The 115,343-nt window shown below is 51.6% G+C and carries 84 protein-coding genes (2 of these 84 cut by a window edge); 23 read left to right on the plus strand and 61 right to left on the minus strand.

Going from position 1 to position 115,343, the window contains the following annotated elements:
- On the plus strand, positions 1 to 121 hold the 3' portion of the coding sequence (locus H8B09_RS30475; RefSeq protein WP_224753581.1) for a hypothetical protein. 53 nt of this gene lie to the left of the window's left edge; only the last 121 of its 174 coding nucleotides appear in the window; its start codon lies off the left edge, out of view; its stop codon occupies positions 119 to 121.
- Between the two features lie 186 nt (positions 122 to 307).
- Here H8B09_RS30475 and H8B09_RS13530 read toward each other — a convergent pair whose 3' ends face one another.
- The 3 genes from H8B09_RS13530 to H8B09_RS13540 form a co-directional block, all read right to left on the minus strand.
- On the minus strand, positions 308 to 865 hold the full coding sequence (locus H8B09_RS13530) for a DnaA N-terminal domain-containing protein (protein WP_191204057.1): 558 nt from the start codon (positions 863 to 865) through the stop codon (positions 308 to 310).
- A 103-nt stretch (positions 866 to 968) separates the two neighbouring features.
- A complete protein-coding gene (murA, locus tag H8B09_RS13535; protein ID WP_191204058.1) occupies positions 969 to 2,264 on the minus strand; it encodes a UDP-N-acetylglucosamine 1-carboxyvinyltransferase in 1,296 nt (431 codons plus the stop codon).
- A gap of 4 nt (positions 2,265 to 2,268) precedes the next feature.
- A complete protein-coding gene (locus H8B09_RS13540) occupies positions 2,269 to 3,066 on the minus strand; it encodes a DeoR/GlpR family DNA-binding transcription regulator (RefSeq protein WP_191204059.1) in 798 nt (265 codons plus the stop codon).
- 241 nt (positions 3,067 to 3,307) lie between these two features.
- Here H8B09_RS13540 and H8B09_RS31425 point away from each other — a divergent pair, with 241 nt between their 5' ends.
- Both H8B09_RS31425 and H8B09_RS13550 read left to right on the plus strand, forming a co-directional pair.
- Complete coding sequence (locus H8B09_RS31425) at positions 3,308 to 3,751, plus strand: YhfM domain-containing protein (protein ID WP_502572612.1); 444 nt, start codon at positions 3,308 to 3,310, stop codon at positions 3,749 to 3,751.
- Positions 3,752 to 3,838: 87 nt separating this feature from the next.
- Positions 3,839 to 4,174: a thioredoxin family protein gene (locus H8B09_RS13550; protein WP_191204061.1), complete on the plus strand. Its 336-nt coding sequence runs from the start codon at positions 3,839 to 3,841 to the stop codon at positions 4,172 to 4,174.
- Positions 4,175 to 4,301: 127 nt separating this feature from the next.
- On the opposite strand, the gene H8B09_RS13555 is transcribed toward H8B09_RS13550, so the two are convergent.
- Positions 4,302 to 5,381 carry a Gfo/Idh/MocA family protein gene (locus tag H8B09_RS13555; RefSeq protein ID WP_191204062.1) on the minus strand — a complete coding sequence of 360 codons (1,080 nt, stop codon included), beginning with the start codon at positions 5,379 to 5,381 and terminating at the stop codon, positions 4,302 to 4,304.
- Between the two features lie 132 nt (positions 5,382 to 5,513).
- On the opposite strand from H8B09_RS13555, the gene H8B09_RS13560 reads away from it, so the two are divergent.
- A complete protein-coding gene (locus tag H8B09_RS13560; protein WP_191204063.1) occupies positions 5,514 to 6,383 on the plus strand; it encodes an AraC family transcriptional regulator in 870 nt (289 codons plus the stop codon).
- Positions 6,384 to 6,490: 107 nt separating this feature from the next.
- Here the strand turns inward: H8B09_RS13560 and H8B09_RS13565 are convergent, their stop codons facing one another.
- The 6 genes from H8B09_RS13565 to H8B09_RS13590 all read right to left on the minus strand — a co-directional run bounded on the left by H8B09_RS13565 (position 6,491) and on the right by H8B09_RS13590 (position 18,735).
- On the minus strand, positions 6,491 to 9,157 hold the full coding sequence (locus H8B09_RS13565) for a response regulator (protein ID WP_191204064.1): 2,667 nt from the start codon (positions 9,155 to 9,157) through the stop codon (positions 6,491 to 6,493).
- Positions 9,158 to 9,292: 135 nt separating this feature from the next.
- On the minus strand, positions 9,293 to 11,188 hold the full coding sequence (locus H8B09_RS31025; protein WP_191204065.1) for a methyl-accepting chemotaxis protein: 1,896 nt from the start codon (positions 11,186 to 11,188) through the stop codon (positions 9,293 to 9,295).
- The gene (locus H8B09_RS13575) at positions 11,185 to 12,777 is read right to left on the minus strand and encodes a methyl-accepting chemotaxis protein (RefSeq protein ID WP_191204066.1); all 1,593 of its coding nucleotides are present in this window, start codon (positions 12,775 to 12,777) and stop codon (positions 11,185 to 11,187) included. Before H8B09_RS13575 ends, H8B09_RS31025 begins: the two co-directional genes overlap by 4 nt.
- A 38-nt stretch (positions 12,778 to 12,815) precedes the next feature.
- A complete protein-coding gene (locus H8B09_RS13580) occupies positions 12,816 to 14,951 on the minus strand; it encodes an EAL domain-containing protein (protein ID WP_191204067.1) in 2,136 nt (711 codons plus the stop codon).
- Between the two features lie 15 nt (positions 14,952 to 14,966).
- Positions 14,967 to 15,386, minus strand: a complete 420-nt coding sequence (locus H8B09_RS13585) for a hypothetical protein (RefSeq protein WP_191204068.1) — start codon at positions 15,384 to 15,386, stop codon at positions 14,967 to 14,969.
- Positions 15,387 to 15,609: 223 nt separating this feature from the next.
- Entirely contained in the window at positions 15,610 to 18,735 is a 3,126-nt protein-coding gene (locus H8B09_RS13590; protein WP_224753582.1) for a response regulator, read from the minus strand.
- Between the two features lie 345 nt (positions 18,736 to 19,080).
- Here H8B09_RS13590 and H8B09_RS13595 point away from each other — a divergent pair, with 345 nt between their 5' ends.
- Positions 19,081 to 19,779 (plus strand): response regulator transcription factor, encoded by a 699-nt coding sequence (locus H8B09_RS13595; RefSeq protein ID WP_191204070.1) that lies wholly within the window; start codon positions 19,081 to 19,083, stop codon positions 19,777 to 19,779.
- Positions 19,780 to 19,851: 72 nt separating this feature from the next.
- On the opposite strand, the gene H8B09_RS13600 is transcribed toward H8B09_RS13595, so the two are convergent.
- From H8B09_RS13600 to H8B09_RS13650, 11 genes are all read right to left on the minus strand, one after another.
- A complete protein-coding gene (locus H8B09_RS13600) occupies positions 19,852 to 22,434 on the minus strand; it encodes a chemotaxis protein CheW (protein WP_191204071.1) in 2,583 nt (860 codons plus the stop codon).
- Positions 22,421 to 22,849, minus strand: coding sequence for a chemotaxis protein CheW (locus H8B09_RS13605; protein ID WP_191204072.1), 429 nt, complete (start codon positions 22,847 to 22,849; stop codon positions 22,421 to 22,423). The genes H8B09_RS13600 and H8B09_RS13605 overlap by 14 nt, the downstream gene beginning before the upstream one ends.
- Positions 22,850 to 22,873: 24 nt before the next feature.
- Positions 22,874 to 23,185, minus strand: a complete 312-nt coding sequence (locus H8B09_RS13610; protein ID WP_191204073.1) for a response regulator transcription factor — start codon at positions 23,183 to 23,185, stop codon at positions 22,874 to 22,876.
- Between the two features lie 142 nt (positions 23,186 to 23,327).
- Positions 23,328 to 24,050, minus strand: a complete 723-nt coding sequence (locus H8B09_RS13615; RefSeq protein WP_191204074.1) for a response regulator transcription factor — start codon at positions 24,048 to 24,050, stop codon at positions 23,328 to 23,330.
- 110 nt (positions 24,051 to 24,160) lie between these two features.
- Positions 24,161 to 25,984 (minus strand): two-component system histidine kinase PnpS, encoded by a 1,824-nt coding sequence (pnpS, locus tag H8B09_RS13620; protein WP_191204531.1) that lies wholly within the window; start codon positions 25,982 to 25,984, stop codon positions 24,161 to 24,163.
- Positions 25,985 to 26,069: 85 nt separating this feature from the next.
- Positions 26,070 to 27,023 (minus strand): bile acid:sodium symporter family protein, encoded by a 954-nt coding sequence (locus H8B09_RS13625; protein WP_224753583.1) that lies wholly within the window; start codon positions 27,021 to 27,023, stop codon positions 26,070 to 26,072.
- Positions 27,024 to 27,132: 109 nt separating this feature from the next.
- Positions 27,133 to 28,149, minus strand: a complete 1,017-nt coding sequence (locus H8B09_RS13630) for an ABC transporter ATP-binding protein (RefSeq protein WP_318152615.1) — start codon at positions 28,147 to 28,149, stop codon at positions 27,133 to 27,135.
- A complete protein-coding gene (locus H8B09_RS13635) occupies positions 28,146 to 29,171 on the minus strand; it encodes an ABC transporter ATP-binding protein (RefSeq protein ID WP_191204075.1) in 1,026 nt (341 codons plus the stop codon). The genes H8B09_RS13630 and H8B09_RS13635 overlap by 4 nt, the downstream gene beginning before the upstream one ends.
- Entirely contained in the window at positions 29,141 to 30,172 is a 1,032-nt protein-coding gene (locus tag H8B09_RS13640) for an ABC transporter permease (RefSeq protein WP_191204076.1), read from the minus strand. Before H8B09_RS13640 ends, H8B09_RS13635 begins: the two co-directional genes overlap by 31 nt.
- The gene (locus H8B09_RS13645) at positions 30,169 to 31,140 is read right to left on the minus strand and encodes an ABC transporter permease (protein WP_191204077.1); all 972 of its coding nucleotides are present in this window, start codon (positions 31,138 to 31,140) and stop codon (positions 30,169 to 30,171) included. Before H8B09_RS13645 ends, H8B09_RS13640 begins: the two co-directional genes overlap by 4 nt.
- Positions 31,141 to 31,183: 43 nt before the next feature.
- Entirely contained in the window at positions 31,184 to 32,935 is a 1,752-nt protein-coding gene (locus tag H8B09_RS13650) for a peptide-binding protein (protein ID WP_191204534.1), read from the minus strand.
- A gap of 273 nt (positions 32,936 to 33,208) precedes the next feature.
- Here H8B09_RS13650 and H8B09_RS13655 point away from each other — a divergent pair, with 273 nt between their 5' ends.
- Positions 33,209 to 33,733 (plus strand): DinB family protein, encoded by a 525-nt coding sequence (locus H8B09_RS13655; protein WP_191204078.1) that lies wholly within the window; start codon positions 33,209 to 33,211, stop codon positions 33,731 to 33,733.
- Between the two features lie 288 nt (positions 33,734 to 34,021).
- Positions 34,022 to 35,113, plus strand: coding sequence for a 3-phosphoserine/phosphohydroxythreonine transaminase (gene serC / locus H8B09_RS13660; RefSeq protein ID WP_191204079.1), 1,092 nt, complete (start codon positions 34,022 to 34,024; stop codon positions 35,111 to 35,113).
- A gap of 1,035 nt (positions 35,114 to 36,148) precedes the next feature.
- Here serC and H8B09_RS13665 read toward each other — a convergent pair.
- Entirely contained in the window at positions 36,149 to 37,702 is a 1,554-nt protein-coding gene (locus H8B09_RS13665; protein ID WP_191204080.1) for a FumA C-terminus/TtdB family hydratase beta subunit, read from the minus strand.
- 121 nt (positions 37,703 to 37,823) lie between these two features.
- Here H8B09_RS13665 and yfbR point away from each other — a divergent pair, with 121 nt between their 5' ends.
- Entirely contained in the window at positions 37,824 to 38,438 is a 615-nt protein-coding gene (yfbR, locus tag H8B09_RS13670) for a 5'-deoxynucleotidase (RefSeq protein WP_191204081.1), read from the plus strand.
- 6 nt (positions 38,439 to 38,444) lie between these two features.
- On the opposite strand, the gene H8B09_RS13675 is transcribed toward yfbR, so the two are convergent.
- The 11 genes from H8B09_RS13675 to H8B09_RS13725 all read right to left on the minus strand — a co-directional run bounded on the left by H8B09_RS13675 (position 38,445) and on the right by H8B09_RS13725 (position 52,871).
- Entirely contained in the window at positions 38,445 to 38,675 is a 231-nt protein-coding gene (locus tag H8B09_RS13675) for a hypothetical protein (protein WP_191204082.1), read from the minus strand.
- Entirely contained in the window at positions 38,672 to 39,874 is a 1,203-nt protein-coding gene (locus H8B09_RS13680; RefSeq protein WP_191204083.1) for a Ger(x)C family spore germination protein, read from the minus strand. The genes H8B09_RS13675 and H8B09_RS13680 overlap by 4 nt, the downstream gene beginning before the upstream one ends.
- Positions 39,871 to 40,983, minus strand: coding sequence for a GerAB/ArcD/ProY family transporter (locus H8B09_RS13685; RefSeq protein ID WP_224753584.1), 1,113 nt, complete (start codon positions 40,981 to 40,983; stop codon positions 39,871 to 39,873). Before H8B09_RS13685 ends, H8B09_RS13680 begins: the two co-directional genes overlap by 4 nt.
- A 35-nt stretch (positions 40,984 to 41,018) precedes the next feature.
- Positions 41,019 to 42,569, minus strand: coding sequence for a spore germination protein (locus tag H8B09_RS13690; protein ID WP_191204085.1), 1,551 nt, complete (start codon positions 42,567 to 42,569; stop codon positions 41,019 to 41,021).
- Between the two features lie 184 nt (positions 42,570 to 42,753).
- Positions 42,754 to 42,957, minus strand: coding sequence for a hypothetical protein (locus H8B09_RS13695; protein ID WP_191204086.1), 204 nt, complete (start codon positions 42,955 to 42,957; stop codon positions 42,754 to 42,756).
- Positions 42,958 to 43,032: 75 nt separating this feature from the next.
- A complete protein-coding gene (locus H8B09_RS13700; RefSeq protein WP_191204087.1) occupies positions 43,033 to 45,936 on the minus strand; it encodes a DEAD/DEAH box helicase in 2,904 nt (967 codons plus the stop codon).
- Positions 45,933 to 47,513, minus strand: a complete 1,581-nt coding sequence (locus tag H8B09_RS13705; RefSeq protein WP_191204088.1) for an SWIM zinc finger family protein — start codon at positions 47,511 to 47,513, stop codon at positions 45,933 to 45,935. The genes H8B09_RS13700 and H8B09_RS13705 overlap by 4 nt, the downstream gene beginning before the upstream one ends.
- 145 nt (positions 47,514 to 47,658) lie before the next feature.
- Positions 47,659 to 49,419, minus strand: coding sequence for a sensor histidine kinase (locus tag H8B09_RS13710; protein WP_191204089.1), 1,761 nt, complete (start codon positions 49,417 to 49,419; stop codon positions 47,659 to 47,661).
- A gap of 28 nt (positions 49,420 to 49,447) precedes the next feature.
- A complete protein-coding gene (locus H8B09_RS13715) occupies positions 49,448 to 50,131 on the minus strand; it encodes a tetratricopeptide repeat protein (RefSeq protein WP_191204090.1) in 684 nt (227 codons plus the stop codon).
- Positions 50,132 to 50,254: 123 nt separating this feature from the next.
- On the minus strand, positions 50,255 to 51,271 hold the full coding sequence (locus H8B09_RS13720) for a zinc-binding alcohol dehydrogenase family protein (protein WP_191204091.1): 1,017 nt from the start codon (positions 51,269 to 51,271) through the stop codon (positions 50,255 to 50,257).
- A gap of 106 nt (positions 51,272 to 51,377) precedes the next feature.
- Entirely contained in the window at positions 51,378 to 52,871 is a 1,494-nt protein-coding gene (locus H8B09_RS13725) for a tagaturonate reductase (RefSeq protein WP_318152616.1), read from the minus strand.
- Positions 52,872 to 53,001: 130 nt separating this feature from the next.
- Between H8B09_RS13725 and H8B09_RS13730 the strand changes: the two genes are divergently transcribed.
- The gene (locus H8B09_RS13730) at positions 53,002 to 53,868 is read left to right on the plus strand and encodes an AraC family transcriptional regulator (protein ID WP_191204093.1); all 867 of its coding nucleotides are present in this window, start codon (positions 53,002 to 53,004) and stop codon (positions 53,866 to 53,868) included.
- A gap of 275 nt (positions 53,869 to 54,143) precedes the next feature.
- Entirely contained in the window at positions 54,144 to 55,079 is a 936-nt protein-coding gene (locus H8B09_RS13735) for an ArsR/SmtB family transcription factor (protein WP_191204094.1), read from the plus strand.
- Positions 55,080 to 55,301: 222 nt separating this feature from the next.
- Here H8B09_RS13735 and H8B09_RS13740 read toward each other — a convergent pair whose 3' ends face one another.
- The 4 genes from H8B09_RS13740 to H8B09_RS13755 form a co-directional block, all read right to left on the minus strand.
- Positions 55,302 to 56,684, minus strand: coding sequence for an arabinan endo-1,5-alpha-L-arabinosidase (locus tag H8B09_RS13740; RefSeq protein ID WP_191204095.1), 1,383 nt, complete (start codon positions 56,682 to 56,684; stop codon positions 55,302 to 55,304).
- A gap of 105 nt (positions 56,685 to 56,789) precedes the next feature.
- On the minus strand, positions 56,790 to 57,635 hold the full coding sequence (locus H8B09_RS13745) for a carbohydrate ABC transporter permease (protein WP_191204096.1): 846 nt from the start codon (positions 57,633 to 57,635) through the stop codon (positions 56,790 to 56,792).
- A 17-nt stretch (positions 57,636 to 57,652) separates the two neighbouring features.
- A complete protein-coding gene (locus H8B09_RS13750) occupies positions 57,653 to 58,543 on the minus strand; it encodes a carbohydrate ABC transporter permease (protein WP_191204097.1) in 891 nt (296 codons plus the stop codon).
- Between the two features lie 112 nt (positions 58,544 to 58,655).
- Positions 58,656 to 60,032: an ABC transporter substrate-binding protein gene (locus tag H8B09_RS13755; RefSeq protein WP_191204098.1), complete on the minus strand. Its 1,377-nt coding sequence runs from the start codon at positions 60,030 to 60,032 to the stop codon at positions 58,656 to 58,658.
- A gap of 429 nt (positions 60,033 to 60,461) precedes the next feature.
- Between H8B09_RS13755 and glsA the strand changes: the two genes are divergently transcribed.
- On the plus strand, positions 60,462 to 61,373 hold the full coding sequence (gene glsA / locus H8B09_RS13760; RefSeq protein WP_191204535.1) for a glutaminase A: 912 nt from the start codon (positions 60,462 to 60,464) through the stop codon (positions 61,371 to 61,373).
- 177 nt (positions 61,374 to 61,550) lie between these two features.
- On the opposite strand, the gene H8B09_RS13765 is transcribed toward glsA, so the two are convergent.
- The 8 genes from H8B09_RS13765 to H8B09_RS31260 all read right to left on the minus strand — a co-directional run bounded on the left by H8B09_RS13765 (position 61,551) and on the right by H8B09_RS31260 (position 84,996).
- Positions 61,551 to 62,378, minus strand: a complete 828-nt coding sequence (locus tag H8B09_RS13765) for an amidohydrolase family protein (RefSeq protein WP_191204099.1) — start codon at positions 62,376 to 62,378, stop codon at positions 61,551 to 61,553.
- Between the two features lie 167 nt (positions 62,379 to 62,545).
- Positions 62,546 to 64,171: a response regulator transcription factor gene (locus tag H8B09_RS13770; RefSeq protein WP_224753585.1), complete on the minus strand. Its 1,626-nt coding sequence runs from the start codon at positions 64,169 to 64,171 to the stop codon at positions 62,546 to 62,548.
- Positions 64,172 to 64,372: 201 nt separating this feature from the next.
- Positions 64,373 to 66,844, minus strand: a complete 2,472-nt coding sequence (locus tag H8B09_RS13775) for a cellulase family glycosylhydrolase (RefSeq protein WP_224753586.1) — start codon at positions 66,842 to 66,844, stop codon at positions 64,373 to 64,375.
- A 136-nt stretch (positions 66,845 to 66,980) separates the two neighbouring features.
- Positions 66,981 to 69,935 carry a glycoside hydrolase family 44 protein gene (locus H8B09_RS13780; protein ID WP_224753587.1) on the minus strand — a complete coding sequence of 985 codons (2,955 nt, stop codon included), beginning with the start codon at positions 69,933 to 69,935 and terminating at the stop codon, positions 66,981 to 66,983.
- A gap of 93 nt (positions 69,936 to 70,028) precedes the next feature.
- Positions 70,029 to 75,131, minus strand: coding sequence for a glycoside hydrolase family 6 protein (locus H8B09_RS13785; protein ID WP_441343348.1), 5,103 nt, complete (start codon positions 75,129 to 75,131; stop codon positions 70,029 to 70,031).
- A gap of 175 nt (positions 75,132 to 75,306) precedes the next feature.
- On the minus strand, positions 75,307 to 79,410 hold the full coding sequence (locus H8B09_RS13795) for a glycoside hydrolase family 48 protein (RefSeq protein ID WP_224753588.1): 4,104 nt from the start codon (positions 79,408 to 79,410) through the stop codon (positions 75,307 to 75,309).
- 121 nt (positions 79,411 to 79,531) lie between these two features.
- Positions 79,532 to 82,822: a glycoside hydrolase family 9 protein gene (locus tag H8B09_RS13800; protein ID WP_191204102.1), complete on the minus strand. Its 3,291-nt coding sequence runs from the start codon at positions 82,820 to 82,822 to the stop codon at positions 79,532 to 79,534.
- Positions 82,823 to 83,118: 296 nt separating this feature from the next.
- Positions 83,119 to 84,996: a right-handed parallel beta-helix repeat-containing protein gene (locus H8B09_RS31260; RefSeq protein ID WP_397376067.1), complete on the minus strand. Its 1,878-nt coding sequence runs from the start codon at positions 84,994 to 84,996 to the stop codon at positions 83,119 to 83,121.
- A 418-nt stretch (positions 84,997 to 85,414) separates the two neighbouring features.
- Between H8B09_RS31260 and H8B09_RS13810 the strand changes: the two genes are divergently transcribed.
- A complete protein-coding gene (locus H8B09_RS13810) occupies positions 85,415 to 85,639 on the plus strand; it encodes a helix-turn-helix domain-containing protein (RefSeq protein ID WP_006040330.1) in 225 nt (74 codons plus the stop codon).
- A 184-nt stretch (positions 85,640 to 85,823) separates the two neighbouring features.
- Here H8B09_RS13810 and H8B09_RS31375 read toward each other — a convergent pair whose 3' ends face one another.
- Together H8B09_RS31375 and H8B09_RS13820 are read right to left on the minus strand one after the other, a co-directional pair.
- Entirely contained in the window at positions 85,824 to 90,524 is a 4,701-nt protein-coding gene (locus H8B09_RS31375; protein ID WP_191204104.1) for a LamG-like jellyroll fold domain-containing protein, read from the minus strand.
- 327 nt (positions 90,525 to 90,851) lie between these two features.
- Positions 90,852 to 91,115 carry an aldehyde dehydrogenase family protein gene (locus H8B09_RS13820; protein ID WP_224753589.1) on the minus strand — a complete coding sequence of 88 codons (264 nt, stop codon included), beginning with the start codon at positions 91,113 to 91,115 and terminating at the stop codon, positions 90,852 to 90,854.
- A gap of 259 nt (positions 91,116 to 91,374) precedes the next feature.
- Here H8B09_RS13820 and H8B09_RS13825 point away from each other — a divergent pair, with 259 nt between their 5' ends.
- Complete coding sequence (locus H8B09_RS13825) at positions 91,375 to 92,478, plus strand: S1C family serine protease (RefSeq protein WP_191204105.1); 1,104 nt, start codon at positions 91,375 to 91,377, stop codon at positions 92,476 to 92,478.
- Between the two features lie 154 nt (positions 92,479 to 92,632).
- On the opposite strand, the gene H8B09_RS13830 is transcribed toward H8B09_RS13825, so the two are convergent.
- Positions 92,633 to 93,556 carry a YhcN/YlaJ family sporulation lipoprotein gene (locus H8B09_RS13830; protein ID WP_191204106.1) on the minus strand — a complete coding sequence of 308 codons (924 nt, stop codon included), beginning with the start codon at positions 93,554 to 93,556 and terminating at the stop codon, positions 92,633 to 92,635.
- A gap of 952 nt (positions 93,557 to 94,508) precedes the next feature.
- Between H8B09_RS13830 and H8B09_RS13835 the strand changes: the two genes are divergently transcribed.
- From H8B09_RS13835 to H8B09_RS13855, 5 genes are all read left to right on the plus strand, one after another.
- Positions 94,509 to 94,994: a MarR family winged helix-turn-helix transcriptional regulator gene (locus H8B09_RS13835; RefSeq protein ID WP_397376073.1), complete on the plus strand. Its 486-nt coding sequence runs from the start codon at positions 94,509 to 94,511 to the stop codon at positions 94,992 to 94,994.
- 36 nt (positions 94,995 to 95,030) lie between these two features.
- Complete coding sequence (locus H8B09_RS13840) at positions 95,031 to 96,488, plus strand: aryl-sulfate sulfotransferase (protein ID WP_191204108.1); 1,458 nt, start codon at positions 95,031 to 95,033, stop codon at positions 96,486 to 96,488.
- Positions 96,489 to 96,568: 80 nt separating this feature from the next.
- A complete protein-coding gene (locus tag H8B09_RS13845) occupies positions 96,569 to 97,624 on the plus strand; it encodes an ABC transporter substrate-binding protein (RefSeq protein WP_191204109.1) in 1,056 nt (351 codons plus the stop codon).
- 43 nt (positions 97,625 to 97,667) lie between these two features.
- The gene (locus H8B09_RS13850; RefSeq protein WP_191204110.1) at positions 97,668 to 98,495 is read left to right on the plus strand and encodes an ABC transporter ATP-binding protein; all 828 of its coding nucleotides are present in this window, start codon (positions 97,668 to 97,670) and stop codon (positions 98,493 to 98,495) included.
- Entirely contained in the window at positions 98,492 to 99,277 is a 786-nt protein-coding gene (locus tag H8B09_RS13855; RefSeq protein WP_191204111.1) for an ABC transporter permease, read from the plus strand. Before H8B09_RS13850 ends, H8B09_RS13855 begins: the two co-directional genes overlap by 4 nt.
- Positions 99,278 to 99,327: 50 nt before the next feature.
- Here the strand turns inward: H8B09_RS13855 and bioB are convergent, their stop codons facing one another.
- The 5 genes from bioB to H8B09_RS13880 form a co-directional block, all read right to left on the minus strand.
- On the minus strand, positions 99,328 to 100,308 hold the full coding sequence (gene bioB / locus H8B09_RS13860; RefSeq protein WP_397376074.1) for a biotin synthase BioB: 981 nt from the start codon (positions 100,306 to 100,308) through the stop codon (positions 99,328 to 99,330).
- 191 nt (positions 100,309 to 100,499) lie between these two features.
- Complete coding sequence (locus tag H8B09_RS13865) at positions 100,500 to 101,555, minus strand: acyltransferase family protein (protein ID WP_224753590.1); 1,056 nt, start codon at positions 101,553 to 101,555, stop codon at positions 100,500 to 100,502.
- 99 nt (positions 101,556 to 101,654) lie between these two features.
- Positions 101,655 to 101,951: a hypothetical protein gene (locus H8B09_RS13870; RefSeq protein ID WP_191204113.1), complete on the minus strand. Its 297-nt coding sequence runs from the start codon at positions 101,949 to 101,951 to the stop codon at positions 101,655 to 101,657.
- An 82-nt stretch (positions 101,952 to 102,033) separates the two neighbouring features.
- Positions 102,034 to 102,828, minus strand: a complete 795-nt coding sequence (locus tag H8B09_RS13875) for a class I SAM-dependent methyltransferase (RefSeq protein ID WP_191204114.1) — start codon at positions 102,826 to 102,828, stop codon at positions 102,034 to 102,036.
- Positions 102,829 to 102,972: 144 nt separating this feature from the next.
- A complete protein-coding gene (locus H8B09_RS13880; RefSeq protein ID WP_191204115.1) occupies positions 102,973 to 103,239 on the minus strand; it encodes a CD3324 family protein in 267 nt (88 codons plus the stop codon).
- Between the two features lie 416 nt (positions 103,240 to 103,655).
- Here H8B09_RS13880 and H8B09_RS13885 point away from each other — a divergent pair, with 416 nt between their 5' ends.
- Positions 103,656 to 104,102: a MarR family winged helix-turn-helix transcriptional regulator gene (locus H8B09_RS13885; RefSeq protein ID WP_191204116.1), complete on the plus strand. Its 447-nt coding sequence runs from the start codon at positions 103,656 to 103,658 to the stop codon at positions 104,100 to 104,102.
- Between the two features lie 14 nt (positions 104,103 to 104,116).
- Positions 104,117 to 105,457, plus strand: coding sequence for an MFS transporter (locus H8B09_RS13890; RefSeq protein ID WP_191204117.1), 1,341 nt, complete (start codon positions 104,117 to 104,119; stop codon positions 105,455 to 105,457).
- A 122-nt stretch (positions 105,458 to 105,579) separates the two neighbouring features.
- Here the strand turns inward: H8B09_RS13890 and H8B09_RS13895 are convergent, their stop codons facing one another.
- The 4 genes from H8B09_RS13895 to H8B09_RS13910 all read right to left on the minus strand — a co-directional run bounded on the left by H8B09_RS13895 (position 105,580) and on the right by H8B09_RS13910 (position 110,048).
- Positions 105,580 to 105,864: a DUF6171 family protein gene (locus tag H8B09_RS13895; RefSeq protein WP_191204118.1), complete on the minus strand. Its 285-nt coding sequence runs from the start codon at positions 105,862 to 105,864 to the stop codon at positions 105,580 to 105,582.
- Between the two features lie 15 nt (positions 105,865 to 105,879).
- On the minus strand, positions 105,880 to 107,367 hold the full coding sequence (locus tag H8B09_RS13900) for an alpha-N-arabinofuranosidase (protein WP_191204119.1): 1,488 nt from the start codon (positions 107,365 to 107,367) through the stop codon (positions 105,880 to 105,882).
- Between the two features lie 138 nt (positions 107,368 to 107,505).
- Positions 107,506 to 109,026 carry a glycoside hydrolase family 43 protein gene (locus tag H8B09_RS13905; RefSeq protein ID WP_191204540.1) on the minus strand — a complete coding sequence of 507 codons (1,521 nt, stop codon included), beginning with the start codon at positions 109,024 to 109,026 and terminating at the stop codon, positions 107,506 to 107,508.
- Between the two features lie 26 nt (positions 109,027 to 109,052).
- Positions 109,053 to 110,048 (minus strand): endo-1,4-beta-xylanase, encoded by a 996-nt coding sequence (locus tag H8B09_RS13910; protein WP_191204120.1) that lies wholly within the window; start codon positions 110,046 to 110,048, stop codon positions 109,053 to 109,055.
- A 258-nt stretch (positions 110,049 to 110,306) separates the two neighbouring features.
- On the opposite strand from H8B09_RS13910, the gene H8B09_RS31380 reads away from it, so the two are divergent.
- On the plus strand, positions 110,307 to 110,462 hold the full coding sequence (locus H8B09_RS31380) for a DUF350 domain-containing protein (protein WP_441343349.1): 156 nt from the start codon (positions 110,307 to 110,309) through the stop codon (positions 110,460 to 110,462).
- A gap of 181 nt (positions 110,463 to 110,643) precedes the next feature.
- Here H8B09_RS31380 and H8B09_RS13920 read toward each other — a convergent pair whose 3' ends face one another.
- The gene (locus H8B09_RS13920) at positions 110,644 to 111,207 is read right to left on the minus strand and encodes a GNAT family N-acetyltransferase (protein WP_191204122.1); all 564 of its coding nucleotides are present in this window, start codon (positions 111,205 to 111,207) and stop codon (positions 110,644 to 110,646) included.
- 203 nt (positions 111,208 to 111,410) lie between these two features.
- Here H8B09_RS13920 and H8B09_RS13925 point away from each other — a divergent pair, with 203 nt between their 5' ends.
- Positions 111,411 to 112,109: a class I SAM-dependent methyltransferase gene (locus tag H8B09_RS13925; RefSeq protein WP_191204123.1), complete on the plus strand. Its 699-nt coding sequence runs from the start codon at positions 111,411 to 111,413 to the stop codon at positions 112,107 to 112,109.
- A gap of 24 nt (positions 112,110 to 112,133) precedes the next feature.
- Complete coding sequence (locus H8B09_RS13930; protein WP_191204124.1) at positions 112,134 to 112,619, plus strand: DinB family protein; 486 nt, start codon at positions 112,134 to 112,136, stop codon at positions 112,617 to 112,619.
- A gap of 108 nt (positions 112,620 to 112,727) precedes the next feature.
- Here H8B09_RS13930 and H8B09_RS13935 read toward each other — a convergent pair whose 3' ends face one another.
- The 3 genes in view from H8B09_RS13935 to H8B09_RS13945 are tightly spaced (at most 51 nt apart) and all read right to left on the minus strand, a layout consistent with a single transcriptional unit that may run on beyond the window.
- Complete coding sequence (locus H8B09_RS13935; RefSeq protein WP_224753591.1) at positions 112,728 to 113,165, minus strand: GNAT family N-acetyltransferase; 438 nt, start codon at positions 113,163 to 113,165, stop codon at positions 112,728 to 112,730.
- 51 nt (positions 113,166 to 113,216) lie between these two features.
- A complete protein-coding gene (locus H8B09_RS13940) occupies positions 113,217 to 115,043 on the minus strand; it encodes an ABC transporter ATP-binding protein (RefSeq protein ID WP_191204126.1) in 1,827 nt (608 codons plus the stop codon).
- Positions 115,033 to 115,343, minus strand: partial view of an ABC transporter ATP-binding protein gene (locus tag H8B09_RS13945; RefSeq protein ID WP_191204127.1) — the 3' portion only. Its footprint extends 1,546 nt past the window's final position; only the last 311 of its 1,857 coding nucleotides appear in the window; the start codon falls outside the window, past its right edge; the stop codon is at positions 115,033 to 115,035. The genes H8B09_RS13940 and H8B09_RS13945 overlap by 11 nt, the downstream gene beginning before the upstream one ends.

Genomic DNA, 115,343 nt, shown 5'->3' on the forward strand with positions numbered 1-115,343 from the left:
CGGGCAATCGGTTCCAATTATCGTCAACTTCCTTATCCCATTCAAGACAACGCCACAGTTGTACACGAATACATCTGTCGCTTCATCCGATCAAACGCCGCCGACCGAAGCAAGCACATAGGTCGAAATGCTACCGACGCCTGCAATCGGTATTCGCAAGGATCCCGGTAGATCAAACCGTTCCAAGCGATGCAGAGGCATCCGTCCTCGTCCTGCCGAAGGAAAAGGAATAAACGCGAATAGGACCATACCGAAGTAAGCAGTAACTTCGGTATGGCCCTTCTTACGGAACAACGCTTTTACACGGTTATTTGGGATTTGTTTCGCCCAGACTTATCCGATCTGTCTGAAACCTAGCCTTATGCTTGTCGGGTCCGTATTTCGAGGCATGTATAAATTTCAGCTTAAGGTCTGGCCGTACGGCTGATTCGTCGAGTGCCTGCAGAATGAAATGCATATAGCGAGTAAATAGCCACTGGGCTTGAAACGGTGTTGCACATTGAACGACCAGTTCGCCGTTCTCGTCAATGAAAGCAAGTGTCGGCTCGAAGTGAGTCCGATAGCTAGGCTCCGTTATTCGCTCTCGCATCCAATCTTGTACCTTCCGCCAGATCTCCACGCCGTCTTCTTGCACAGCCGGGATAGGCTCCGTTTCTTCACGTTTACGCAGCAGTTCGTCGATCGTCGAGCCGAATAGTCCAGCAAGTCCAACAAGCGCATCAATATCGGGTAAACATTCGCCCCGTTCCCACTTAGAGACTGCCTGATGACTAACGCGAAGCGTGTCTCCTAATCCTGTCTGAGATAATCCCAGCCTCTTGCGGCCAGCTAGAATGTTGCTGCCTACAACGATCGGATCAACCATAGCCTTTCACCTCTATCGATTCACTATATAGTTTTATCATAGCAAAGCGAATAGAAACTGCCCAGCACGTGCTAGTTGAATGCTTAGGTTTGTAGATGCAACCTTAGGTTGCTTGCGATGCGAGCCAGAGCTGCTCCTCGTCATCCGACTGGCATACTGCGATATTCGCGCCAAGCGAACGGAAATCTTCGATCATATTCTCATAACCGCGTTCGATATGATGTACGCCCAGAATCGTTGTGCGGCCCTCCGCAATCATACCGGCCATCATGAGACCGATGCCTGCCCGAATATCGGATGCATGGACAAGCGCACCTGTCAGCGGTTTGCCTCCGTTAAGGCGTGCAACGCCTGAACGCACCTCGATGTCCGCCCCCATACGACGCAGCTGTGCAGCATGCTGGAACCGATGCGGATAGATGCGATCCGAGATGAGGCTTCGACCCGGTGCCTTGAGCAGCAGCGAGGTCAGCGGTTGCTGTAGATCGGTCGCGAAACCAGGGTACATCGCCGTACGTACCCGTGTAGCCCGATATACACCAGTTGCTTCTGCTGAAATCGTACTGCTAGTCGTCTCAATATGGAGTCCGATCTCCGTCAATTTAGCCAGGCAAGAGCCCAGGTGCTCTGGAATCACATCCGTTACGGTAACGGAGCCGCCAGTCACACCAGCCGCCATCAGAAAAGCTCCTGCGATGAGCCGATCCGGAATGACGTTATACGTGCAGCCGTTCAAATGCGACACGCCATCAATAACAATCATGTCTGTGCCAGCGCCACGAATGCGGGCTCCCATCTGAATAAGCAGGTTCGCGGTATCGACAACCTCAGGATCTCTTGCAGCATTGCGCAGTATCGTTCTGCCCTTAGCGCGTGCTGCCGCCATCATCACGTTCATCGTAGCGCCTGAGGTGATCATATCAAAATAAATATCCGCGCCTTCCAGCGAAGCCGCTTCCACTACGTAATGATCCGCATGGAACGTGAAGCGCGCCCCCATCGCCGTTAGCGCCTTCACGTGCTGATCCATCGGACGGCTTACGAAGTCGTCGCCGCCCGGATAACCGACACTAACTCGGCCATGCTTGGCAAGCAATGCGCCGATAAAATAATAAGCCGTACGGAATGCCGCTGCTTTGGCTGGTTCGATAACAGCATTACGAACCTCTCGTGAATCGATCAACAGCTGTCCAGCCGATTCACGTTGAATGGAGAGCCCCATTCCTTCCGCAATTTGTTCAATAATCTGTATGTCAGCAATGGATGGAACATCGCAGAGCCGAACAGGCTCGTCCGCCAAGCATGCTGCCGCAATAAGCGACAGCGTGCTGTTCTTAGAGCCGGGAATTCGAACGGCTCCTCTCAGCGCCGGTGAAGGCTGTACGATGATTCTTTTCATAAAATTAAGTTCCCTCCATTGGTATAGGTTCATTGTCGTCTGGTGCCATGATGACTTGCACGCCTGCATGCTCCGCTTGTTGGATGAACGCTTGCGAAGCCTGCGTGTCCGTGATAAGCACGTCCAGCTCAGCAAGTGGAATGGAGCTCGCGAACAGATCGCGACCTAATTTCTCGCTTGGTGCTAATCCGATTCTCATTCTAGCGTTCTCGATAACCGCACGTACAAAGCTGCCTCCGTCCGGCGTCGCCATGCTAATCCCTTTGCTTGTAATGCCCCCGCCTGTAACAAAGCAAATATCAAACGAAAACTTGCGTACTTGTTCGATTGCGAGCGGATCAATAAAGCTTCCTGACGTTGTTCTTAATTTGCCGCCAATCAGATAGGCGTCAACATTATCCCAGCCTTTGATCGTATCTGCGATCTTCATTGCGTTCGTCACGATCGTAATCGGATAATGACGAGGAAGATGCTGCAGCATCCCGTAATGAATGCCTGCCCCGCCGATAAATACGGCGTCGCCAGGCTGTATATATGAAGCCGCAAGCTTCGAAATGGCATCTTGTGTTTCGTTCGGAGGACCATACCGCTTCTCCTCCGGTTTCGGAAATATGCGTACCTGATTAAGGGGTACTGCACCTCCGTACGATTTCTTAAGCAAACCCTGCTCTTCCATAATAGACAAATCACGGCGAATTGAATCGACCGATAACTGGAATTGCTGTGCTAGTTCCTTCACAACAATGCGCTGGTCTTTATGTAACTGATCCAAGATGAGCTGCCGGCGCTCTTCGGCTAACATGCTTATGCCCCTTTATGACAATTTATGCTAACTATCGTCTATTTTATTCATTTTCATTCCATCATGTCAATCTCAGACCTTCATGTTTCTTCATTATTCGCGTTAATATCGACAAAAATAAGAACAAACCGAAATGTAACTCATGTTACGTTGGTAACATCGATCTATTTGGTTAAATATGGAACATTTTCTATCGAGAAAACGTCTGATATTAGAATCAAAGAAAGGGGTGATTAGATAGATGGAGAAACTGAGAAAGTCCTTCTGCATAGCCTTTATCATCGTCTTAACGATATTATGTTGTGGATGTTCTTCTGATGACCGATCTGGACAAGGGGAAATCCACACAGAGGTATCCAATCCTAGTTCTGAACAAATCCATCAGATAGTCATTAGCGCTAGAGATCAAGACAGCATCACGAAGACAAAAGAAGTGACAGATACAGAGTCCATTCAGAAAGTGTATGCAATCATACAAGACGCGAAGTGGATCAAAGCCAAAGCACTAATGGAAGGATTCGAAGACTACAGGTTTGAGCTTCAATTCGAAGGAGGCTCCACAACATACCTTGTATGGATTACCCCAAATCATAAGCAGCTCGAAATCGTCATTCCCAATGAGAAATACGTGAAGTTGAGCGAGGAAGATTCAACGACCATTCACGAGTTGCTGTTCGGAAGCTAACGAGCAAAGGACGTTGACAGCCAACAAATAGGTTTGATTATGGTACCCATACGGGTATAATCAAGGTAACGGAAAGGAGAAGGAGCCATGAGAGAATTCGAGTTATTAACGAGCGTCGAATCGGCACAAGAATTTATAAGACGCCATCGACTGTCATTCCTTTATATCACCATAACGGGTTGCAGCGTTTGTCATGCTTTGCAGCCTCAGGTTCAGAAGTTAATGACGAAATATCCGCAAATTCAATTGGGGACGATCGACGCGCAAGAGGTTCCTGCCGTATCCGGCAGTTTCTCCGTTTTTACCGCGCCTGTTTTATTGCTGTATGTAGAGGGGAAAGAATATATTCGCGAAGCGCGAATCGTGCATTTGGATCTGTTAGACGAAAAAATCGGTAAAATCTACGACTTAGTTGAAGGATAACCCTTCAGAGACGAAGGATAGTAGAAACAATCCCTTTCCGAAACTGTACCGATCAGAGATTTCCCCTACCTTGCAGACAACAAAAAAACTCGGCGTTTACACGCCGAGCTCTAGATTCTTTATTCGATTAGTCGAAGTAAACCGCTTTGCCTGTACGGGACGACTCGTAGATCGCTTCGAGAATCTCGGAAACGACAAGCGCCTGTTCCGGCTTCACGATAAGCTCTTTGTCGTACAGCACGTGCTCGATCCAAGAACGAGCTTCAAGCTCGGATGGGTCGTCGGATGCGCCATCGTAGAACGCAACGCCGCCGCTGTTCAGCTCGATTTCTTTCGTATACAGACGGCTGTTGCTTTCGCCGTTGATGCGAAGGCCGCCTTTCATGTCCGCGCCAGCTTCCGTACCGCAGAGCGTTACTTTCGCTTCGTCAATATCGAGGGAGTTGAGCGCCCAGCTGGACTCGAGTACGAGCGATGCGCCGTTCTCCATCGTAATCATCGCGAATGCGGAGTCTTCTACCGTGAACTCCTTCGGATCCCATGGACCCCATGCGTTCGCTGCGTTCTCACGCTGCGACAGCTTGTGGTAAGCACGTCCCAATACAGCCTTCGGCTTGTAGTTGTCCATCATCCACAGTGCCAGATCAAGCGCATGTGTACCAATATCGATAAGCGGTCCCCCGCCTTGTTTCTCTTCGTCCAAGAATACGCCCCAAGTTGGAACGGCACGGCGACGAATCGCGTGTGCTTTGGCAAAATAAACTTCGCCCAGCTCGCCGGCTACCGCTGCGTCCTTCAAGAAGCGGCTATCTGCGCGGAAACGGTTCTGATACGCAATGCTGAGCTTCTTGCCCGTGCGCTTAGCCGTTTCGAGCATGCGGCGTGCATCGGCAGCCGTCTTCGCCATCGGCTTCTCGCACAATACGTGCTTGTCCGCTTCAAGCGCTGCAATCGTGATCTCTGCGTGGGAGTCGTTCGGCGTGCACACGTGTACAACGTCGATCGAGCTGTCCTTCAGCATCTCCGTGTAGCTCTCGTATACTTTGGCTTCTTCAGCACCATACTTCTCTTTAGCTTGCTCAGCACGCTCTACAACAATATCGCAGAACGCGACCAATTCAACTTCCTTTACTTTAACGAGAGCAGGCAAGTGCTTGCCTGTCGCAATACCGCCGCATCCGATAACGGCTACCCGAACCTTAGACATCGACAAAATCCTCCCCATAACCATCTGATTCCTTACGCTAACACTAGACTTAGTATATTGCAGCGCTTATTATATGTGTAGGTTTGGAATAGTGCTCGTTTTATGTGATTTTGTCATTCGGGGGCGCATCTAGTGGAAATCTATAATGAAAAAGTCGCATATGAAAACCCTCTCTTGTCATTGAAGGTATATACCGCTGCCCGTTACGACGATGCCTACATCAATTGGCACTACCATCGGGAGGTTGAAGTGCTGCTCGTGAACGAGGGTGGTCTCGAGGTTCACATTCAAGAAGATTTACTCCGGCTTGAGGCTGGCGACATTGCACTGATCGGCTCGTCACAGCTGCATCGCGACCGCAGCTTCGGCACGCCGCTCGACTACATCGTGCTTCAGTTTGACTTGGAGCAGTTTTTCGATGCAAGCACGCTGCCTTTTATGCGGTATTTTGCAGAGTCGAGCAATCCCCTCAGCAATGCCAATTATATTTTCCAAGAAAATCCGGAGCTTAAACGTCAGGCAGCGGCATGCATCCGCGAAATTCTCCGTGAATCGAACGAGAAGCAGATCGGCTATGAATTAGCCGTCAGCATGCTCGTGAAACAGCTGCTTCTTCTGCTGCTTCGCAATGATCGCAAGAATGTGCTGAGCGATCAGGATGATTTTGACCGTCTGCGGCTGCGGCCTGTGCTGACGTATGTCGAGAACCATCTGACCGATCGGATACAAGTGGAAGAAGTGTGTAAGCTGGCGAATATGAGCTACTACTACTTCGTCAAATTTTTCAAGAAGTCGATTGGACTATCGTTTACGGAATATGTAAATTATCGCAAAATCAAATGGGCCGAGCGCATCCTGCTCACGAAGGACCTTAGCATCTCCGAGGTTGGTGAACGGATCGGCATGCCGAACATGGCTCACTTCTACAAAATGTTCCGCAAGTACAACAATTGCTCACCCAAAGAGTTCCAGAAGAAAATGCTCGCATGGGGCAAAGGATGATTGGTTTAAAGGCAATTTGATTTAACTACAAAGAGGGCTGTCCCACAGAGCAATTGAAACGCTCTGTGAGACAGCCCCTTCTTGTTACATCGTTACGCGCGCCAATTTTAACCCAAATCTTCCAACAGCGGCGCAGCTTCTCTAATGGAGTGCAGAACAACTGCGATCCGCTCTTCCAATACAAATAGCAGCTCGCTCAACCGCTCTCGATCTTTCGATAACAGGCATGCCTGCAGCTCGCCTGATGTCTCTGCGAGATCGGCGGCTCCGAGGTTGGACGCCACACCTTTGAGCGTGTGCACGAGCAGCTCGGCTTGCTTGTCATCCTGTGCCGCGATCGCCTCCCGGATGTCCTGCACCGCATCCACATGATCGTTAGCGAATCGCAGCAGAATGCCGCGATAGAATGCCCGATTGCCGCGCAGCCGCTGGATAGCATCCGCCAGTTGCAAGCCCGGCAGCTCATTCGGCATCGCCCCCGGCTCTGCAGCAGTTGCTGCCGCTTCTGCTGTTGCTTCAGCTGCTACAACCCGACGATCCTTCATGAAACGATGCAGTACGGCGTACAGCTGAGCTGGTTCGAACGGCTTCGTAATATACGCGTTCATGCCCTGCTCCAGCACCTTCTCCTTTACGCCTTTCATCGCATCCGCCGTCATCGCAATGATCGGCACATTCGCCATCTCGCTGCGCTCCCGCATGAGCCGCGCTGCTTCCATGCCATCCATGACTGGCATCTGTAGATCCATCAATACAACGTCGTATCGGCTGCGATCTACCAACTCCAATGCCTCTTCGCCATTCTCTGCAACATCAACGACTGCGCCTAAGCTCTTCAACATTTCGGAAGCGATCTGCTGATTGATCTCATTGTCCTCAACGAGCAGAATTCGTACACCTTGCAACGATGAGAACTTCTCCTGCTTCTCTTGACTGTGTGCAGTAGAGTGTTTATCCAGTACATGCTTATGGAATAGGCTGAGCATCTCATTGTACAGCTGAGATTGACTCATCGGATAATACAGCACTTTCTCGATCGGTGTGTAACGAATGCGATTGCTAAGCTGCGGATCGTGATAAGCCGTAATAAGTACAATAATTTGCATCGGCGCAGTACTGTATTGATGAATTCGCTCCGCTAGACGAATCGAATCATCATGCTGCAGCTTCCAATCCACAATAACGAGATCGAAGCTCCCCCCGTAAAACAGCTTCTCGATCACTTCAATCTCCGTCTCGACCGTCGTTACTTGAAACCGGAACTGCTCCAACTGGCTGAGAAGCACCCGCTTCATCTCGGGCTCGTCACAGACGAGCAGCACATTTTTGAACCGGAAAGAATTATCGCTTGGCAGGTTTACGAATGTACGCGATGACTGCTCAAGCTTCATGGTGAAGGAGAAGCAGCTGCCAACGCCAGGGTCGCTATCCACCTGCATTCTGCCGCCCATAAGTTTAACCAACTCTTTACTGATCACGAGGCCAAGCCCCGTCCCGCCGTATTTGCGAGTCGTCGACATATCAGCCTGGACGAAGTGACGGAACAGCTTCGACTGCTGCTCCTTCGTCATCCCAATGCCGGTATCGCGGACCAAGCAGCGGAGCGTTACGTTCGAGCCATCATCCGCATCTTCCATCCGCGCAATCTCGATCGATACTTCGCCCTTCTCCGTAAATTTGACGGCATTGTTCAATAGATTGATAAGCACTTGACCAAGACGATGCGGGTCGCCGACCAGCATCTGCGGAACTTCATGGTGAATATCAAAATGAATATGGAGCCCCTTCTCGAATGCTTTTACATTAATAACGTTGGATACGTTATGCAGCACCTCGAACAGATCGAAGTCGATTCGTTCGAGCACGATTTTGTTCGCCTCGATCTTGGAGTAATCAAGAATATCGTTAATGATCATAATGAGATTGTTTGCGGACAGCATCATTTTGTTTGAAAAATCCTGCTGCTTCTCGCTTAGCTCCGTCTGCCGAAGCAGATGGCCCAGTCCGATAATCGCATTCATCGGCGTTCGAATCTCATGACTCATATTCGCTAGAAACTCGCTCTTCGCTAGATTGGCGGCTTCAGCCGATTGCTTCGCGTCTGCCAACAGCGCGTTATTCGCCGCTAGCTCCTGCGTGCGTTCCTCTACCAATTGCTCAAGATGCTCCTTGTAATGCATAAGCGTCTGTTCCGTCTCATAACGCCTTATTTCATATGCCATGACGGAGTAGAACAGGGGTACTGCAACAGTATGAAAAATGATAAACGTTACAGCGTAATCCCCAAGGAACAAACTCTTCGTCTCCTCAGGCGCCGTGAAAGTTGCCCACAGTACCGTTTGAACGCCGATGACAAGCCCAAGCCCCCAAGCAAACCACGTATAATGCTTCGTAACTCGCTCCTTCAATCGATAAGCAGCGATACCTAATACCGTTGTAACGAGCAGCGCGCCAGTCGGGAAAATAATCGCGCCGCCAAGCGATATTCGATAGATGCCGATCACCGCCGTCGTGACAGCGATTGACCACGGCCCTCCGAATATGCCGGACAGAATGACGCTTATGAGTCTGACGTCCATATGCAGTCCATCTCGATTCTCCAATGGCATCTGCATAATGAGAAGCCCCATGCTGCTAAACAGAAAGCCGAAGCTTATGCTCTTCCAGCCTTTAACGGCGTTCGATAAATACGGATAAATCCATCGGGTCACAACGATCATCGCGATAAGAAGCATACTGTACTGACCGAAAAAAACTAGCAGATCCGTATTCATGTTCACCCGCCCCTACTATGTAAACTTTTCTATTTTCCAAACCAGTTTCGACAACGTTCGCGCTATTCCTTCTCTTGTATAAAAGAAATAACCTCTGTCCGCATTTCAGCTCGACAGAGGCCTTCCCCATTCCACTTACTTATATTTGAACATTTCGATTGATTCGTTGAGCCGCTCCGCCAGCTGCGACAGCTCTTGCGATGCTGCTGCCGTCTCTTCAGCGGCAGCCGCCGCCTCTTCGCTGACTGATGCAACCGATTCAATCGTCATGAGTACATCCGACGCTTTCGAAGCTTGTACGACGCTTGATTCCGCAATTTCATTCACTTTATCCGACATTTCATTCACCTTCACGACGATGCCGTCGAATGACTGACGCGTTTCTGCGAACTGCTGCACGCCATCGCTGACCGCCTTCACGCATTCCGTCGTATTGCTCTGCATGCCGTGAATGATCGACGCAATTTGCTTCGTAGCACTGCCGCTTCGTTCAGCCAGCTTGCGAACTTCATCCGCTACAACCGCAAAGCCGCGGCCCTGCTCACCTGCTCTTGCCGCCTCAATCGCAGCGTTAAGCGCGAGCAGATTCGTCTGCTCCGCAATTTCGTTGATGACTTGAATAATGTCGCCGATCTGATTCGAATCTTTCTCGAGGTTCTCCATCTGCTGATTCACTTGCTGCATCGTACCGATCGAGTGATTGATCATATCCGTGCCTTGTTCAGCAATATGAACCGCTTCATTCGAATAGTCCCGCGCTTGATTAGCGTTGAATGCTACGCTCTTGATTGCTTGCTCCAGCGCTTCGAACAGATCCGCCATCGTACGTGCTTGATCCGCTTGATCAACGCTGCCTCTTGCAACTTCATCCGTACTTGCCGTAATCTGCTCAGCCGAGGCCGCTACGCTGATTGCTGCAGAATTGACTTGTCCAATCGTGACTGACAACGAGTCGAGCATATCGTTCATGTGAGCGGCAAGCACACCAAGCTCATCCTTCGATTTGACATGCAATCTCGGACGGAAATCTCCCTTAGACAGCTGCTTCACCACATCTGTAATATAGACGATCGGTTTCGCTAGACGAGTCGTGAATAGATATGTTACCGCCATTGCGGCGAGCGTTACGATAACCGCAGCAAGCAAGGTCGTCCACATCATATTGCGAATTGGCGCCGTCAGCTCGCTCTTCGGTACAGCCATCTGAATCACATAACCATTCTTAGTCGCGCTGGAATGGCCGATCTTCGTAATGCCGTTAAATGTATAGGTGTAGCCAACGTCCTTCTTCCCTTGCTGGATCGCCTTAAAGGCATCATACACTTCTGGTACGCCTAGATCTTCGATGCGGGTTCCGACCAGATCCGGATTCGGATGAACTTGAACAATGCCTTGGTTGTCGATCAACACAGCGTAGCCCGAATCGCCAATCTTCGAATCGATAACGCTCTTGGCTGCCTTCGAAATCGTGTAGCTGGTAGCATAGAATCCAAAGGGCTTATCTTCCTGCATTAACGGGATGACGAATGCGACGACGAGCTTGGTCGGGTCGTCAACAGCTGGTATCGGATCAGAGATATAGGGCTTGCCTTCGGAAATGACAGCCATATAAGGACGATTCGACAAATCCATCGTTTGCCCTTCGCTTCCGCGGCTCGCCTTACCCGTCAAATCGAGCGAATAACCGCTTAGTTCAAATTCTGGATTGCTCTTCGCGAACGCAGAAATAAGTGCTTGATGTTTGGCTGCATCCATACCATAGGATTGTCCGACATGCGCGATGGCTTCGAGCTTCGCAAATTTGGACTGAACCTCCTCATCGACTTGCTGAACAATAAGAGAGGTTTGCAAGCCGAGCTCCTTCTTAATCTCTTTCTCGAAGTTCGCAGAGTTCGGTAAGAACAACGACAACGACATCGCTGCCACGATTGCAATAGCAATGATGAACGTGCTAAGCATTAACCTCGTCGAAAGCTTGCGAATTTGGATTAATCGGAACCATCGGGATGAGGCTTCATTTCTATTATTCACGGAGACACGCTGCCTTTCAATTTGAATTGAGATACGGATTCGCTTAGATGCTGTGCCAGCTTCGCCAGCGTCTGGGAGGTGGATGCTGTTTCTTCTGTCGATGCGGCTGTTTCTTCACTTGCTGCTGCGATCGATTCGATTGCACGGAACACTTCATCGGTCTGGGCAGCCTGCTGCTCGCTGGATGCTGCAATTTCGCCAACTCGATCGGCTGTATCGCCAACCAAATCGATAATTTGCTCGAAGGTTTCGCCAACCCGCTTCGTCTGTGTCACCGCCAGTGTCACGGATTCCACGCTTGCCGCTGTATTGCCCTGCATGCCTTTAATAATCGAAGTAATCCGCTTTGTCGCTTCGCCGCTTCGCTCGGCAAGCTTGCGCACCTCATCGGCAACAACGGCGAATCCTCGTCCCTGCTCGCCTGCTCTTGCCGCCTCAATTGCCGCATTCAGAGCAATAAGATTCGTCTGTGCCGCAATCTCGTCGATCACCTCAATGATGTCGCCGATCTGCTTGGAGTCATCCTCCAGCTTCTTCATCTGATTCGTTACAGCGGAGATGCCTTGAATCGATGCGCTTACAATCTGACCGCCGCCTCTCGCAACTTTCGCGGACTTCGCTGACATCTCGGCAGCATCCTCTGCACTGCTTGCCACCGTCTGGACAGCAATATTCAGCTCGCGGAACAGCTCCGTAATATGCTGCGCGGTCTGTGCCTGCGCATCGCTCGTGCTCGATACCTCTTCTGTCGAAGCCGATATCTGCTGTGCGGCTGACGCTACGCTATACGAGGAATGAAGCGCTGATGCAATAAGCTCGCTCCAATTGACTACCATCGCATTCATCGCGGAAGCAAGGTCTGCCGTTTCATCCCTGCCTTTCACTTCAAGCGGCTCGATAGTCAGGTCGCCATGCGACACGCGCTCAATCGCTCTAGTTACCGACGTAAGCGGTCTGCTGATCGAGAGCACGAGTATACTTGCAGCAGCGATGCCTACAACAAGGCTGACAATCGATAATCCAATAATCCACAGGAGCGAGGTGTGATACGTTTCATTCGATTGAACGGTTACATCGTCTGCATGATCGTTATTGAAATCGAGTAGAAAATCGAGAGTCGATTGCATTTTCTGATAGGAGGCTTGCGTTTGCTGAAGAAGATTACCCGCATCCTGTTCATTATGGATATCGCTTAACTCCAGCACCTTCGCATTAGCCGTTTGAAACTGCTCCCATTCAGCAGTTAACGAGTTAAACGCCCCTTGTTCTTCATCTGATACGATCGTTTCGCTGTACTTTCGGAAATCGCCCTGAAGCTCTTTATTTGCCTCGGTAATTTGCTGTCTGTACTGTTCTTTAACGGGAACTTCATCCTCCAGTGCATACATAGCGGACAAGCTGAGAACATGCTCCGTCAAATAATTGACGTGCTGGATCGACTGAACGCCTGGCAGGGACACATCATTGATCGTGTCGACCTTGTCCTTCAATGACTTTAATTGCATAGCGGACAGCGCACTGATGACCACCATCAACACCAGAAGAAGAGCAAATCCGGCCATCATTTTTTTGCCGACAGTCACACGCATTGTAATTGACCCCCTTTTATCGACCATATAGGATTTCATTACCGTACCGCCTCGCCCAATGGATAAAGCGACTCTCCTAGCAGCTTTCCTGCCACTTCTGCCGGAACGGGATGGCTGAACAAATAACCCTGCGCGAATACGCAGCCGTTCTCCCGCAGCGCATTCAGTTCCTCCACCCGCTCTACACCCTCGGCTACTACCTCTAGTCCCAGTTGACGGGACATGGACAGCACAGACGAAACGATTGCAGTATGTACGACGTTCGAATCGATATGTTTAATGAACGATTGATCGATCTTCAGCTTGCCGACCGGCAGCTCCTTCAAATACTTCAATGAGCTGTATCCCGTACCGAAATCGTCAATCGACAAGTTGATCCCAAGCGCTTGCAATTCCTTCAGAATCGGAAGTGCTGTATGGATGTCCATCATGACGCCTTCGGTTATTTCCAACTCCAGCCAATGCGGCTCTAAGCCTGTCCGATGCAGCAAGTTCACGATCGATTCCGTAAACAATGGATCATAAAATTGACGCGACGAAATATTCACGCTGATCACAATCGGCGTGAATCCATCTTGCTGCCATTGTTTGTTCTGCCGGCACGCTTCCTCCAGCACCCATCTGCCTATCGGAACAATGAATCCCGTCTCTTCGGCTACTGGGATAAACTCGCCGGGTGATATGGCGCCAAGCTCAGGGTGAAACCATCGAATCAGACTCTCCATTCCAACTGGACGCGCATTCGCAGTGGATACAATCGGCTGATAATAGAGCTTAAGTTGTCCTAGCTCTACCGCCTTTCGCAGGTGAAGCTCAATCTCCATTCGCCGATGAAGCTGCTCGTTCAACGAGGGATTGTACACCTGTGTTTGTCTGCCCTGCTGCTTAGCTTCGTACATGGCCATCTCCGAAGCTTGCAATAGACGCTCGGCCCGATCCGAATGGTTCGGATACAAGCTGACGCCAATGCTGCTGCCAACGTATATATCTTGATCGCCGAACCGGAACGGGTGATGGAGCTGAGCATGCAGCTGATCGATCGTCTCCAGCATTTCGGACGGTTCTTGATAATTGAATAGATAGACGAAGGTGTCGCCGCCCATTCGAACTGCACGCCCGCCGTCTGCCTCAAGCTTCTGCAGCCTTCTTGCAATATTCATCAGCAGTTGGTCGCCTACATCGTCGCCAAGCGCTTCATTAACCAGCTTGAAATGATTAAGCCCGATGAATAGAACTGCCGCTGTCCTATTATTGCTGCCCGCAAGCTCCAGCGCCTGCTGCACATAGTCCTGCGCATATTGACGATTGGGAAGACCAGTCAGTCCGTCATAGTGAATAAGCCGGTTGATCCGTTCCTCCGCCCTACGCTGGTTCGTGATATCGACGCTTAGCGCTACCGCCTCTACGACTTCATCGTCTTCCCACAGCGGCTGAATCGTCGTTCGATAGATACGACCGTTCCAACTCGTATCGAACCAATCGATCTCTTCGCCGTCCCATGCCCGCCGGTATCTCTCTTCCTGACGACGCGCCACATGTGCAGGCATGAAATCGACAAGCTCGCGGCCGACTGCCTGTTCGGAACTTATCCCGAACAACTCGCCGACGCAGCTTGTGTGGATGAAACGATTATGCTCTTGCTTAAACTTCAATACGAGGCCGTTGTAGCGGACAAGCGTCTTCTTGAGCGTATGCTGCGCCGCCTTCAAATCTTTCTCCATCTTCATGCATGTGAGCATCGCCTCCAGCAGAACCCGCATGGATGGCTCCTGCGGACGATTCATAACAATAAGCCTGCACCGCTGCATAAAATCGTTAACGACCATGGCGTCCGCCGTATTCGAGAACAACAAATCCTTATGAAAATAGTCAGCGGCGCCCCACTTTAATGCTTGGAATGTTAAGGCCGAGCCTTCGGTTGCATAGCTGCTCAGCATCATAACTGGCATGGGACAGCAATCCATCAAGTATCGAAGCGCTGTAATTCCATCCATCTGAGGCATTTCAACATCCAAGATGACAAGATCAGGTCGAAGCTCTAAAGCGCGTTCTACACCTTCACGCCCATTGCACGCCGTCCCTGCAACCTCGAAGTACGGGCTATCCTGAAACAGCTTCACGATCATCCGTCTCATTAAGCTGGAATCATCCACTATCAATACACGATATGACATCGCAGCATGTTCACCTCAACCGACAATTTCCTTCCATCTTGCTTCCGATCCAGAGAAATCGATCAACTGAGCAATTTCGCTTCTTGCTTTGAATAGAAACCGTGCAACTGAACCGTTCATCTGCTGATCGGTCATCGAATACGTCATCAGCATTTGTGCATCATCATATTGGCAGGTCACGCCGTTAGCCGTTGTCCCAACGCCAGGCCCTTGCTCAATGATGCGGCCTGTTCGAACAAAGGCAAGTGGAATAATGACCGAATATTCGAGTATCAACTGCTGCTCTCCGTCTATGATTCGAAATAACTCGTGAAACCTTTCCTTCTCCCGCTGCCATAAACTAACGTTGTTATTGAACAGCGCTTCCGTCCAACCTGTCTCATTCTTTAAAGAAGAAGCAATGAATTCGTTTCTGTAATAAGGAAGTAACTGCACTCCCCTCACCTCCGTACCCTTGAAGAGGTAGTTCAAAAAGTCAGCTTTTGATACTTCTTGAACACTCACTTGAAATGAAGTATAAGAGGAAATTGTTAGAAAAGTTCTTTTGAATGTATTTGTTCTTTATTTGATCTTTATTAATCTAACGCGTTGCAAGCATGCAAATTGTCAAATAAAAAAGCCGTCCGCCACCACAAATAGGTGGCAGCAGAACGACTCGTTAGGATTTATTCGACTGTAATAATGGCTCAGGCAATGACCGGATAATGGCTTCGATCTCGGCAGAGGCCGTTTCCAGTGCGCCAACATAAGCCGTCGGGTTATCAATGATAACCGCCTCTAACTGGATAGCTGCAACGGCGAGACGGTTTGCGGACATATTCTTCGCAACGCCAATCAACGTGTGCACTTCCCTTGCTGCATCTCGGCCTTGTCCCTCGCTCAACAGTCGAATGACCCGATCAGCGAAACCGGTATATTCCTTCTTGAATAGATGAAGAATGTGCAATGCGATCGACACCTTCCCTTCAAGCCGCTGCAGCATGTGATCGAGATCGACTCCCAGAATCGTCTGCCGAATCGAATCATATAATGCCCATTCTTCCGGATGGCGGCTCACATGCCGATCCATGGAAGACGGCAGCCATTGACTCACACATTTTCTTAACACTTCCGCATCCAGCGGTTTTAACACAATATCGTTAATGCCTGCCTCATAATAGACTTGATGATCATTCTGCATCGCATTGGCGGTAAGCGCGATAATCGGGATATGCGAATAGTCCGAATTCGCCCGAATTCGTTTGGTCGTTTCATAACCATTCAATACGGGCATATACATATCCATCAATATAAGGTCGAAGCTTTGGTCTTGTAGATGCTCAAGCGCTTCAAGGCCATGGTTAGCAACCGTTACGTCGCAGCCATGGTGACGGAGCAGTTCTCCCGCTACCTGCTGGTTAATCGCATTATCCTCAACAAGCAGAATGCTTGGCCGTCCGTTGGAGTTAGATGCGGCAGCCGCGACATGTCCATCGGAACTGCCTGCGCTTGCAACTTCCGCGTCTCCGCTGCTTACCATACGCCGAAGCGTCTGATAAAGCTCCAGACGGCTTGTCGGCTTGCTGAGCATTGCATTCGGCAGCCGATCACCCATCATTTGCATAATTTCTTCGCGTGCATAGGCGGAGGTAAGGGCGATAACTGCAACATTGCTTCTGTCGCACAGGTCCATAATTCGGTGCCAAGTATGCTCGCCATACATATCGTCCATCTCCATATCAACCACGATACAGTCCATGTATTCGGATATTCGCGATGTTCGCTCTAGAAACTGATGCAGATGATCCCACGTCTGCGAGAACGTTACCTGACAACCGAATGATTCCATCGTACGGGCAATAATGTCACGATTCAACCGGTCATCCTCGACCAGATGAATCCGAATGCGACCTCTATTCGCATGGAGCGCCCATGTTCGCCGCTCATCTTGCTTCGCTAACGGCAGTTCCAATTCGAACTGGAATCGGCTCCCGATGCCAGTCTCGCTGCTTACTCGCAATTCTCCGCCAAGAAGGGAAACGAGCTCTTTCACTATCGGAAGTCCCAAGCCGGTACCCGGCTGCTTCCCGCCGCTGTCATAATCCGCCTGCCAGAAAGGTTCGTACAGCATGCGCAGCTGCTCCTTCGACATACCAATACCTGTATCCTCGACGGTAAAACGAATGCTTGCCTTGCGGTCGGTTTGCTGCAGATGCTGAATATAGAGATGAACATGGCCTTGTTCCGTAAACTTAATGGCGTTGCTGCATAGATTCATGAGAATTTGTTTCAGCCGCAGGGGATCGCCCTTCAACAACGCGGGAAGGTTGGCGTCCGTTTCCACGATAACCTCCACCTGCTTAATCCCTTTCAACACGGAGAGCGTATTCGTCAGATCGTAGACGAGTTCATCCATATCGAAGTCGATCTGCTCCATATTAAGCTTGCCCGCTTCGATCTTTGACAGGTCCAAGATGTCATTAATAATGCCGAGCAGCAGATGCGAAGACGACATCATTTTGTTCAAATAATCCTGCTGCGTATCCGACAATTCGGTATGCTTCATCAACTGCGCCAAACCGATAATCCCGTTGAGCGGCGTACGAATCTCATGGCTGACCCGCGCCAGAAATCGGCTCTTCGCACGGCTCTCCTGATCCGCCTGCTTCAGTTCGGTAATCTCATGCATACTGCAGATCATATAGCCTTCCACTTCGGACGTCCCGTGAATATCGGACAGGATGACGTAATATACCCGGACCTGTCCATCTGACATGACAACCGTCGTCTCAAAGCCGGTTTTACGTCCTGTAGCTGCAATTTCGTTCCAATGCTTCCGCCACTGCGACTCATTCATCTTCATGCCAAGCTCGAACAACGAATGTCCTATCGTCTCCTGCTGACCTCTACGAATCATGCTGCAGAAGTAACTATTGGCGAATAGAATGCTGCCGCTGCGATCGAGCTCTAATATAAAATCTTGCGGATTCTCCGCCAGCGACAGGTAACGCTCTTCGCTTACATGGATGCGGCGCTCGGCTGCCTTCTGCTCCGAAATATCAATCACGGTGCCGATAACGGACGTGACAACCTCATTCTCGACGATGGGCTGGAGCGTAACCCACAGGTCGAGCAGGCTTACCCGTGTTTCATAGGCGCTGGACATGCCAGAATTCCAGACGCTATCAATGTTTCCTTTGAACTTCGCGCCTGAGGCGCCGGGCAGGAACGAGAATGCTTTCAACTCCGAACTAAAATCAGGCACATCGCCGCCGATCGCTTCCGCAAGCTTCGATAGCAGCTTCCCGCTAATCATTTTGTAAACATACTGCTCGTCCTGTTTCACAATCTTAAACGTAATGCCATTGTGCATGCGCATCGTATTGGTCAGTTCATCTTTCGTCTCCTTGAGCTGCTCCTGCACTTCGGTCGTCTTATGCAAGTAGCGAATAAGAAAACTGATGAATAGAATGCCGAGCCATGCAGTAGTTAAGTACGGAATCGTCGTACCGAGCCGGAACAATTCTGGGATCCGATCAATCCCTGAGAGAATGAATATCGCAATGGTGGAAACCGATAGCAGCAACCAACGGCGTTTGTAGGACTCATTGTTACGAATAATAAAGTACGCGCATGCAGCAATCGCACCAAGTACAAGCAATGATCGAATCCAAACGCTTAGAACTCCCATATCAGGAATGGACATTATAATCAGCGAAATGATCCCGGATATAACCCCGCCAAAATGCATCGCAACGAGTATGGCAACGGCTCGCAAGCTGAGTATATAACCCTCGCTAGTCATAACTCCGAACTCATAAAGCACTAGTCCAGTTAATCCCATGTACAAACCGATTAATATCGCGCTTGCTTTTGACGATATAGTTCTAGCATGAGGTTGAATAAGCAGCTGGATTCCGACGAAAGTGAATATGGCGAGTAATGATAGATTAAGTAGAAAGTGCTCGTACATCGCGGGATCATCCTTCCTGGTACTTACAGCGGTTGGTTCTAGTCCTATGAAAATAAGTTTATACTAAATTGAAGATAGACGGACATATTTCGACATTATATAATTAAAAACACACCTAATTATTAGCAAAGTATTAGCAATCCTAACATTCGTTTCATTAAGGCGGGGTCCACAACAATGACGAAAGTACTTATTATTGAAGATGATAATATCTTCGGTGACATGTTAAGCCTATATCTAACAGAGGAACAGTATGAAGTCGTACGTGTAGCAAGCGCTGGAGAAGGCCTGCAAACATTGAAGGACTATACACCAAATGTGATCCTGCTGGATCTCATGCTCCCGGACACCGAAGGAATCAACGCCTGCGCCTTGTTAAGAGAGTTTACGAATATTCCGATTATCGTCATCTCAGCAGAGACCAAAGTGTCCGAGCGCATCCAATCCCTTAGCGAAGGTGCGGATGACTACATGGTGAAGCCGTTCAGCATGCAAGAGCTGAAGGCTCGTATTGAAGCTGTTCTTCGTCGTACAACTGCATTGCATACACAGCTCGCATCCCCACCACCTGCAGCTCCAATTGTCGATGAGCGTACGCTGACGCTTGATTTGGCACGGCGACTGCTTGTTTGCAACGGCGCGGAGATCGAGACGACTTACTCTGAATTCGAAATCATGAAGCTTCTCTACCACAATCCAAGCAAGGTGTTCAGCCGTGAAGAACTTATCAACGCGATCCGCGGTATCGATTCTTACATTAACGAACGTGCCATCGATGTACATATTACGAACCTACGCAAGAAGATAGAGAGCAACCCGAAAGAGCCGCAATATATTAAAACTGTCTGGGGCGTCGGCTATAAATTTATGAGATAACTTCTATAGAGACCTTAATGAAATGAGCAACCTCGTTTAGGGGTACAAAAATAGAGGGGTGCGTGCACCCCTCTATTGTCTTTCGATTACCATCTGTTTCAGTACGTCCATACTCAGCTGGTAGACAAGATGCTCGTCCATTCGATAGACTCCATTAATTGCACGCTGTTTCCGCGTAATTTCCTCTGGCGCTTGCTCGATGCTTTCCTTCGTTACCGCAACAACCTCTACCACTTCATCGACCAACAATCCCGACTGCCGGTCACCGATATCGACGATCAACACGCGAGACTGATCATCACCCACCTCTGAGTTATCTGCACCCGCAAGAAACGTACCTAGATGATAAATCGGCAGCAGTTGATCACGAAGCTGAATGAGTCCAAGCATATAACGGTCTGATTGGGCCGATGGCATAATGTCCGGCACACGAACAATTTCTTTGACGGCTTGAATATCAATGCCATAATGGATTCCGTTCAGCAGGAACGTAATCCGCTTTACTTCGCTTCTAATGCTCTGCTGTACGCTGCGCGAGCGATTAGTCGCAACCTGCTGCGATTGAGTAGCTCTACGAACAATAGCAGCAATATCTAGAATTAGCGCAATGCTGCCATCGCCCATAATGGTCGACCCGGATAAACACGGTACTTGTCCTATGTAAGAGCCCAGTGATTTGACGACAATCTCTTGATTCGCGATCGACCGATCGAATAACAGACAGACACGCTGCTCGCCAATCCCGACCGTAACGACGAACAGCTTCTTCCCGCTTCCCGCCCCACAGGATTGTACGCCTAACAGCCGATCCATTCGGACGAAAGGCAGCAGCTCGCCTCGCACCATGCACATCTCACGGGAATTAATCGTCTTGATATCGCTCTCGTTCATATGCGAGATTTCAATAACATTCACAATCGGCAATGCGAATACAAAATCGCCAAGACCAACAAGCAGCGAGCGAATGATAGCGAGCGTAAGCGGCAGTTTAACAGTAATTGTCGTGCCATCGCCTTCCGTCGTATCGATATCAATGATGCCGTTCAGCTTCTCGATGCGCGTCTTAACGATATCCATCCCGACGCCTCTGCCCGACAGATCGGTTACCTGCTCTGCCGTTGACATACCGGAGTGGAAAATAAGTCCGATCGCTTCCTTATCCGTCATCTGCTCCGCCTGCTCTTCCGTGACGAAACGCTTCTGGACCGCTTTGCTCCGAATGGCATTCGCATGAATGCCGCGACCATTGTCGCTTACCCGGATGACAATCGTATTCTCCTCATGACTCGCTCGGATGACGACTCGTCCCTTGCGCGGCTTACCTTTGCTCTCCCGATCGTCTGGCAGCTCCAACCCATGATCGACCGCATTCCGAAGAATATGAATTAGTGGATCGCTTATCTCTTCGATCAGCGTACGGTCGAGCTCTGTTTCCTTGCCTTCGATGACAAGATCGACTTCCTTGCCAACTTGTTGCGCAAGATCACGAACTAAGCGGGGGAATCGATTGAACAACTGCTCGATCGGCAGCATACGCGTCTTCATGACGCCGTCCTGCAGCTCAGCGACAACTCGGCTTATATGTCCTGTAACATCCTCCAGCAGTGCCAACTCACCATTGTCTTGCTGCTCCAACGCGCGGAATCGGCTGTTCACATCGATCAGACGTGTCTGGCCAATGACGAGCTCTCCAACGAGATTCAGCAGATGCTCTAGCCGATTCACATCGACCCTTACCGTCTGTGTCGCTTGGAACTTCCCGCCGTCCGCCCGCGGACGATCTTCAGGCTGCTGCGACGTCTCGAATATAGGCAGCGGCTGTTTATCTTTATCCAGCACCCAATTCAGTGACAGTCCGCTGCATTGAACATCCTCGACGTCTGCCATCTCCAACACGAATTGCTTCAGCGTCTCTACGGACTCGCATTCTGACACAATGCAGCCGATCTGCATTGTGCCCTGCTCAATGGCAGGGAGACTCGCCTCATCTGGCGAGACCGCAAGCACCTTCGCTGCTTCGCGTAACTGCCCAATAATGAGAAGCGCACGAGCCGCAGGCAGCTCGGTATCATCCTTCAGCTTAATCACGAACAGGTGCACATTAGCTCCTGCCGTCAACTCGGAACGAACGTCCTCCAGCTGCCCTTCTTGGAAGTCAGAAGCCTGCATCGCAGCAGATGCTGCGTCTGCAGACGTCTGCTCCTTACCTTTCGCTTGAGGCTGATCGACTGAAGGATCTGGGGCGATAAGTCCAGCCTCATCACCGCTAGCAAAGGCGTTCAGCAGTACAACTAAATCGCCGATTTGCTCCTCTTCGTGTATGCCTTGCAGGAAACGTTCCCGCTGCCGCTTGAGATAATCGACACAGCGGAACAACGTATCCATCAAGCGGCCATTCGCGCGCAGGCGATGAGACCGCAGACCATCGAATACCGTTTCGACCATATGCGTCATATTCTTAATCTGATCGAATCCCATAACGGCTGAAGAACCCTTCAGCGTATGAGCTGCCCGGAATATCGTCTGCAGAATGACGGGCTGGCTGCCATACTGCTCCAATTCCAACAGCTGCTCATCCATCACTTGCACTTGCTCATCAAGCTCATCCAGATACACATTCAAATAGGTCGATAACAGCTGATCATTGTGCAGCATTAGCATCCTCCTGCAGCAGCGTTACGACATCGAGCATATTCACCCATTCTTGATCCGCCTCATTCAGCCCGATTCCCGTTATAAACCGTTCAGATCGTTTGGCTTCCTCGTAATGATGCATTTGATTATAGGTCGTAACGCGGTGAACACGATCCACAACGAATGCGACAACGTCCATATCCAGCTGCACGATTACCATCCGTGACAGTTCCGATTCTTCCGCCCGAAAGCGGCTGCCTGGCGTAACGACAGGCACGATGCTCCCTCGCAAATTAATAACGCCCAGAATACTTCGCCTCGCATTCGGAATCGGTAGGTAAGGCTGCATACGAATGATTTCTTGCACGTCCTGAATCGGTATCGCGTATCGCTCCTCTGCGATCCCGACTTCAATGTACTGCTGCTGCGCACTCATCGCTTCCTTGCTCCTCTCGATCCGCTACGATATATGCTTCATTCTTCTGCCGAGCGCAAGCGCAAGCCGTGCACGCTTCAGCTCTGCGCTGTCACTGCTGTACCCGCCCTCTGCGAGCATGCTGCTCATGCAGATCGACATCAGTTTGCGGACACTCGTAATATTCATTTTTTTGAAAATGTTAGCGACATGGTTTTTCACCGTTTTCTCGCTTATAAACAAACTGTCAGCCAGTTCCTTATTGGTATAACCGTGAAAAACAATCAAGGAGACGACCTCGAATTCGCGGCTCGTCAACTGGCACTGCTCATCGAATCGTTGTTGTTCGATCACCATTCATCTTCCCTTACACAATTTGTCGTCCTAAATGTAAGGCAATACTATTAATTTATAATCACAAAAAGTATTAATCATTCATTTACTTTCCTCACAATTGCTTAAAATATTGGCTTAACAACAAAAAAACTCGGTCCCCTTCTCACTTGAAGGTACCGAGTTTCTTAGGAAGCACCAGCTTATAGCCGACGCCGCGAATGGATTCAATCTGAACGGATTGTTGACCAAGCTCCAGCTTCTTGCGAAGCGAGCTGACATGCACATCGACCGTACGCTGACCGCCGATATAATCGAAGCCCCATACGATATTCATCAGGTCATCCCGGGTAATAACCATACCTGGACGCTGCACGAGGTAGAGCAGCACCTCGAACTCCTTCGGCCGCAGCGGAACCGTCTCGCCATTAAGCACAACCTCGTACTTCTCCGGGAAAATCGACAGATCGCCAGCTGTTATAACCTTCTCGTTCGATTCAATCGTTGCTTTGCCTTCGTCCTGCTGTGTCCGACGCAGAACAGCGGAAACACGTGCGAGCAGCTCCGCAACGCCAAACGGCTTCGTTATATAGTCATCCGCGCCGTGCTTCAGTCCCTGTACGACTTCTTCCTCTGCATTGCGAGCCGTCAGAATAATGATTGGCGTCCGAATGCCATGCTGCCGGAGACGGGTCAATATTTCGAAACCATTCATCCCCGGAAGCATGATATCAAGAATAATGAGATCGAAGCTGCGCTGCAGTGCAGCCTGCAGCCCTTCGCCACCATGATCGATGACTGTCGTCTCATAGCCTTCCTGCGTCAAGTTATACGACAACAAACGCGCCAACGTCGGTTCATCTTCTATGACCAGCACCTTATGAGACATGGAATCCTCCAACTCGCGCATTATCGACAATGACTTTACGCGAAAATTACAATTTTATAACTATTTTATCATGGTATCGTCAAGATTGGTCAATACTTTTCTTCCCATACTTAAGGATGAATGACAGGAATTTCGATCGTAAACTTCGTACCGACTCCCACTTCACTCTCAACCGCTATCGTACCGTTATGAAGCTCGACGAGATGCTTGACGATCGACAATCCAAGTCCCGTACCGCCTGAACTACGCGAACGTGCCTTGTCCACACGATAGAACCGTTCGAAGATGCGAGGCAGGTCCTTCTTCGGAATGCCGATACCTGTATCTTTAATAACAATACGTATACGCTCATAATCGTCCCGCGTTTCATCAGACAGCGCATACGGGCTAACCGATGCCGGCCATACAGGCTCCACCATTACCGTTACCTTGCCGCCCTCTGGCGTATAATTAATGCCGTTGGACAGCAGATTCATCATAATTTGACGGAGACGATCCTCGTCCGCTTCTACATAGATATCGCCTTCAGCGATAAGATCGAGTCGTATCGACTTGCGTGCAGCTTCCGCTTCAAGCAATTGAACCGTCTTCGCTGCGAACGACTGCATCTCTACCGGCGAGAACGTTAGCGGCACGCGCCTTGACTCGATTTTGGACAATTCTAGTATATCACCAATGAGACGATTAAGCCGCTCGCTCTCATCATAAATAATTTGCAGGAATGAACGCGTCGTCTCTTCATCCTTAACCGCACCGCCAAGCAAAGTCTCCGCGAAGCCTTTTACTGCTGCAACTGGCGTCTTCAGCTCATGCGATACGTTCGCAACGAACTCGCTGCGCATCCGCTCAAGTCGGCGAATGGCCGATACGTCCTGCAGCACTAGCAGAATGCCTACGAATTCATTATCCTGCATCACAGGCACGAGGTTAAGCTCCAGAAGCCGTTCTTCTGGATAATAGAACGTCATCTCTTCATGAATATACGACTGTTTCTCGAACGCCTCTCGAATGAGCGAGGTCAGTTCATGCTGCTGTCTAGCGTCCGAATAGTGGCGGCCGACTAGCTCGCGCGAGGTGAACCCGAGAATATCTTCCGCACGACGGCTCAGCAAGACGATATGACCCGTCACATCGATCATAACGATACCATTAATCATGTTGTCGAGCACGCTCTCCAGCTGGCTTTCGTTCTGACGAATGCGCTCCATCTGTACTTGCAGGCTATCCGCCATTGCATTGATGGCATAACCCAATTCACCGATTTCGTCCTGCTTCTTCACTGTTACGCGAGCTATGTATTCTTGACGCTGAATCCGCTTGGCAACCTTCGTTATCTGCTCGAGCGGACGTGTCATTCCGCTTGCCACTCGATAGCTGATAAGCGCAGCAACGAGGAACAGCACCAGCAGCCAGACGATAAGCGCCGTCCATAGATTGCGAATGCTCTGCTCCACATCCTCCAGGCTCATTGCAAGTCGGATAATATAAGGTCCCTGATCTGCTTGTACTTGCATAGCAACATACAGCATATTCTGATTCGTCGTATCGCTCATCCGAATGCTGCTGCCTATATCACCCGACAACGCTTTTGCAACTTCCTTGCGTGACTTGTGATTATCCATCGTGTGCGGATCGTGGTCCGAATCGCCCAATACGACACCGTCTGTCCGGATAAAAGTGATGCGGGAATCCGCATTCCGCTTCATGTCGGATGCCACTTGCGAATAATACTGAAATTGGGCAGTCATGTTATCGTCTGCCGATTCCCATTTCATCCCTGCTGCAAGGATGCGAATTTCCCGCACCATGCTCTCTTCCAAAGCTTGAATATGATTCTGTTTGAACATTTGGGCCATCAGAAGACCGGAGGCAAGCACCGATAACCCGATAATGCCAATCATAATAAGCGTTAAGCGTGAACGAAAGCTGTTCATCATTTTTGTCAACTCCTGTCGCCTCAAGGCAGCATACGATTTCTATCGTACATGGATGGGCGACGGTTCGCCAGCATCGGGTTTGTTAAGTTTTTGTAAACGATTCGGAAGCTTGTACATTCTTATGCGGTAAAACGTAGTGAAATAGCGTCGCCATCGGCTGTTGGATGAGAATCGATAGGACGACAGGTACGGCTGACAGCGGGTCGAAGTATCCCATTGCCAGTACGATACCAAGCGATATATTGCGCATGCCAGAGGCATACGACACTGTAACAAGCGTCTCTCGGTTCCGGAATGGCAGCGAACCGAAATAGCCTAGCGCGTAACAAATTGCAACAAGTAGAATGCTGACAGGCACAAGACGGATCATATCACTCTTTAACTGCTCAACATAAGGTTCAATCGCCGCGGCATTAAGCGCAACCACTGCAACGAAGCACAGCTTCGATATTGGAGAGGCAATATGCTGCACCTTGCTCTGAATGCGGCCTTTGGATAACTCGTACAGCATTACACCGATAATCGTAGGAGCAACGATAATGAGCACGAGATCACGGATCATCCCGCCAGTATCAATATCCACGACAGCTCCGAACATAAGCTTAATGCCTGAAGGCACTACGATCGGACTCACCGCAGAATCCAATACCACTAATGCAAGCATCAGAGCGATGCTTCCTCCAGACATGCCCACCCAGAGAACCGATGATACCCCAAGCGGAATAATGGCGAACAAGACAAGCCCGACAACATAAGGCGAATGAGGACCAAATAATGCAGCGCCTATCCCATAAGCGATCAATGGGGCGGCGATATGCGTCAATACGAAAGTCCAGCCAATAATGCCGGGACGCCGAAGCACTTCGCGGAGTTGTCCCAAGCCGCAGCCAATCGCCATCGTAAGCGTTACATAAGCAAATAAATAAGGTACCGCATCCACCATTGGACGCAGCACCGAAGAGCATAGAAACCCGATAATTAGCGATCCGGGAATCAGCAGGAACATCCATTTCTCAAACCAGCGACTAAAAGCCAACCCATTTCATCCCTCTCGCAGCAATTACGTTTCAGTATACTACGATTAGTAGGATGGAAAAAGCCCCGTGCAGCCTCATCTGGCGTGCAACGGAGCTTATGGAACACTCTTACATGAGCGGAAAATGGCAAGCAACTTCCCTTCCGTCCGACACCGACCGCAGCTCTGGCTCCTCCTGCATGCAGCGCGGACGAGCAATGGGGCAGCGGGTATGAAACCGGCAGCCGGCCGGTGGATTCGCCGGTGAAGGAACGTCCCCTTGCAGTACGATTCGCTCACTCTGATCCCTTGGGTCAGGCTTCGGGACAGCCGATAACAGCGCTGACGTGTACGGATGAAGCGGCTGCTTGAACAGCTCATCGGCTGATGATACCTCCACCAGTCGGCCCAAATACATAACGCCTACTCGATCGGAAATATGGCGAACAATATGAAGCCCATGCGCGATGAACAAATACGTTAGCCCAAGCTCACGCTGAAGCTCCATCAGCAAATTGACGATTTGCGATTGGACCGAAACATCAAGGGCAGACACAGCTTCATCGGCTACTACAAACGACGGCCGAAGCGCAATGGCCCGTGCAATGCCGATCCGCTGCCGCTGTCCGCCGGAAAATTCATGCGGGTAACGTCCTCTTAATGAAGGATCCAGTCCTACCCTCTCCATCAAATCAACGACACGCGCATCGATGTCTCGGGAAGACAGCTTCGTGTGAACACGGAACGGTTCTCCGATTATATCTCGAACGAGAAACCGCGGATTAAGCGAGCCGAACGGATCTTGGAAAATAAGCTGCATCCGCCCACGCAGCTCGCGAAGCTCGCGCGGTCTGCGCTCGCCGAGGCTGCTGCCTTCAAACCAAACCTCGCCTGCCGTTGCGGCTTGCAGCTGCAGCATCACTCGGCCAAGCGTTGACTTTCCGCAGCCTGATTCACCAACGAGCCCAAACGTTTCGCCTCGTGCGATTGCAAGCGATACCCGGTCAACCGCTCGGACCGAACCTACTGATCGATTAAGCAGTCCTTGCTTGATCGGAAAATATTTGGACACGCTTCTCGCTTCTATTAACGGGCTGCTTGTTGACGCCATGATCGGGTTGTCGGTTGACGCCAATTCGCTCCTCATCCCCCTGCCTCCCCATTGTCCGAATCTGGTGCCCCAGCAAAGCCAGCCGCCACATCTCCGTACAGCCAACATGCAGCTTGCTGCAACGTTCCAACCGTCATCATCGGCGGCGCCTCGCTTGTACATCTGGGCATTGCATGAGGACAGCGGGGATGAAATCGGCAGCCCGCCGGGAGCGCATGCAAAGATGGGACATGCCCTTGAATCGTGCGAAGCTCGCTAAGCCGCTCGCCCTCCATACTTGGCACCGACTGCATAAGTCCGACCGTATACGGATGCGCAGGTTGATCAAACAACGCTTCAACCGATCCTGTTTCCACAACAACGCCAGCGTACATGACGGCGATCTGATCTGCCATACGCGCAGCTACTCCCATGTCATGCGTAATGAGCAGCATGGACATGCCGAGCTCCCGCTGAAGCTGCTGCAGCAAATCAAGCAATTGCGCTTGTACTGTCACGTCTAACGCAGTCGTTGGTTCATCTGCAATCAGCAGCTCCGGCCTGCACGCAAGCGCAATCGCGATAACGACGCGCTGGCACATGCCGCCGGACAGCTCGTGCGGGTACTGCCTCGCACGTGTCTCTGGGTCTGGAATACCAACCATCCGCAGCAGATCAACCGCCATCTGCTTCGCTTCCGACTTGCGCTTCCGCTGATGCAACCGGATGCTCTCGGCAATCTGATCGCCGACCGTAAACACAGGATTGAGCGCTGACATCGGCTCTTGGAAGATCATCGCCATTTGATTGCCGCGAATCCGAATCATTTGCCGCTGCGTCTGATCCGTCAGTTCATTCCCTGCGAGACGAATGCTTCCTTCAAGAATGCGGCCGCCTGCGAATTCAAGCAGCCGCATAATGGCAAGCGACGTCACGCTCTTGCCGCTGCCTGACTCCCCGACGAGACACAACGTCTGTCCTTTGCCAATCGACAACGATACGCGGTCAATCGCCTTCACCGCGCCATTGTCCGTTGCGAAGCCTGCTGTTAAGTCCTTGATCGTAAGAAGCGGCTCCATGCACTCCACCTCCTTCGTTCCGCAACCGGTTGTTTTCGAGGATCAAGCGCATCGCGAATGCCGTCGCCAACGAAATTGACTGCAAGCACAACAATTAGAATGCACATCCCCGGATAGAGCGCCTGCAGCGGATCGAGCAGCATGAACTCCTGCGCATTACTGAGCATCAGCCCCCAGCTTGTATCCGGTGATTGAATGCCGAGTCCGAGATAGGATAAAGCGGACTCACTGAGAATAGCACCGCCAACCATTAAGGTAGCTGTAACGATAATCGGCACCGTCGCATTGCGAAGCAAATGACGGACAATGATGCCGGTATTCGAGACGCCAATTGCTCGTGCTGCTTCTACATACTGCATCTCTCGCAGCTGAAGGAACGTACCGCGGACGAGCCGCGCGACGCCCATCCAACTCGTGAAGGCGAGCACGAGAATCATATAACTGAACTTAGAGCCGAATATCGCAAGGATAAGAATGTTTAGAAACAACAGCGGCACAGCATTCATCACATCTACGAGGCGCATGAGAATCGCATCGATCCAGCCTCCGAAGTAGCCCGAGATAGAGCCAACAAGCGTGCCGATTAAGACGGAGACGAAAGCTACGGCAAAACCGACGGACAGCGACACTTGACCGCTGAAGAGCAGTCGTGACCATATATCGCGGCCCAGCTCATCGGTCCCGAGCAGATGATTGCCAGTCCCCGGCGGCGCATCTGCATTCAGCAGATCGATTCTCGCCGGATCATACGGGGCAATATAGTGTGCCAATGCCGCTAAAGCTATAAACAGAATGAGCACGAATAGCCCTGCAACCGCATAGGGATTGCGTCTGAACTTGTTTATCCCCGTACGCCATAATCCAGGTGGACGCTTCGGCAGCTTGCCGCTTAAGCGCACACCTGATTGAGATTTGGACACTGCAGCCCCTTCGTTTCGGTTGCTCCAACCTGGCTCTACTGCGGCAGCATGCTGACGCTCCTGCGTAGTCGCTTCATTCATGCAGCCGTCCCTCCTTTGCGCCCAAGCTGTACGCGAGGATCAACGAGCGCATAGAGCAGATCGGCAATGAAATTGCCTACGATGACGAGCACGGCTGTCACTATCGTTATTGCCATCAGCACGGAGTATTCCCGTGCTAATGCCATCTCGACGAACAGCCGCCCCATGCCCGGCCAGTTGAACACATTTTCCGTCAAAGCCGCTCCGCTCACGAGAATAGGAAGATCAAGCCCGATAATCGTAATGATCGGAATAAGCGCATTGCGCAGTCCATGCCGATAAATAACACGGCTTTCCCTTACGCCCTTCGCACGCGCTGTACGAATATAGTCCTGTTCCAGCACTTCCAGCATGCTGGTACGGGCATATTTGACATACCCCGCCAAGAAGCCAAGCGTCAGTACCGAAACAGGCAGTACGAGATGGAGCAGCAGATCGCCTATTTGCCCTTCCTTATCGATTGCCCACATGTCAGACAACGGCAGCCAGTTCAACTTCAAAGCGAACAGCTCCTGCAGCAGGATACCGAACCAGAATGTCGGCATCGCGAAACCGACATAGGAGATGAAAGACGCTGTCTGATCGGACCAGCCGTACGCCTTCGTACTGTTGTAGATCCCCCAAGGGATCGCAATGAACAGGGATAGCAACCAAGACGTACCCATTAGCACCATCGTATGTCCGACAGTCGGCCACAGGATCTGACCGACTGGCAGATGGTTCTTGAACGTATAACCAAGGTCGCCTTGCAGAAAGCCGCCCAGCCATTTCAAATACTGCAAGGGGAGAGGGCGATCCAAACCGAGATTATGCGCCTGCGCCTTCGCTGCTTCCTGCGACAGGCCGGGCGAGAGGAAGATTTGAGTCGGTCCGCCCGGCGCGGCATGTATAAGTCCGAATGTAACGATCGAGATGAGAAACATCACGATCAAGGATTGAATGAAGCGCCTAACCAAATACTCGGTCATATCGCCGCCTCCCAGCAGTATGAGTACGGTACTTTACGGCTTCTTACTTGGAATCAACCCACCAGTTGTTGATATGGAAGAAATATCCGTAAGGAAGCGTCGGCTCCGGCGCATCCTCCTTCGCATAGTTGATCTTCGGTCCAAGTCCTTCCGGCAAGCCGTATTGGTACATGAACACGTAAGGCAGGTCGGTCGAGATCTCTTTGCCTACCTCGGCATAGATTTGTTTGCGCGCATTCTGGTCGACCGTCGAATAGCCGTCCACCCACAGCTTGTCGAGCTTCTCATTCTTGTACCAACCCGAGTTCTGACCGTTCGGCGGAAAATATTTGGACGAGAAGATCGATTCTCCGTCTGGATCCGGATTGTTCAACGACCACGACAGCAGCACGGCTTCGTATTTGCCCGGCGTCAAGTTTTGCTCCACCCAAGCTGAGAAATCGACGGCCTTCGGCGTCATCTCGATTCCGACGTCCTTCAAGTTCTGCTGCATGACGGCCGCAACCTGCTCACGTCGGCTGTTGCCCGCATTGTATTGAAGTTCAAATGCGAACCGATGACCATCTTTTACGAGGATCCCGTCTTTGCCAGCTACCCAGCCGTCTTCAGCCAGCAGTTTCTTCGCCTGCTCAGCATCATAGCCGTAGTTCACGACCGCATCGCCTGGGTCGGCCCACGAGCCTGGCAAGAACGGCGCGTTCATCAGCTTGCCGGTTCCCTTGAGCACTTTGTCCACCATTCCCTGACGATTGAGGGCATAGGCGATTGCCTGTCTCGACTTCGGTGTCGAGAACGGAATGAACTTATCCTTGAAGTTGTCCGTTTTGAAGTTAAAGCCGACGTATTCATACAGCGGACCTGGCTCCAGCACGACGTTAATGTCGCTCTTCTGCTTGACTGCTTCCACCTGTGTTACCGGAATCGCCTGCGTCAGGTCGACGTCGCCTTTGATCAGCGCTTGAACCTCGGTATTCTGATCGGCGTATATTTTGAAAATCACCTTCTGAATATGAGGTTTCGGTCCCCAGTAATTCGGGTCTGCCTCGAGCGTCAGGTTCTGCTTCTGTTTCCACTCGGTCCACTTCCATGGACCATTCGTAACCGTCTTCGCCGGATCCGTGCCGTATGGATGCTTGAGCAGCTCCTCCGGCTTCACATCTTTCAGCACATGCGCGGGCACAATCGCGCTCGCGATGACATATTGGAACGGCGCGTATACTTGCTTCAACGTAATTCGTACCGTCTGGTCATCCACCTTCTCGACCGCTTCCACCTTATCGAATTGGCTGATGCCTGGCGAAGCGACCTTCGGATCGCGGATCGCATTGAAGGTGAACACGACATCGTCGGCCGTTACGGGTTGCCCGTCGCTCCATTTCGCTGTCGATTTTAACTTAATCGTATACGTTTTGCCATCGGCCGATATTTCAGGCTTCTCGGATGCGAGTGACCAAGGCTCAGCCGTCACATTGCCCTGCCGATCCAGATCATACAAGTTCGCGAACATGAAGAAGGCGGCATCGCCAGAGGAAGTATCCTGAATAAATAATGGATTTGCAGAGACGATGTCCGAGAATGAACTGATCGTGAGCGTGCCGCCATCGGTTGGCATACCTTCCGCCACAGCAGTTGCTGGGTCAGACGACTTGTCGCCTGTGGGCTCAGTCTGTGCCGGCGTATCTGTCTTGTCGACATCGTTATCGTTTGAACTAGACTTGCTGCAGCCTGCCACCATTACTCCTATCAGCAACACGGACAATGACAACATCAACCACTTTTTCACCGTATCACCCATCCCTCTCATTGGACGACGTTCCCTCGCCGCCTTGTTTTTATCTGTTATGTAAATTGGGTTATCTAGTTAAGCCGTATTGTATCACCGAAATTTTCGTTTGAGAATGAATGTAATCACAATTTTCTGAATATTGAAACTTTTAAACTAGAACCGCATTTTGAACACGTTACCATTATCCCAACCCCCATATAATCCCACATTCACTTGTAAATCCGTCAACGATTCGGTAACGTAGATGATAAATATCAGAAATGTGAAAGGAGCAGAAGAAACATGAGCAATAAGCCGCAAACGAATGAATACGCAGCACCCTTCGCTAAGTACATCGATCTGGTACCTGAGGGCGATCTTGTATCGATTCTAGTCGAACAGTCGGAGCAGCTGGTGCAGCTGCTGAGCGGAATCAGCGAAGAGCAGTCCCATTATCGATATGACGAGGGCAAATGGAGCATCCGTGAAGTCCTTGGTCATATTACAGACAACGAGCGTGTCTGGACCTACCGTCTCCTGCGTATTGCCCGTGGCGACCAGATATCCTTCCCAAGCTACGATGAGAACCAGTTCATGCAAAATGCCCGCTTCGACGAAATTCCGTTAAACGAGCTGTTGGATGAATTCGTCTCCTTGCGCAAGTCTGCCGTTTATTTGCTGAAAGGACTGCCTGCGGAAGCATGGGATCGCGCCGGCACGCTGTACGATCATCCTCTCACCACTCGCGCCGCTGCAGCTGTTGTCGCTGGACATGAGAAGCACCATTGCAACATTATTCGGGATCGGTATTTGCCCGAGTTAGGTTAATACACTGTTATTGACGAATTCCCAATAAGAGGCATATAATAACCTCTAACTTCATTATCGCATTGTGCCGATGACGAGCATCCAACTCCGAGGCGTTTTCGTCAAGAAGGCTGCGCTGGCTGCGCATTCTATCCTAAGCTAACCGGGCCCGCCCGTTACCGCGGATCAAAGATGGAGAACGATTGCCGTTCTTCGAATTTGGGTGGCACCGCGAGCAAGCGCTCCTCGTCCCAATCATGGGATAAGGAGCGCTTTATTTATTGTCCGAATAAATAGGAGGAATGCGAAATGACGACAAGACTGTACAATTTCAACCCGGGGCCAGCGGCGCTGCCGCTAGAGGTGTTGGAGCAAGCCAAGGAAACAACAGTGCAATACGGCGGGCGGGGAATCTCGATCATGGAGATGTCGCATCGGAGCAAACCCGTTGAACAGTTATCGGCAGAAACGGAACAGCTGCTTCTGGAGCTTGCCGGGCTGTCGCGGAACGAATATCGCGCGCTGTTTATGGGCGGCGGAGCAAGCACACAGTTCGCCATGCTGCCGCTTAACTTTCTGGCGGGAGGTCAGATAGCCGATTATATTTTATCCGGCAGCTTCTCGGAGAAAGCGCTGCACGAAGCACAGTATATCGGCCAGACCCGGATAGCAGCAAGCTCGCAAGCAGAGAAATGGCGTCGTACGCCCGATGTAAACAGCTTGCGCATTCAAGCGGATGCCGCGTACGTGCATATGACGACGAACAATACGATCGAAGGCTCGCGATTCAACATTTTTCCGGAGACAGGCGGGGTGCCGCTTATCGCAGATATGACAAGCGACTTGCTCAGTCGGAATATCGATTACAGCCGGTTCTCGATGATCTATGCCGGAGCGCAGAAAAACCTCGGCCCTGCAGGCATTACTGTCGTCATCATCCGCAGGGACATGCTAGAACGCTGCTCGAAGCAAATCCCGCTCATTTGGCGGTACGCCACTTATGCAAGCAACGACTCGCTGTATAATACACCACCGGTGCACGCGCTCTACTTGACGAACCTTGTACTTCAATGGACCAAACGGCAAGGCGGCGTTCAGCGGCTCGAGACGGTCAACCGCGACAAGGCTGCGCTCATCTATGAGGCAATCGACCGGAGCGGAGGGTTCTACGAAGGCATAATTGCTAGGGGCGACCGCTCGGATATGAACATCACTTGGCGGCTAGCAAGCAAGGAGCTGGAGCTGCTGTTCGTGCAAGAGTCGGAACAGCACGGCTTCGAGGGGCTGGCCGGGCACCGCAGCGTCGGCGGCATCCGCGCATCGGCGTACAACGCTGTTCCGCGCGCAGCTTGCGAGGCGCTTGCAGATTTCATGAATGACTTCATGCGGAGAAAGGGGTGATTCCCCTTTTCAATCCCCACTAGAATTAAATGTCCCTGCGGGACGAGCAACTTCAATCCTATTTATTGATACTACCCCGCCCAAACCCTCCCCTTCAAAGGGGAGGGCCCCAGAGGGCATCTGCCCTCTGGACTCCCTGAAGGACTGATCTAGGTACAACGAGGGGATTGGGAATGCTGGACTCGTCTAGGTTTGTTCGAACGTATGCACACGGTTCGACGCTCCCTTGATGGGTGCGTGCTGATGCTCGCTTTCGTCCCTGCGGGACACGCTCTACTTTAGCGCTCCTGCTGGGTCATCCTTTCGGGATTTAACACCGCAATAATTGTAATAAACACGATTGTTTGTCCCTGCGGGACGAGTGGCTTTAAACATACTCAAACTCTATTGATACTACCCCGCCCAAACCCTCCCCTTCAAAGGGGAGGGCCCCAGAGGGCATCTGCCCTCTGGACTCCCTGAAGGACTGATCTAGGTACAACGAGGGGATTGGGAATGCTGGACTCGTTTAGGTTTGTTCGAACGTATGCACACGGTTCGACGCCCCCTTGATGGGTGCGTGCTGATGCTCGCTTTCGTCCCTGCGGGACACACTCTACTTTAGCGCTCCTGCTGGGTCATCCCTTCGGGATTTAACACCCATAATCGTATGGAACCATTCCTAAACAAAAACCAAAAGCTAAGCATTCGGGACTTGTCCCTCGAATGCCTAGCTTTTGGTTTAGTATATTTCTCTTCCTATTGAGCTCTTAGATCCCAAAGGGATCAATGGCGGGTGCGCCAAAAGTAGAGCGTGTCCCAGAGGGACGAAAGCGAGTACCAGCACGCACCAACACAGGAGCATCGAACAGTATGCGCATGTGGACACGTCCCTAGTCACAATCAAATCAGCCCCATCCACTCAACGTCCCTAGACCAGTCCTTCGGGGGAGTCCAAAGGGCACAACCCTTTGGGGCCCTCCCTTGAAAGGGATTGGGTGGGTTGGACCCCGAGGGTTTGGGTGGGTTGAATCCCGAGGGTTTCGGTGGGTTGAATTACTTAAATACCGGAGCCTTAAACTGCTCCAGCTTCTCGCGCGAGGATTGTTCGACTTCTGCGTGCAGGCTGTTGCCGTGCGAGTCCATCGTTACGATAGCAGCGAAGCCTTCCGTTTGCAGATGCCACATTGCCTCTGGAATACCGAACTCCTTCAGGAAGTGAACGTCGTTCACCTTCTTGAAGCATTCTGCATAGTACTGCGCTGCGCCGCCGATTGCGTTCAAGTATACGCCGCCGTGCTCTTGAAGCGCCTTGAGCGTCTTCGCACCCATGCCGCCTTTGCCGATAACGGCGCGGATACCGAACTTCTTCATGACGTCGCCTTGGTAAGGCTCCTCGCGAATGCTCGTCGTTGGTCCAGCCGCTTTCACATGCCAGCCGTTGTCGTCCTTCAGCATAACAGGTCCGCAGTGGTAAATAACGCCGCCGTTCAGATCGATTGGGGAATCGTTGTCGATCAGGTAGCTGTGCAGCGCATCGCGGCCCGTGTGCATTTCGCCATCGAGAATAACGATATCGCCAACGCGCAGTTCACGCACTTGCTCCTCTGTCAGCGGCATCGTCATACGGAATTCTCTGCGCTCGCTCGCATCTGTCGATGCTACTTCTGCTGCTCCGCCCGCTTCCGCTCCTGCATTCATCGGCAGCTCCGAACCTTGCGGGTAGATCCATTCCTTCAGTTCGCCCGTTGCCGCATCAAGCAGTACGCCTTGACGGCGGAACGCCCAGCAGTTGTAAGCGACGGAGACGAAGAAGCTTGCTGGCAGACGGTTCATCACGCCAACTTTACAGCCGAGCAGCGTAACCGCGCCGCCGAAGCCCATCGTGCCGATGCCAAGCTTGTTAGCATTGTCCATCACATACTCTTCAAGCTTGCGCAGCTCTTCATTCGGGTTCGTATCGTCGACGCGACGGAACAGCTGCTGCTTCGCCAGCTCATAACCTGTCGTGCGGTCCCCGCCGATGCCAACGCCGATAAAGCCCGCGCTGCAGCCTTGGCCTTGCGCTTGGTAGATCGCATGCATGACGCACTTACGAATACCATCGAGATCGCGGCCAGCCTTGCCGAGTCCTTCGATCTCCATTGGAAGGCTGTATTGAATGTTCTTGTTCTCGCATCCGCCGCCCTTCAGGATGAGGCGAACATCAACGTCTTCTTGCTCCCATTGTTCAAAATGGATCACCGGCGTACCTGGTCCGAGGTTGTCGCCTGTGTTTGCACCTGTCAACGAGTCAACGGAGTTCGTACGGAGCTTGCCATCCTTCGTTGCGCGAGCGATCGCATTCTTGATCGCCGCTTTCATAACGATCTGATTCGCGCCCACCGGCGTGTGCACGATGAACGTCGGCATGCCTGTATCTTGGCAGATTGGCGAAACATTGCATTCCGCCATCTCGATATTGGTCGCAATCGTCGATAAGGACAAGCCGGCGCGCGTTGCGCGGTCCTCTGCCTCCTGCGCTGCTTTGATCGCGACGCGAACGTCTCCTGGGAGATTCGTAGAAGTCTCGACAATTAGTTTGTACACGCTATCTTCAAAATGCTGCATAATCGTATGATTGCTCCTCTCTAGTCGCTTAAACCACTAAGCTTTATAATAGCATAGATGGACAACGACGGGTACGAGCGGATCAGCGAGATAATTGAAGATATGAAGGGACTGAGCAAGCATGGAGAGCGATTTTTTTGCTTATATGTACCGTTTGAAATATATTGAACGCTGGAGCTTGATGCGGAATACGACGAAGGAGAGCGTAGCGGAACATTCCTTTCATGTCGGGCTGCTTGCTCACATGCTGTGCGAGATCGGCAACGCCATCTTCGGCAGGTCGCTGAACGCCGACCGTGCGGCTGCAATGGCGCTATTCCACGACGCGACCGAAGTGTTCACCGGCGACATTCCAACGCCGGTCAAACATCATAATCCGAAGATGCTTGCCAGTTTCCGCGAGATCGAAGCAATGGCTGCCGAGCGCCTGCACAGCATGGTGCCCGTGCCTCTGCGCCCAGCTTATGCTTCCCTGCTCGGCATTCACGCAGACAGCAGCCCGCCGATGGAAGCCGAGCAAGAGCTGCATGGAATGCTCAAAGCAGCCGACTTGCTGGACGCTTACCTCAAATGCGTATCCGAGGTCGCATCGGGTAACAGGGAGTTTGCCGTCGCGAAGATGGAGATCGAACAGAAGCTTGCGCAGCTCAGTATGCCCGAGGTTGATTGGTTCCTTGACCATTTGGCGCCTGGACTTGGCCGAACGCTGGATGAATTGAGTCGGGACGAACAATAGTCCTCGCTAGTTCATTGGCTTCATCAGCCAAGCCAACGGTTTGAACACCGCTAGCAGCAGCTGCGTTGGACCCGGCAAATGTCGCAAGTCCAACGCAGCCATCCCCCAACCAATAATGAGTAAGACGTAGAATATGATTCGATCGCGTTTCGGCTGCCTTTTCAACTGCTTCCACTCATTTATCCAGATCGCTAAAGCTGACAAAATAACGATAAACCAGAAATCAAAGCGCATCATGGAATGACCTCATCATGGGGCATCCCGTCCGGCGCTAGAATTAAGCCCGATCGCAAAATATGTGCCGTAATATCCATCGTCACCTTAACTTGAGGAAAACGCTTATCCCAATTCCCCTTCTCCTTTTCCCACTGCTTCGGATATTTGCGATGAAACGCCTTCGCGAAGTCGAATATGTCTGCATTGAACTTGTGCTGCGCTTGCTGCACAGTTAGTTCAATTCGATCGCGTACGTCCTTCTCGAACGCTTTATCCATCTTAGCAAGCAGCTGCGGATCGACGGGATTGTAAGCCGTGCCATTTTGCAGCATGTCTCCTTCAACATTCACCTTGACCTTAATCATCCATTGATCGCCTTGAATGAGAGGGGTCGTCTTAATATGTGCGACGATCGGCCGTAGTGAAATAGCACCTTGCGAACGCCCATCCATCCAGAAAGTAATAGTGTAGTCGCCTATGTCATCGTTTAACCACATCATTCCCCTTGTGACCTTCTCCGACATCACCCCGATCATACGATCCCCCTTCATCACAGCGCTCCCATAGACGTATGGAATCGTCTGTCCAGGAGCCGCTGCTTTGCTTTTCTTGAGAACGTGGATATAAGGAATGGCCAGCGCTTCAGAATCATCGACCAGCTTCGAATTCAATTGCTGCAGCGTCAATTTGTACCCGATATCCATCTCTGACAGCTTGCGCAGCGCTTCGGCCGAGGTTCGTTCCAGCGGAGGGAACAGCTCTAAGTTATCAGAGGCTTTGCCTGCGCTGACAAACACAAACGACCTCTCCCTTGGCTGTGGATGGCGTGACAGTAAATCGAGTGATTCTTGAATGCCTTTATGCGCAAGCTCCTCGCCAAAAATAAAGATTTTGCATTGCCCCCAGAACAGCTTCCGCGGCATTCTTCTCTGCAGCTTGGACAACGCATCAGCAACGTTAACGCCGCTCGCCGTCCTCACAGCGGTCTCCTTATTCATGCCTCCGCCGCCTCCACCCCCTCCGCCTGTACCGCCAACGCCGCTCTGACTGCGCGGCAACAGAAATTGAATCGTCGTCACAATATCGTTATTCTTGCCTTGATCAAGCGCGAGCGCAGTAACAAGAGCCAGGTCGTTCAATTCGTCCCTATCCCAGCAACCTGTCGTCATCGTCAGGACCAGGACGGCTGATACGGCATGGACAAGACGTATCATGTTCATCCGCCAACGCCCCCGTCATCCGCTGATTTCCTTCCTGTCAGCCAAGCAACGAGCAAGAGCAGTAAGGGAATGACATTCATAAACAACGGCGTCTCGAATGTACCCACTTTAACTAGCAGCTGCTGCATAACCGAGAAGTTCGGCAAATCCCAAATGCTGAACACGGATGCGAGAACGGCAATGGGAAGCACGACCGTTCGAAAGTCCGTAACGCCGAAGCATTGGCTGAATGCAGTCACCGTCGCATACAAGAAAACGGTTAGCTTCACGAAGTTGCCTGCTACCCACATCACAAGAAGCAGTGCCTCAAGATTTTCAAAAAAACCACCTATACTGATGTAACGGAATGCAACCAATATCGGGTACGCCTTGTTGCTTGTGTCCAGCCCCAACACTAACAGTACAATCAAGTTAATCAGCACCATGCTGACGCTCACTGCGCTAAGCGCAATATAACCCCATTTCATTCCTGCTTTCGAATCGGATACGTAGGGGAGGAAGAAGTTAATAAGGAACAACTCGCTGACCCAGCTTTGCGGCACTGCAGATGCTTTCAGAACCGGAACAATGCCATGGCTCATGAAGGGAAGAACATTGCCCCACTCGAGATCAGGCAGCAGCAATAATAAGAAAATAAGCGGAAAAACGAAACAGGTAGTGAAAATGAGAGCACTCTTGGCGATCACGCTAACTCCCCCCCGGACTGCATTGGAAACAAGGAGAAGCATGAGGACGATGACAAGCATCATCGGCGTTTTGATCAAAAAGTTATTTTTTACGAATTCCGCATACTCTCTCGAGACAACACCTGTTACATGCACGAGATTCAGAAAGTATAGCATGCCAATGATTTTACCTAGTGCCTTGCCAAGTATGCGCTCGCTGCATTCAACTACCGTCATCCTCGGAAACCGGGCGTGCAAGCTTGTTGCTGCAGCTACACTCAAAATCCCCGTTCCGAGTACAACTAGCCCTATCATCCAGAAGTCATAAGGAGCATAAGATGCGGCAAGTGATGGCAGCGCCAGAAAGCCGGTCGCCATCACAGTAGGATAGAGGATGAACGCGAGCTGCATCGGTGTAATCATCTCATTTTTCTTCATCATCATCCCCCTCCATTCCTTCATTTCTCAAGTTCCCGTCCTTATTGATTATCCGGCATCTGATTCGGCGCCTCACGTTTTGTCTGCGGCTTACTATTCAGCTGGGGCCGAATATCAAGCGCCCACCAAGGCGCACGCATTACAATATCTTTGATATCACTGCGCTGCATCGTCGTAATCGACTGCAGATATGGCATTCCGAACGATTGCAGTCTGCACAGGTGCAGCACAATGAGTATAATTCCCATCATTATGCCCAGAAGCCCAAGCGTGCCTCCTAGAAAAATAAGCGGAAAACGGAGCATTCGTATTGCAATCCCCGCTATATAACGCGGAAGCATGAATGAAGCAATGCCCGTTATCGCAACGACGATCACCATCGGAGCTGAGACAAGCCCTGCTTGTACCGCCGCTTGGCCGACTACAAGCGCGCCAACGATACTGACGGCTGCGCCTACCTGCTTCGGCAGCCGAACGCCCGCTTCACGGAGCGCTTCGAACGTAACCTCCATGAGCAGCGCCTCGAAAAGCGCCGGGAACGGAACCGGCTCGCGAGAAGTCGCCATACTGCTGAGCAGTGCTCCTGGTACCATCTCCTGATGGTAGCTTGTTACCGCCACATAGAATGAAGGTAGAACGAGCGAAATGAAGGCGAAAATATACCGCAGCCAGCGAATTAATGTCGAAGGCCAGAAACGCTGATAATAATCCTCTGGCGATTGCAGAAGGCTGAACAACGATATCGGCGCGATCAAGGCGTGAGGCGTCCCCTCCGTAAGAATTGCAATTCTCCCTTCCAACAGAGCTGCGCATACTACGTCCGGTCTTTCTGTATTCAGAAGCTGCGGAAAAGGCGATCGAGGATTGTCCTCGATCATTTCTTCGATATAGCCGCTCTCTAATATGCCGTCGATCCGAATGCCTTCCAGCCTTGTTCTTGCCTCTTGCAGCAATGCAGTGTCAGCCAGTCCTTCGATATAGACAAGCACAACATTCGTCTGCGTATATTCACCTATTACAATCTTCTCTAATTTCATCAGCGGACTCTTGATAATACGACGAAGCATCGACGTGTTCACGCGAAGCGTCTCGGTAAAACCTTCTCTTGGTCCCCGAATAGTTGACTCTGCTTCAGGCTCTTCGATTGCGCGTTTCTCCCAGCTGGGCAGCCCGAAAGCGAGACCTGATGCTTCTTGATCCCGAAGGAGTACGGGCTGTCCGTTCGATATCGCGCTTATGCAATCTCCAATTGTAGCAACAGCTTTCATATCCGAGACGGAAATCCGCTGTTCAGCTAGTCGGATCAGATTCAATTCCTTCGGGCCGTCGGCATCCATTAAGGGGGTAACAATATACCGGTCAGCTTTATCCGTATCAATCAGACCATCGATATAGACCAGAGCTGCATCCGTAACTCCTCCAATGGCGAACCTGCGCACAATGACATCGGAACAATTCGAATAGAGTGCCTGTAGACGCTGCACATTGTCAGCGAGGGAAAGAACCAGCTCCTGCTTCTCCTCCTCTGTCAGCTCGCGGCGATTGCGCGGGACACGAGATGCGGATGCCGTCGGCTTATATCGTGTTCTCATAGCCCCACACCGCTCCTTCTGTCTGAAGTCCCAAGACACCTGTTTCCATTTGTTAGAATGAACCGTTGCGCGCTTATTATGCAAAATCTTCTATTCGAATTACACAAAAAGGCTGAGCGGACGATTACCTCGCCTGCTCAGCCTCTTCACTTTCATCCCGTTTCTATTAATAACGATGCTTACCTTACTCCAAACCGTCACTGCCTCGCAGCCTCTGCATCGAATCCCTAACAGCCGCATAGAACGGACGCCATGCAGGCAGTGCATCTACTGGCCCGGGCGCATCTTCGATCGGGCTTTCCTGTGAATCCACGACGTCCGGTTGCTCTGCAGCAGCTGTATGTTCGCGCTCCGGCTGCTTATCCTGATTTTCCTCTGAACGTTCCATCTGCTTCGCCTCCTGACCGCATGAAACCACCTATCGCCTACGGTTGCACCTTTATTGCATGTTATTTGCTTATGTTTACTGCCTTCCGAACCGATCATGACGCAGAGCAAACAGCTCACGCAGCTCGTCGGTCGACATCTCCGTCACCCACTGCTCCGTCTGACTGACTATCTGGTCGTTAAGCATCTGCTTACGGTCGATCATCTGGTCGATTCGCTCCTCCAGCGTTCCAAGCGTCACGAATTTGTGCACCTGCACTTTCTTCGTCTGGCCGATTCGGAATGCGCGGTCCGTTGCTTGATTCTCTACCGCCGGATTCCACCAGCGGTCGAAGTGGAATACATGGTTCGCCGCCGTCAGGTTAAGCCCTGTGCCGCCTGCCTTCAGCGACAGTACGAACGCACAGCCTGGCTCGGACGTGTCCTTGAATCGTTCGATCATCGCATCGCGCTGCGCTTTCGGCACACCGCCATGCAAATACGGCACCGGCATTCCCGTACGCTCCTCCAGCAACCGCTTGAGCATCATGCCCATATCGACGAACTGGGTAAATATAAGGCAGCGCTCGCCTTCAGCCGCAATTTCCTCTACCATCTCCAGCACGCGCGTCGTCTTGTTCGATCGCTCGGCGTCCCATTCGGTGCCAGTCACTCCATCGCCCAGCAGCAGCTGCGGATGATCGCATAGCTGCTTCAGCTTCGTCAACGCTGACAGAATACGTCCGCGTCGTTTCATCGGACCTTCTTTGTCCAGATTATTAAGCAAATCCGAGACGATGTTCTCATACAACGCGCCTTGCTCGGCTGTAAGCGATACGAACATCTTCGCTTCGCTCTTATCCGGCAGCGAATCGATAATGGTCGGATCGCTCTTCACTCTCCGAAGCATGAAAGGCCGCGTCCAGCGCTGCAGCCCCGCGATTGCCTCCGCATCGCGGGTCCGTTCAATCGGTGCGATAACATGCTGGCGGAACTCGCCCAGTCTGCCCAGATAACCCGGGCTTATGAAATCAAAGATGGACCACAGCTCTGTCAGTCGGTTCTCCATTGGCGTACCGGTCATCGCAATGCGATGGTATGCATGCAGCCGGCGGATCGAAGCTGACTGTTTCGTGTTTACGTTCTTAATATTTTGCGCTTCGTCAAGACAGAGTACGTTCCATTCAACCTGACCAAGTTCATCCTCATCGAGCGGAACGAGCGAATAGGATGTAATCACAAGATCAGCCTCATTAGCCGCTGCTTCGAACGCTGGGCCTTTATCACGCTTCGGGCCGTAATGCAGCATCACGCGCAAATCCGGTGCGAATCGTTCGAGTTCCTTCTCCCAGTTGCCGATAACGGATGTCGGACAGACAAGCAATGACGGGCCGCCGCGTCCGGTGCCCTCCTCGAACTTCTGCTTCACGCTAAGCAAATATGCCGTAAACTGAACGGTCTTACCAAGTCCCATGTCATCTGCCAAAATCGCACCAAGTCCGAACCGTCGCAGAAACGAAAGCCACGACACGCCTTGATGCTGATAAGGACGAAGTTCGCCGTGGAACGTCGGCGGAATTTCGACGCTCGGAACGCCATTCGTCTGCTGCAGCTGCTCCAGCCACTTGGACAGATGGCTGTTCAGCTCTACTTCCGCCGCCAGCGAGATGCCGTCATCTTCATCGCCGTCCGTGATCGGCGACGTGCCGCGCAGATGCATCTCCAGCACGTCTCGCAGCGTCAATCCTTTGCGTTTGCCGACCTGCTTCATCCATTTCTTGATCCGATCGACGTCGGCAGGCTCCAGGTGAACCCATTCGCCTCCGACACGCAGCAGCCTCCGGTTGTCTGCTGCGAGCTTCATAAACTCCGCTTCGGATAGATCCAGATTGCCGACCGCAAGCTTCCAATCGAACTGGACTAACTCATTCAAGCCAAACATCGGCTGCTCAGCCGAGCCAACAGATGACTTCATCTTCGCCTTCAAGCGGAACTTGCGGGAGCGTACCGTCTCCCACCACGAGGGCAGCAGCACTGGACAACCCGTCTGCAGCAGCTTTAAACTTGTCGATTCCAGGAAGGTGTACGCTTCGTTATCTGTCAGTTCAGAATGAAGGCGTCCATCGCTATCGATCAGCTCTGGAGCGGTCGTCTGCCATTTGCGACGCTCGCGGTCAAGCCGCTCCTCCAGCAGTGGAAGCCATTCCTCCGGAATCTGCTCTTCGGTGCTGATAGGCATATAATGACCCGCTTCCAGATCCACTAGCGGAATCCACGGCCCTCCATCTCGATGTTGAACAGCCGGACGGAGCCGCCAGCCATGCTCTTCATCAGGCTCAGTCAGCTGCAAGGCCGTACGGAAAGGAAACAGGTCCTTCCGTATGCCCGCCGCCACAAGCCAGTCCTCTTCATCTGCGGCACCGCCACGCAGCACGGCTGAACCAATGCCCGACAGCGTCGAATGCCAGGCTGTAGATACAGCCGAATCCGTCTCAATCAAGCTGTTCACAGCTGTCGTCAGCCACTCGTCTATTGCGCCTGGCTGCCCCGCTTCATCCCATAGCTGCTGAATCTGCTGCAGCCTCGCCGCTGCTTCAGGCTCTGAAGCTGGAGCATCCGGCCGCCATGCCGGTCTTTCCGCAGTCCAGCGTACGCCATCAGGAACGAACCATCCGTTCTGCAGCGAATCCCACAGCCAGACAGCTGTATCACGTACGCGATCCCCTTCAGGCGTCCACCCATAATGCAGCATCCGAACTGGCTTAGGGAGCGACAAATATTCAACCGCAAGCAGAGGCGGCAGTAAAATCATCGTACGACCGAACGCTTCCTTCTTCTCGATCTCCGAGCCATACCACGAAGGCGCATGCCAGGCGAACAGCAGCCGTTTCAGTCTGCCGGCATAGCCGTTATTCTGACGCTCCTCCATCACATACACGCCTTCGCCAGAAGCCCAGCGGGCATCCAGTATGAGCGGTTGATTCGTATCTATTCCTCTCATGGGCGTATATTTCCTTTCGCCATTTCTTCCTGCAGCGCACGCAGACGGTGATACTTATCGTTAAGCGACTGGACATATCGACCCCATTGCTGATCCCGTTTCAACGTCTTATACAACTTCTCCAGCTTCTTCATCAACTTGACGGCTTGCTTATAACCTTGCCGATTGCGTGACAGAATCGCATCATCAATCGCTTGATGAAAAATCGGCAGCAGCGACTGCGGCGATGACTTGGAAGCCTCGCGCAAATCTTTGCCATCTAACTCATCCGGCGACATGCCCATCAGCAACTGCAGATCCGCCCATTCTTCGTAACGTCCCTGCTCCATCCAATGATCGGCAAGCGAGCTGTAGGAGTACGGCAGCAGCGCTGTCATCCAATTCGCCCATTTCGGATTGCCTGGCTGCGCTTGATCGGCTTCTCTGCAGAGGAATAGGAACGGGACTAGCGCCCGTGAATTAGCCCCCTTCGAGCGGTGCTCGAAGAAGAAACTCATCCAAATATCAAAGCTTTCCCAATTGCGCTCCGTCAGCCTAGTCTGCGCGTACATCTGCACGAGCGGTTCGATCGGATCGATTGGAGCATTAGAAAGCCGCGCGACTGCTTCTACATCTCTGCCCTCGAACATATCCAGCGCAGCAAGCGCAATCGCAGCAAAATGACTTCCGCGCTTCGTTCCATCTGAAGGTGCTGCGTTGGCATCCTGCTCTTCCAGCCGAACCCGCTCATCCGCACGCCATTGATCATCATCAAGCCTACCGGACGTCAGGCTGAGATAGAGAAAATCCCATCGAAATAGCTCATTGTCGGTATCTCCCGCGTGCGTCCGCGCAAACTCGGTCACAGTATCGAACCAGTCAAGCTGCCGTTGTTCCCATTGCTGCCAATGCTTCTGCTCTGCCGCCAGCGATTCGAACTGCTCGATCCATGGCTCAGCCATCCGAGTAAAGCTCATCTGCTGATAATATTTGCTGAATGGATCAACAAGCGAGAATGCTTTCTCCGCCTGCCGCAGCGTGAAGAGGATAGCCAGCATCCATTCATATTGCTGAATGGTCTTGTTCCAATCGCGCGCAATTCCTTTCAGTCCCTGCAAGACCGATTGCAGCGGATGCAGCGAGTATCGGCACTGCTTCCACGCCTCGCCGTACTGCTCCTCCATCTGGGTCGTAATACGCCGATGATCTTCGGAGGGCAGCCCCATTCTGCTGGTTGACGTCTGCGACTCCGGCGCAGCGGACAATCCCATGAGTCTGCGTCTGGCATCCTCAGGTGACCGTGTACCCGACTTGTCGCACGCGGCAAAATAAACCGCCGCCATATGCTTGCAATGCTCCGGATTCGGGCAAGTGCAGGTGCTGTAGTTAAAATCGCTCACGTCGAGCATAACGCTGTACATATCGGAGCCTCGAACGGCTCCGATGAGCGTATCGCCATCCATCAACTTAATGTGTTGAACACGATCTTTTATATAATAGTCCCAGCCGCGATCTACAATAGCCGGGGACAGATGTTGTGCAAGCTCTGTTTCGAGTGCGAGCAGCAGCATTTGTTCGGTTTGGAATAAGGAGTCCATGCACCCACTCCGTTCATCTGACATTCGTTTTATTATACCATATTTGCCGCTTGTTTCACGTCTGCTTCAATATGAATTGCATGAACAACAACAGGGCCGCCCGCCAATGTCGAATTGGCGCAGCAGCCCTATTGGGTTAAAACCTTTAATAATGCGGCAACCGTACGGCAAAGACGATATTTCCATCTTCATCCGCTTCAACCTGCAGCGTACCTTTATAAGAAGTTACGATTTCCTTCACGATCGGCAAGCCAAGACCTTGATGAACGCCCTTCTTCGTCGAAAAGCCTTGATCAAACAGCTTGCCTTCCTCCGCGATTCGATGGGCATCATCGCATGTATTGCGGATGACGAACTCCAGACTATTGTCGACAAGCACGCCCTCCAGCCGGATCAACCGCCGATCCTCTGGATATTTCATCACTTCATCGAATGCGTTATCGATCAGATTGCCGATCACACGGGTAAGGTCCAGCGACTTCATACCGAAGTCCAGCTTATCAAGTCCATGGAAACTGTTCTCGAAACGAACCTTCTTCTCCTGCGCCTGCGCAAGCTTCGATCGAATAAGCGCTGCAATCGCCGGATTGCCGATATTAATCATCTCATTGGTGAGCTGAATTTCACCAGTCAGCTCCCTCATGAAATCCTTCAGCTCGGTGGTTTTGCCCAAGTCGACAAGAGACTGTATCGTCTGTACATAGTTGAGAAAATCATGCCGCTGCGCTTTGACGGACACGAGCAGCTGGTTGATCTCTTCCACATACGTTACTTGCGTCTCCTTCACGACCTCGTTGCGAGAGCGACGGAAGTAATTCAGAATCAACAGGACAAGCAATGCGCTCAGCACAGTAATGAATGTAATGATAAGGCCGATGTTAAGGAACTGCGCATCAAGCGAGTCCTGTACAAACTTATAGTCCGATACGATCGTCAGAATGTATCGATCCAGCGAATTGCCAGCTTTATCAAGTACGCTGGATCCCTTCGGGATTTGAACGGGGATATACGTTTTGATGACATGAGTGCCGTTAGCAATCGCATTCACAGTCACAATTCGATTAGACTGATATGCCTTATCGACATTGTTGACATCGTCCTTCAGCTTATAAATGTAATCTCCATATATAATCGGCGCCTGCGTAATATGCTCGACCCACTCGCCATTACTATTCTTCGTCAGAACAGGCTTGCCAAGCGAGAACGTATCCGGGTTTACCGCGGTAATCTCCAATAGGGAAGCATTGTCCTCTATCGCACGTTTGATAAGCCGGTTTACGCCTGTCGCATCCTCGTATTGCTTCATCATATCGTTACTAATGTAGGGATCCAGCATATAGTTCGTGGAGCCATCATAGTAATAGCCCCATTTATATACCTTATCTACGTCGGTGGTAGCAACTTCATAAGGCCCAGTCCAGAAGTGATTCAGCGCCTGTCCCCATTTGACCGATACCGGCCTCAAGGCGAATAGCTGCTGAAATGCTTGGTACCATGGGTTCCATGTCTTAGAACTTGCACCCAGTTCCTTCGGATCAGACGATTTCTCGATAATAATATCGTCCTTCGCCTCGTTAGGGCGGAACAACGAGATATGATTGACGTCGAGCTTCGCCGACAATTCCGTCAACTGCTCGTTCGTCACCTTGTCGATATCAGGATCGAGCGCATATTGCGCAGCAATCGAAACAGCCCGCAGTTCGCGGCCAATCTGATTCTGGAATACTTCGCCGCCAAGCCGCGATTGTTCAATCGACAGCTGAATTTGCTTCGCTACGGCAAGCATCTCATGTTTCATACTATTCTCAAGCGATCGTTTCGCTGTGAAATAATAGATCGTATTATTCACTCCGATAAGGAGCAATAATCCTATAATCGCTACTACCCATATCCTGCGCCGCATCATGAATGTCCGTTACTCCTCTATGAAGAAATTAGCCCATCAAGCGGCCCAAATAGCTGAGCAGCGCCCAACGTCGTTCCTCTCTTCTCTTATATCGAGGAAGCATCCGGTACAGCCTAGCGGACTCCTCGAGCGCGCGCTTCGCTTCTGCTTTGCGGCCCATCCGTTTGTTCAGCTGTGCTAAACGGTAATATCCTTCACAAGAAGAGGTATGAATTTGCTGGAAAGCTTCGAGATCCTCCAACGCTTTTGCCGTATCCCTTATACTATTCATTGCAGCTAGACGCAAATACGGTTGACCGTATTTGACTCGCGGATTAATCGACAATGCCTGGCGGATTGCCGCTTCGCCCGCCTCAGACTCGCCCGTTCGGAGAAGGCAAGTACCCAAATCGTCCCAATATTCCGCCGATTGTTCGACTGCTTCCCGTTCACGCAGCGGCTCCAGCAGCTCTCGTGCATTCCGGAAGCTCTTCTTCTCGATCAGCAGCTTGGAAAGCTCGAGCTTCGAAGATAAGTCATTCGGATTCATGTCTAGCTGTTGGCGAAGCTTGCGAATGCGTCCCATCCGGCGCAGCGGCTTGACCAAACTCGGCGACAACCCGATAAATCGGCGATCAATGATGTATAAGATAACAATCATTGCAAGAAATGCCAAGATGGGGTTGCCGAAGATCGACCATAATAGTCCGAACAGTAAAAACTTTCCGAGCATTAGTAAGCCTCCCGATTTGATCTAACTGCCTTTTCTCACATCATAACACAGGAGCAGACGTTTACGGGAGATAAACAATGAATAAGAGGAACCCTGTCGAAGGATTCCTCTTATCAATAAGTGCTATTCGAATTGTACCATCGCTTTGACAACGCCCGCTTCCGGCTTCAGCCATGACTCGAAGCGATCGACTAATTCATCAAATCCACAACGATGCGTAATGTAACCAGTCGGCTCTACCGCTCCGCTTCTAACTGCTTCTACCACAGCCGCAAAATCTTCCATCGTCGCGTTTCGGCTGCCGAGCAGCGTAAGCTCCTTCTTATGGAAGTCTGGATCATGGAACGAAATATCAGCTTTTACGAGGCCGACATAAACGACCGCACCGCCATGCGAAGCATATTGGAACGCGCCTTCCATCGAGCGGACACTGCCTGTTGCATCGAAAACAACATCTGCTAAGTCGCCGCCCGTCAACGCCGCAAGGCGTTCATAAGGAGCTTCCAGCGCGTTAATCGTCTCATCAACGCCAGCCCAGCTGCGGCAGAATGCCAGCTTCTCTTCTTGGATATCCATCGCAATGACGCGCGCTCCGCGGGACTTCGCGAATGCCATTACGCCAAGACCAATCGGCCCGCCGCCAATGACAAGCGCCGTATCCCCTTGCTTAAGACCGGAACGGCGAACGGCATGTGCACCGATAGCGAGAGGCTCCAACGCAGCCGCTTGATCAAGCGACAAATCGTTTACGACGAGCAGCTGCTTAGCTGGAACGACGAACCATTCCCGCATGCCGCCGTCTGCATGAACGCCTAGCACAGAGATCGAAGTGCAGCAATTCGACTTGCCTTTGCGGCAAGCCGCGCAGCTTCCGCATGCTACGTACGGAATAAGCGCTGCTTGATCGCCGACTGCAATGTTCTCTACACCTTCGCCAAGCGACTCCACGATACCAGACAGCTCGTGTCCGAGAATGCGGGGATAGACGAAGAACGGCTGGTTGCCGCGATACGCGTGCATATCCGTACCGCAGATGCCGACCCGCGCCACGCGGAGCAGCACCTCGCCGGGTCCAGGCTCCGGCTTGCTCGTTTCTGTCTGAATAAGCCGATTCGGCTCAAGGCATACAATTGTTTTCATTCGTACCATTCACCTTTCCAGCTTTGTGTTGCAATCTGTTCACCCTTCTCCATATGGAGAAGCGCAATAACAACATTACCATTGGGATTCAGTACAATTGTGTCACTCATCGCCGCTCGTCCTCCCACTGTTCCAAGATCTCAGAAATTGCTGATCCTAGATCACAGCCTGAAAGGGTACGAATATCTTGTCCCCACCAGTCGGTGCGAGACAGTACTTGGTCTGCAACAGCGGCGCTGCTACCACTGCTCCACGCGGCAGCCATCTCTTCCAACACGCTAACATCATCCCGTATAAGCAATGGTTTACCGTCAAATGCGGTACTTGAATAGCTGCCATCCGCTTGCTGCTCAACGCGATAAAGACGAATTAATGCTGCCAGTCCGCGAATGAGTCCTTCCGGCAGAGATTGGTTGCTCTCCATATACGCTATAAGCGTCGGGAGAAGACGGGCCTTGAACTTGCTCATGCTGTTCATTGCAATATCCAGCAGACGATGACGAATGAACGGATTCAAGTAGCGGTCGTACACATCATTGGCGTAAGCCGTAAGCGATGTTTCATCTATGGAAACCGACGGAATGATCTCGTTAGCAACCGTTGAACGTACCCATTGACCGAGCGATGGATCTTCCATCAGTCCCCGTACATGCTCGGCGCCGGACAATAGGCCGATTGGTGTCATCAGCGTGTGGGCACCATTCAGAATGCGAACCTTGCGCAGCTGATAGGGCTTCAAATCGTCTGTCCATACGACGTTCAATCCGGCCTTGACGAATGGAAGCACGCGCTCAAGCTCCGGTTCTGCTTCGATTGCCCAGAAATGATAAGGTTCTGCCGCATTAAGAAGCGCATCGCGATACTGAAGCTTATCGAACAGCGCTTCCGCATCATCCGCAGGGTAACCGGTTACGATTCGGTCAACGAGCGAATTCAAGAAACGATTATGCGATGCAACCCACTGCTTGAACGTCTCTGGCAGGCTCCAATCATTCGCGTGCTGCAACACGCATTCCTTCAGCGTATCTCCATTACGTTCCAGCAGCTCGCAGGGCAGCATGATTAAGCCCCGGCTTGTATCGCCGCCGAACGTCTCGAAGCGGCGATATAGCAGCAGCGTCAGCTTTGCCGGGAATGATTCCGCAGGCTGCTGCGGCGTCCAAGCCGTCTCGATATAACGGAGGCCTGCCTCAGTCGTATTCGATACTACGACCTGCAGCTCCGGCTCGTCTGCCAGCGCCATGTAGCGATCCCATTCGAGATACGGATCAATGATTGCGTTGAAAACAGCGATGACTTCAGTCTCCTCAATCGGTTGGCCGTTCTTCAATCCCCGAATCAGTTGGGTATATAACCCGTCTTGTTGCTTCAGCTCCGCCAGTTTCTTCGCGCCTGATGGTCGCGGCTGCGTTACAGCAACGCCCCCTTGGAACAAGCCTTGCGTTCGGCATTGCTGAATCATCCAATCCGCGAAGCCTCTCAGGAAGTTGCCTTCACCGATCTGCAGCACCCGAACAGGCTCCGATGTGACTGTCGCGAGCCGCTCTCGCGATGAGTCGTCTGCGGTCAAGCGGGACAGTTGGTTAGGCGTTTCGCGCACATTCTGTCTCCCCTTCATTTTCTTTTTATTGTTTCTATTGTATCATCATGATCAGACGTAAAAGTATGGTTTCGGTGCGAAAACATGCTCAATTTTGATCATTGAATCTAGACGAAGGAGCGATCAGCCTATGAAGCCGTTGCGCAAGTCGTTCGATGCGACCGGCCTATTCCCGTTCGCCCTCAACTACCGCGATACGAAGACACCTCAGTTCGAGCTGCCCGATCATGTGCATGACTGGCATGAGCTTGTCTACGTGCACAGCGGAAGAGGAACTTTTTTCATCCAACATACCGTATATGAAATGAAGGCGGGCGACTTGTTCGTCATCCCGTCCAATACGATTCATCGTGCTACGCCTGACAGTGAAGAACCTGTCACATCAACGGCCATTTTCTTCAGTCCAACTTTCATTAAGTCGCCGGCATTCGATGAACAGTGGCAGCCCGATCAGCTGTTCCAGTCCGACAACTATCTGTACGAGTTGACCGAGACCGACCAAGCGCAATTCGAGCAGTCGCTTCGCAGCATGAAGCTCGAACTGGAGAAGCAGCAAGAAGGTTTCCGAACGGCCGTCTGGCTGAAGCTGCTGGCCGTACTCCACCATACGTGCCGTTCACAAGCCATTAACCGCAGCAAAACACTTCGATCATCAAGCGGACCCGATTGGTTGGATAAAATTCTATCTTATGTCGAAGCCGAGCAGAGCAAGGACGGCGGCGACAAGCTTACGCTATCCACGCTGGCGAAGATTGCGAACGTAAGCGCCGCGCACTTCAGTCGTGTATTCCGGCAGAAGACAGGCATGAATGTGACCGACTATTTGACGACAAGGCGCATCATCAAAGCCAAGCAACTGCTCGCCGCCACCGATGACAAAGTAAGTTGGATTGCGACGGTATGCGGCTTTGACAGCATGACTTATTTTCACAGGAGCTTCAAGAAATATGTTGGCATGTCGCCTGCGAAATACCGCTCATCTCACACATCGGACTGAACCTTTTCTAAACGTATAAATTTCGTGGTCAAAATCAGAAAATTCACCACTAATTTAGCTTCGTATATATGTGAAGTTATTAATAAATATGTTATGATAAGAATATCGTGTCGCTTATGCAGCGCTGAAATTATATCCAATAATGAGAGCGCTTCATATTGTGTCATTGCTAGTATTTGGTTTATATTGATACTATGGTGTTTCTTCCAATTGTTATCTAATAGTTGGCGTTTCGACTAATCGACGATTTTAATCGAAATAGGAGAGTCCTGCTCATGAAAATCGATACAACCCCGCACTCGCTCCCGATATATGAAGCGCTTGCAAGCAATGTACGACTGCAAGTTATAAATCTGCTCGCACAGCAGGACATGAACATCAAAGAGCTTGCTCAGGCGTTAGGCCTCAGCAGTGCAATCATGACGATGCACGTGAAGAAGCTTGAGAAGGCAGGTATCATTCAAGCCACAATGATTCCGAGCAAGGGCGGCATCAAGAAAGTGTGTTCACTCGTTGCAGAAGCCATTACGATCGACTTCCCGCGCAAGGGCGATTGGTCGCCAAGCCGTTCTTATCATCAGACGATCGTATCGGTTGGCCATTACACCGACTTCCAGATCGAACCAACCTGCGGCCTGGCAACAACAGAGAAGGTAATCGGCGAGTTCGACGAACCGCGCTGCTTCCTCGATGCCGAGCGCTTCAACGCGAAGATTCTGTGGTTCGGCTGCGGCTTCATTGAGTACAAGGTTCCGAACTACCTGCTGAAGAATGAGACGCCGGAAGAGCTCGAAATTTCGATGGAAATTTCGTCTGAAGCCCCATTCACGAATCAGAACTGGCCATCCGACATTACGTTCCATCTCAATGGCGTAGAAGTCGGCACCTGGACAAGCCCTGGCGATTTCGGCGGCAAACGAGGCAAGTATACGCCTGACTGGTGGTGGGATGAAGTGAACCAGTACGGTCTGCTGAAAGTAATCAAAGTAACAGACCAAGGAACGTTCATCGACGGCAACCAGATCTCGAACGTAACGATCAAGTCGCTCAACATTCGTGAGAAGCAGTGGAACTTCCGTATCAGCGTCAAGGAAGACTCCCCGCATGTCGGCGGCGTAACGCTGTTCGGTTCCGGTTTCGGCAACTACAACCAAGATCTTGTCTTCAAGCTTTACTATCAGCAGCATGAAGAACCGCAGACAGCTGAATAAGCTGCGTTCGCGTTCCTTCCGTTATGCATAGGAAATTAGCCTCATCCCGATGGGATGAGGCTCTTTACTTTTACACTTCACGACAGCATGTTTAAAAGCCCCTTAGAGCTAACGGCTGGCGGCCCTAAGACCGTGCCATCACTAAGGGGCTAATCTGTTTCTTCTATTATAATGTAATCCAAATGATGACAGTCGAAAACTGCATTCATGATCGCTTCTTCACTATTCCTTCGTCCGTTTACCCCATACTGCGATACCACGATCATCTAGGCCAGTGAACACAAGTGTCTGCACCTCTCGTTCCCAATCCCAAGCGGTCAGCACACGACCCGTTGATGTGCGCGTCGCACCGTCCGAATCCTGCCAGCGAAGCGATAGCGTTGCTGACTGCTCATCAAGTTGCCATTGTCCATTGCCAAGCGCTGTACCGCTGATAGGGCCGTCTGCCTCTAATCTGGCTTTCACCGCTACAACCGCCGTATCAGCCACAGGCAGATGAACGATAACTTCCCATTCACCAGCGATTAGATCAGATGGAATCGGCTGCTCCTTCTCTCCTGCATAACGTTCAGGCGATACAACTGGCCAGCCGTCCGGCGTCCAAGCGATACGACGAACATGAAGGTACGGCCAATGCGGATTTGATTTACCTCTTGCATGGTGCACCATATACCAATCGTCACCTTCATGCAGCACTGAGTTGTGACCCGGCATTACCCAGCCTTCACCTTCGCTGAACTCATAGCCGCCCATCAGCTTCGTGCCAACATCCGATTGCGGCATATAATGAATGTCGTCCAGTCTTCTGCCATTGAAGTCAACGTAAGGCCCGTCGATAAAGTCCGAACGACCGACACGCACATTATAATTGCGGAACAGTGAATCATAAGAGACGAACAAGTAATATTGGCGGAATCCTTCATGATACATAATATAAGGCCCTTCTACCGCGCCTTCTCTCGTCGCTTTATCACGTGCTGCAATCCGTTTCCCGAAGCCAGGCTCAGCCGGCAAGCCTGTCTCTGGATTCAGCCGCGTAATATAGATGCCATCAAAGAACGATCCATACAACAACCACTGACTGCCCACTGCATCCACTGCAATCTGTGCATCAATGGCATTTGGACCTGGATTACCTGACTTCGTGCGCATTGCCACGCCGCTATCTTCCCATGGTCCCTCCGGCGACCTGGCCGTCATAAGGCCGATGAGCGAGCCGTTCGTGCCGAAACTCGAAGCGGAATAGTACATGCGGTACGTATCACCATGCTTGAACACGTCCGGCGCCCATAGATTCGTCGCGTTCGTCTCTTCCTTCGCATGCTCCGGTATGCCAGGCAGCGCCCTTCCTACCCATTCCCATGCGATCAAATCATTCGACTTGCGCACCATGACGCCTGGCGTCAGCTTCGCCTTCGTCTGTACATCGGTGGAATACACATAATAAGTGCCATCGTCATCTCTAAAGATACCAGGGTCATGCACGTTCATCGTCTGCCATGCTTGTTCATTATGAATGGCAGCTTCATCATACATTGGATACGTTACAGGTGCTGCAGGGAAAACAGGCTTCGGTACGTCTTTCCTTTGGTTCGAGTCTGTCATCGCTAGATACAACTCCTCGTCAGTGATGGAAGCGCATGATCGATATGCAAAAAGCCATCCCTCTCACTCTGGTCCCAGAGCGGAGGGATGGGCGGATTGCTGAGATTAACCTTTGACTGCCGATATCGCAACCGATTCGATAATTTGCTTCTGGAATACGAGGAACACGATCAGCATCGGCAGGAGCGAGATTACGGAAGCCGCCATGATGAGCGGGTAGTCCGTCTGAATCGCATACATCGCATTGAAGTTGCCGATTACGAGCTGGAGCGTGTAATTCTCCTCCGACGTCAAGTAAATCGTCGGTGCGAGGTAGTCGTTCCAGACGCCCATGAACCACAGGATCAACTGCGCCGCGACCGCTGGTTTAATAAGCGGGAATACGATACGAGCGTAAAGACCAAAGTAGGAAGAACCATCAATCTTTGCTGCTTCAATAATCGCATTCGGCACACTCGTCAAGTACTGACGAAGGAAGAAGATCATGAACACGTTACCGAACAATCCTGGCACAATCAGCGGGAGGAGCGAGTCGGTCCAACCGATATTCGAGAACATGATGAACTGCGGGATCATAACTGCTGGATAAGGAATCATGATCGATGAGAGCAGCATCAAGAAAATTTTGTTCTTATGCGGAACTTGCAGTTTCGCCAGAGCGAATGCCGCCAAACTGGACGTGAACGTACCGATTAATGTTACGGATACCGCTACGATCACACTGTTCTTAATACCGCTAAGCAGTGGACCAGCCGTCCATATTTCCGAATACTTTGCCGTCAGCCACTCTTCTGGAATCCATACCGGAGGAAGCGCGAATACTTCCATTTTCGTCTTGAATGATGTCGAGACCATCCACAGCAAGGGGGCGATCATGAACACTGCGCCGATGCACAGAAGTATGAATATGATTATATTTGCAGCACTCCACTTTTTAGAAGACAAAACCATTCATCGCCACTCCTTCCTTAGTCGAGGTCACCCGACGATTTCTCATTAAACTTAAATTGTACAAGCGTTACAATGAAGATAAACAATGCGAGCAGCACTGCCATTGCGGACGAGTAACCCAGTTGGAAGTTACCGAACGCCTTCTGCCACATGTAGAATACGGCTGAAGCGGACGAATACTCAGGACCGCCTGTCGACGTCATAATGTTGATTTCTGTGAAGATCTGCGATCCGCCGATAATGCTCGTAACAACGATGAAGAACGTTACGGGCTTCACCATTGGCCAAGTAATAGCACGGAACGTCTGAAAGCCGTTCGCGCCGTCCAACTCAGCTGCTTCATAGTAGCTGCGGGACACGCTTTGCAATGCTGCCAAGTACAGGAGCATCGAATAGCCAAGACCTTTCCAGATCGCCATAATCATAATTGCCGGTTTAACTGTATGTTTATTAGCCAACCAGTTAGGACCTTTAATGCCGAATAGATCGAGGAACTGGTTTACTAAACCGTAGTCACCGTTGTAGGCCCATTGCCACAGAATCGAAATGGCCGCCAAGGAGGAAATAACTGGAACATAATAAATAACACGGAATGTCGTCGTACCTGGAATACCTCTGTTCAAACCCATTGCCAGCAGAAGCGCCAGCACAAGACCGATCGGAATGCCGATCATCATGAAGAACGTATTGAACATTGCTTTGTGGAACAATTCATCCGAGAATAAGTCCTTGTAGTTATCCAAGCCGATAAAATTCATTTGGCCGAGTCCGTCCCAGTCTGTAAAAGAGCCGTAGATCGAGTACAGCATCGGATACAATGTAAACAACAACATCCCGATGACCGGTGGCGCTAAAAATAAATAACCGTAAATCATTTCTTTGCGATATAGTTTCGATTTGGTTGGCATGGCTCTCACCCCTGGTTATCCGGAATCAAAATGATGCTAACTGCAGCATCGTAACAGCAGCTAGCATCATTTCTCCCGGCATTAATCTTTGCTGTAGACAGACATTACATTATTACTTTTTCGATTTTTGCTCTTGTTCGATTGCTTTATCAAGCAGCTTCTGCATCTTAGGTTGTTCGGATTTCACGTAGTCCGCAGCTGTAACTTTGCCATCGATGACTGGTTGGATATCCGTGAAGAACAGGTTGTACCATTCAGCGTTATACGTTTGCGTACCTGGGATCGGACGACCATATTCATTAACAACTTGCAGGAACTCTTCTTTGTTAGCCGGCTTCGTGGAAGTGTCTGCCGCCCACGTCTTAGCCATGTCGATCAAGTTCGGAATTTGAACTTTTGCTGCTACGAGCTGCTCCATGCCTTCTTTGGAAGCCGTCAGGTACATGACGAGCTCAGCTGCGTCGGATTGGTATTTGGAGTCAGCCGATACACCGATACCAAGGGAACCGAGCCACGTAGCTGGTTTGCCTGTCGAACCTGCTGGCATAGGAATCAGATCATATTCGAATGGAAGCTTCTCGTAAGTGCTCATATCCCAAGGACCTACTGGGAAGAATGCCATCTCGCCTTTCATCCAGCGTTGGTACGTATCAAGCGTTTGCGCTTCTTGAACCGAAGGCGTGATATGGTATACGTTCTGCATGTCAGCGAAATATTGGAGTGCTTCAGCGAATTTCGGATCGTCGATCGTAACTTTCGTTTTCGTCGAGTCGAGCCAGTCAGCGCCGTTGCTCCATACGAACGATTGCAGCATCCAGTTAACGTTGAAGCCTGTGCCGAACTGGTCGATTTTGCCATCGCCGTTCGTGTCTTTCGTCAGCTCTTGGTTAACTTTGATGAACTCGTCCCATGTGTAAGGCTTGTCTTTGTCAGGAAGCGCGATGCCGGCTTTCTCGAACATCGTTTTGTTGTAGCCAAGTGCGAAAGGACCAACGTCTTTAGGAAGACCATAGATGTTGCCTTGACCAGTTACACTGCCGTCATAACGATAGAAGTTAACGCCATAAGGCCAGATATTGTTAATATCGATCGACGATTTCTCAACGTATTGCGTGATGTCAGCCAGAACGCCGCTGTTAACGTAAGCGCGCAGATCGCCCGGATCATAGTAGAATACGTCTGGTACGGAGTGGCCTGCGATGGATGCTTTCAACTTCGTCGCGTATTGGTCAGCCGTCGTCGTTACGATTTTTACTTTTACGCCTGGATGATCTTCTTCAAATTTCTTGATAACTGCCGTGTAAGCTTTCTGCTCGTCTGGACCGCCGCGGAACATGAACGTCAGGTTTTTCGTTTCTCCGGATTTCGCTCCGCTGTTTGCCGAGTCGGATTTCGAGTCGTCTTTGCTGCTGCTTCCGCAACCTGCGAGGACGCCAGCAAATACGATGATCAGGGCTAAGATGGAAATAAGATATTTATTCTTCGCCATGTGATATTCCCTCCTGATGATGTTATAATGAACTACACATCTGAAACCGCATTCATTTCTCTGCTAAAAACACGTTCAAGATCCCCTAGCTATACCCTCATTAACGCTCATTTGAGAGTCCTGACGCCACCCCCGATTAATGATGGACCAGTTACCAACCGCATTGCCAAACCTTCGACAAGCGACCAATCAGCAAATCCATTAATCATTAATAAATTTGTTACAGCAATCATAATTCAAAGCGTTTTCAAAGTCAATATACCTTGGCTAAACTTTTTTGTTAATAACAAAATCATTAACAAAGCTCACTGTTTCTTTATTTTTCATCGGTCCAATTCGTGTTTATAATAACCATATATGGGTTGGAATATGCCCTTCCAATAGGAGTGAGATCGATTGAACGAACAATGGCAATTCATCGCATCAAGTATGCCAAGATGGTTGGAAGACTGTAGACCGTTCGCTCATAACGGATCGCCTGCCGCTTATATACCTGAACTAGCCAAAGCGCCCAAAGAAGCATTGGGCGTTACACTCCTAGCCACAGACGGCAGTACGATCAGCGGCGGCGACAGCAGCCAGATGTTCACCATGCAAAGCATCTCCAAAGTATTCACGCTGCTGCTCGCTTTAATGAGTAACGGAGAAGAAGCCGTATTCGCCAAGGTCGGCATGGAGCCAACAGGAGACGACTTCAATTCCATGCTGAAGCTGGAGTTGGTCGAACCCGGCATTCCGTTTAATCCCCTCATTAATGCCGGCGCTATCGCTGTCACATCCCTCATTCCTGGCATTGATGTAATGGATAAAACGCTGCGCATCCTCGAATTTATCCGCTATCTGGCAGGTGATGAGAACATCGGCTATAACATTGCAGTCAGCAGCTCCGAAGCAGCTACTGCCTACCGTAACCGGTCGCTCGCCTATTTCTTGAAGGATAACGACGTACTCGATGCACAGACCGATGTCGAGGAACTGCTTAGCGTATACTTCAACCACTGTGCAATCGAGGTCAACTGCCATCACCTCGCAAGAATGGCACTGATTCTGGCGCATGGCGGCCTGGATCCGCTCACCAATCGCCAACTGCTGCCGCGGCGCTATGTGCAGATCGCCAAGACATTCATGCTTACATGCGGCATGTACAATGCATCCGGTGAATTCGCCATCAAGGTTGGCATTCCGGCCAAGAGCGGCGTTGCTGGCGGTATAATGGCAGTCGTCCCAGGCCAATATGGCATTGGTATTATTGGCCCGGCGCTCGATCGGCGCGGCAACAGCATAGCTGGCGTTAGACTTCTCGAAGCCATGTCCGTTGAATGCGATTGGAGCATCTTCTAAAATCGATGAAAAAAGAACAAAAATACGCCTATCTTCCATCATATGGTTGATAGGCGTATTATTTATAATTTCGTTACTCATTAATGATTAACTTAATGTTTAAAGACGACTAAAAACCACTTTCTAAACATATGAAGAAGTCCACATTAGATCTTTCGCAGCCACACACTTAGCGAACTAGAGTTTATAGAAATCCGCTGCATTCCCTCCGAACAGCGCCTCTCTTTCTTCGTTTCCATACTCTTCCGGTAGGGCCGACTCCAGCACTTCCATGCATTGATCGTATGTTGCGGCGAGCAGGCAAACGGGCCAGTCGCTGCCGAACATAATCCGCTTCGAACCGAAGCATTCAATTGCATGGTGGATATAAGGTACAAACTGTTCTTGCTTCCACTGACTGTGATCTGCCTCCGTCACCATGCCAGACAGCTTGCAGTAAATATTCGGATAGCTGGCAATTATGCGAAGTTGTTCCTTCCAAGGTTCCAACTCACCAGCTGCGATAGGCGGCTTACCGATATGATCGATTACCCCATGGAGATGCGGCACCTTCTCCAACAGTCGGACAACTGCATCCAGTTGAGAAGCCCGCATCAGCAGGTCAAGCGGCTGCTCCATGTCTGCGAAGTACGTTAGCGCTTCTATATAGCGAGGCGTCAACACTTCATTCGCATCCGCCATCTCTTGGATCATCACTCGGAACCCTACATATTTCGGATTACGTTTGAAACGTTCATAGACAGCCTTATAGTCAGGCGATTCGAGGTCTAGCCAACCGACAACGCCTGCAATGCTTGAATCTGAAGCTGCCAATGACAACAGTAAGTCAGTCTCCTCATGCTTCGGCTCCGCTTGGACAACGATCGTAGCATCGATTCCGTGTTTGGTTAGATCTGCTTTCAAGCCGTCTGGCAGATAGCTCCGATACAGGACCGTACCTTCCTCCAGCCACCCCAAATTGCCACGCTCAATATTCCAATAATGCTGATGCGCATCGATCCGCACGCTTGCACGCACCTTTCATCGAGAGATATAGGATTGTTTCTCCACACAAAAATGCTGGACGGCCCAAAGCCGTCCAGCCGTTACTTGCCTTGTTACGCCTATTGTAGCAAATAGCGCATCTTCGACAAAGTACTGATTAGCTGCGTTCTCATACCCAATTATGACATCTACCGTTTGTTGCGCTTGCGGAATTCCTGCGGCGTAAAGCCCTCCTGCTTCTTAAACAGCTTCGAGAAGTAGGAGAAGTTGCGATAGCCTGTAATCTCCGCAACGTCACTCACTTTGAGATCCGATTCGCTAAGCAGCCGCTTCGCCTGCGTCATCCGCTGATCCATAATGTAGTCCGACAAGGACAAGCCTGTCTCCTTCTTGAACAATCTCGACAAGTACGCTGGATTGAAATGAAGAAATGCCGCAATGTCTTCTCTCGTCAGATCTTGTGCAATGTGGGACTGTACATATTGCTCGATCAGCTCAACGACCGAAGGCTCGCGATTGCGATGCTTCTCGTGTGCTCTCATAGAGGCATCAATCATACGCTTCGTCCAAGTTCGCAGCTGCGATAACGATTTCGTAGCTTGCAGCATATCGTCATGCCGATTCAATGATTCCAGCGCATGGTCCACAGAAATGCCGTTCTTATGGAAAGTCTGATAAATCATTGAAACGAAATGGTAATAAAACGCTTTCAAATTCTCTTTCGAAAACGATTTTTGATTGTCGTACACACGGAACAGTTCATCGAGTCGACGCTGCAGCTCCTCTTTCTTGCCGGATTCGAACAACACCGCCAGCTCAGAAGGCCAATTCACCGACTGCATGCTCGCTTGGTCCTCGTAGTTCTGTCCTTCAACAAAGATGGCATCGGATCTTGATACGTTGCGCCTCTCCATATCAAGAAGCTCCGCGCAGCTGCCCGCAATCCCGGTAATCGGGCCAGGCTGACCGATGTAGCATGACACATGGGAGTAGAAATATTGGTTGCAATCGGCAATAAACCGGCGGCACCGCCACTCAAGTTCCTTCATGTCGTCTGCAATCCGCTTGGCATCATAAATAATGATAAAGATAGCACCGCTGCGGCATTTGACAACTGTACCCATCCACTCGCGAAGCACCGTCTCCCTCGCCGAGTTCATCATCGCGTACTCAAGGATGTTCTCGTCACGGCTGCCGAAACTCTGCTTCCAGCGATCCACGCTTACTAGTAACGGAATAAAGACGTCATTGGCTGAAAATTGTGGTTGTATCATCGACAGATAGCTCGTGTGCGGTTCTGATACGGACATATTCCCTGACTCGCCTGCCGGCTCGATCAGGTCGGTCCAGAATCGGTCAACCAGCACATCCCGTTGTGACTTGAGCAGATTCTCGTACCGTTCCGCCTTCGTATGCATCGACAGCTTCCGCCTCGTATCCTCAAGCTTCCGCAGCGCCTTCATGACGGTTTCCTTCAGCCTGTCATGGGCGATTGGCTTAAGCAGATAATCGAAGCAGCCGATCTGAAGCGCTGTCTGTGCATAGTCGAATTTGTCATGACCGGTTAGAAAAATCGTCTCTGTCGTTATTCCCCGCTTCTTCATCCAACCGAGCAGCTCTAGTCCGTTCTCTCCTGGCATCTCGATGTCGCAAATCATCACGTCTACGGCGTGTTCTCCCAGCCGCTCTCTTGCTTCCTCTGCGTCAGACGCAGACAAAACTTCTGTGATTTGTAATGAACGCCAATCAATGGTATCCACAACACTCTTCAATGCGAACGCTTCATCATCGACGACCAGAAGCCGATACACCATCGATACCCCCTTCCCCATCAAGGATGCGAATAAGGAGACTTCTGTCAGATCAAACATTGCAGGCACAATTTCAGTCTATCAAATTTGGAAACTGCCTACAATATTTACCTGATAGAATGAGACAACGCTCGCATCCCGTCAAACCGGACGCCTGCATGGTTCGACAAAAATGCAGGCGTCCGACCCGATTCTCGGTGTGTATTATGGCTCAAGTCCCCATACGAGAGAACCACTCTGATATAACGTTACTTTGTTCCAATCGGCGTATGCCGACTTCGTACCATCAAACGAGTAGTCATTGCTCTCGTTGAGATTCGTCCAATCCGACTTCGCAATTCGGATCTGAATATCGCCCGACTGACCGCCTGGCGCGATTGTTCCTGCAGCTGAACTAAACGAAAGCTCCAGATATGTGTCCGCCGTTGTCTTCGCTGGGCTGATCGTGCCGAACACGCCGCTAACTGCGCTCGTGCCCACTTGCGCGTAGTCCACCCAGTAATTCAGCGATGCTGTTGACGAATCCTTCGTCAGATAGTAACGCAGCTTCAGACCGCTCAGACTTACAGCTGTCGCACCTGTATTCTTAATGTTGAATGTTGCGTAGATCTGATTGTCGTTCGCATTGGCGTTGCTCAGTTTGTATTGAACGACGAGGCTGCTAGTTGGCGTGGTGCTGCCAGCTGGCGTTGCGCTTGCTACTGACGAATTCGTTGATTCGCCCGCGCTGTTCACAGCGCTGACAACATAGTAGTACGTCGTACCGTTCGTCAACCCCGTGTCCGTGTACGTTGTACCTGTTACACCTGTTGCAATCGTCGTGAAAGCACCACCGCTTGTCGTCGAACGTTTCACACTATAACTCGTTGCACCCGTCGAAGCTGTCCACGCCAGCGTTGCTTGCGCATTGCCCGCCGTTGCCGTCAGACCCGTCGGTGCGGAAGGGGCCGTAATTGGTGCAGTTGGTGTTGCGCTTGCCACCGATGAATTCGCCGACTCACCCGCGATGTTCACAGCGCTTACTACATAGTAATACGTTGTACCATTCGTCAGACCTGTATTGGTGTAGGAAGTACCTGTAACGCCTGTTGCTACTGTCGTGTACGGACCGCCACTCGTCGTCGCACGCTTCACGTTATAGCTCGTTGCGCTGGTTGATGCTGTCCATGCCAGCGTCACTTGGGCGCTGCCTGAAGTTGCCGTCAGGCCCGTCGGTGCGGATGGCACTGTCGCCGGCGCGACTGGCGTCGCGCTCGCTTGCGACGAGTTCGACGATTCGCCTGAGCTGTTAACAGCAGTCACAACGTAATAATAGGACGAGCCATTCGTCAGACCGGTGTTCGTATAGGTTGTACCTGTAACACCTGTGGCTACTGTCGTGTAAGGACCGCCGCTGACGCTTGCGCGTTTCACGTTATAGCTTGATGCGCCAGTCGACGCCGCCCATGTCAATGTCACTTGCGCGTTGCCCGCTGCTGCACTGATGCTTGCAGGTGCTGAAGGAGTGGATGCGACAACCAGCGGCTTTATTATGCGATCGAGCATCGTCTGCTTCGGCGCATTCCAAGTCTGCCAGTCATCGAGCAGCAAGCCGCCTGTATCGCCGCTGTTCGGATTGAGGCACCAGTAGGTCCAATACAGGTCGTTTTGTTTGATATAGTCGACCAGTTTATTTTGCCAGATCCCTTCCGGGCTTGTCGTATCTACACCGCGTCCGCCGAATTCGCCCATCAGAATCGGGGCAATATTGTTCTTACTGATGTAGCCCCAATACGAATCCCACAAAGCTGGCATATTGTTCGGGAAACTCGGATCGGAGAACCACGACTGAGTCGCTACGCCGGGACCGTAATCATGCGGCGAGTAGACCAAGCGATTCGCTACATTCAGACGAACCGGATAATTCTGTACGCCTCTTAAGTTACCTCCCCACCAGTAATTGCCGTTGTCACCCTGTACATTGGATGAGATGCCCTCTACGAGAATGAGCCAGTTCGGATTCGCCGCCAGAATGGCATTGCCTGCCCGCTCCGCCGCAAGGCGCCAGTCCGTTGCAAGGTTGCCTGTTCCCCAAGAAGCGGTGCCATGCGGCTCATTGTGAAGGTCAGCGCCGATAACCGTCGGGTTATTCGCATAATGCTGAGCCAGCATGACCCAGTCGCTAATCCAGCGCGCTTCCGAATATTGCGCCGTATACCACAGCTCAGACTGGCCGCCGGAGTCCGGACGGTGACGGTCGAGAATGATTTGGATGCCCCTATCGCCCGCTTTCTGAACGACACGGTCCATTAGCTGCAAAGGTGTCAGACCCACAAGATCAGGGTTCGTATTCGGGTTAACGCTGACAGGCATGCTGCCTGCATCGAACATTTGGGTGGAATAAGGAAGACGAATCAAATTGTAGCCATGTGCTTTGATTTGATCCAAGAAGCTATCGAGGGAATAAGACCACAATCCATGAGGTGAATAGTTCGCTGTCTCGAAGCCAAACCAGTTGAGTCCGTTAAAAATTGCCGGATTGCCCGCTTCGTCTACAATCCGATTGCCGGAAGTATGATAGTAGCCCAGTGCTGCTGCGGCTTCCGTCTTGCGTACGCCGATCGTTGCAATCATAGAGCAGACCATCGCTGCAGTCAGCAGCATTAGGCCCCATCGTTTCATCGTGGCAGTCGCCATTACGCCATCTCTCCTCTTCTTCTACGCGAATAGAATAGAATCGTATCGGAGCGCCCCGCAGGGCGCTCCGATTCACATTTGCCTATTGCCTGCTTGCCCTTGAGACAGGAAGCCACACACCACCTTAATGTTAGCCTTACGGCTCAATCCCCCAAGCGAGCGAGCCGCTGTTATACAACGTCACTTTGTTCCAGTCAGCGAACGAAGATTTCGTTCCATCGAACGAATAATCGTTGCTTTCCGAGAAGTTCGACCAGTCAGACTTCGCAATACGGACCTGGATCTCTCCTGTTTGACCGCCGGCAGCGATCGATCCCGCTGCCGAGCTGAACGACAACTCCAGATACGTGTCTGCTGTCGTCTTCGCCGGGCTGATCGTGCCGAACGCGCCGCTTACTGCACTCGTGCCGACTTGTGCGTAATCCACCCAGTAGTTGAGCGATGCGCTCGTCGTATCTTTCGTTAGGTAATAACGCAGCTTCAGGTTGTTAAGGTTAACTGCCGTCGTGCCTGTGTTCTTAATGTTAAACGTTGCGTAGATTTGATTGTCATTCGCATTGGAGTTGCTCAGCTTGTATTGAACAACAAGGCTGCTAGGCGTTGTCGTGCTGCCGGCTGGCGTTGCGCTCGCTTGCGACGAGTTCGCCGATTCGCCTGCACTGTTCACGGCGCTGACAACATAATAGTACGTCGTGCCGTTCGTCAGGCCTGTGTTCGTATACGAAGTACCCGTCACGACTGTTGCTACCGTCGTGTACGCGCCGCCGCTTGTCATTGCACGTTTCACGTTATAGCTCGTCGCTCCGCTCGACGCCGTCCACGTCAGCGTCGCTTGGGCATTGCCAGCCGTTGCCGTCAGTCCCGTTGGTACGGACGGTACCGTCACCGGTGCTGTTGGCGTTGCGCTCGCCTGCGCGGAGTTCGACGACTCACCCGCACTGTTCACGGCGCTAACGACATAGTAGTACGTCGTGCCGTTCGTCAGCCCTGTGTTCGTGTAGGAAGTACCCGTTACGCCTGTCGCTACCGTCGTGAATGCGCCGCCGCTTGTCGTCGCACGCTTCACGTTATAACTCGTCGCGCCGCTCGACGCCGTCCACGACAGCGTCGCTTGGGCATTGCCTGCCGCTGCAGTCAGGCCCGTTGGTACGGACGGTACCGTCACCGGTGCTGTTGGCGTTGCGCTCGCCTGCGCGGAGTTCGACGACTCACCCGCGCTGTTCACGGCGCTAACGACATAGTAGTACGTCGTGCCATTCGTCAGACCCGTGTTCGTGTACGTCGTACCCGTCACGCCTGTTGCTACTGTCGTGTACGCGCCGCCGCTTGTCGTCGCACGCTTCACGTTATAGCTAGTCGCACCGCTCGATGCCGTCCAAGACAGAACCGCTTGCGCATTGCCTGCCGCCGCGGTCAGCCCCGTAGGTGCGGAAGGAGCCGTTACCGTTGACGTACCAGGCTTAAGCACGATATGGTAAGCCGTCAGCGGCGGAATCGAATACGTGAATTGGTTGCCGCTAATATTCGAGACCGTGCCGATTTGTTTCAATGCCGTGCCCGTGCCGTCGAAGCCGTAGATCGCGGCGGACGTATAAGCTTGGCTGCCGGCAATTTGAATCGTCGCGTTCTGTGCGTTGTCGAAGTTTTTGTTCAACACGACCAAATGGAGCTCGTTATTCGTTGCATCTTTGACCGATGCATAGACGGAGCTGTTCTCAACATCCGACGTGTTCGCTTTGACATGAATGTCGCCGAATTTGGAGCCGTTGCCGTCATAGTTGCGATACAGCTTGAACGCCGAATTGACGTACTCGGCATTCGGCTCCAACTGCCAGAACGAAGCGAAGTACACGCCGAGCTTGCCGAAAATGCCGAGCGCGTCCGCCTGCGCGATACCGCCCGAGATATCTCCTTCGCCGCCGTAGCTGTACTCGGTAATGCCTAATTTGGTACCTGGATAATACGTATTGATAGAAGATTGCAGCTTCGGAATGATTGGAAGATAAGACGAGAAATAATCGGCTATCCAACTCGTTTCATGGTAGGTCGAATCCCACAGTGAACGCGGCGCTTGAACGCGCGCCTTCTGCGTTTCGAGGGAGCCTGCTCCATTGAACGTGATGCGCGTACCGCCTCCCGTCGCTTCGGGATACCAGTGAACGTCGAGTACGTCGAGCAGTCGTTTGCCTGCAGTCGTGCTCGCCTGCTTCATTTTGTCGAGATAGTAATCGAGGTACCAGTTGTAGTTGCCTTTGAGCGAAGCCCAGTCTGGCGCGTCCTGCAGCGCATAGAAACCATAGAAGCCATAAGACGCCGGTCCAAAAATTTCAGCGGCAGGGTCTACCGCTTTGACCGCCTTCGAGAGCGAAACCGATCGATCGACAAGCTCTTGTGCTCCAACTGCAGCAGGGTGAATGCGCGGATGCGTATTCGACCACAAATCCGGCTCGTTGTCCAGTGAATAGCCTTTAATGCCCGTTGCCGTCGCGGCGGAGCCGTACTTGTTTACGAGGAAGTTCACTTCTTCGTCCATGTAAACATTATTGTCGGTTACGTCCGGCGTCAGGGAGAAGGCGCTGCCCTTAGAATTGACGACCGAACGCCAACGCGAAGACGGAGCCGCTTCGCTCGTTGATACAGCACCGTTCTTGTCCGCAGCCGCATATCCTGCCATCTGAAGCGTGACGAGAGAATAGCTGTTGTTTGCCAGCGAAATGTCATGGAACTTGGTAACCGTCGCACCGGGCAGGCTGCAACCGCTCACGGTCGAAGCGCACATATAATCGTCGCTGGAGTGAAGCCAGTCGCTGCCCGCATTCGATGCGTTGTTCTCCCAGTTGTAGCCGGTCATCCGGTTGCCGCCTAAGCGGCGTGCCGTATAATCGGCCGTATTCGTGAAATCTTGGTTCGTACCGTAAATATATGGACTAATATTCGTTCTTTCCGCGCTTGGATCAACGGTGATGGCAACGTTGGCGGTTGCTGCAGAAGCAGTCTGCGCCGAAGGAACAATCGAAGGAAACAGCAGCGCCGCACTCGCGACGGCGGCGATCCATTTCGCTTTCTTCTTGCTTGTATTCTTGCTTGTCAAATCATTCACCCCTCTTCTCACAAATAAGGAGAGGTCTGCGGCGCTCCGGCCGCAGCACCTCTCATTTCGGTGTTGACTGATACTTATACACGCTTACGGCTCAATACCCCATACGAGGGAACCGCTGTTGTACAGCGTTACTTTGTTCCAGTCAGCGAACGACGACTTCGTTCCATCGAACGAGTAGTCATTGCTTTCCGAGAAATTCGTCCAGTCCGACTTCGCAATACGAACTTGGATATCGCCTGTTTGACCACCTGCAGCTATCGATCCAGCTGCCGAGCTGAACGACAGTTCCAGATAGGTGTCTGCCGTCGTCTTCGCTGGACTGATTGTGCCGAACACGCCGCTTACTGCGCTCGTGCCTACTTGTGCGTAATCCACCCAGTAGTTGAGCGATGCGCTAGTCGTATCTTTGGTCAGGTAATAACGCAGTTTCAGGTTGCTGAGGCTTACTGCTGTCGTACCTGTGTTCTTAATGTTAAACGTTGCGTAGATTTGGTTGTCATTCGCATTGGCGTTGCTCAGCTTGTATTGAACAACGAGGCTGCTAGTCGTCGTGCTGCCAACTGGCGTTGCACTTGCGACTGACGAATTCGCTGATTCGCCTGCACTATTCACTGCGCTGACAACATAGTAGTACGTTGTGCCGTTCGTCAGGCCCGTGTCCGTATACGTCGTGCCCGTTACGCCTGTAGCGATTGTCGTGAAAGTGCCGCCGCTCGTCGTCGAACGTTTCACATTGTAGCTTGTTGCGCCTGTCGACGCTGTCCATGCCAACACCACTTGCGCATTGCCTGCCGTTGCCGTCAGACCCGTTGGTGCTGCTGGTACCGTTACTGGTGCAACTGGCGTTGCGCTTGTTTGTGCGGAGTTGGAAGACTCTCCCGCACTGTTCACCGCGCTAACAACATAGTAGTACGTCGTGCCATTCGTCAGGCCCGTGTTCGTGTACGTCGTACCCGTAACACCCGTTGCTACCGTAGTGTAAGGGCCGCCGCTTGTCGTTGCACGTTTCACGTTATAGCTTGTTGCACCTGTAGATGCTGTCCATGCCAACACCACTTGTGCGTTGCCTGCCGTTGCCGTCAGGCCTGTCGGCGCTGCCGGAACTGCGACTGGTGCAACCGGTGTTGCACTTGCTTGTGTGGAGTTCGATGATTCACCGACACTGTTCACTGCGCTTACGACGTAATAGTACGTCGTGCCGTTCGTCAGTCCCGTATTCGTATACGTTGTGCCCGTTACACCTGTTGCTACCGTCGTGTAAGGACCGCCGCTCGTTGTTGCACGTTTCACGTTGTAGCTCGTTGCGCCTGTCGACGCTGTCCACGACAGCACCACTTGCGCATTGCCCGCCGTTGCCGTCAGACCTGTTGGCGCTGCCGGAACGGTTGCCGGAGCTACCGGCGTTGCACTAACTTGCGAAGAGTTGGACGATTCGCCTGCGCTGTTCACAGCACTAACAACGTAGTAGTACGTCGTGCCATTCGTCAGACCTGTGTTCGTGTACGTCGTACCCGTCACGCCCGTTGCTACCGTCGTGTACGCGCCGCCGCTTGTCGTTGCACGTTTTACGTTGTAGCTCGTTGCGCCCGTCGATGCCGTCCACGACAGCACCACTTGTGCATTGCCTGCCGTTGCCGTCAGACCTGTTGGCGCTGCCGGAACTGCTGCCGGTGCTGCCGGCGTTGCACTTGCTTGCGAAGAGTTCGACGATTCGCCAGCGCTGTTCACTGCGCTAACGACATAATAGTAAGTCGTGCCGTTCGTCAGACCCGTGTTCGTGTACGAAGTGCCCGTCACGCCTGTCGCTACTGTCGTGTACGTGCCGCCGCTCGTCGTCGCACGTTTCACATTATAGCTCGTTGCGCCCGTCGAAGCTGCCCATGACAGTACGACTTGTGCATTGCCTGCCGTTGCCGTCAGGCTAGCAGGTGCTGCAGGCGTCGTAACCGTCGTCGAATAAGGAATGGCAGGGTAAGCGTTCGTTACCAGTTCAACGAACTGCGTGTGGAACCAATGGCCCGATACTGGAGCGTTAGCCAGCGCGCCCGTTGGCTTGCCGCTTGCGGCGATATACGTCGGATCGCACATTCTATCAAAACCTTTGCCTTCGTCGTTCGGGATGAGCGAGCTGGATCCGTCGGATTCGCCCGGCGGCTTCGCCCATACTAGCGCATCGATATGCGAGGATGCATAAGCTGCAGGCGCCACCGTCGGTGCTTCGCCCATGCCGGCTCCAGCTGGGTTACACCAGTTGCCGCGGTGGTAACGGCGGTCGATACGACCGGAATCCGCATAATCGTTTACCGTCGAACCGCTGGCAATCGTTGGACGGTTCGGTCCGCCCCAGCCATTGCGGGATGTGTCCACGAGGAAGCCGATCGTCGTCGGCCAGCCTTTTGCTACGAAACCGGAATAAAGCGCTGCTGTAAAATCCGCTTCATCGAAATACGGATTCCATTCATAGTAAGAGGCCGATCTCAGCGGGCTTCCGCCGACTTGAAGATCCGGGTTCGGCAGATTCGGTTCAACGAGCGGCGTCGTATTCGCCGTGTTCGTAATGAAGCCGTCAACGCTTGCTTTGCCAGCTATCGTGCCGTTGACGACCGTCGTGATCAGGTCGATGGCAGGACCGCGGTTAGAATCCCATCCAAGCCAGCCGGAATGTCCGAGATCCATGTACGTGTACACGTTCGGAATGGCATGCAGCTTATCCAGCGCATAGCGTGTAGCATCCACATAGATGCCGGAAGAATTCGCTGCTGCGCAGTTCGCATCGCTCAGGTTCGTAACGAGGTTCGGAAGCGAATCCGGCTCGATGATCGTCACGACGCGAATGCCCGCATATTTGGATTTGGAAAGGACGCTTGCAATGGCATCGATGTACTGCGTTTTGTACGTTGCAAGACCTGCTGCCGTCAACGGCAGCTCGCCGTTGGATGCGAGCGCTTTGCAATCGCGGCCCGGCAAATCATAGATGATGAATTGAACGGTAATCGGCGTGTTGCCTTGCTTCGCCGCGAGCACGTTATCCATCGTCTGCTCAAGGCTGAGGCGTCCGCCGTTAGCTGCGCCGCCTTGGATCGCAGCGATACGGTCGAGCCAGATCGCCGTCGGGTACGTTTTGATCTTTTCCATCTTAGCCTTCAATACAGGGTCTGTTACTTGCGCAATCGAGGTATCAACCAATGCCGCATAGTCTGGGTTCACGTATTGCGTAGCCCCTACGTACGGGTTGTCGACATGCGTCTCCGGCGTTGCCGATGCTGAAGGAGTTGCGCTCACCTGCGCCGAGTTCGCCGACTCGCCTGCACTGTTCACTGCACTGACTACATAGTAGTAGGTCGTGCCATTCGTCAGGCTCGCATTCACATAGCTCGTCGCGGTTACGCCCGTTGCAAGCGTCGTGTAAGGACCGCCGCTCGTCGTCGAACGTTTCACGTTATAGCTCGTTGCGCCTGTCGATGCTGTCCAACTGAGCGTCACTTGCGAGTCGCCTGCCGATGCGGTCAGACCAGTTGGCGCAGCTGGAACCGTTACGGTTGAAGTTGCCGATGGCGTCGCGCTGGCTTGCGCGGAGTTAGCAGATTCACCGTAGCTGTTCACAGCACTGACGACATAATAGTAAGTCGTGCCGTTCGTCAGGCCCGTATTCGTGTACGTTGTGCCTGTCACGCCCGTTGCTACTGTCGTATAAGGTCCGCCGCTCGTCGTCGAGCGTTTCACGTTGTAGCTCGTTGCACCGCTCGAAGCTGCCCAAGACAGCGTCGTTTGTGCGTTGCCTGCAACAGCCGTCAAGCTCGCAGGAGCCGATGGAGCTGCAGCAACAACCGTTTGAGGAATAGCTGGGTATGCGTTCGTTACCAGTTCTACGAATTGCGAATGGAACCAGTGGCCGGATACTGGTGCGTTAGCCAGCGCGCCGGTTGGCTTGCCGTTTGCGCTGATGTACGTAGGGTCGCACATTCTGTCGAAGCCTTTGCCTTCATCGTTCGGAATGAGCGAGCTCGATCCGTCGGATTCGCCCGGCGGCTTCACCCATACTAGCGCGTCGATATGCGAGGATGCATATGCCGCAGGCGCTACTGTAGGCGCTTCGCCCATGCCGGCACCCGCTGGGTTGCACCAGTTGCCGCGATGGTAACGGCGGTCGATGCGGCCGGAATCCGCATAGTCGCTTACCGTCGAGCCGCTTGCTACGCTCGGACGGTTCGGTCCGCCCCAGCCGTTGCGGGACGTGTCCACAAGGAAGCCGATCGAAGCCGGCCAGCCTTTGGCAACAAATCCGGTGTAAAGCGCCGCAGTGAAGTCCGCTTCATCGAAATATGGATTCCATTCATAATAAGAGGCCGATCTCAGCGGACTTCCGCCGACTTGAAGATCCGGATTCGGCAGATTCGGTTCGACGAGCGGAGTCGTGTTCGCCGTGTTCGTAATGAAGCCGTCCACGCTTGCCTTGCCAGCAACCGTGCCGTTAACGACCGTCGTGATCAGGTCGATGGCTGGACCACGGTTCGAATCCCATCCCAGCCAGCCAGAGTGGCCAAGATCCATGTACGTGTACACGTTCGGAATCGCATGCAGCTTATCCAACGCATAACGCGTAGCATCCACATAGATGCCGGAAGAATTCGCAGCTGCGCAATTGGCATCGCTCAGGTTCGTCACGAGATTCGGCAGCGAGTCCGGCTCGATGATCGTCACGATCCGAATGCCTTCGTATTTGGATTTGGAGAGAACGCTTGCGATGGCATCGATGTATTGCGTTTTATACGTTGCAAGACCTGCTGCCGTCAGCGGCAGCTCGCCGTTGGATGCGAGTGCTTTACAATCGCGGCCTGGCAAATCATAGATGACGAATTGAACAACGATCGGCGTGCTGCCTTGCTTCGCAGCAAGCACGTTATCCATCGTCTGCTCGAGGCTAAGGCGTCCGCCGTTAGCCGCGCCGCCTTGAATCGCAGCGATGCGATCGAGCCAGATTGCCGTCGGATACGATTTAACCGTTTCCATTTTGGCCTTCAACACAGGGTCTGTTACTTGTGCAATAGAAGTATTGATCAGAGCCGCGTAATCGGGATTGATGTACTGCGTCGCACCCACATAAGGGTTGTCAACGTGAGCTTCAACAGCAGCGCTTGTCGTTGCCGCTCCGAAAGTAACGAACACGTTGAATACGACAGCGAACATGAGAAGCATCTTCGCGGTGCGTTTCGTTATTGCCTTGAACAAGTCGTGTCACTCCTTCTTCGACTGTAATATGGATGAGAGGAAGGAACCCGGGCGATGCGATCATTCGGGTTCCTTGCACTCTTGTTCCTGCCCTTCGTACTCTGCATACTGCGATTAGGTTAGCGTATCTGCCTTACGGCTCAATACCCCATGCAAGCGAACCGCTGTTGTACAGCGTCACTTTGTTCCAGTCCGCGAACGACGACTTCGTTCCATCAAACGAATAGTCATTGCTCTCGGAGAAGTTCGACCAATCGGACTTCGCGATACGGACTTGGATCTCGCCCGATTGGCCGCCTGCTGCGATCGAGCCTGCTGCCGAGCTGAACGACAGCTCCAAGTACGTGTCAGCCGTCGTCTTCGCCGGGCTGATCGTGCCGAACGCGCCGCTTACTGCGCTCGTGCCTACTTGCGCGTAGTCCACCCAGTAGTTCAGCGATGCGCTCGTCGTATCTTTGGTCAGGTAGTAGCGCAGTTTCAGGTTGTTTAAGCTCACTGCTGTCGTACCCGTATTCTTAATGTTGAATGTTGCATAAATTTGGTTGTCATCGGCATTATTGTTGCTCAGTTTGTATTGAACAACGAGGCTGCTGGTTGTCGTGCTGCCAGCCGGCGTTGCGCTAGCAACCGGCGAGTTGCCGGATTCGCCTGCGCTGTTCACTGCCGTTACGACATAGTAGTACGTCGTACCGTTCGTCAAGCCCGTATCCGTGTACGTCGTACCCGTTACGCCTGTAGCAATCGTCGTGAACGCACCGCCGCTTGTCGTTGAACGCTTCACGTTGTAACTCGTTGCGCCCGTCGTTGCGCTCCAGTTCAGAGCCACCTGTGCATTGCCTGCCGTTGCCGTCAACGTCGTAGGCGCTGCCGGAATCGTAACCGGCGCCGCTGGCGTTGCGCTTACTTGCGTCGAGTTCGTCGATTCGCCGGCACTGTTCACCGCACTAACGACGTAGTAGTACGTCGTACCGTTCGTCAGGCCCGTGTTCGTGTACGTCGTGCCTGTCACGCCTGTTGCTACCGTCGTGTATGGACCGCCGCTCGTCGTTGCGCGTTTCACATTGTAGCTCGTCGCGCCCGTCGATGCTGTCCACGTCAACGCCGCTTGTGCATTGCCTGCCGTTGCAACAAGACCTGTCGGTGCTGTCGGTGCTGTAATAGGCGCCGCTGGCGTAGCGCTTACTTGCGTCGAGTTCGTCGATTCACCAGCGCTGTTCACTGCGCTGACGACATAGTAGTACGTTGTACCGTTCGTCAATCCTGTGTTCGTGTATGTCGTGCCTGCTACGCCTGTTGCTACTGTCGTGTATGGACCGCCGCTCGTCGTTGCGCGCTTCACATTGTAGCTCGTTGCACCTGTCGATGCCGTCCACGTCAATGCCACTTGCGCATTGCCTGCCGTTGCAACAAGACCTGTTGGCGCTGCCGGTGCCGTAACAGGCGCCGCTGGCGTTGCGCTTACTTGCGTCGAGTTCGTCGATTCACCAGCGCTGTTCACTGCGCTGACGACGTAGTAGTACGTCGTACCGTTCGTCAATCCTGTGTTCGTGTACGTCGTGCCTGCAACCCCTGTTGCGATTGTCGTATATGGCCCGCCGCTTGTCGTTGCGCGTTTCACGTTGTAGCTTGTTGCGCCCGTCGATGCCGTCCACGTCAGCACCGCTTGCGCGTTGCCAGCCGTTGCTGTCAGACCCGCAGGCGCTGCTGGAGCAGTTACCGCCGCAGCCGGCGTTGCGCTTGCTTGTGTCGAATTCGTCGATTCGCCAGCGGTGTTCACTGCGCTGACAACGTAATAGTACGTCGTGCCGTTCGTCAGGCCTGTGTTCGTGTACGTCGTGCCCGTCACGCCTGTTGCTACCGTCGTGTAAGGACCGCCGCTCGTCGTCGCACGTTTCACGTTGTAGCTCGTTGCGCCGCTCGATGCCGTCCACGACAGCGTCGCTTGCGCATTGCCTGCGGTAGCAGCCAATGCAGTAGGCGCTGCAGGTGCCGTCGTTGCTGCGGAGCTGTTGATCAGGCGGTCATACTCTGCGTATGCCGTCGCAACGTCAACCTGCGCCCAGAAGCGGTGATACGTGAACGTCGGCGTGCCATTTTCCCATTTCTTCGTCGTTGTATTGTAAGAAGTGTTGTACAAGTTCGAGAGATACGACCACATCGGATCCTGCGTGATCTTCGGACGTTGGTCGACATAGCTGATGTATGTGCCGTTGCCGCCTTTGGCCGGATCGGAAGCAATGCCGTTCGTGCCTGGAAGCGTTGCCCCTTGGCCGTTCTTGCCGGACCAAGCAGAAGGAATATAGGTTTCTTTCGTAAAGAAGCGGAAGTAGTCCGAGCGCTGCTCCGGTTTTACGATACCTTTGCCGTCGTTGAAGCTCCAGATCGTATCAAGCAGCGTTTTGGCCGTCGTTTTCGCTTGGTTGCCAAGCGTCGAGTAAGCGCCGGTATCCGCTTTCGTGGCCGCCGCATAGAACGATAGCGCTTTAATGTAGCTGCCGAGTACGCCTACGTCTTGGGTTGGATCCTTCGTAACCGTCTTATACGTTGGATTGCCTGTGTACGTGGAATAACCATTCCAAGTATCTGGCTGACCGGACCATTCAAGCGTTCCCGGGATGTAGAACTCGCCTGGCGCCGACGTCGTTGCGATCGCCGGATTTGCGCCGCCAAGAACTTTTTGACCAGCGGCATTCAAATAGTAACCGTTTGCATCCGTAACCGGCTTCTGGTTAACGAACGTATAGTCGAGAGCATAGTCCACCCATCTGTCCATGATGTGTTTCGCCATTTGGTAGTTCGTGCTCGTATGGTCGCCGCTCGATGAGAGAATGTAGTACATCTCGGCGACGCGCTCGATCGGCCATGCTTGGAAGCCGAACCATTGGTTCGAATCGGGATCATGATACACCGGCGCTTGTTGGTAAGCCATGCCGTAGAACGTGCTGGTGCCAGAAGGATATGCGGAGTAGTCGCCGTTCCAGCTGTTCGTTGCGCCTCCGCCGATTGCGCCTTCGCTTGATTGCAGCCATGTATAGAACTCAAGCTGACGCTGGAGCGAAGTATTCCAATCCGTTTGGGCCGTAGGCGATGCTGGGATCAGGCCGCCTGCGGTCGTCGACAATGCGTATGCTGCGACCGGGTTCTGGTACGCTTGGTGCGCATGGCTTGCACCGATGCGCCATGCCCAGTTGCCGCTGCCGTTGTCGCCAAGGCCGCCTCCCCATGACGTATACCAGGCCATCAGGTACATGCTTGCATCTTTGCCGGTACCGGGCGTTGGGTTGCCCGTGGAGGAGCTGCCGATTTTCTCGAAATATTTGTCATACATGTCGTAACGGAGATAGTCGCCCATCTTCTTCGCTTTGTTCAAGTACGTCGCATTGTTGTAGCCGAGCTGCTTCGCCCAATACATAACTTGAACGGCGCGGGCATCAGCGTCCGATGCGTTCGTATAACGCCATTGCTTGGAAGGCGCCGAGCTTTCCTTCGTAAATAACGACATGAAGCCTTCGCCCGGCTTGCCGAACGTTTGATTGTCTTGCGATGGGTGCGTGACTGCTTCGAATACCGACTCCTGCTCGCCGCGTTGGAACGTATTCACGTACGTAGCCGTGTGGGATGGATTCAGCAGGTTGCCGTAGCCATACCAGTTATCAACGTCGATCAACCAGTGCATCAGGTACGTCTGATTGTTGCCGTATGTGGATTTGAGCTCAGCATCGAGCGGGTCTTTGCCCGGGGACTTGCTGTTGCCGAGCACAACTGGATATTGATCCGGGAAAGGCTTCTCTGGCGCATAGGTTGCCGGGCTGTTCGGATTGTAGTAGCTCATCGTCGGCTGCTCTTCTTTGCCGTCGCCCTCATTGACTGGGATAATGTACTTCTCCATGTTGTCCCAAGCCTTCTCGAGATGCGTCCAATCGCCTGTGTAGTAGCCGTATAATGTCTCCAGCCACAGCCAGTAGCTGTAAGCCTCGGACGTGCTCATATGGCCATAGTCCGGCGCTTCGCTAAGTAGCGTTTCAATGGCATGATAAGGAATGCCTTCGGGGGAGAAGTAACCATTCGTCGGGCTAGTCAATTGATTGTACAGCTGAATGAAACGTTGTCCCTCAACGGTCGTTGCCGCCGCTTCCACTTTCTTCGGTGCAACGTTCAAAGTGCCCACGCCAGTCGAAAGCGACAGCGCCGCACCCAGAACGATTGCCAGACCCTTGCGGGTGGCCGGTCTAAACATTGCCAATTTCCTCCTTCTAATGAATAAAAATATATCGCACGGACCAAGCGCCTCTCTGTAGGCGCCCAGCCCGTCTGCGAACGATAAATCATGAATCCATTCAACTCGAGCTTGTTACGGTTTAAGGCTCAATGCCCCATACGAGCGTTCCGCTCTGATAAAGCGTCACTTTGTTCCAATCCGCGAACGCGGATTTCGTGCCATCGAACGAGTAGTCGTTGTTCTCATCGAAATTCGTCCAATCCGATTTCGCGATGCGGATCTGAATATCGCCGGTTTGACCACCCGGCGCGATAGAGCCTGCCGCGCTGCTGAACGCCAGCTCCAGATACGAATCCGCCGTTGTTTTCGCTGGGCTGACCGATCCGAATACGCCGCTGACCGCGCTCGAGCCGACCTGTGCATAATCGGTCCAGAAGCTGAGCGATGCGCTGGTCGAATCCTTCGTCAAATAGTAGCGCAGCTTCAGGCTGCTTAAGCTGACAGCCGAAGTGCCTGTATTCTTAATGTTGAAAGTCGCGTAGATCATATTGTCGGAAGCGTTCGCGTTGTTCAGCTTGTATTGAACGACAAGGCTGCTTGTCGGCGTCGTGCCGCCTCCTGTCGGTACTGCGCTTGCAACGGCCGAGTTCGCTGACTCGCCGGCACTATTCACGCTGCTTACCACGTAGTAGTAAGTCGTACCGTTCGTCAGGCCCGCCGTGTCCGTGTACGTTGTACCCGTCACGCCTGTGGCAATCGTCGTGAAGGCGCCGCCGCTAACCGCTGCCCGCTTCACGTTGTAGCTCGTCGCTCCGCTGGATGCCGTCCAGCTCAGTGCAACTTGCGCATTGCCTGCTGTCGCAGTCAGCGATGCCGGTGCCGCTGGCACTGTAATCGGTGCTGTTGGCACTGCGCTCGTTTGCGCCGAGTTCACAGATTCGCCAGCGCTATTAACAGCGCTTACAACGTAATAGTAGGTCGTGCCGTTCGTCAGGCCCGTATTCGTATAGGACAAGCCTGTGACACCCGTGGCCACCGTCGTGTAAGGGCCGCCGCTTACGCTGCCACGCTTCACGTTGTAGCTCGTTGCGCCTGTAGACGCAGACCAGCTAACAACCACCTGCGCATTACCTGGTACAGCAGTAAGTGAAGTTGGCACGGAAGGTACGCTTACGATTACCTGCGGCGTTGCACTCGCTTGTGCGGAATTCGCGGATTCGCCGGCACTATTAACAGCGCTTACAACGTAATAGTACGTCGTGCCGTTCGTCAGGCCCGTGTTCGTATAGGACAAGCCTGTGACACCCGTTGCTACCGTCGTATATGGACCGCCACTCGTCGTCGCCCGCTTCACGTTGTAGCTCGTTGCACCACTGGATGCCGTCCAGCTAAGGACTGCTTGCGCGCTGCCTGCGGTCGCAGTAAGCGATGCCGGTGCAGCAGGTGCCGTTGCCGGCGCAGCGGTCGGTTCTTGACCGAACACTTTCACGCCTGCATCATAGACCGGCATGAAAGATGTCTTCGCCGTCGTCTGAGTAACGAGACCTGCATAGGAGTAGTCGTTCGTCGGATCCCAAGCTCCTTGCGGTCCTGTAATCCTGAACTGCACTTCCTTCTTGTAATAAGGCTGACCGCCTGGATAAATCTTCGTTCCCGTGAAATCCACATTCACATAATAGATGTGCTTCGCAGCGTCGTACGGCAGCACTTGCGATACCGTCGCGCCTTGATTGTAGTTCGTTATGACGCTCAGGTTCGCTGCGGTATAACCCGCGTTGTACACCTCGCTCAAGTCCATGAAATACTTGAACGACAGCTTATCGCCCATCCGTGCCGGCCAGCCGGAACGGTTGTTCAACAGCGCTTTGATTTCCGTGAAATTCGATCCCGCTTGGTTGATCGCCGATTCCACGAACATCTCATCGGTTCTCGTCTCTGCCGCAGGGAAATTCGCGAGCGGCTGTTGTCCCGCCCCGTAGAGCAGTTTCATCTTCGCGAGCGATGCTGTGAAGCCCGCATTATAATCGGTTGCCACTTCATTGCTGACATAATCGGAGACCGAATCGGTATAACCATCCGTTGCATTCGGTCCGCCTACCAGCGCGCCGTACAGCACATGCCGATGGTTAACCGGATCAAGCATGCTGTCCGCCCATGAGCTGTGCGAGGTCCGATGATGCGGATGCTGGGGCGGGTTAGCGCCATAGCCGACCACGTAGCTTCGATTCGACGGGTTGTCGCCGAGCGCGTAATTGATCTGCTTCGTTGCAAAATCAACATAACGAGCTTTCTTCGTCGCATCCGTTACAAAATCCGAGTAAACGAACGCAAGGAACGCGGCATTCGATGCGTAACGCAGCGAGCCCCAAGAATCGAGCCAAGCAAGGCCGCCCGGCGTATAAGTGATTCGTTGTCCGCCCGTGCCGACAGTCCAATAATCCAAGTTTTTCTCGGTCTGCGTGATCCATGTCGCAGCCTCCGGCCGTCCTAGCTGCGTTAACGTACGAGCAAGCAGCAACGAGGAGCCATATGAAACGTCATCCCAGCCGATCGTCCATTTGAAGCCCAATTGACCGGATTGATCTCTTCCCCAGCCGCTGGTCGCTTGCAGCGCTTTATCCAGATACGTCTGATCGTTCGTAGCCAGATAGAGCCAGATGCCGCCCCATGTCAGCTCGTCATAATAACCGCTCCATGAGTTGTAGAATTGCTGAGCATCCTTAATGCAATCCGAATATTTGCCGCGATACGTATCCGCAAAGTTATACAGCTGCTTTGCATGCGTCAGCAGCTTCGCTGAATACGCCGAATCCGTGCTGGCGAACACGATGGAGGATGCCGCAAGCGCCGCCGCTGTCTCTCCCGCCAAGTCGGAGCCTGGGCAGGTCGCGGTTATTTTGTACGACTTGCGTTCCATCTGCATCACTTCGGCCGGCCCCCACCATTGGTGGTCGATTCCGCCTGTGCCGACTTGGCCATACAGCTCATTCGGTGCGGTATGCGCCTTGATAAAGTAATCATCCACCCAGCGCAGATTGTCGAGAATCGCACTTAATTGTCCCGATTGTACGTACCCATCGCGATACTCGTATACCGACCATGCAAGCATGGATGCCGAGAACGCCATAGGCAGACCGAACTTCACGTGATCGCCAGCGTCATACCAGCCGCCCGTCAGGTCTACGCCGTTATCGGCCCCGTCCGTTAAGCCGGAATCGCCCCGCCACTCTACTCGGTTATTCGAGGGCAGCTTACCCGAACGCTGCGCCTCATAGAAATAAATCGCTTTCTGCAACGCTTCGGCATAATTGTAATTGCCTGCTGCGCTCGCATGTTGAATCGGTCCGCCCAGTGGTGAACCGACAAGCAATAAACATGCCGTTAGCGTGTACGCAAGAAGCTTTCCAGCCCATTGTCGCGTACGTCTCATTAAGGTTCTCCCTCTCCTTCGCTGTTTGAAATTGCAAGTATCTCGTTGTGTCCCTGCTTCCTCCTTTCTTCGACGATTCGCTGCCGTTAATGGCGGTAATACCAATTTATAACATCGATACTAGTCGGACTAGCAAATATCATGACTTCTTAGCTGTCACTTTGATGACCTTCCCCTTTCACAAAATGACAACAAACAAGTTGAAATGTATCCTCTCTTCTAAAAATGAAAAGTGCCAAGCGCGCGTACGCTCGCCCGACACTTTACTTTTGAGAACCATTTCGCATCAGATTGGCTTAGAATTTGGCGCCTATATCGGTACCCGATGGCGTACCTGCGCTCTTCAGATCACTGCCTGTTGCGAGCTTCAAGAAGTTGCCGACGACCGGCGCGCCATTCGCCGCCCGCGTAACACTCGCCGTCAAACTGACGAAATCGGCTGAGCTGGCTACGAGACCTTTGGCATTCGTCGAAGCATTGTTTTTCCACCACACGTTCGTGCTGGACACGTCCGTACCGCTCGTTTTGTCGCTCGAACCGCCTTGGAAACTCAAGTTGTTCGTGAATTTATGAGTACCTGTATCGAATGCAAAATTACTTCCGCCGTTGTTGTACGACGTATTGTTCGTCAGCGTAATCGAGCCCGGATTGCTGTTATAAGTAAATCCGTGCTTCTTGTTGCTGTATGCAATGCTGTTAATGACGATGTGGTTGACCGCTATGCTCTCGCCTCCAAGCTTGAAGCCGTTGCCATCGCTGTTCGTCGTGCTCGTGCCATTCGAGGTCTGGCCGTTATGATGAGCAATGCTGTTGCGGATCGTAACCGGACCAATCGCACCTGTATCCGACTTCGTGTACAAATCCCAGCCGTCATCGACGTTGTACGCTGAGATACAGCCATCAAACACGTTGCCAGGTCCAACCGTCAGCTTCGCTGCGAAGCCGTCTGCATCTTCCCCGTTATCCGGATCGTAGTTGTCGTGGGAGTAGGAATTGATGATTTCGTTGTATTTCGGCCAATCTGCAAAGCCGACGGACGAGTTATAGCGACCAAGCTGAAGACCCGTATCACGGTTGTGGTCCGTCTCTACATTCTCGAGCCGGTTGTAATTGCCGCCGACATAGATCCCGTTATCGCCAGCGCCCGTTACACGAATGTCTTTTACGAGCCAGTAGTGACCGAACACTTGCAGGCCGCGCTGCGAGGAATCGAAGGATTCACCGGAGAAATCAAGCACCGGCTTCTCGCCGTTGTAAGCTGCAATTTGTTTGCGGGAGCTCGTCGAAGCACCGCTGTTATCGCGCTCGATCGTCAGCGGCGAGTAGTAGCTGTACGTACCGCCTCGGAGGTAAATCGTCTTGCTTGCGGCAATCTTCGTTAATGCCGCTGCCAGTGTCGTTGGCTGGCTGAGCGTGCCTGGATTGCTAGCTGAGCCGTTCGGCGCAACGATGAGATCGCCTGCTGCCGGTGTCGTTGTGCCAGTTCCTGTACCAGGATCTGTCGGTGTTGAGCCGGAACCGGACAGGTCCGAGACGACGATATCGTCATATTTCGTTGCCGTCTTGAAGGCGACAAGCCCCACGGCACCATTCGTTAGAGACGAATCGGTAGCCGACAACTGGAGGACGCCGTTGACGAACATTTTGATCGAGCTGCCGTTCATCTCCAGCTTGATCGTATACCAGGTCCCTGCGGACAGCGCGTAGGATTTGGATGTGAGCGTCGTACTGGAACCGCTTACTTTTTTGCGCAGCTCCAGTGTTCCGCCGTTGCTATTATCGAACGATGCTGCATAGTAGTTGTTGCCGTCTGTGTAGCGTCCTGCCAGGTAGATCCGATTGGAGCCGTTAAAGCTGTCGACCTTGATCCGCGACTGCACGCTGTAGTTGGTCCACGATGCACTGCCGCCTGATGTCCGACCTTCCGAGGTCGAGGATTGGTAATACGAATAATTGCCGTTGTCCTGCACGACCGACCATGTACCCGTCGTTGGCGTCCAGCCATTCGCATTGCCGTCATCGAAGTTGTCGGTGAACAAATCCGCTGCCTGAACCGATCCTCCAGTCCACATCCCTACCGCCATGACTGCCGCCAGCAGTCCTCCACCTATTCGTTTGTTCAATCGCTTCGTCATTATTACGCCTCCTTCTTGGTTAACGCAATGATCGTTCATTCGCAGCCAGCTTTCATTGTGAATAGAATAAAGCAGGCATGATACTCATCATGACACCTGTCATGTCTCCTGAATGCCAGCTGCACGTTTGGTTCTGCTTGCGAATCTTAAGTGCTGCTCCTCCTTTCATGTGGGCTAATATTGAGCACTTGCTGTCAGCCCCCCTGCCGACATCTGTATCATAACAGCATGGCTTTGCATTACTGCAATAATCATGTGCTCACATTCGCAGCAGGGCGAGTGGCAGCAAGGGTTTGCGTTAATGTTTAATGCTGCTTATTATCTTAATCTCAGGTCAGAAACAAGTGCCCATTTTGCCCGGTACATCGCACCATCCGTTCGTCTATTTCATAAGATAAGTTGACTGTATCCCTTAACCTTGTTAAACCATACAAACCCGAGCAAGGAGGGGTGACACTTGAAGGGCAGCGACCACAAGAGCAAATTTTTGTTGACACATCGTGAACGTGAGGTATTCGAGCTGTTGGTACAGGACAAAACAACAAGAGATATTGCTCAGCAACTGTTTATCAGCGAGAAAACCGTGCGTAATCATATTTCAAACGTAATGCAGAAATTGAACGTCAAAGGTCGTTCACAGGCAGTTGTCGAGCTGATCAAGCTTGGGGAGTTACAGATCTAATCATCGTTGATCTTATAGATCCTGATTCGTTATGGAATCGGCCTTCATGTTTGTGTTTCTGTTATGGAGACATGAATGTGGAGGTTTTTTTGATGCAAAAAATCCCCGCGCAACGAGTCCAAACGGACCCGCTGTGCGGGGATCAATACTTAGTACCAATTACTTATAATTACTCCAGTGAAGCTTATGGTGTTGCGGGTGTTGCAGTCGCTTCAGCAATCAGGGCTTTGACTTCATTCTCCGACAGCACGCGGTCAAACACTTGAAGCTCGTCGATACTGCCTTTTAATGGTTCATCCCAGTAGTTAACGCCGACTGCGAACAGTGCGTTATCCGTCTTAAATACGTTCGGGAAGTTCGTGCCCGTGTACTTGGCAACGCCATCAACATAAACGGTAGCCGTTCCGTTGTTGACCGTGAAGGTCAAGTTGACCCATTGGTTGGTTGGAATTTGAACAGCGGTCGATGCATCATACCAGCCTGTGCCCAAGTTCGAGCCCGACCAAAGCATGGTTGGATTTCCTGCTAGACCGCCGCGCGGCAGCATGCTGATCCATGAGTTTTCCGTTGCAGCTCCGAAGAAGCTAGTCGAGTACGCTTTACCTTGCTGCAAATTGATAAAGAATGAAACGGAATAGGTGTTGCCAGAAATTAAACCATCCTGCAGACGAATACCGGAAGTTCCATCGAACACCGCTGCTTGACTCGATGCACCAACACCAGTACCGTAACTAATCGTTCCGCCTGTGTTGTTTGCTCGATTTCCTGTTATAGTACCTGCGCCATAACCAGTCGAATCCTGCAAATCACCTTCAAACTTATAATGTGCAATGGCACCTTCCGTTACATAGAGCGTGTATGACGCCGTCTTATCGCTGCCGTCCGTTGCTGTTGCAGTAATCGTTGTCGTACCAGCAGTCAAGCCCGTTACACGACCCGAAGCGTCAACTGCTGCTACTGTCGAATCCGACGATGTCCAATTCAGCGTTTGATTACCAGCGAATTTCGGCGATATACTCATCGTCTGCGGAGCAAATGTATTGCCTACTGATACCCGTTTCTCCGTAAAGCCAAGATTGATCGAGTCAACCTTCACTGATTCATCGAACACCATATCTCTAACTTCTTTGGAAGACAGTACACCTTCATATATGCGAAGATCGTCGATCAGGCCTTTGAATGGATCATCCCAGAAGTTCACTCCAAGTCCGATGAAGCCATTGCTAGTTGTGAATACGTTAGGGAGACCCGATCTAGAAACCTTCTTAACTCCGTTCACATACAACGTTGCAACACCATTCTCGACCGAAAGAGCGATATGGCTCCATTCGCCGCTTGAAACTGTAGTTCCAGACTGATAGTCGTAATATTGTCCGCCGTTAGTATTATCATGAGCCCATAAGAAAGTACCGCCCCAACCTTGTGGCAGCAAGCTTATCCAATTGTCCCCATCCGTTCCGCCAAAGAAGGCCGGTGTTGCTCCAGAGACAACTTCGTGCGGTTTCACCCAGAACGAAACCGAATAGCTATTGCCTTGAATCAATCCATCGGGCAGACGAACGCCGGAACTGCCATCGAACTGAGCTGCAGTGCCATCGATTCTACCTGCCCCGTACGAAATTGTTCCGCCTGTATTATTGATGCGATTTCCGGTAATTGTTCCAGATGCGTTTGTAATATCGTCTTTCAGGTTATTCTCGAAATTATAATTCGCCTTTAAAGTAGCGATCGCCATCGGCTTAACTGTTACCGTAACCGTCTTAGTAACCGTCGTCGAGCCTTTCGTTACGGTTGCAGTCAGTTCGACAACGCCAGCTGGCTCGTTCGATTCCGGACGAGTTACAGCGCCAGTTGCGGACACCACACTAGCATTAGATGTCTGCCAAGTGATTGACGTATGACGTGTGCCAACCAGCGGAAGCTTCAAGTCAGACACAACATTGGTCAAATCCCCGAGGTCGGAAACGACACCGTTCACTACGTCGTCCACAACCTGCTGCTCCGTCTCATCCTGCAGCTTGCTGCCCCAGATCGTGATGCCTTTGTCAGACATTGCCGTGAACGTCAGCACAGTCCGCTCCGACGTACCGTCCCATTCGCGTACGAATACGCCTTTGTACGTCGCACCGCCAACTGTAATCTCCGCCTCGTTGTCGCCCGTCAGACTCCAAGTGCCTTGTGCGTCACTTGTTACCGTGTGATCAGCATTCAATTGAATGAATGTTGAAACCGTCGGTTTATTCGATTTGGTCGTTGTGCTGCCATGATTAATGAACTTATATTCACCAGCAATCTCTTGCTCTGTTACTTGCCCTAACTTCTCGCCCGTATAACGATATGGCGATACGATCGGCCAGTTGTCTTCGTTCAAGAACATCTGATGAACGCGAACCTCATGCCCCTCGCCTTGGTTCGGGAATCGAGCGTGGAAGATCAGGAAGTATTGGCCCGTCTTCTCGTCAATGTAGAGGGAGTTATGGCCTGGCGATAGGTATCCAATGCCATTGCCCGTACCAGGATCACCCGGAAGGCGCTCGAACAAGTAGTTGCCCATCATTTTGTTACCGTAGTCATCATTAATGGCGCTTGAATCCGGCATAACTGCAGTGTTGCCTTGCGCGTCAAGGAATGGACCTGTTGGCGAAGTCGAACGGAACAACCGCATGTTGTAGCCGCCATCCGAACCTAAACCACCATAAGTCACTGTCAGGAAGTAGTACCCCGTGCTCTTGTCATATACAACAAACGGACCTTCTCCTGATTGGAAGTAACCGCCCGCAATCTTCGTACCGAAATAACGGTCAATCATGCGGCCATCTTCGGTCTTGCCATCTGCACCTGGATAGATCGCTTCGCCTGTCGCTTTATCAATCTCGAGCGCGAAGATACCGCCAGACCAGGAGCCATACACCATCCACAGCTTGCCTTCCGTATCATAGTACAGCGCGGGATCGATAGCGTTCGGGTACAGGTCGTTATTATACGAGCCATTCGAGTTGAACCAGCCGTTATTCTCGCTTGCCAGCACTTTATCTGTAATAAGCTCATCGATGTTCGTATTCGTCCATTTCTTATTGACTGTGCTGTCCTTATCCTTCGCATCATCCTTCGTGAATCCAGAGTACATAATCGTATCCACGTACTTATACGGACCTTCAATATTTTGCGAAACAGCGTAGCCGATTGCCGAACGAATGTACGTCGAAGATGTGCAGTAGTACATGACATAAGCACCTTTGCTGCCATCCTCGTTCACGTAGTCCTTATTATAGAACGTAAACGGCGCCCATACCGAGAAGCCGCCCTTGCTATCTGCATCGTTCTCGCCAGCCCAAGCGAAAGAGCCTGCCAAGTTCTCTGACAGATTGCCGAACAGAACGTTATTCGGTGTCGTATAGCCGTTCGTGAAACGCGTCCAGTTCATCAGGTCGCTCGACTTGGCTGCCTCGATATGCGAACCGAATACGTAGAACTCGCCTGAATCCTTATCGACTGCGATCGAAGGGTCATGAACGGATACGTTCGTAAATGCTGGCTTCGTTACCGTGACACCCGAACCGCCAGTGCTGCCCGTATTGCCTGTATTATTTGTACCATTCTGGAATACAAGCTGTGCAGCTGCCTTCGGATCAGATGCGGTTACTTTGCCGGTGCCTTTGACTTGAATGCTGCCATCTACCTTGATGACAACTTCTTTCACTTCGCCCTTCTCGTCGACGTTAAGAACAGCTTGCTGCTGAAGAACCAGGTTATTAATAATGCCTGCGAGCAATTGGAGCTCTGGCGTCGTGAGTGCACGTACGTCTACTTGATCAAATTGACCTTCCAACTTAACCGTTGCGCCTGCAGACATCTTCTGGTCCAAAATAACCGATGCGAAGCCTTTGCCAGCCGCATCGTTCTCTTCAACCAGCTTCGCGCCGGAAATAACGAATGTTTGCTCGACCGTCGTATCGCCTTTCGTCACGACGCGGATCTGGCCGTTCTTTTTATCGATAATAATCGTCTTGATCGTTGAATCGCTCAGCTTAATGCTGTTGACGCCGCCGCCGTTAATATGTACTTGGCCTTTGACTGTAACGCGGTTAAGGTCAACGTCTCCTTCACCAACGCCTGCGGTCAGATACAGATCGCCTTCGATTACGGTATCCTCGAGCACAACGCCAGGTTGGCTAATGACCATGTTGCGTGTTGTCAAATCCGCATACGTTCCGGCTGCATTCACAATCTCGCCCGACAGGTTATTCATCATGCGAATCGCCTCAGCGCGCGTAATGGACTTGTCGCCGCCAAACGTTCCGTCTGGGTAACCGTTTACATATCCGCCGTTAACAAGCGTTTCGACAGCTTCCTTGCTCCATGCCGGCAGCGATGCAACATCGGTCAGCGACGTCGCTGCTGTTGATGCAGCCAGTTCAAAAGCTCTGTACAGCATGACCGCCGCTTCTTTGCGGCTGATTGGAGAATTCGGATGAACCGATCCATCGCTATAGCCTTGGATAATACCCGCAGCGACAGCCTTCTCGAATGCTTGATACGAATAATCCGTTGCTTTGAGATCAGTGAACGAAACGGAAGATTTGTCTACCAAATTAAATACACGGTCAAGCAATACAACAAACTCAGCCCGCGTAATGGCTTGGTTCGGCTTGAAAGTCCCATCGGCATATCCATTCAGCAAATGCTTATTGAACCATGTTGCAAAATCCTGCTCCGCCCAATGGCCGGCAACGTCCGAACCTAGCGCTGCGCTAGTGTTGGCTGCTGTTGGATTTGCATTGGCAGATGTGACTACCGGACTAATATCGCTGGCGAAAGCGCTGGTCGGCAAGAGCATCGACGCCGTCAGCAGCATGGCTAGTTTACGTTTCATCGATTGATTCACGATTGGTTAATACCTCCTAATAGGTGGTTGCTGTGAAGTGGTGCGGTAACCTATAACCTGCAATCGAGATCATAGTGTGCTGCTCTCATCACCTCCCGGTCATAATAACGCTTACAATAGTAAATGAAGGCGCATACAAACTGAGGATATTAACAATATTATTACTTAATTAACCAACATTCAAGCTATTTTTATTAATAAATATATTAATCTGAATATGAAGGACTTTGTCGATAAATGCGTTAGGTTTGCACAAATATAAAAAGCCTCAGCGCATCACGCGCCAAGGCTCTTCGTTATCCAGAAATCCCCATTACAGTAGGGTTTTTAGAATGGGAACTTACGCTCTTCCTTCTGAACGGAAATCCATTTGGACGTTGTAAATTGTTCGAATCCGATCTCGCCGTGGTAGCGGCCAATGCCGGAAGCTTTCTCTCCACCGAACGGTGCATTCATATCCATGTTAATCATGGTGTCGTTTACATGCGTCATACCGCTCTCGATCGCGGAAGCGAATGTCATGGCGCGGTCGAGGTCGTTGGAGAATACAGCGCTGGACAGACCGTATTCCGTATCGTTCGCGATTGCCAACGCTTATTCATCCGTATCGAACGGAACGATCGTTGCAATCGGTCCAAAAATCTCTGTGCCCGCAAGCTTCGACTTCGGATCCAATGCCTCGACCATCGTAATGATGATCGAGGCTTGTTCATTTTCAAGAAACGTTCAGGTTCGTTTTATGAAGCTTAAAGGTTCATTTAAGACTCGATTAAGGTTCAGCCGTCATGATGAAGACACAAACAAATCCCGTGAACAAGCAATGAACAAACGGGCAGAGGAGGAAATAATCATGATGAATGATAACCATAACAATAAAGATAACGAGTGGATCGAAACGCGGCAGGCAGAGGACGGCACGTACATCGCGACGTTCGGAAGAGGCGCTAGAGCAGCTCAACCAATGGCAAGTGAAGATCAGACAAGCCCGCCAAGACGCCGCTCCATGCTTCCATTGGCAACTGCTTTCCTAGCAGGCGTACTTACGATAGGCGGATTCATGTATGCCGCTGATCAGAACAGCTGGTTCAGCAATAAGGCAGTCGTACAAACAACGGCATCGGCTTCACAGTCAACAGCAGGTCAAGGCGCAGGTATTACAACAGCTTCTGCTTCGGTATCGAATCAAGTGGAGACTGGCAATATCTCGTCGATCTACAGTGCAGCAAGCCCTGCGGTCGTCAAAATCGAGACGTTCGTCCAGCAGCAACAGCAGCAAGGAATGCGGACGAGAGGCGGCATCTGGTTCGAGCCGGGCACTAACGGCGGCTATATGCCGAATGACTCGCAAAGCGGACAAAGTGGTCAGAGCAGCCAAGATACGCAGAGCGGTAATCTCCAAGCACTTGGTACCGGCACAGGCTTCATCGTGGATGGCTCCGGCTACATTATGACGAACCAGCACGTCATCGCAGATGCAGACGAAATTCAAGTTACGCTGCAGGGTGAAGAAACGCCGTATACCGCCAAGGTTGTCGGAACGCGTGAAGATCTGGATGTCGCGATTCTGAAAATCGAGCGTACGAATGGCGGCACCTTCCCAACCGTCTCGTTCGGCGACTCGAACGCAGCCAATATCGGCGATATGGTCGTCGCAATCGGCAACCCGTATGGCTTCGACCAGACGCTTACGGTTGGTGTGCTGAGTGCGAAGGAACGTCCAATCCAAATTCAAGACGGCAGCACGGTTCGCAGCTATGAGCATCTGCTGCAAACAGATGCTTCGATCAACCCAGGCAACTCGGGTGGACCGCTCTTGAATGCGAATGGTGAAGTCATCGGCATGAATACGGCTGGCGAGACGGAAGCACAAGGCATTGGATTCGCTATCCCATCCTCGACGATGCTCGATGTATTCAAGGAACTTGTCAATTCGAAAACTAGCGTAAATATGTAATGAACGATATGGCGGTTGGGCACAATGTCGATAACGGCATCAGGGGCGTGTAAATCGCGATACGAATCGAAAATCACCCCGCTGCGATCGATGCAGCGGGGTGATTTTGCATATTTTGCATATAAAGAGAAAGAATGATTGATGATGCCTTTATTTATCGGCGAGTGTCGACCTTCACAGGGAAGATGCGATCGACCATCGCATTAAACTCGGCGATGAAGCCTTGGATCGGATGGCCGGCTTTCACGTCGTCCCAATAACCATTCATTCGGTCTACAAAGTCCGGGTTAGCCGAGATATATACATGATCGATGCCTGGCGCCATTCGTTTCACTTCAGCTGCGATGCTGCTCTTCACTTGCTCGGTCAGCTGCATATCGGCATTAGCTGCCTCGCCGCCGCTGCGTACATGATACAAGCTGCCATTATTGTTGTTCGTGCTATATGTGCCATAACGCGGTGCGCCCGTCACACCTATTCCCGTCGCATTGGGAACGCTGTTCATACCGCTTGCACCTTTGTAGGCATGTTTCTTATTGCTGAGCCCCATCACACGATAACCAAGTTGACCTGTGCGGTCGACATCGGTATTGTTCATCATTGTGCCATTGAAAGAAGCCCCTGGCGAAGGTGTCGATGGAAGCGGTTTGCTGCCGTATCCATTGCTCGTCATTCCAAGGCTTGAGCGCTGCATCGTATTCGATCCGCCAGGACTTACGCCATCATGAAGCGTTACAGCCACATATGCATTATGGTTGGTGAGCATAACCTTGGCACTCTTGACGAGATTCTTCGATGCCAGACTGTCCGCGATATTTTGGCTCATTTCCAAGCGGTAATTATCATGAATGCCGACGATGTTGTTGCTGTTCTGACGCAGACCATGAATCCGATTCATTTCGTTCATCTGATCGTTCGCGAACCGTTTGCTTACAATCTGGTTACCCATCATATCGTAACGAACGCTTTGCTGCTCAACGGGATGACGGTTGCCAAGGTCACCTTGATTCGCCGCACAGCCAGCAAGCATCGTACCGAGCGCGACAGAGGCGGCAATCATTTTGAACTTCTGCTGCATCGTACTCCTCCATTCCGATATCGAAATATGAACAGCGTGTCTTTCGCATTTATGGTGCGTCGCCAGCGGTTCGCGTATGCTAGTAGCCGTCTGGATTAATGGGGAGCGCATAACCATGGAGATTGTTGAACACAATGAGAAAACCTCAATCGAAACCAAGCATCTCCACAGAGCAAGAGTACAAAGCATGTCCAATCGGGACATACTACTGATAAACCACTCTGAGCTTGAAGCATGACCGAGTACGATCGCATTAATGCGCGAACTTTACGCCTTGCGGATGCACTTGCTATTGTTAGCGTTGTGCCCAAAAATACATGGCAGTTCGCTCTCTACACGAGAAGTGGAGTTGACGACATTTGACAGCAGCTCTACTGAAAACAATGGTTGTGACAGTGCTTATTGGGCTTAATTTGCACCCTTCTGAACGCTAACAGTTGCGAGAGAAGATTATTAGTCTGTTTTCTATCCAAATGTCACTTTCCAGCACCAATAGCCTTGCTCGCAACCGTTATAATTTTGCACACCTCCTTTTAACGAAATAGACACGATAGCAGCCTTTACATCCGAATCTAGTTGCGATCGCATGCCAAAGTCGTTGATACAGATGCAAATCGCAACTTATTATGTCCCCCGCTTGCTTCAGTGAAACCCCATTTCGAAGACAGAAACGCCCAACAACCGCGTAATTGCTATTTTTTTATTTCCCCACTTGACGGGTAGGAATTATTGGATTATTATCAACTCAAGATGTTTCAACGTTCATTATTTTAGCGTTGAAGGAATTGCATATCGCCGATTGGATAACCAAAGGCCCCAACGACTCCCGTTTGTAACGGGATGATGTTGCGGTCTTTTTTGTGGTACCTGCACAGCAATGGTCCAAAGAAAGGAGCGCAAAGTGAGCATCGAATGGTCACAGCTAGAAGAAATCGATTGGCTGTTCCGGCGAATGGTCCGGAAATTCGTGAAGGAACGCGACAAAGTTACAGTTGAAGGAATTGCGCTCCCAGGCCTCCTCATTCTAAACAAAGTGATGCGAGACGGAGAACAGAAGCTTGGCGATCTAGCCGAAGAACTTGATTTAACGTCCGGTGCCATAACGGCACTGTGCGACAAGCTGGAGAAGAACGGTTTTGCCGTGAGGCGCCGATTAGAGGCAGATCGCAGAACGGTCATGCTTGACATCACGAATGAAGGACGAAATATGCTGGCGCGCAACCGCAGTGTTGGTCTGCAATGTATTACGCTCCTGTTCGGGAGCTTTACCGCACAGGAGCTGGAATCACAGAAGGCTGCTTTCACGCAGATCACCGGCAATCTCGAGCAATACGCCGACAACATCATGAAGCTGGTGAAGCACAATGCGGAGCAGCCGCCCAGCAGCCTACCGGCTCGCGAGATACCGCAGGCTAAGAGCAATTTCTTGAGCTATTAATCTTTCATTCCAACATAACTTTAAGGAGCGATTACTATGGGACACCCTACTATTTATCCGACGGGCGCAACCGTCTACTTGCCAGAGAAAGCTTGGAGCGGCTATACGATCTTCCAAGCAGCCCAAGTTGGCGCACTGCTGATTGATATGAACGGCAAAGAGGTTCATCTGTGGAAAGGACTGCGCGGCTTCCCGAACAAAATTCTGCCAGGCGGCTACGTTACCGGCAGCACGAAAGAACGCGATCCGAAATACGGTTTCCAGGACGAAGCGAACCTCGTCCAAGTTGATTTCAACGGCAATATCGTATGGAAGTTCGACCGTTACGAGCATATCAAGGACCCAGGCTACGAGCCGGAATGGATGGCACGTGCGCACCATGACTATCAGCGCGAAGGCAATCCGGTCGGCTATTATGCACCAGGTCAAGAACCGCAGACGAACAGCGGCAAGACGCTCATACTGGCGCACCGCAATGTCCGCAAACCGGAAATCAGCGACAAGTTGCTGCTCGATGACACGATCATCGAAGTGGATTGGGAAGGCAACATCATCTGGGAATGGGCGGTCAGCGACCATTTCGAAGAGCTTGGCTTCGACGAAGCGGCTAAGAACGTACTGTTCCGCGATCCGAACGGACGCCACTTCGGCAACGACACCGGCGGCGACTGGATGCATATCAACTCCGCATCATGGGTTGGTCCGAATAAATTCTATGACGCTGGCGACGAGCGGTTCCATCCGGACAACATCATCTGGGATGCGCGCGAATCGAACATTATCGGCATCACGGACCGCCGCACAGGCAAGATAGTCTGGCAGCTTGGCCCTGATTACTCCAAGCCTGAAGTGAAGCATCTCGGCTGGATTATCGGTCAGCACCATGCGCACATTATTCCGCGTGGTCTCCCAGGCGAAGGCAACTTGCTTGTATTCGATAACGGCGGCTGGGGCGGTTACGGCTTGCCAAACCCTGCATCGCCATACGGTCAGAAGAACGCCGTGCGCGACCATTCCCGTATTCTCGAGATCAATCCTGTGACGCTCGAGATCGAATGGCAGTACACGCCGACGGAAGCTGGTTTCATGCAGCCGCTTGACTCATACCGTTTCTATAGCCCATACATCAGCTCCGCTCAGCGCCTGCCGAACGGCAATACGCTCATTACCGAAGGCGCAGACGGACGTATATTCGAAGTGACTCGCGAGCATGAGCTCGTGTGGGAATACATCTCTCCTTATAAAAATAAAATCAACGCCAACATGGTCTATCGCGCTTACCGTGTCCCTTATGAGTGGGTGCCACAGCTCGAGAAACCGCAAGAGCAAGCCATCATTCCAATTGATGTAGCGGATTATCGCGTACCTGGCTCTGCACCAAGAGGCGCAGCGTCCACTGTCGAAATCGTTGGTACCCGTTCCTTCGATGAAGGTGCCTTCTGCGTCGCAAGCACGGATGAAATTACGGGGCAAAACCAAGGTTCACAAGAGTAAGTTATAAACCAATTAAGCGTACCCGCCCGTCCTTCTTGACGGGTGGGGTTACCACAACATTACACAGGGGGGACCCTACGATGAAATTAACGAGAAAACGTTCCACATATAGCCTGCTTCTTATTACTGTACTGATCGCCGCCCTGCTCAGCGCATGCGGCAAGGATGAAGCGAAGACGACCAGTGCATCTGACACATCTGGTAGTAGCCAGACGTCGGATGCCGCAGCCGATCCGATCTCCATCAAGGTCGCTGACATTCTCACCAATCCGGTGTTCCGCATCGCGAAGACGCAAGGCTTCCTCGATAAATATGGCATTGACGCACAAATCATCACGTTCGCAACACCAGCCGAAGGCATCAACTCCATCTTCATCAAGCAAGCAGATATCGCATGGGGCGCGGACTTCCCGATCCTTAACGCTGTGAGCAAAGGCGACTATTCCATCATTGCAGCAACCGGTACGAACACGGACATTGCAGCGGAGAAGTGGAAACTGTACGTCGGTTCCGATATCCAATCCGCAGCCGATCTGAAGGGCAAGAAGCTCAGCACGCTGCGCGGTACGTTCCTGCCTTATCTATGGGATGAATATTTGAAAGATACCGGCGTTGCTGCCGCTGACACGAAACAGATTGGCCAAGGCGGCTTCGACGAGTCTTATGTAGCGCTCAAGAAAGGCGAGATCGACGCGGCATGGGTTGTAGGCGCAGCGATGATCGAGAAGTTCAACGCGATCGAAGGAGTACACGAGCTTACGGATATGTCGAAGACGAGTGTCCGGATTGGCGGAGGCATCATCGCACCGAACAGCCTCATCAAGGAGCACCCGACGGCAGTTGCCAACCTCCTTCGCGCCCTCGATGAAGCTTCGAAATTTATCACAGACAATCCGGAGAAAACAGCTGACATTCTGTACGATGAAGTGAAGCAGCCGAAGGAATCGACGATCCGCGACCTGTCGACGAACAACTGGGAAATCGGCTTCAAGCAGGAGTCATTCGACAGCCTGTCCAGCCAGAAGAAGTATATGATCGGAGCCGGCATCATCAAGGATGACTTCGACCTTGCAAGCAAAATCAATCTCGACGGCATTAAGCAAGCTGCGCCTGATCGCGTAACGTACGGTCAATAGGCGTGTGCTTCAGGAAGTAGTTTCGATTTAGGAGGGATGCCCCATGTCTGCTAACGCTAGCGCCAACGCCAATGCGAACGCCTCTTTATCCAATACGATAACGATCGAGCGGTTGAACAAAAGCTATGCTGACCATAAACCTGGCAGCATTCATTACATTATCAAGGACATCGACCTTGTCATTAAGGGCGGCGAGTTCTTCGTCCTGCTCGGCCCAAGCGGCTGCGGCAAGTCGACGCTGCTGAACATTATTGCGGGCTTCGTATCCAAATCCGGCGGCAACCTGCGGGTCGGTGACGAAGAGATTAGCAAGCCGGGACGGGAGCGCGCCGTTGTGTTCCAGCAGGCGGACTCTTCCCTCTTCCCATGGCTGACCGTGCGCCAGAACGTTGAATTCGGGCTCAAAATGAAAAAGATGCCTAAGGATCAGCGGCGTGCAATCTCGGATCGATTCATCCGGCTCGTCGGCCTATTCGGCCACGAGAACAAGTTTCCGCGCGAACTGTCCGGCGGCATGAAGCAGCGCGTGCAGCTGGCGCGCGTGCTTGCGAACGATCCAGCCATTCTGCTCATGGATGAGCCGTTCGGCGCGCTCGATGCGATGACGCGGCGCACGATGCAAAAGGAGCTCAGCCAGATCTGGCAAGAGACGAACAAAACCGTTATCTTCGTCACGCATGATATTCAAGAAGCGCTTCTGCTCGGCGGACGGATTGCGGTGATGTCGCATGGGCCGAATGCTCGCATTTCCGATATTTACGACGTGCCGATGAGTTATCCGCGCGATGCCTCCCTGCCGGAATTCCAGGCGCTGCACCGCACAATCCAATCCCACTTCGACGCTGAGCTGGAAGGAGCCATGTACCCATGAAGCCATCAAGCATTCTGCATCGCAAATGGTTTACCGTCCCGCTTCTATGGGTATTCGCGATTCTCGCATGGCAGATCGGCGCTTGGATCTATGGGCCAGAGATTATCCCCGGACCAGTCGCGACATGGAAAGGCGCGCAGGAATTGCTTGAAGACGGTTCGCTCGTCAAATATATCGGCGTCAGCTTCTACCGCGTCTTCCTCGGCTGGGCGCTCGGCAGCCTGCTCGCGATTCCAATCGGTCTCATCATCGGCAAAGTAACAGCGATTCGCGTGTTCGCTGAGCCATTCCTGAACTTCATCCGCTTCATACCGCCGATTGCATTCATCACGCTGTTCCTCGTCTGGTTCGGCATCGGCGAACAGTCCAAGATCGCACTCATCATGTACGCAACTTTGTTCATCGTTATGATGAACACGCTGACTGGCGTATTGGCGGTCGAAGAGGACAAAATCCGTTCCGCTCGCAGCATGGGCGCATCGGAGTGGCAGATTCTGCTCCATGTTGTTATCCCAGCGACAACACCTTATATTTTCACAGGTATTCGCTTGGCGATGGGCACGTCTTACATGGCCATTATCGGCGCCGAGATGATCGCCGCGAACGAAGGCGTCGGCTTCCTCATCTGGAACTCCCGCCTGTTCTTCCGCACAGACTGGATCTTCGTCGGCCTCATTAGCCTTGGCTTAATGGGTTTCCTGACCGACCGACTGGTTGGATGGATCGGACGCAAGGCGCTGTATCGGTACGGCGTCATCAGTTCAGCGCCGATTAGGCGATGAGAACGCAAGAAACCTGCCAATAGGATTTGGCAGGTTTCTTTTTGCTAACATTATAGAGCATTCAATTCAATCTCGAATCCCAAATCTTCGATCATCTGGTGATCCGTTGTGATCTCTTGCCCTGCTGTCGTTAGATAGTCACCAACGAAGATGGAGTTAGCTGCGTACAGCGCCAGCGGCTGCAGCGTGCGAAGGTTTACTTCTCTCCCACCTGCTACACGAATTTCCTTGGAAGGGCATATGAAGCGGAATAGTGCTAGTACTCTCAAAGCCTTCATTGCCGGTATGCGTCCCGCATGTTCGAGTGGCGTGCCTGGAATCGCATTAAGGAAGTTGATCGGAATCGAGTCTGCATCCAGCTCTCGGAGTGCCAGGGCCATCTCGACAATTTCTTCATTCGTCTCTCCCATCCCTATAATGACTCCGGAGCAAGGCGACATGCCGCTCGTCTTGACCTGCTCTACCGTATCCACGCGTTGATCGTATGTATGGGTTGTCGTAATGGAAGCGTAGTTGGATCGGCTCGTGTTAAGGTTATGGTTATACCGATGTACGCCTGCATCCGCAAGACGCTTGGCCTGATCTCCCTTCAGAATGCCTAGGCATGCACAGATCTTCAGCGGCATCGTCGCACGAATCTCTTCTACCGCCGACACCACCTGATCAAGCTCTCGTGGCGTTGGGCCACGGCCTGAAGCAACGATGCAGTACGTCCCCGCTTTGCGAGCCATTGCTTCACGCGCACCTGCAAGAAGAGTATCGCGATCGAGCAGAGAGTATTTCTCAACTGGCGCCGTTGATACGATCGATTGCGAGCAGTACCCGCAGTCCTCTGGACATAGTCCGCTCTTGGCATTAATGATCATGTTTAGCTTCACCCTGGTGCCGTAATAGTGCTTCCTCACTTGAAAAGCCGCCTGCAGCAGCGGCAGTACCTGTTCGTTAGGCGACTCAAGGACAGCCAGTCCTTCTTCTCCTGTTATACATTCCCCACCAAGTGCCTTATCCGCGAGCGACTGCCAGTCGATTATGTTATCTGTCGTTTGGATGATTATCAGCTCCTATCGATCCTTATATGTTAACCTTAATTTATATTATATTGGTTAACATATAGTTGTGACCAGTTTATCAGAGCTATCAGATGACGTAAAGACAAATTTGGGATGAGAAAACACAACCACCCGCATGTTCCTCCTAGGAACGCGGGTGGTTTTGGTTCTTTTTAATATAAAATGCTGACGTACCGCCTTGTTATCTCGCTGCCTCTCAGTCTCACTATGAGAAGGGACATGGCAAGCGACGAGAGGAACACGAGAGTAAACCATGCGAAGCTGTGCGCCTCTACATGACCGAGCACATTCGAATATAAGCCAAGGAACATGCCGTGCGAACAGTAGACCAGCAGACTGCTGTCCCGAAGCAGCTTAAAGTCGATCGACCAATTCGGCGATTGCTTATGCAGAAGCATTTGGAATAAGAAGTAGGTTGTCGGAAGAAGCATGATCAGCATATTACAATCTCTTATAACGGTAAATTGATTCAAAAGCACGACCTCGAGGATCAGGCCGACGAGAGATATAGAGAATAGAAGCCCTGGTTTCGAGTGCCGAACCTTTTGCCCCCGCTCATATATACACGCCCCTAATACCACATACACCAGTCCGAAGAACAGTCCGTTCCTTGTTGTCCCGAACAATTCGAAATAATGGAGCATGAAACGGGAAAGCACCGTATCGTCGCCTAGTAAACCGAAATAAGCATCTCCGAATAGTCCAATCACGTAAAGTACGATCGATACTAGCAGCAGTTTAGACAACGACATCATTCGAATGCCGAAATAGAGCGCCGTTATTGCGAATAATAGCGCAGGAAAATACCATAAGTGAAAGTGGCCGCCTAAGAGAACAAAATCTCTTAGATAGAACAGAATCCCGCGCAGCAGATCGTGATCGTGCTTCTGATAAGAATGCTGGATATCATAAACGCCGTAGATAACACTCCATACCAAGTAAATGAGGGCTATTCGCTTCGTATACTTCACCCAATAACTGTCCGCCAGTTTCGCGGTTCGGTAATTGGTATTGGATATTTTGCTGAAAAATAAGTACCCCGACGCGGCGAAGAAGAACGGTACCGCAATGCGCGCTATCGTGTTCTCGAAGGCCAAGCTTAATGTCTCGTTCAACGACAACAGCGGCGTAGTATGAATACTGACAATCAGGATCGCAGCTATGAATTTCATGATGTCGAGGTTATTTAGGTTGTAGACACTTTTCAATTCCCTCACTACCCTTTCGCGGTAATAAAGGTCTATTTTAACATAAGTTAGAAAAATAAGGGTGTCAGAGTTCCCCACTCTCTATAGTGATCCGTTTATTTAGACCAACGTAGAACACGTCCTTATTCTCTCGAACAATTCCCGATAATGATCTAATCCAAAATCTCGCTCCAACCCGCCGATTGCTCCCCAGAAGCCATCTTCATCAAACGTTGTGAAGTCTTCCATAATTGCTTGGGCCAGATTGTGAAAAGCATGAGCAATTCGAAAGACGCGATTGTAGTTGTCCAATACATGCTCGCCACTATTTTTAATGTCCACCAGCGCTTGATAATTTAGAGCTAAGTATGCCTTTCTCTTCCTTTCTTCGATTGTCTCCACCTCCATCAGCGGCATTGCCCCTTATCTCATCCGAATCACCTTCGATGAGACATTCTAAGCCATGAGATAATATAAGTTGAAAATGAGTATTTGCCTGTTACTTCACGGCTTTAATCGACAGCCATTGAGGAAGCGCCGCCATCGGATTCGTTCTCCAGTCAGCTAAAGCTTGAAGTTCTTCAGCCGAGAAGGCGCTCTTATCTTGTATCGAATCATCGATCCAGAACGAGCCGTCTTCCGCATACATTTCTTCAATCTGATGGAGGTGCAAGCCGGATGCTATCATGGCGTTCATTAGGTCCTGCATGCGCCAGTGATATAGAGGGACATCGTCAATGACAATCGGCCCTGACGCGTCATACGGCTTGACGATGGCTGGTGTTTCGTTAGCCTTGCCGAATGGACGGTTGAAAGGATGAACGTCTGACATGAGATACGTGCCGCCTTCTTTAAGAATACGATGAATGCTGCTGTACATGGCAGTCAGATCGCTAATCCATACATGTACGCCGTTGGAGGTGTAGACCAAATCATATTCAGCGGAATTAAGCTGACCCAGCGTCATCGTGTCATCGCAGATGAATCGGATATCCCAACCATGTCTGACCGCAATGGCAGCACTGTTCTCTAATTGCCGTTCCGAAATATCGACGGACGAGACTGAAGCCCCCATCAGATGAGAAGCAAATACCGCATGGTTATCGCCGCTTGATGGAACGCATATTCTTTTCCCTTCCAGGCTTGGGCAAGCTTGTTGCAGCATGGCACACGTCGTAGGATGAAAAGCGGATTCCGGATGACGAACAATGCTTGCGATAACCTCTTCCGTTCGATAGATGGGATACCATGTTTCGGACCATTCATTCCACCTGTGTTTGACATTCGTATTCATTATTCCAGTTCCTCCCTTTGTTGCTTGGATAGGTCTAGTATAATAAGCTTCGAGGTGGAAAGCTGGATAATTATTGGTTAGCACACGACTTTTACACAAACAATAAAGCCACACCGAAAATATTCGATGCGGCTTAATGTCTTATTATCTTTTGGAATAAATAATTTTCTTAATGCTATGGTAGGAGAGACAATAGATGTCCGACAGCTCTTGCATGGAGATTCCCGCCGAAAACCGTTGACGTATCTCGTCGTTTCGAGTACTTAAGAAATGCCTTCCACCCGATTGCTGTCCCCACTTCTTACGCGAGTCTTCAGGTGCAGGAATATAAATAACCCCGCCATGGACATATTTCTGTATTTCTTTGAGCACATGATTCGGCAGGATGCTCGCAGCGTTTATATATTTCATAATGGCTCTGCTCCTTAAACGTATTCGTTATAAGGCAGCAAAGTCTATACGATAACTCCTTGCTCAATTCTTGTTACAAATGACGGTCCTATTAGACGCCCCATGCAAACAACCGTCGTTGTTTATCGTATAGACTTTGCATGGAGCTCAACCACATCGGTTAGTGTGTGCACAACAAGATCATTACACAGCACAAAATAGCCCTCCCTTGTGTTCGATCGTTCTATTAATAAGACTTTAACTTGAACAAAGCGGTATGTAAATATTTTCCCTGTTATTTGAAACAGATTCAGGATCTCAGCACTTGCACATAAAACGTATACCACACCTTTATATCAGGTGAGCAACGACATACTAGCAACATTTACTTGCTATAACATACATGTTATAACATATATATAGTAAGGGGGAGTTGGATGAAGCTTGACCATCATGTAGGGTTTCTTCTCTCGAAGACGCTTCGACAATTAAATTGTTTATTCAATTATGAATTCAACCAATATGGCATTACGAGCGAACAATGGTCCATCCTGAAAAAAATGTATGAGCAGGAAGGAAGCAGCATCAAGGATCTCGCCCTTGGAGTCGGAAAAGATCAGGCCAACGTGACAAGAATTCTAGACGTGCTTGAGAAGCGGATTCTCGTCAAAAGATGTACTAATCCTGATGATAAGCGCTCCACATTGGTATACTTTACAGATGAGGGCAAAGACCTGGCAGAGCGCTTAATTCCAACCGATGCGAAAGTGCATCAGATCGCGGTTGGCGGCTTATCGGAACAAGAAATTGCACAATTCGCACAGCTGCTTGCGGCAATCAATCAGAATGCGCAGCACTATCTAACTACAGCAAGAGACACGTAGAGAGGGAAAACCAAATGAACGACAGAGTTGTTATGCCCATCTGGATGTTTGGCGTATTTATCGTCATTATGAATACGACGATGTTTAACGTCTCCATTCCAAGCATTATTCAAGAACTTAACATTACAGCGGACCTAGGGTCATGGATCATCTCCAGCTATTCCATAGGGTATGCCCTATCAACCGTGATATATAGCCGCTTATCGGACAGCATCCCGCTGAGGAAGCTGCTGCTAGTCGGATTAACGATTCTAGGTTTGTCTTCTGTCATCGGGGTTTTCGCCCATGACTTTAGCATGCTGCTAGCTGTACGCATTCTTCAATCGGCAGGCGCAGGCACGATGGCAGGTCTCGGCCTAGTCATGGCTAGCCGCTACATTCCTTATAATCGCCGCGGCCGCGCCATTGCGATGATCTCGACCGGCAGTGCAATGGCATTCGGATTCGGGCCTATTATTGGCGGCGTTATCGGTGAATATATCGGCTATAATGGGTTGTTCGCTGTTACTTGTCTCATTCTGTTCGTGCTTCCTGTATTAATGAAGTTGCTTCCGAAGGAAGAGCCTAAGCCGAGCCAATTCGATGTGACCGGAGCTGTGTTAACGATCATTAACGCAGCGAGCTTGCTCATAGCCGTCATGCAGCGTTCCGTCTACTGGTTCATCGGCAGCGTAATCTCGATTGTCGTACACGCTTGGTACTTGAAAACCGTTAAGAAAGAAACGTTCATCAACCCGAAGCTGTTCTCGACCAAAAATTACAGTAAGCTCACTTTAATCGGCTTCTGCGTATTGGTGCTGAACCTAGGCAACCTGTTCCTGATGCCACTCGCCCTTGCCAATCTATCGCATGAGTCTACGCTAACGATCGGGCTGACCATTGCGCCCGGCGCGATTCTGTCCGCTCTGTTAGGTCGTTTCGTAGGACGCTGGATCGACCGATATGGCAATGTCCGTTTCCTGCTTATGGGGCATGCGATCTTAGCCATCGTTTTGGCCGTCTTCTCATTCGCTATTGAGGTTTCGCCGATGGTCATTCTGTGCGGGTATTTATTATTCTCGCCTTCCTTCTCCGCGACCTTGTCCTCGTTGAATAATGAAACGTCTAACATTCTGCCGAAGCAGTTGATCGGCTCGGGGATGGGTTTGATGCAGCTTATTCAGTTCTTCGGAGGCTCCATGTCGGTTGCGGTATGCGGGCTGATCCTTACGACGCAGAAGAGCGTACCGCTCGGCTTAGCGTATGAGCACGTGTATCGCGTGCTGCTCGTTGTGTGTTTGCTTTCCCTTGCCGTATCGGTATGGTACAAGCTGTCCGCAAGCCGAGCGGAGAAGCTTGTGCAGGCGACAGCTTAATTAACACTGGACAAGCTCAACAGTCAGTCTTTCATGGCATTCAAAAACAGGGCATACCACATCTCGGTGGTATGCCCTGTCTTTCCATTCGCATTGTTTACATCCGGCTGCCTTTAAGCTCCTTACACAACCGCCGGCCACAAGCCGCCGCCGGGAAGCGGACAGCCGCGCTGCTTCAGCTTGGCGACGACCGGAATGATGCAGCCGCACGCTTGGCACGTGACGCCGCTCACCAGCTTCGGACAAGCGGCGCATGCCGCTAGCCGCTGCTCGTAGATCTCGTCCGAGACAACCAGCTCCGGCGACGAGAACATCGGACTCGCCAGCAGCCGCTCAATCTGTGCGTCGGTTACCTTGTATTCCTCGCGGCAGCCTTTGCAGCCGGAATCGCCTGTCGTTCGGTTCATCGCAGCCCGTTCCCGTTACGCAAGCTCAAGCGTCGTCACCGACATGGCCGGCAGCGATACCGTAAGCACGCCATCCTTAATCGAGAACTCCGAGAATGCCCGCGGCTTCACGTTGTCCGGTTGATCGAATGTATTGTGCGCATCGATCTTGTCAGCCGTAATCGTCGTTCCTGTTACGGAGAGCGATGCATCTGCCAGTCCGCGAAGGTCGATCGATACTTCAGCCGATGCCTGATGATTGAGATGGCAGAGACTGATATGAATCTTGCCTTCGCCGTCCTTCGATGCCGTCGACGTAACGGCCGGAATCTCGGTTTTGCCTTCGAAGCTGTAGGCTCCGCCGTCCAGCTCCAGCTCGATCCGTTCCGCGTCTTGGTGCACTTTGTACATGTCGAATACGTGATACGTTGGCGTCAGAATCATCGACTCACCCTCGGTCAAAATGACGGCCTGCAGCACGTTGATCGTCTGCGCGATGTTCGCCATCCGCACCCGTTCGTTATGCTTGTGGAAAATGTTAAAGTTAATGCCTGCCACCAGCGCATCGCGCAACGTGTTCTGCTGATAGAGGAAGCCAGGCACCGTACCTGGTTCAACATCGTACCAAGTACCCCACTCGTCGACGATAAGACCGATTCGCTTGGACGGATCATATTTGTCCATAATAGCGCTGTGACGCGTGATAAGCTCGTCCATGAAGAGCGTTTTGCTCATCGTTTCGAACCATTCCGCTTCGGAGAACCCGGTCGCAAACCCTTTGTTCTCCCACACGCCAGGCACTGTGTAATAGTGGAGCGTGATGGAATCCATGAAGCGATGCGCTTCGCGCATGAGCACTTCCATCCAGTTGTAATCGTCCACGTTCGGACCGCAGGCGATCCGATGGATCCGGTTGCCGTCATAGTTCCGTACATAGGTCTGGTATTGGCGATACAGATCCGCATAATACTCCGGACGCATATTGCCGCCGCAGCCCCAGTTTTCATTGCCGACGCCGAAGTATTTCACCTTCCAAGCCTCGGCATGACCGTTCGCCGTACGAAGCGCCGACATCGGCGATTCGCCTTGGAACGTCAGGTACTCGACCCACTCGGACATTTCTTGAACCGTACCGCTGCCCACGTTGCCATTGATGTATGGTTCGCACTCTAGCTGACGGCAGAGCTCCATGAATTCATGCGTGCCAAAATGATTGTTCTCGACCACGCCGCCCCAGTGCGTGTTGATCATCCGTTTGCGCGATTCGCGCGGGCCGATGCCGTCCATCCAATGATATTCGTCGGCGAAGCAGCCGCCCGGCCAGCGAAGAACCGGAATCTTGATCTGCTTAAGCGCGTTCACGACATCGTTCCGGATACCGTTCGTATTCGGAATCGCGGAATCTTCTCCTACCCAAATGCCTTCGTAAATACATCTGCCGAGATGCTCGGAGAAATGGCCGTAAATATTGCGATCAATCGTTCCTCTTCCAATGTCTGCGTTCAATATACCCTTCAACGTCATGCTGTGCACACTTCCTTTGTTTTAGTTAGTACGATTGAAAATCATGGTTCGCCCTGCTATCAAATATTGCTGCAATTGAACAAACCAAAGGATACCGACTCAACAGCTGAGTCGATATCCACCTTGGTTAACCCCAAGCTATACGCTCTTCTCATACTCGAAGAATTCGAAATCAACATGCCCGCCGATGTTCTTCGTCGCGTAATTGAACAGGCCGATTCGATAGCCCATGAAGTGCTGCAGCATATATTTCATCTGCAGCGGATATCCGATCGAATGCCATGCCAACCCGTCCGCGGAATAGTGGAAATGCGCGAGATCGACGCCCTCCGCGAAGTTGAAATCGATCCGCAAATAGATGTGATCACCTTCATAACGAATCTTCTCCACCGCAACCTCTTCGCCATTCTCGCCTTTCACGCACATCGCGACATACCGTTCATTGTCCACATCCGCAAGAATGCCGACCGTGCCGTAGAAATGCTGAAGTGCCACCAAACCTGCGCGGTCGCCCGGCTTCATGCCGCCGAGTTCCATCCGAGTGACGCCGCTGCAAGCCGGACCTTCCGTCCGCTGCGTCAAGGTATTGCGAGCGAGCTCAACGCTGCGTGCCGTATAACCAGTCGTAAGCCGCAAGTAGCCCGGGCGCTCCGTTACCGACCACAGCGCATTGTCCGGGTTATGATTCCACTGCCAATTAAGCGCGAGCTTATTCGCTCCATATTCGAACGAATCGCTGATCACGAGCGGCTTCGCCTCCTTCTGCGGCAGCGGCACTTCGAACGTTTCCGGTACCTTACCATCGATGCCGAACACCGGCCAGTCATCCTCCCACGATACCGGGACGATGCACGGAATGCGTCCGACAGCGCCATGGTCCTGGAACAGCATGGCATACCATTCACCGTTCGGCGCATCCACGAGACCGCCTTGCGCAACCCCATTGTTCTGATATCCCATATGATCGTCCAGCACGATGCGATGCTCATATGGGCCAAGCAGCTCATGGGAGCGATAACACACTTGTCTGCGGCGGCCATTGCCTGTCCGCGGCCACTCGATGAAGAACAAGTAATAGCAGCCATTCAGCTTATAGGCATGGCACCCCTCGGCGCGCAGGCCTATGCCTTCGGTCTCGCCCTCTAACAGCAGCTGATTGATTCCGTCCGGCTTCAATGCTGTGGCATCGGACGTCAGCTCCGCAATCCGGATGCTGCCGTTGCCGTGAAACACATAAACGCGGCCATCGTCGTCGAATAAAAGGCTCGGATCATGATGCAGTCCCTGGATGACATGACGTTCCCACGGACCATTCTCAATATCCTTCGTCTGATAGACATAGAAACGATTCGTATCTAAGCTGGAGAAGCTCAGGTAGAACGTACCGTCATGGTGACGCAGGCTCGTTGCCCAAGAACCTTTGCCATAGATATGCTTGCCATCCGCCAGATTGTGCATCTCGTTGTCTTCGAACGTATCGAACGTGTAGTTCATAAGTTCCCAATGCATGAGATCTTCCGATTTCATGATCGGACAGCCGGGCATCGAGTGCATGCTCGTGCTGGACATATAGTAGACGTCGCCGACGCGAATAACGCTAGGGTCCGGTACATCCGACCAAATAATCGGATTCGTAATCATAGTTGCCGTCTCGATCATTGCGATCTCCTCCTTGGCACGAACGATTAAGAACGCGCAACCTCCAGCACGTTCCAATACGACTGCTTCGGCTGATGCGCCGTGTCGAACAGGAACGGCCAGTTCTTCCGTCCTCTTACCGGGAATCCATCGAGCCATGTGAAATCATCAGCCGATCCCCAGAACGTAACAGACGAGATGTGCTGGCTGTAGTCTTTGAACACTTGGAAAAATTGTTTGTATCGCTCAGCCTGCAAAGCCAGCATCTCTTCCGTAGGCTCGACCAAATCCGTGCGATGGTCATCGAACTTGAACATCGAGACGTCAAGCTCTGTGATATGTAACTGTACGCCGAGGCTTGCATAGCGCTCGATCGCTTGACGAATCTCGTCAATGGAAGGATGATAAAGGCTCCAATGCGCCTGCAGGCCAATGCCATGGATCGGCACGCCTTGGTCGAGGAGCGACTTCACGAGTGTATAGATTTTCTCTCGCTTCACCGGGTCCGATTCGTTGTAATCGTTATAGAACAACAGTGCATTAGGATCAGCCGCATGCGCATACTCGAATGCCTTGGCAATGAAATCCTCGCCGATGATCTCGAGCCACTTCGACGGACGTAGCAGCTCTTCGCCGCTGTCTGATACAGCTTCGTTAACGACATCCCAAGCGTAGATTTCTCCTTTGTATCGCGTTACGACCGTTTCGATATGGGCTTTCAGACGGGCGAGCAGCGTATCGCGGTCTACCGTGCTTCCATCCTCGTTCGTGAACATCCACGGCGATGTTTGGTTATGCCATAGAAGCGTATGACCTCTGACGCCCATGCCGTTCGACTTCGCGAACGCCATCAATTGGTCGGCAGCATCGAAGGTATATTCATGCTCAGACGGATGCACACGTTCGAACTTCATCTCATTCTCTGCCGTAATGCTATTGAAGTGATGGGCAAGCAGCTCGCGCTGCGTCTTGATGGTCAGCGGATTGACAGCTGCCCCGATTAAGAAGTGCTGTTGGAATGCTTCATGCAGCTTGACATTCATCGTGTACGCCTCCTAAATAACTAGATAGGTTAGACTCGATTTACAGTCTTGCTAAAAGTGTAAAGTCATAATGAAAGCGCAACAACCCTACGAATCATGGTTTGACCCCCTACGATTTATAGGTATAGTCAGCAGCAAACAACGAGCCCAGTAACGAATCCGTACGGTAAGGGACTGCAGTAAGCAGTCTGCCGTGTTCATTCGGATCTCTGAACTCAACATGGATCCCTCGTCCCCGATAGTTCACTTGACTATGTAATAGGTGTCGTACGCGCAGCGGCCGAGAATTCGGTTTCACTGAAGGATATGGTGCTGTGGGGAGCGATCGGGGTAGTGACGCTTGTCATTTTGTACTATGTCACCGAGTTGTTCACGTTACTGTTCGGGCGTCTGATCAAGGTTAACGTCACATAAAGCTTAGCCTTCGATAACAACAATATTGCTGTCGGACTGCTCATTCTGTTCATCTCATGCAGTTTCGGAATGGTCATTGCCGGTTGCCTGTCCTATTCCCCGGAGTGACAACTCTTCAATAGTGGTTCGTAACATGAATGGATCTCCTCTTAACGGGAGATCCATTGTTTGTTGCAAGGGATCATCCTGGAAGCAGGGGCCCGCCGACGCGGGTGAAAGGATAGCGGTAATATTTGAAATCAACCCGCTCATCCATGTCATGAACGAGCAAGCTCCGCTCATCTACGAACTGGAAGCCACAATGCTCCAGCACCTTCTGAGAGGGTAGATTGCTAATTTCGACTGTTCCTATAATGTACGGAATATCGTACCGCTGCTCGATCCATTCCAGCGTGGCACGTGCTGCTTCCTTGGCGTAGCCCCTCCCTCTGGCGAACGGCAGAATGCTATAGCCGAACTCGGGCTCATGCAGATCGTCATGCTTTTGGGCGGCAATCTGCCCAACGATCTCCAGCGTTATTTTATCGAAAATCCCAAAACAGACCGTGCCCGATACAATATCCATTCGTTCATAATTGGACAGATGCCATTCCAGAAACTGCCGTGCTCGCGGCTTCTGCATCTGCCAGCCTTCGAACTCCGGCATGTCGAGCAGCTTGCAGAACTGCTCGAAGTCCCGTTCCTCGAACTTACGAACAATCAATCGTTCTGTTTCAATACGTACATCGTTTAAACCAAGAGTCATGATGCAGCCAGCCCTTCTCCATAAACTTCCACAGAAGTATAACGAATCCTTCTATCTTTTATAACCTGTCAAATGCCAGTTTCATTCCCCGGGAAATGAGAGAATCTTTTATTATTTGTTTACGGCATCTATACTTTTACCACAAATACCCTTATGATAATTTTATTGCGAACATACATTCCTGTTCAGGAAGAGCTATTGAAATGGAGGCCCCCTCGTTCAAACCGCTTATCGATCGCGCTTATTCGTTCGACGAGGCGCAGCAGTCGGCATTGGAACAGGGGCATATTACAGAGGAAGAATGGTATGACAATCACACAAGGCATTTTACCGAGCATTATTTGGCAAGCGATAATCCTCGCGGGCAATCCGGGCACAGCGGAGACGAACAGCACTACTTTCACTCCCACCTCATGATCATAAATGCGATTCATAAGGATGGGACATTCATCGATGTAGGCTGCGCCAATGGGTACCTGATGGAGTCGCTAGCGCGCTGGACACAGGCACTGGGCTGTTACAGCATCGATTGGTATGGGCTAGACATTTCGGAGGAGCTTATCGCACTGGCTGCTGCACGGTTGCCCGAATGGAGGGAGCGCCTGTTCGTTGGCAATGCGCTCTACTGGACACCGCCGATTGCACCGTATGATTTCGTCTGTGTCAAAGAGCTCGGATACGTACCCGCTGCAAAGCAGCAAATGTTGTTCGAGCATCTCCTTCACCACTGTCTGGCACCAAATGGCAGGCTCATTCTAGGACCTTACAGCGAGGAAAGGCAGTTCAAGGAGCTAGAGATGAAGCTGACGGAATGGGGCTATAGGCCTTCTGGATACTTCGAGAAATCGCATCCGAAGCACCCACAGCTTGCTCGGAGGCTGCTGTGGTTTGATCGATCTTAAAATATTCGTAGGAGGAATGGAATAATGAGCGAGGTATTCAGCATTCGTGACCATCTGCTACATGAATTCGAGCATGGGGTGATGACGTCGCAACGATTGATTCGTCTAATCAAACCCGAGCAGTGGAGCTATCGCCCGCAGAACAATATGCGCACGCTGCAGGAGCTGGCACATCATCTCGTTATGCTTCCTGCAACGGATTTAGCGATCATGCAGGAGAAGCAAGGTCCTGCATTCGAGCGGATCGAGGGCGATATCCGATCCGTTACCGACTGCGAGCAGCTATGCGAGCTGATGCAGACGAGCTTCGAAGCTTTTCGAAATCATATGCTGATGTTAAGCGAGCAAGATCTGCTGAACCTGTCTACGAAAGCTTTTTATGCCGAGCATGGCTCTCTGCAAATCCGTTGGCTCATCGAAACACTCACTCACCTATTCCACCACCGCGCGCAATTGTTCAACTATCTGAAGCAGCTGGGCCATGACATCAATATGTTTATCCTGTATTAGACAATTGGAGTGAATAACGATAATGGTTTGCACAATCGCAGCCGCAATAGGTGGGCGTGCAGTTTTGAAGACAACAACAGGCCATCCAGGGGATGGCCTGTTGCATGTCTAACGATACATTTGTACATACCACATTTTGAAACCATGACGCTCATAGAATCCGACTATGCTTCTCCAGTCCACATTAGACGATCCGACAAGTGCATGTGCTACGCCGTTCGACTCCGCTTCATCGATCATACGATCAACCAATCGATGTCCGATTTCATCTCCCCTGAAATCGGGATGGACATATACTTCATAGATTTCTAAGAAACGAGCATCTAAAGGAAATACAGGATATTGAGACGTTTGGATCGTACCGTGCGTATATCCAACAACTTGACCATTCCGTTCAGCAACCCAAAAGTAATTCCCTAATCGCTGAGCAATCTTGTCCTCTTGGGATGCAGGATAGGCAAAAGTAACGGCCTCGTCCGACCATCGTTGCGACAACGCAGCTACCTGAGGTACATCTCCCATTGTACATTTTCTAATCGTTACCATCGGACACCTCGGCAATCCACAATATTACCTATATCGGTAGTTACGAAATAGCTAGGCTTGCTTGACCCCCGCAACAACCCGATATCTCGATGCTTGTAGATTGAACATATGCGCGTATTTGCCTTTCAGGCGCATGAGCTCATCATGGGAACCTTGCTCGATAATGCGACCGTTCTCCATCATGAAGATGCGATCCACCATTTTGGTCGTCGACAGTCTGTGCGAGATGAAGATAATGGGACGATTCTCGGCCTTCTCGAGCATGACCTGATTGAGATGATATTCGCTCATCGGATCCAAGGCGCTGGAAGGCTCATCCAACAGGATGAGCAGCGTTGGCTTCGCGAACACCCGAGAGATGGCAACCTTCTGCGCTTCCCCGCCGGACAGCTCTACGCCCGAATCGTTGAACTCCTTCGTGATCGAGGTATCCGTTCCCATAGGCAGCGAATGCAGCTTATCCCCGAAGCCGCTTTTCTCAAGCGCCAGCCTGGCCTTCTCGGGATCATCAGCGGAGCAATGCTGCATCAGGACATTCTCGGACAATGATGCCGCGAACAATTGATGATCCTGGAATACCGAACTGAACTTCATCCGATAATCATCCAGGTTGAACTGATCGATTGCAATGCCGTTCAACCGTATTTCGCCGGAGCTGGCATCGTACAACCGCATGATCAACTTCGTCAATGTTGTCTTGCCTGCGCCGTTATAACCGACGATTGCGATTTTCTCGCCTGGACGAATGGTAAGATCGACGTCATGAAGGATCGGTGATCCAGACTCGCTATATCGGAATGACACGTTCCTCAATTCTAATCCAGTGAAACGGTCGGGCACTGCCAAAGGGTCGTCAGCATCCTTCATCTCATTCGGCTGATCCAGGAAGCTCCTTAATTTCTCGATATACATACTGTTCTCTTGCATCTCGCTGACTAGCGACGTCAAATATTGCATATTGCCCTTGAGACGCCAGCATGAATTCAGCAATGTAACCGCGCTTCCGTAACTTAAAGTCCCTTTCACTAGCGCCATGAAGACGACGTAGACGACATACAGTCCGCCTAAGATCAATTCGTTGAAGAAATAATCCGAGGTGAAATTGATCCAGAACTGTTTCTTCGAATGCTTGTTCACGATCGCATGCATCTCGACATGGGTACGAGAGAACTCGCGGAAAAACTTCTCTTTGATCGAATAGAGCCGCAGCTCCTTCGCATAGTCTGCCAGGTAGAACAGCCGTTTCAAGTAGATTCGTTTGCGATCCTTCTCATTGAGCTCCATGCGCATAGCGAATCGAACTTTGTTAGCCAGCATGCTGAAGAGCATCGTCGCAATGAACGATACCAATATGAACACCAGCCCGAGCTTATCTACGAACAAGAAGAAGCTGACAGACGTCACGATGACCGTGATCGATTTGCAAATATTTCGGATATTATCGATCGTTGCATCGATTCGATTGCGTGCATCATTGGCGCTCCACACGTATTCGTTATAGTAGACGGGATCATCATAATTGCTCAGATCCGTCTTGACCGCTTTCGTATAGAGATCCATTCGAAGTTTCTGATAGAGCAATTCTTTGCCTTTGGGCTCGACGCTTTGATAATAAATGCTGTCCAGTACGAAACAGCCGGCGATGAACAGAACCGTAAGCCCGATATAAAGGGCGACGGTTGAGAAAGAGGTGCCAAATTGCACACTATCGAATACGAACTTAATCAGTATGACATGTTCGAGAAAAATCTCGATTTCCTGGAGGCAAGCATACAGACATGTAAAAATAATATACTTGCGCGAATACATCAATCCGTATTTCAAAATAAACCAGTTATTCTGCATGACCCGAGCAAAACTCTGCTTGTTAGGCTTCATGTCGATTCGCCACCTCTACCAGCTCTTCCTGATCGACATACTTCTCTGCCTGCTTCAGGAACAGCTCTGCGTATTTCCCTTGCCGCTGCATCAATTCGGTATGCGTGCCTGCCTCCTGTATGCTGCCATCCTCCAAATAATAGATCCGATCCGCAAGCATGGCCGATGACATGCGGTGCGAAATGATGACAACGGCCTTATCCTCGCAGGCTTCCAGCATGCTTTCGAAAATTTCATATTCCGCGATCGGATCCAATGCGCTCGTAGGCTCATCCAGAATCAGAATCTCGGCAGGCTGAG

The sequence above is a fragment of the Paenibacillus terricola genome (assembly GCF_014779765.1).
In the GTDB taxonomy this organism is placed as follows: domain Bacteria; phylum Bacillota; class Bacilli; order Paenibacillales; family Paenibacillaceae; genus Paenibacillus_T; species Paenibacillus_T terricola.

Coding starts and splice junctions, on each gene's coding strand:
- H8B09_RS13530 (WP_191204057.1), bottom strand. CDS start 865: ATGGTTGATCCGATCGTTGTAGGCAGCAACATTCTAGCTGGCCGCAAG.
- murA (WP_191204058.1), bottom strand. CDS start 2,264: ATGAAAAGAATCATCGTACAGCCTTCACCGGCGCTGAGAGGAGCCGTT.
- H8B09_RS13540 (WP_191204059.1), bottom strand. CDS start 3,066: ATGTTAGCCGAAGAGCGCCGGCAGCTCATCTTGGATCAGTTACATAAA.
- H8B09_RS31425 (WP_502572612.1), top strand. CDS start 3,308: ATGGAGAAACTGAGAAAGTCCTTCTGCATAGCCTTTATCATCGTCTTA.
- H8B09_RS13550 (WP_191204061.1), top strand. CDS start 3,839: ATGAGAGAATTCGAGTTATTAACGAGCGTCGAATCGGCACAAGAATTT.
- H8B09_RS13555 (WP_191204062.1), bottom strand. CDS start 5,381: ATGTCTAAGGTTCGGGTAGCCGTTATCGGATGCGGCGGTATTGCGACA.
- H8B09_RS13565 (WP_191204064.1), bottom strand. CDS start 9,157: ATGAATACGGATCTGCTAGTTTTTTTCGGTCAGTACAGTATGCTTCTT.
- H8B09_RS13575 (WP_191204066.1), bottom strand. CDS start 12,777: ATGCGTGTGACTGTCGGCAAAAAAATGATGGCCGGATTTGCTCTTCTT.
- H8B09_RS13580 (WP_191204067.1), bottom strand. CDS start 14,951: ATGTCATATCGTGTATTGATAGTGGATGATTCCAGCTTAATGAGACGG.
- H8B09_RS13590 (WP_224753582.1), bottom strand. CDS start 18,735: ATGACTAGCGAGGGTTATATACTCAGCTTGCGAGCCGTTGCCATACTC.
- H8B09_RS13595 (WP_191204070.1), top strand. CDS start 19,081: ATGACGAAAGTACTTATTATTGAAGATGATAATATCTTCGGTGACATG.
- H8B09_RS13600 (WP_191204071.1), bottom strand. CDS start 22,434: ATGCTGCACAATGATCAGCTGTTATCGACCTATTTGAATGTGTATCTG.
- H8B09_RS13605 (WP_191204072.1), bottom strand. CDS start 22,849: ATGAGTGCGCAGCAGCAGTACATTGAAGTCGGGATCGCAGAGGAGCGA.
- H8B09_RS13610 (WP_191204073.1), bottom strand. CDS start 23,185: ATGGTGATCGAACAACAACGATTCGATGAGCAGTGCCAGTTGACGAGC.
- H8B09_RS13615 (WP_191204074.1), bottom strand. CDS start 24,050: ATGTCTCATAAGGTGCTGGTCATAGAAGATGAACCGACGTTGGCGCGT.
- pnpS (WP_191204531.1), bottom strand. CDS start 25,984: ATGAACAGCTTTCGTTCACGCTTAACGCTTATTATGATTGGCATTATC.
- H8B09_RS13630 (WP_318152615.1), bottom strand. CDS start 28,149: ATGAGGAGCGAATTGGCGTCAACCGACAACCCGATCATGGCGTCAACA.
- H8B09_RS13635 (WP_191204075.1), bottom strand. CDS start 29,171: ATGGAGCCGCTTCTTACGATCAAGGACTTAACAGCAGGCTTCGCAACG.
- H8B09_RS13640 (WP_191204076.1), bottom strand. CDS start 30,172: ATGAATGAAGCGACTACGCAGGAGCGTCAGCATGCTGCCGCAGTAGAG.
- H8B09_RS13645 (WP_191204077.1), bottom strand. CDS start 31,140: ATGACCGAGTATTTGGTTAGGCGCTTCATTCAATCCTTGATCGTGATG.
- H8B09_RS13650 (WP_191204534.1), bottom strand. CDS start 32,935: ATGGGTGATACGGTGAAAAAGTGGTTGATGTTGTCATTGTCCGTGTTG.
- H8B09_RS13655 (WP_191204078.1), top strand. CDS start 33,209: ATGAGCAATAAGCCGCAAACGAATGAATACGCAGCACCCTTCGCTAAG.
- serC (WP_191204079.1), top strand. CDS start 34,022: ATGACGACAAGACTGTACAATTTCAACCCGGGGCCAGCGGCGCTGCCG.
- H8B09_RS13665 (WP_191204080.1), bottom strand. CDS start 37,702: ATGCAGCATTTTGAAGATAGCGTGTACAAACTAATTGTCGAGACTTCT.
- yfbR (WP_191204081.1), top strand. CDS start 37,824: ATGGAGAGCGATTTTTTTGCTTATATGTACCGTTTGAAATATATTGAA.
- H8B09_RS13675 (WP_191204082.1), bottom strand. CDS start 38,675: ATGATGCGCTTTGATTTCTGGTTTATCGTTATTTTGTCAGCTTTAGCG.
- H8B09_RS13680 (WP_191204083.1), bottom strand. CDS start 39,874: ATGAACATGATACGTCTTGTCCATGCCGTATCAGCCGTCCTGGTCCTG.
- H8B09_RS13685 (WP_224753584.1), bottom strand. CDS start 40,983: ATGATGATGAAGAAAAATGAGATGATTACACCGATGCAGCTCGCGTTC.
- H8B09_RS13690 (WP_191204085.1), bottom strand. CDS start 42,569: ATGAGAACACGATATAAGCCGACGGCATCCGCATCTCGTGTCCCGCGC.
- H8B09_RS13695 (WP_191204086.1), bottom strand. CDS start 42,957: ATGGAACGTTCAGAGGAAAATCAGGATAAGCAGCCGGAGCGCGAACAT.
- H8B09_RS13700 (WP_191204087.1), bottom strand. CDS start 45,936: ATGAGAGGAATAGATACGAATCAACCGCTCATACTGGATGCCCGCTGG.
- H8B09_RS13705 (WP_191204088.1), bottom strand. CDS start 47,513: ATGGACTCCTTATTCCAAACCGAACAAATGCTGCTGCTCGCACTCGAA.
- H8B09_RS13710 (WP_191204089.1), bottom strand. CDS start 49,419: ATGATGCGGCGCAGGATATGGGTAGTAGCGATTATAGGATTATTGCTC.
- H8B09_RS13715 (WP_191204090.1), bottom strand. CDS start 50,131: ATGCTCGGAAAGTTTTTACTGTTCGGACTATTATGGTCGATCTTCGGC.
- H8B09_RS13720 (WP_191204091.1), bottom strand. CDS start 51,271: ATGAAAACAATTGTATGCCTTGAGCCGAATCGGCTTATTCAGACAGAA.
- H8B09_RS13730 (WP_191204093.1), top strand. CDS start 53,002: ATGAAGCCGTTGCGCAAGTCGTTCGATGCGACCGGCCTATTCCCGTTC.
- H8B09_RS13735 (WP_191204094.1), top strand. CDS start 54,144: ATGAAAATCGATACAACCCCGCACTCGCTCCCGATATATGAAGCGCTT.
- H8B09_RS13740 (WP_191204095.1), bottom strand. CDS start 56,684: ATGACAGACTCGAACCAAAGGAAAGACGTACCGAAGCCTGTTTTCCCT.
- H8B09_RS13745 (WP_191204096.1), bottom strand. CDS start 57,635: ATGGTTTTGTCTTCTAAAAAGTGGAGTGCTGCAAATATAATCATATTC.
- H8B09_RS13750 (WP_191204097.1), bottom strand. CDS start 58,543: ATGCCAACCAAATCGAAACTATATCGCAAAGAAATGATTTACGGTTAT.
- H8B09_RS13755 (WP_191204098.1), bottom strand. CDS start 60,032: ATGGCGAAGAATAAATATCTTATTTCCATCTTAGCCCTGATCATCGTA.
- glsA (WP_191204535.1), top strand. CDS start 60,462: ATGCCAAGATGGTTGGAAGACTGTAGACCGTTCGCTCATAACGGATCG.
- H8B09_RS13770 (WP_224753585.1), bottom strand. CDS start 64,171: ATGGTGTATCGGCTTCTGGTCGTCGATGATGAAGCGTTCGCATTGAAG.
- H8B09_RS13775 (WP_224753586.1), bottom strand. CDS start 66,844: ATGGCGACTGCCACGATGAAACGATGGGGCCTAATGCTGCTGACTGCA.
- H8B09_RS13785 (WP_441343348.1), bottom strand. CDS start 75,131: ATGTTCGCTGTCGTATTCAACGTGTTCGTTACTTTCGGAGCGGCAACG.
- H8B09_RS13795 (WP_224753588.1), bottom strand. CDS start 79,410: ATGTTTAGACCGGCCACCCGCAAGGGTCTGGCAATCGTTCTGGGTGCG.
- H8B09_RS13800 (WP_191204102.1), bottom strand. CDS start 82,822: ATGAGACGTACGCGACAATGGGCTGGAAAGCTTCTTGCGTACACGCTA.
- H8B09_RS31260 (WP_397376067.1), bottom strand. CDS start 84,996: ATGAACGATCATTGCGTTAACCAAGAAGGAGGCGTAATAATGACGAAG.
- H8B09_RS13825 (WP_191204105.1), top strand. CDS start 91,375: ATGATGAATGATAACCATAACAATAAAGATAACGAGTGGATCGAAACG.
- H8B09_RS13830 (WP_191204106.1), bottom strand. CDS start 93,556: ATGCAGCAGAAGTTCAAAATGATTGCCGCCTCTGTCGCGCTCGGTACG.
- H8B09_RS13835 (WP_397376073.1), top strand. CDS start 94,509: ATGGTCCGGAAATTCGTGAAGGAACGCGACAAAGTTACAGTTGAAGGA.
- H8B09_RS13840 (WP_191204108.1), top strand. CDS start 95,031: ATGGGACACCCTACTATTTATCCGACGGGCGCAACCGTCTACTTGCCA.
- H8B09_RS13845 (WP_191204109.1), top strand. CDS start 96,569: ATGAAATTAACGAGAAAACGTTCCACATATAGCCTGCTTCTTATTACT.
- H8B09_RS13850 (WP_191204110.1), top strand. CDS start 97,668: ATGTCTGCTAACGCTAGCGCCAACGCCAATGCGAACGCCTCTTTATCC.
- H8B09_RS13855 (WP_191204111.1), top strand. CDS start 98,492: ATGAAGCCATCAAGCATTCTGCATCGCAAATGGTTTACCGTCCCGCTT.
- H8B09_RS13870 (WP_191204113.1), bottom strand. CDS start 101,951: ATGCCGCTGATGGAGGTGGAGACAATCGAAGAAAGGAAGAGAAAGGCA.
- H8B09_RS13875 (WP_191204114.1), bottom strand. CDS start 102,828: ATGAATACGAATGTCAAACACAGGTGGAATGAATGGTCCGAAACATGG.
- H8B09_RS13880 (WP_191204115.1), bottom strand. CDS start 103,239: ATGAAATATATAAACGCTGCGAGCATCCTGCCGAATCATGTGCTCAAA.
- H8B09_RS13885 (WP_191204116.1), top strand. CDS start 103,656: ATGAAGCTTGACCATCATGTAGGGTTTCTTCTCTCGAAGACGCTTCGA.
- H8B09_RS13890 (WP_191204117.1), top strand. CDS start 104,117: ATGAACGACAGAGTTGTTATGCCCATCTGGATGTTTGGCGTATTTATC.
- H8B09_RS13895 (WP_191204118.1), bottom strand. CDS start 105,864: ATGAACCGAACGACAGGCGATTCCGGCTGCAAAGGCTGCCGCGAGGAA.
- H8B09_RS13900 (WP_191204119.1), bottom strand. CDS start 107,367: ATGACGTTGAAGGGTATATTGAACGCAGACATTGGAAGAGGAACGATT.
- H8B09_RS13905 (WP_191204540.1), bottom strand. CDS start 109,026: ATGATCGAGACGGCAACTATGATTACGAATCCGATTATTTGGTCGGAT.
- H8B09_RS13910 (WP_191204120.1), bottom strand. CDS start 110,048: ATGAATGTCAAGCTGCATGAAGCATTCCAACAGCACTTCTTAATCGGG.
- H8B09_RS13920 (WP_191204122.1), bottom strand. CDS start 111,207: ATGACTCTTGGTTTAAACGATGTACGTATTGAAACAGAACGATTGATT.
- H8B09_RS13925 (WP_191204123.1), top strand. CDS start 111,411: ATGGAGGCCCCCTCGTTCAAACCGCTTATCGATCGCGCTTATTCGTTC.
- H8B09_RS13930 (WP_191204124.1), top strand. CDS start 112,134: ATGAGCGAGGTATTCAGCATTCGTGACCATCTGCTACATGAATTCGAG.
- H8B09_RS13935 (WP_224753591.1), bottom strand. CDS start 113,165: ATGGTAACGATTAGAAAATGTACAATGGGAGATGTACCTCAGGTAGCT.
- H8B09_RS13940 (WP_191204126.1), bottom strand. CDS start 115,043: ATGAAGCCTAACAAGCAGAGTTTTGCTCGGGTCATGCAGAATAACTGG.